The sequence below is a fragment of the Gelidibacter mesophilus DSM 14095 genome, assembly GCF_000423005.1.
GTDB classification, from domain to species: Bacteria; Bacteroidota; Bacteroidia; order Flavobacteriales; family Flavobacteriaceae; genus Gelidibacter; species Gelidibacter mesophilus.
The window spans coordinates 1-115,343 of record NZ_AUHD01000004.1; the positions used below are offsets into that span (position 1 = coordinate 1).

Sequence of the window (115,343 nt, forward strand, 5' to 3'; positions counted from 1 at the left end):
ATATACAGCCTGGAAAACCTACCCAAAATGCTTTTGTAGAGCGGTTCAATGGTTCATATAGAAGAGGTGTCCTCAATAAATACATTTTTGATAACATAGACCAGGTAAGGGAACAGACACAGATATGGATGGATGATTATAACCATCATAGACCTCATGATTCCTTGGGTAATATTGCGCCTATAGAATATGCGAAAAGGCAACATGCCGCTGCCGCGGGGCTCATTTTAAAATAAATTGGCTTTTAAACAGAAATATGAAGAGAAAGCCAATTCATTTTAAAACGGAAAAAATTATATATTTGGATTAACAAACAGTTCTAAACTGGGGAAGCCTACAAGATCCTCTAAACAACATGATTTAAAGAGTGAGATAAAGCATGATAAATTATTGACTATAAATTACATGAAAAATATACAAAATAGAAATGCCTCAATAAAATTTGAGGCATTTCTGTGTGCTATTATATTTTTCTGAATTCTAGCTTACACGCGTTATTTTTGCTCCAATAGCTCTTAAACGCTCATCCATACGCTCATACCCACGATCAATTTGTTCAATATTATGAATCGTAGACGTTCCTTTTGCGGATAACGCAGCAATCAAGAGAGAAATACCTGCTCTAATGTCAGGAGAAGTCATGGTGGTTGCTTTCAGAGTTGATTTAAAATCATGCCCAATAACCGTGGCACGATGCGGATCACAAAGAATGATCTTGGCCCCCATATCAATTAATTTATCCACAAAAAACAAACGGCTCTCAAACATTTTCTGGTGCACCAAAACAGCGCCTCTAGCTTGCGTGGCAATCACCAATACAATGCTGAGTAAGTCTGGTGTGAACCCTGGCCACGGGGCGTCAGAAACCGTTAAAATAGACCCATCAATGTAGTTTTGGATCTCATAGCCATCCTTATGCGCCGGAATATGGATATCATCTCCTTTTCGCTCTACAGTAATCCCTAATTTTCTAAAAACATTCGGAATCTTTCCCAAATCATCCCAACTTACATTTTTGATAGTCAGTTCGCTTTTGGTCATGGCAGCCAATCCTATCCAGCTTCCAATTTCAATCATATCGGGTAACATTCTGTGGTCCGTACCCCCTAAAGATTCAACCCCTTCAATAATCAACATATTAGAACCCACACCACTAATTTTGGCGCCCATTCTATTTAACATTTTACACAATTGTTGCAAATAGGGTTCGCAAGCGGCATTATAAATCGTGGTAATTCCTTCGGCTAATACGGCAGCCATCACTATATTGGCCGTTCCTGTTACCGAAGCTTCATCCAAAAGCATGAAAGCCCCTTTTAAGCGCTCTGCTTCTACTCCATAAAAATGATCTTCACGGTTGTAACGGAATTTTGCACCCAAATTAATAAAACCTTCAAAGTGCGTGTCCAATCTGCGACGCCCAATTTTATCACCGCCTGGTTTTGGGATATAACCTTTACCAAAACGTGCTAAAAGCGGTCCCACAATCATAATGGAACCACGCAATCCTTTACCGTCTTCTTTAAATTCAGCCGATTCAAGGTATTTCATATGGACTTCATCCGCCTGGAAAGTGTAAGAACCAGAACCGATATTATTGATTTTGACCCCTAATTTTCCTAAAAGTGAAATAAGTTTATTGACATCAATGATGTCTGGAATATTATGTATAGTGACGATTTCAGGTGTCAACAAAACAGCACATAAAATTTGTAATGCTTCGTTTTTCGCACCTTGAGGTTGGATACTTCCTTTTAATTGATGACCTCCTTCAATTATAAATGTTGCCATGTATGGTTAGTAGCGTTTTCTGTTGCGGTTGGTATTACTTTTTTTGGGGTGTGATTTTTTGGTGCTTGAAGAATACTTCTTTTTATTTCGCATCAATGTGGTAGCGTCAGAAAGATCTTCATCTTCTTCCTTTAAATTGATCTTCCCTCCTGACAATTCATACAAATGATTAAAAATAACATCATCTTCAACCGTATCTTTATTCCAATTCAGGAAACATTTTTTCATATGGTTGGCAATGGTATAAATTAACGCTTCCTTTAGATCGCCATCCTCCCAAGTGTTGGCAACATCAATCATTGTTTTGATATTATTGCCGTAAAAACGGTATTTAGGGAAATTCTGTGGATATTTTAAAGGTTCAGGATGGGCTTGTAATTCTTCTTTTAAAGGTTTTGGATAAGGAGAATCTACATCCAGGTCAAAATCGGCCATAATAAAAAGCTGATCCCAAAGTTTATGTTGAAAATCAGGGACGTCTCTTAAATGTGGCTGTAAATTGCCCATTACTGAAATAATGGCCTTCGATACTTTATTGCGCTCTTCCTTGGTTGGAAGCTCTTTGGCGTAGTTGATCATCTTTTGCATGTGTCTTCCGTATTCTGGAATGATCAGGTGTTCACGCTCAGTATTGTACTCTATATTGTCTATCAAAATATTATGGTGTAGTATTAAAAGGTATGCAACGCAGTCATTTGTGTAGGTCTGCAAAATACGAAAAAAAATAAACAATGGTTAATTGTCCTATAAAAGTTTCCGAAAAATGATGAAATTCATAATTATTTATGCAAGGTTATCGCAAAAAGCGGAAAGCGCCCATCAAAAGCCTTAAAAAATTCAAACCGAAAAAGTGGAAATACATTAGAATTATGGACGAGCCGAATCATAGTGATTCCTTAGGCTTATCGAAATAATTCAACCCACTCCCCTATGCCTTCATTTTTTCACAAGGCAATAATGCCTTCCACCTTGTCTCCTACTTCCTTATATTTTTCAATAACGGTCTCTGGCGATAACATCTGCACATTGATGGAGACACTCGTGTATTTTCCGTTTTTTGAGGGCTTTGTTTTTATAACGGCACCCATATTATCAAAAATAGATTCTATTTTTACAACTTTATCCCCCTCAGAGACGACAATAAATTTATAGAGATATTCTGATGGCCAATTGGCTGTTTCAAAAAGTTGCGATCTCAATTTATCGTAAAATTCTTCTTGCTTTTTATCTGTACTCATATCAATTTTTATTCAGTTGTAAAGATACATTTTACTTTACATTTTTTATTTTCTATTTTAATCACGATTTTTGTTACCAAAACCTTGCCAAATTGAATACTAAAAAGATTGTTATTACTGGAGGACCAGGAACCGGGAAATCAACAATAATAGACGAATTAAAAAAAAGAGGACACATTTGCTTTGACGAGATCTCAAGACAAGTCACTCTCGAAGCTAGGGAGACCGGCGTAGAACAACTGTTTTTAACGCGCCCCCTCCTCTTTAGCCAGTTATTGTTGGAAGGACGTGCCAAACAATTTAATGAAGCCAATACCTACGATAATAAGACCGTTTTTCTTGATAGAGGCATTCCTGATGTTTTGGCATACATGGATTACTTTGACAGTGAATATCCTGAGGATTTTGTCAAACTCTGCCAAAATAACATCTACGACGTCGTTTTTGTTTTAGCGCCTTGGGAAGCCATTTTTCAAAGTGACAGCGTGAGATACGAAACTTTTGAACAATCAAAACTAATCCACGAAAACATCTTGCGGACTTATAATATATTTAACTACCATTTAGTCAACATTCCTTTTGATACCGTCGCGAAACGCACAGATTTCATTATAGATTACCTAAATTTATAGTGATGTCACATCCTATTACTATTTTAGAACGCTATTGGAATCACACATCCTTCAGACCACTGCAGGAAGAGATTATCACTGCGGTCTTAAATAATGAGGATACTTTTGTGCTTTTGCCAACGGGTGGCGGCAAATCCATTTGTTTTCAGGTACCCGCCTTAATTAAAGATGGTATTTGCATTGTGGTCTCTCCGTTAATTGCGCTGATGAAGGATCAGGTGGACCAGTTAAAGGCCAAAGGCATAAAGGCGATGGCCATTACCAGTGGCATTCCCTATACTACTTTAGATACGCTTTTGGACAATTGCATTTATGGCAATTACAAATTCCTCTATCTTTCTCCAGAACGCTTGCAACAAACTTTGGTTCAGGACCGAATTCAACAAATGCCCGTCAATTTAATTGCTGTTGATGAGGCCCATTGTATCAGCCAATGGGGAAATGATTTTAGACCGGCGTATAAAAACATCACGATACTTCGTCAATTGCATCCGTCAGTCAATGTGGTTGCGCTTACAGCCACCGCAAAGCCAAAAGTAGTGCAGGAAATCATGACAGAACTGGATTTTATGGCGCCAAAAGTCTTTCAGGATTCCTTTAAAAGACCAAACCTTGCCTATATGGTGCTGGATACTCATGATAAGCATTATAAGATTGAGCAAATCTTAAAAAAATATCCAGGAACATCCATCATTTATGCCAGAACCCGACGTGCGACCTTGGAACTTTATTCGCATTTGGAGTCTAAAGGTATTTCAGCCACGTACTACCATGGCGGGATTAGCAGCAAAGAAAAGAACGACCATTTAGAACAGTGGAGCTCTAACACAAAAGCAGTCATGGTGGCTACTACCGCCTTTGGAATGGGCATTGACAAGCCCGACGTTAAAACGGTCATCCACATCAATTTGCCCGAAAGCTTAGAAAGTTATTATCAGGAAGCAGGCCGTGCTGGACGAAATGGTGAAAAGGCATTTGCGGTCATTTTAAAAAATGCAACGGACGAACAGCACTTGAAAAATCAATTCTTGAAAAGCTTGCCATCCGTTGATTTCATAAAGCAAGTGTATCGAAAACTATGTAATTATTTTCAGATTTCTTATGGCGAAGGCCATCTGACCCAACATCAGTTGAACTTTAATGTTTTCTGTAAGACCTACAATTTTCCGACGAACACCACTTATAACGCAGTTCAGATTTTAGATCGAAACAGTATCATTAGTTTATCACAGCAGTTCAATTACCAAACCAAGCTCCAGTTTTTGATTAGTAGCCCGGCTCTATTTGGGTATTTAAACACGCACAAAACTTTTGAACCTGTCATAAAGGCTATTTTACGTACTTATGGCGGTATCTTTGAACATCAATTGAAAATCAATCTCAATTTGGTTGCTGAGAAATCAAATGTGAATGAAGATCGCGTTCTTGAGATCTTACGTCAGCTTGAAAAAGATGGAATTATAGAATTTCAACATTCCAATACCGATTCAGAACTCACCTTTTTACAACCCCGCGAAGACGATAAAACCATAAATAGAATTGCAACTATTATTGAACAGCAACAATGTTTAAAAGAAGATCAAATTGATGCGGTCATCGCTTATATTTCTGATGACACCCAATGCAAGAGCATCCAACTTTTGGAATATTTTGGAGAGAAAAACAATAGTCCCTGTGGTATTTGTTCAGTATGTATATCAAAAAAGGTCAAATCAAAACCATCGCAATCTAAAAGCATTTCCTATCAAATTATTCGGCTTTTGGAAAATCAACGGTTAAGTTCAAGAGCGCTTGTGGAACAATTGAAACATTCAGAAACTGAAATTTTAGAGACGCTAAAATTGATGTTGGCCAATAATATTTTAGAGATAACGGCCAACAATTCGTACAAAATAAAACATACATGAAAAAGGATTTAAGAATTGTATTTATGGGCACCCCTGAATTTGCGGTAGGCACCCTAAAACTATTGGTTGAAAACCATTACCAAATTGTTGGAGTGATTACAGCTCCTGACCGGCCTGCAGGACGGGGACAAAAACTACAACAATCTGATGTGAAAAAATATACGCTTTCCCAAAATCTCCAACTTTTACAACCCACCAATTTAAAAGACGCCGATTTTTTGCACGAATTAAAAGCTCTAAATGCCAATGTACAGATTGTAGTGGCGTTTAGAATGTTGCCTGAAGTTGTGTGGCGCATGCCAAAATATGGCACATTTAATTTGCACGCCTCCCTTCTACCCGATTATAGAGGTGCCGCACCTATCCACTGGGCCATTATTAACGGCGAAGAAAAAACAGGCGTGACCACTTTCTTTATTGATGAGAAAATTGATACAGGCGCCATTATCCTGCAAAAGGAAGTTGCCATCAAAAAAGATGAAACTGTAGGCACCTTACATGATACTTTAAAAGACATTGGTAGCAAACTGGTGATTGAGACTCTAAAGTTAATTGAAAGCGGCACCCTAACAACAACCATCCAACCCAAAATTGAACAACCCAAAACAGCTTACAAACTCAACAAAGAAAATTGCCAAATTGATTGGAGTCATAATTTGGAAGATATCTACAACAAAATTAGGGGTCTCAATCCGTTTCCTGCCGCCTGGACATATCTTAAAACCAAAGAGGGTACATTAATGGTCAAATTATTTGAAGTGGCTACTGAAACTATAATTCCTGCAGAATCTCTAGGAACCATCACCGCCACCAAAAATGAGTTAAAAGTATCGACCAAAGGGGGTTACTTGATTATTAAAGAAATGCAGCTTCCAGGGAAACGAAAAATGGATATCCGGTCACTTTTGAATGGATTTAATTTTTCCGAAGGCGACAAAATGCTCTAAACCCTTATGAACGCTGATATTAAGAAAAATAGTTAAATTATTTTGTCTTTATTAACAAATGAGCCAAAGTTATTAACAATATATTGGATTTCCCTTGCTATTACTTGCGTAAATGAATAATCCGTATAAATTTGTATGAGGATTTGACAAAATGTTAACCCAACTATTATTTAATACTTAAAAATTTAATTTTATGAACAAAACAGATTTAATCAATGGAATGGCTGAAAACGCTGGAATTACAAAAGCTGCAGCAAAAAAAGCATTGGATTCTTTATTAACTGATATTGAAAGTTCTTTACAAAAAGGGAACAGAGTTTCTTTAGTAGGATTCGGATCTTGGTCAGTTACTAAAAGATCAGCAAGAGAAGGAAGAAACCCACAGTCAGGTAAGACCATACAAATCGCTGCTAAAAACGTCGTAAAGTTTAAAGCTGGTTCTGATTTAAGCAACGCTGTAAACTAATATCATTTTTTAGATATATCATGAAGTCTGCTCTGTCGAGTAGACTTTTTTTGTTTTTTTTAACAAATTTATTGGTTTTTTAGAAAATATGTTTTAGATTTATTTTCAAATCATGATTTATGATTACAATTAAACCACAAAAAGGACATCTATTAATAGCCGAACCTTCCATTATTGGTGACACGTCCTTTAACAGATCTGTTGTCCTGTTAGCAGACCATACCGAAGAAGGTTCGATAGGTTTTATATTAAATAAACCTTTGAAATACACCTTAAAGGATTTGGTTCCTGATACTAAAGCATCTTACAAAGTTTATAATGGTGGTCCTGTTGAGCAGGACAACCTTTATTTTATACACAAAGTTCCAGAGTTGATACCTGAGAGTATTGAAATTTCTTTGGGAATTTATTGGGGCGGTGACTTTGATATTGTTCTAAACCTTATTAACTCTGGGGTCATTAAAGCCTGTGATATTCGCTTTTTTCTAGGTTATTCAGGATGGGAACCATTTCAATTGGATGCCGAACTGGAAACCAACTCTTGGATTGTAACCGAAAACATCTACAAAAAATCCATCATTGAAAAAAAGGACGGCAGCTTTTGGAAAGAAAAGATGTTAGAACTTGGTGGCGATTATAGTATTTGGTCCAATGCACCTGAAAATCCGAGCTACAACTAAGAAAGTCGGATTTTAGTGTTTAATTTTTCTATCAGGAGGTTTGAAACCTTGACGGTAAATTCCTTTTTTCTATAATTAGTAATGGGCTGAATGCCCACAATACAGTTTGTAATAAATAATTCATCAGCTTTTTGAAGTTCAAATGGCGAAATAGGCGCTTCCACCAAAGTATAACCTTCAAGTTTTTTCACAAGCTCAATGATCTGTTTTCTCATAATTCCTTTCAGGCAGCCTTCAGTTAATGGTGGCGTCTTGATGGTTTGATCCTTCACCAAAAACACATTGCCATTCAAGGCTTCCACAACTGTTTTTTCAGTATTCAATAAAAAGCAATTATCAAAACCATTCTCCTTGGCATAAATACTTCCCAAAACATTGATGCTTTTATTATTGGTTTTTAAAGTGGAAAGTAAGCCTGGAGCAACATAAAAATCCTTAAACAATTCAACAAGGTATCGCTCTTGATTTAAACTGTAAAAATCAGAAGCTAATCGCTCAGTAACCATACTATAATCAATATCATTGGAAGTTGGCGTGTACTTCCCGCCTTCCACACGGTTCACATTGATCCGCACCCTGGCCGTGGCTTTTAGCAGGTGATTGGCCTCTAGCGTCTTTAAAATTTCACTTTCAAGAAATTCCATGGTAAAAGTCATAGGAATTTCCATTCTTAGAATTCGCATGGAGGCCATGAGCCTAAAATAGTGATCTTCCCAAAACACTATTTTACCATGTACTACTTTTAGGGTTTCAAAGATGGCATCGCCGTAGGTATAGCCCCTATTTTCCAATGCCAATAAATTTGAAGAAGTCTCGTGAAGGGTTCCGTTAAAATTCACCATAAAAAAAGTCTCGAAGTTTTTAAATTTCGAGACAAATATACTATTTATAAAAGAGTCAGCCTAGGCAGATCCTAAAACCTGTTTCAAATCAGAGATTTGATTTTCCCAGAGCATTTTAGCTTCATCTATCTCATCTTCATCAATAAAATCGGTAACAATAATAGATACGTCTTTGGTAATTTCATCCACTTGAATTCTTATTTCGAAATAATAAGAATCACCTTCGTCCTCATCAACCATCCATCTAAACTTGATGCGTTCGCCACTTTTTTTACTCAAGAGCTTTGCTTTTTCCTCACTATCATTCCAAATAAACGTAAATAGCTCTCCACGAGAGTTTACATTGTCGGCAAACCACTCAGAAAGTCCTGAAGGCGTCGAGATATATTGATATAAAAGTTGAGGAGATGAGTGAATGGGAAATTCCATTTCAAATTTAATTTTTTCTTCCATAGATCTATTTTGTTAACGGCTCAATATATAATTATTTGTTTGGTTTAAAAACAAATTGGCTAAAAATAATTTTTCCTGTTTTTATGGATTTTATATTTGCGAAGGTTAATTAAGTTTTTATCTTTGCACACTTAATTATGGCGAGGTAGCTCAGCTGGTTAGAGCGTCGGATTCATAACTCGGAGGTCGGGGGATCGTGCCCCCCTCTCGCTACTTGATAATAAAGCAGTTACATTAATTTGTAACTGCTTTTTTTTATTGCTAAAAGTTTGTAAACAACTGTACTAAGGATCAAGGATCAAGGGATGGATCAAGTCCAAAACTTGTGGGATTTTGGGATTATGCAAAAATTGTTGTGAATCTATAAAGCAAGAATTCTATGTTTTTCACACCTCTGAACTGAGCTCTAAAAGCTTTTAATCTTGCGTAGAAGGACGCTGCTGATGCATTTGTGCTCCTGTTTATAGAAAAGTTCAGGATTGACCTATTATTGTATTTGCCATGGTATTGAAGGCCCTGAAGCCGGTGTTCTCTTCGTCTTTGTACCAATGTGCCAGTTTTGTATATGCCGTTTGTATAGAAGTAGCCATATTGAATATGGTTCTGAACCTTTGTACTAAGTCTAAGGCATCTTTATATGGGAATATTGGGCAAACAATATTTTACTTCTCTTGGATTGGCTTTGCGTCTAGTTGTTAGGAGATTTATAAAGCAGATATCCATTTCTGATATATATAATTTTATAGACTTACTCCAATTTCTTCAAAATTGAAAAAATCATATAATATCCAAGCTAAAATGGCTTGCGCTAATATTTTAAGCCATAAAGGAAGTGACTTTGTTCCATTTGGCCCGCTTTTATTTCCTCAGTAATACATGCCTATATTTTAAAACAACAAAATAATCTACTCTAAAGGGTCTCTAAATAAAATTTGATTGGTTCGAATTATTATGAATTGAGTTGATTCACAAACAGCCGTTACCATACCTCTGCCCAAACCGAAGTAAAAATAATAATCAAAATTTCATTGTAGAATTTCCCTACTAGCAAATAGGATTCTATATTAATAGAGCTAACTGACAAAAAATATTTTGACAGGATTTGATTGACGGAAACCTTCAAGACTTCCTTAAGTAATGCCCTCATATCCAACGAAATATTCCTATGAGTAAGAACTTAAGAAATGTATTAATCAATAATTTCCGTGCAAAAACTCAAGGTCTAATTCGAAACAGTTTTTTTAATTTCGATGTAGAGCATTGGGAAATTTAATACCACTTACGGATTAAGATACTCACACTATTGCGGCTGATAGTAGAAAATTAAGTCACCCCATTGACGATATGATAATTTTAAATTTTCATAAGAGGTATCTTAACTGTGTCTGGATATCCATCTAAGAAAACCGGGATTGATTCCGTTGTGCGATATAGCGTTTTTTTTTCTTTATTTTCCTTTTTTATAAAAATGGTCGCATCAACGATATAGCTTAGCGCAGGGTCAGGCTTAGGGCCAAAAATCTTGAAAGGAATCTCGGTTTGGTCCATTTTCGTTGTCACCACTTGAATAAGCTCTGTTAGAATAATCGATTTCATGTCAATATGGGAGACATCTAATATTCTAATTTTCACCGTTGATGTAAAAATCTCCCCAACATTCTCAAGCAACAAAACCCCTTTGAGAAGTAGTGGGAGATTTTCTTGATCTTTGGTTTTCATATAATTCAGACCTTTTTGATTATCCATTTTTGGGTATTATTATTTTGTGCAGGCCGTGTCACACATTTGAAGTCTTCACCAGAATGCTCGTGCGCGTCCAGATTTCTACCATTACTGGCTTGCTGGATGGTAAATGACGTTGCATTGTAAGGCATTATTATCCATCTTTGAGTAGAATTATTCTGAGGCCCTCTCATTACAGCATTCCAATCACGGGATGCCACTTCATGGGCGTCTAGAAATCTTAGACTACTTTTCTGTTGGATATTATAGACTGCTCCCTTTGGTACGAAAACCCATTCTTGACTTGAGTTGCTCTGAGCAGGCCTCGTTACAGCTTTGAAATCCTTTGCTGTGGTCTCCCAAGCATCTAGGAACCGACGATTTGACACTTGTTGAACGTGAAACCGATTATTTCCAAGTGGAAGCAGCGACCAATTTTGAGTATCATTGGATTGCGAAGCCCTAGTAACCGCACCATAATCATTGCTCGACACCACGTGAGCATCAAGAAACCGCCCATTACTAAGTTGTATAATAGTATATCTTCCAAGTTGTTCGTCGAGATGGGTTACAACCCAAAGCTGCGTATCATTGTTCTGAGCATCCCGGGTAACTGCCGAGAAATCATTCGCTTCAGATTCATGAGCATCAAGAAATCTGCCAGTGCTTTGTTGTCGAATTGCATAAACCCGTCCAATCGGCGTCAATTCCCACCTTTGAGAGTTATTGTTTTGAGAACTTCTTGTGACTACCGCAAAATCGCGATTTGAGGATTCGTGAGCGTCGAGATAACGATTACTCGATTTTTGCTGGATCGTAAATTCACCGTTCAACCACGTGCCCGGATACAACTCCTCTACCCCCGCGATGTCAAATTCGCTCATACCATTACGCTGTCCAATCGCGTTACCGCCGTTGGGCTCAATGGTTGGGAGTCCATTTTTGCTAAATGCAAATTGGCCATAATGCATAATTGAATTGTAATCGTATCTACCGATATCCGTACCGTCAATAATATGTTGGTTAAAATTATGCTCTCTACCCTCCTGAATATTATCCCAATTGACTGTTACAAATTCATTTCTATCTTCTCTGCTCTGCTCATGCCACATACCAAGTGCATGTAGAATTTCATGAATTGCAGCTGCATTTCCACAGCCAGCTCCGAGCGAGATTTGCTGCCTACCACCTCTCATTCCAACCGAAGACCAACATCCATCACCCGCAAAAAATTCTATATAGTTGGGGAAATCAGCCGCGTTTGCGTTGTTCCTTTCAACAAACTTAATGCTGGTATTTACTTGAATTTCACCAATAGCATTCGTAACCCTATCTTTATTGGGAAGATTTGACTCCACAGTGTAGGCTACCACACCATTTGGCCATCGGTAGCGTTGTCCTGTGATGGCTACGGCGTGGGCTACGCCCGCCGGAACTTCATTTTGTCCATCTGAATCGTTCAACTCTAGAGCGATATCTCCTTCAAAAATTGCAACTCCATTAACCATCGAATAGGTGACTTCTTTCTCGTCGAAGACGTACTTACTTGGACCGTCTGAAAGTCCCTTAATTGTTGTTTTCCCAACATCGTTTGATGAACGGAACCATTCTAAATCCACGTTTGTAGATTCACTGTCTTTTTTCTTAGCCATGATAAATATTATTTAGGTTTAACAATCAGTAAAGCTCCAACTTTACATAAATTGGATACTTAACCTTTAAAAAGGATTGCACTAATACTTAGAGAAGCTATTATTTAGGGAAGCTATTATTAAATATATTAATTAGGTTCTGAGGGGAGCTTTTTTTAAATATATTAAATTGGGTTGCAAATATCAAATTAGATTGAGAGTGAGGAAAACATCTATAAATGTTAAATGTATCGTCATTTTTGCTAATAACAAATATAATGACCGTACAATTGCAACCAACTGAATATTAGCCAAATATACAAAAATAATTATTAAAAAAAAGATTTCAAATCTTAATATTTTAATTATTTTTAAACATAAAAGATAATCTTACCTTGTTTTTGCTTTGAAAATATGAAGAGTGCTTAAAGTATATTACCCGTTATTAAACACGCCGCTCATATTGTAATTTAATAAGACTGGATATAACGCCTCTTGCCATTTTGGCTTTAAGAAAATGCTCTTTTCCTTTGCCACGATTCAATCATCAATTTCTCTGCACGCCTTGCTATATTAACAGCCCTTAAAAAGTTACATAAACGTAGATTACGACGTTTTTGACACCCATCTTACTATTGCGGGAACGTTACTTTATGTTGATTCCCCGTTGCCCGATCATAGCGATTACCCTGGTATAACTGCAAAGCTCACCACCACTTGTAGAGCCTTCAGAATGATCCCTCAGAAATCTCATCATCAATAGAATTGCATATAAAAAGGCTTAGGCAGTTGCAGTATCAGCCAGCTCAAAAAAAATTAGCTTCCATACTTTGAATATGCTTTTTAAAAACAACAGAACAGTCCTCCAACAATCTAAAAATAATTGGACCAGAAAGAAAAATAAAAGTGTCAAAACTTCAAAAACAAATAGCTAATTTAGTTGTTCGAAAATAGAATTTAAACAACTTAAAAAACAGTAAATACGCGGTAAAATTGAATCGATATGTACTGTTACTACAACAAATCAAAAGCCTATTATGACAAAAACCTTGGTAACTACGACGCTCATTCTAATTTCAAATCTCTTGTCGGCTCAGCATGAAAATGAGATTTTACAATTTGATAAGATTTTGAATCAATTCAATAATGTTAGGGATTTTTGCATTTCAACCCATGGAGATGAAGCATTTTTCACGTTACAAAGCCCTAATGGCGAAATTTTCCAGTTGGCTACGATGAAAAAAGAAAACAGTACATGGTTAGCGCCTGAATTATTGCCTTTTTGTGATGCATATATGTATTTAGAACCATTTTTATCAAAGAATGGAAATCGGTTGTTTTTTGTTTCTGACAGACCCTTGGATGATTTATCTGATAAGAATAAGGATTTTGATATTTGGTATGTTGAGAGGGACACTAAAGATGGGGACTGGTCCGAACCTAAAAACATGGGAAAACCAGTTAATTCAGATTTAGACGAATTTTATCCAACACTTAGTGATAACAATAATTTATACTTTACAATGGACTCTACAAATGGTTCTGGGAAGGATGATATTTATTATTGTAAGTGGGAGGCTGGAAACTATTTGGCTCCTGTTCTTTTAGGTGAAAATATAAATAGTGCTGGGTATGAATTTAATGCTTTTATCTCCAAGAAGGAAGATTTTATACTGTATACAAGGTACAATGAAAAAGATGGTCAAGGAAGTGGTGATTTATATATTTCAAAAAAACAATCGAACGGAGATTGGGGAAAATCAACAAATTTAGGCGTACCTATCAACACTAAATTTATGGAATACTGCCCTTTTTATGATGAGAAAGATCAGATCTTATATTTCACAAGTAGGAGACAAAATATTAGTCCGAAAAAGTTCAAAAGTATATCAGATTTTAAAGATTATGTTCAGGAAAGTGAAAATGGATTGAGTAAAATTTATATGACCTCAATAAAAATAGAATAAGAATTAGTGTCAGCAAGGTACTGTGCTGAACAACAGATAAAACAATATTGATTTTCAACTTAAACAGTTCTATGGATAGCTATATTTCATAGTGCTGATTTCGCTATGGCAAACGCTTGTTTTAACAGCTTGTCACATTCTGCTATCAGTGCAAACTTTTTGCTCTTTCCCGTCGCCATATCATGCTCATAAATTCTCCTATTGGCCTTTTCATAGTCCAGGTCGAAATTTTATTAAAGAACGGACTATACGAGTTTCTACGACTTTAAATGGAGCTCTAAGCCTCATAAAAACCTGAGTAGAAAAGAGTGGGAATTTTCAATGTTGAGGAAGTCCTAAGCTTATTAGTTTCTTTTGTCTGTTCTGATAATCTACTTAACAAGTCCTAATAAAAATAAATGAGGATGCAACAAAAAGTATTGAAGCTGAGGTAGTTTATTACCTTTTTGAATTGGGCAAAGAGGCAATCGCACAAGTCATTGTATGTTTTGGATCTCTCTTTAGGAAATTAACTTTATGGCGTTATATCTATCCCTCGTACTTCTTACCCAGTCTCCATGTTTACAATTCCTTGTCCTACAATGAGAGGTTTATGGATGGTAAATGTTGTAAACACAAAAGAGACCGATGACTCGATCTCTTCTGTAGTTTACGTTCTTCACTCTAATGATTTAGGGGATCAGTTATGCAACCTCAATACTCCTACTAGGCTTTTGTTTTGCCTCTTCTCTTTTTGGCAAGAGTATATTTAAAATACCTTCATTGTAGCTCGCATTAATTTTTTCGTCATTTACACTTTCAGGCAGAGAAAACACTCTTTTAAACGAAGCGTAACCAAACTCTCTACGCGTATAATTTCCCTCCTTTTGTTCATGTTCTTCTTTGGTCTCGGTGGAGATGGATAATACCCTATTGTCAATATCGATATTGAAATCTGACTTTTTTAAACCCGGTACTGCCATTTCAACCATAAAAGCATCGGAAGTTTCTCTAATATTCACTTTTGGTAAAGATATTCCCGTATTAAAGTCTGAAGTAAAGACTGAAGATAAATTTCTATTGAAAATATCATCCAACCAATTTGACACACTAGGGACGTTGTGATTTGAATTTCTGTTCGCTAACCTTCCGCTTTTAGGAACATTTTCTAAATTGCTCATAATTACAAAAATTTAAATTAAACATTGTTTCAATCTTGAAATCCGAATGATTTCGATAATTACAAAACAAAAAAAATACCAAAATTGGTTTAGCTGATTTCGTTCTTAAAAATTTATTGAAACCCCATAATTTGAGCTTAAACCTTGAACATAACTGCCAGTTTTTCAGGATAATAATGCCATATTGACATTAGCAAATACCCATCCTTTATATTTCTCTTAAAGCATATAATCAACGAAATATTTTTAGAAGGATTGTTGGATGTTAAAATTTGCACTCTTCTCATAATGTTCTTAGGATTCGATGAATACGGGTAATCTATTTTCTTTTAACGCAAAACATTATTTTTTTTCAGTCAATGATTTTATAAAAAAATAAATAGTTTTAGAAGCAATAGCTAAAAAGCAGAATAAGCACAGGACACGACCAAATTATGGGTTAACTAAATGAATTTTAGAGTAAAATAGAAATGCCAAAAACACTATTCGAAGACAACATAAAATGAACGTCAAGCGGATTCTGTCAATGCACAAAAAATGGCATACTTTAAATCATTTCAAACGCTATGATAAAAAAGTGTCTTATAGATTATTATTAAATCATCTGAACCATGAAAAAGTTTATATTCATCGTCATACTATTTTTGTTCTCAACTTCAAAAAATGCCCAAGAGGATCAAAAGAATATTATAAAAATAAATGCGCTCTTATTAATATCAAATATTTACGAAATCAACTATGAACGGATATTAAATGACAGATCATCCCTTCAAATTGGCTTTGGTGCCGGAAAAACCAATAATTCCAATCTTAATGATTTTCAAGAATTATATTCAGATTTTTTTGGTACGACTTTAAATAATCCAATGGACACCCAACATCGTAAAGAAACGTTTTCATTAAACATAGGCTACAGACATTACACCAAAGATCATAAAGCCCCCTAAAGTATTTTACATAGGTCCGACAATTCAGTACATAAATTTTAAAGAACGGCTATATGCTTTAGAACAGGATCCAGATTTTACTTCTTACAACGAGAAAATTTTTGTTGGACGGTTAAACCAAAGAAACTTAAAACTATTTAATGTTCAGGCCTTGTTAGGTTACCAATTTTTTTTGGGTAAAATATTTTACATCAACCCATACGCCGGACCAAGTTGGGTATTTGGAAATACTGATGAAGCTTTTCAAAGCGAAGATGAAAATGTAACTGGATTTGGCCTTAACTTTGGAATTGGAATCGGTTTTGGTTTTTAAAAATAAAAACATATTTGATTTCTTCGGTTGACAACATAGAAAGCAACATTCAATGGCGACAAACAAAGTAAGGTGCCATATCCAAAATTCATTCAATGGTTTCATCCAACAATCGTCATCTTTCAACGCGCGCTTCATTCAGCAAAGCCTCTATGATCTTGGCTTCCTGCCACAAAAGTTCCAGCTTATTTAAACTGCATTTGTATTAGAAATTTGCCAATTATTATCACTACTATCTTCACAGGCCAAGACATTGAGGCTATTACCTGGACTATCCTTATCTCGTCATTTATCTGACATTATTACTTCTCGCACAGAAAACGAAATAAATACAAGAAAAAAAAGTAGCAGAAACCACAGAAACTGAACTAAAATTAACTGGGAAAGATTGGAAGGTCATTATTCTGCCTACTCGAAAGGTGAGCGTCTTGATTTCTTAAAACCATGATTTAAAAGTAAATAACGCCTTTTCTGATATTAAAAAATAAGATTCTAATCCAAAATATAAGTTTATACCATTCAACACTTGGCCTTTCAAAAATGAATATCCTGAACATTTAATTGACTGGTTTTACCCATTATGTTTTTATTCCCTAGATTCCGTTCTAAATCGCGCACCCAATCACAGACAAAGTTCATTATCAACAAAACATGTGCATTTCAACAACATAACACAACTAAATTTATAGCTTTGTAAAATAAAAGCAAAAGATATCTACCTATGAATAATATTATCGACCGAATTACAAAAATGGAAAACATCTTGGACGAACTCACTTTAGTAGTTGAAAAATCCGATAAAGCCATGAATAAACTTGCAGGTTCCTTAAAAGATTTACAGACATTAAAGACCTATTATGAATCGCAATATATGAAAGATGTTATGGCAGAGAAAAGAAACGAAGTCCCACAGGACCTCAAACGAGGTGTATTGAGTGAGGATGCTGTTCATATGCTGCTTACAGATTTGGTTGAATTATCTGATAAAATGGAAAATTTGAGCAAAAAAATAAGATGATTTTAATGGGGAATGGCACTACCTGATGGAAAGCAGCATTACAAAATCAAAAAGGGATTTATTGAAATTACCGATGCTTGCAATGGCACAATGTATGTTGGTTGAGCTTAGGGCAAAGAAATGATTCTCAATCGCTAAAAATCCTATATAAAAAGCGGTAATGACGGAAATAAAGACCTAAAGATTTAGAATTTAACCATATCAAAGAACAGTTTCGATTTTCAATTTTAGATATCTTTAAATCGCCAACCAATAGTGACATCAAAATCGAGCGAGAATGTTGTTGGAAAAAAACACATTAAAGACGAAAATTTGGGTACTACGCGAATTAGCAACCTAAATTTATTGTATTCTATATGCTCCATTCAAGGTATAGAATGAGGTTAAATGAATATAGTCACCTTGATTTCCCTAAAGCGCGATTGGCATCAATTCATCAAGGTTGTTTTTATAAATTATCGACAAAATGCACTTCTATTATGATTAAACAACTTTTTTTGTAAGTTAAACCATGACTTCTGTTAAAAGTCATTATATTTAAACCTTCCCTCAAAAAACAACCTTTTTTTTAATTAGTTAATCCACAAAATAGTAAAAAAAGCAACAAACCTCAATCCCAACAAATATCTATGGGTTGATGACTAATTAAATTAATAGAATGCAATTAATAAATACAGAACACACGTTTTCGTTTTACAACAATCTAATGTCAGCCAAAGCACCCGACAACGAATTTGACATCAATCAACTGATTGAAGTTATAAGGTACGGTTATATAAAAAACGACATTAAAATCTTGAGGTGCTTAGACAATAAACATGAAAGAAGCAGACTGAAAGAGTCAAAATTACCATGCGTAACCTTATCTGGAACTTTTGAGAAAAGAAATAAGCATCATCTTCAAGAGCATTCGGGATTAATTCAAATAGACATTGATGATTTAGAAGAATATGATTCTATTTTTAATACATTAATTTCAGATGAATTTACATTTGTAGCCTTTAAAAGTCCAAGTGGGAATGGGATTAAATTAATAGTGAAGATCAACCCATCAATAGATACTCATTTAGAGCAGTTTCTTGCACTTCAAAAATATTATTTAGATGAATACAACATAGAAATAGATGGAGCTTGCAAAGATATAGCGAGATGCATGTTATTATCCTATGATCCAAACATCTATTGCAATCCGTTTTCAGATGTATATGCAGAATTATATATGCCTGAAATTAAGGTGGTACCTGAAAAACACCATAATGTCAATTTTAAGATTGATGTCAATTCAAATAATGACAAGGATATCATTGAAAATCTAACGGTAGAAATAGAGCGAAATAACATTGATATTACTGATGGTTATGAAAACTGGATCAGAATTGGTTTTTCCCTGGCAACAGCATTAGGCGAAAATGGTAGAGATTACTTCCACAGATTGTCAAGATTAAATAGTGGGTATCGCGCTCACGATTGCGATAGACAATTTACAAATTTGCACACTCGAAATAATGGTTCAATTACATTAGGCACACTCATTTATATAGCACGTCTTAATGGGATTGCAGTTATATTTCCTTCTCAAAAAGATAAAAAAACAACACTTTCAATAAGCAATCATCCAGAATCTCATAAACCTAACTTATATGAAGCTTTAAAGAGTAAAAGGTTAGAATTAGCTAATAAAACGAAAAGTCCAGCTTATACAATATTTACTAATAAAACCTTAGATGACTTGGTGGAAAAAATGCCAAAAACGGAAATTGAATTTCTCAGCATCTATGGCATCAGTCAAAAGAGATGTGACGCTTATGCGAAGGACTTTTTACCAATCCTTATTAATTTTAATGGTAATGATTCGTCGATTGAAAAGCCTATCGCTCAAAAATATGTAATTCCGAAATTAAAAAATCAAGACGAAAGATTATTCCAAGAACTAAGAGAATTTAGACTTAATCACGCCCTCGACAACGGATTGAAAGCATTCCATGTCTTTGGAAACACGACGCTTTATGAGATTGTTGAATCTAAGCCAACTACAAGAACAGAATTGCTCAGAGTAAATGGTATTGGCGAGCGTAGAATAGAGCAAATTGGGGATGCAGTTTTGGGAATAATCATGAAACATGCATCTTAAACCTTATTAAAGCAACACATAATCCAAATCTAACGATTTTTTTATCTGCCTAATTAATTCATATTTGGTATCCTCAAAATCTTCTAATAATAAAGGTTTAGCTTGATAATTAATATCGAAAAGTGCTCTATTAATAATTGGTAATTGGAAAGATTTTACGCATACTTTCTCTCCACCTGCCAATTCATCAACGATAAATAATTCAGAATTATTTGGTGTTTCAATTTTGATCGTATCTGGATAGTACAAAATGATTTCATTAGCCTTAAATCTAACCGCATAGGCTAACATTTGGTACAAATCATTTTGAGAAATGCCCTTTTTTGGGTCGTTATTATCTGAATAAACAATTTTGTATTTGGTGTCAGCAATAATACTCCTATCCTCTAAAGTCAAATGCAAATCTGGTTTTAATTTAAAATTCCTTTCTTCATCTAAATGCTTAGTTCCTATTTGAGACTGTGCTTTTATTTCGTCTATTTCCTTATCCATAAAACCAAAAATAAAATCTTCAAACACATATTCCATAGGCAATAAAAAGGCAAAAAGCTTCAAGCTATTTTTATAATTGAATGACACGCTATTATCCAAAAACAACACACAATAATCACGGATGGTTTCAAAATCTGAAAACATAGGATTAAACGTCATTCGCCTCATTTTATCTGCGGACACGTTAACATCCTCTACTTCATCCAAGATGAACAAAATGTCACTCAAAAAACGCCTGCTTTGGTTTTCCTTTGTTGTAGACAACAGCAGTTTAGAAACGAACTTGACACATCTATTAAACTCATTATCCATTTCAAAAGCATCAAATTCACAACTAATTTTATGATGTCGGCCATTGCTCAAATTGTTTTGAATATATGCGTTAAAGTCAATTCGACCTTTAACAAAATTCAATTCCTTATTGACTTCTGTGTATTTTTGATAGATTGCTGAATTTAAAAGCTCTCGAGTATATTTACTAAACAAGTAGATTAAAATCTCAAAAAAGTCCGCTTTTTCACTATTTAACCCAGATAGATAGTTAGGGAATTTTAATTTTCTGCAATAACTTAACCACCACAATACATGCTTATTTATTGCTTTAACATCATTAGCAAAAGGTTCTTTACCAGTGAAAAATATTTTTGGAAGTAAATTGATCGTCGCTCCTTCATAAAGAATTACACCTACATATTTGTTAGATTTTAAGGTTGTATGCTTGTGTGAAAACTGAATAAAACGCTGTTGTTCTACTCTTTCATCTTCTTCATTAAAATATGAGCTAGATTTTTCTCGCTTTGACCAAATATCATCCAAAAAGACTTCAAGCCCTTCAAAATGTGACTTTGAAAACTCCGAGGTATTTTGATATTCGAAAAGATTAGTCATTCAAATTAAGTTTCATAGGCCATCCTTCAATTTCGAGATTCGCTGATTTCAGAATGTTTTTAACTTCAACAAAATCATTCATAAAATATTCCAATAACAATGGTATTACTTTGTTATCAATGGTGTTTTTTAAATCAAAGGTGTCCCCCAAGAAATAGGAGTGCCCAATGGTGAAATCATGACCTTTTCTACTTATGATTTCATTATTTATAATCTCTAGTAAGTTTGCATTATTAATAAATATATCCTCTCCTACTATTTGATACTTTGGGTACATAGGCACAAACTCAAATCTACGTCTTAAAGCAATATCTAAAAGGGCTATAGATTTATCTGCGGTATTCATAGTGCCAATAATATATAAATTAGATGGAACTATAAAAGGTTCTCCAGAAGGTAGAGTAGCTGTTATTGGTATTTTGCCATGAGAACGTTTATCATGTTCAATTAGGGTGATGAGTTCTCCAAATACTCTAGATATATTGGCTCTATTGATTTCATCAATGATTATTACATAGTTCTGTTTTTCAACGTGATCTACATGTTTTTTTCCTTTATCTAGAAGCAAGCTCAATATTGGATTATAATAGGGCTGCAATCCTCCCAGTATGAGATCATTAAAACCCCTTTCATACATTTTCCTTAAAGTGTTTATACTCAAAGAATGTTTGGAGTCACCTTGCTTTTTTCTGAATTCAATAGATTTCTCCCCTACCTCAGTGATATAAAAAGACGTTTGCTTCATTTTTATTTCGAGCTCATCCACTTGTCCTTCATTTAAAGGTCTTGTCAATTCAGAAAACACCTTATCGAATCCATGCTTGGCAGATTCTGGATTTTCGGAATCTCTTAAATTTTTAAGTGCTCTATCTGCTATCCTTTTAAACACACCATCACTTTTAAAAAATGACAATTCACCGCCTGCCTCGGTATCCGGTCTTAGTCCCTGAATAAAATCTTCATAACTATAATTTTGATGAAAGGTGATAAACTCTATTCTATTTCCTAAATGCTCATTAAAAACTGCCTGTGCCTCATTATAGTTGATAGTATCATCTCGCTTAATAATTTTAGCCGCTTCCAAAATTGTGTTATATGTCTTTCCTGTTCCAGGCGGACCGTAAAAAATTTGGTTGAGAGGTGCGTTATACCCTTTATATTCGGTTTTATTTTCTAAATGATCCTGTTTCATTATAGACAATAATTTATCGTAATAGTTTGTATTATCATCTTCTTTATACTTTGTAACATTCGTCAAGGTCTTTAAGGATAATTTAAAATCAAGCTTCCAATTCCCCTTTAATTGCCAATCTACATTTCTGCTTTTTTGATAGGAAGATTTAGTAGTATCATAATAATAATCAGACGTTACTATACCATAGCCGAGTAATTCAGTCATACCCTTTTTTACAATTATGACATCGCCAGGTTTTATCACTTTTAAGAACTCATAATTAGCAGCTGTATCATTTTGTTTTGTGGATGGAACACCTTCCAATTCTTGTAATTTTAACTTTATGGCCTTTTTAGAGGGATAATCGTTCAAATCTCCAAGTGCATCCCAACCAAGCCCCATCACTCCATTTTCGTAAAATTCATCCCATTTGGATGCATTCTCACCTGGAGCATATACCCAATAATTAATACTTTCGTTTTTATCAAGCATTTGATATAAGATGTCTTGTGCCAACAATAGGTTGTTTGAACCATCGTAATACTGCGGAATATAATTCTTTACTAAGGATGTGAGCTCGTCATCACTCTCAATATATTCTGAAATGATGTGTTCAATTAATTCTAAGTAATGCGCATATTTTTCATTTTTCTTAGCTTGTTTTACATTTAACAGGTCACATAATTCTTTATAGAATGAATGTTTATAAAAGGTATATTTGTTTGGATTAAAAAATGTGAGATACGTTGAAATTGTCCGCTCATCTTGATGATGCTGTAAGGTTTCTCCAAGCCCCCTATAAATAGCTAATGAACCTTCATTAAACGATTTAACTCGGGTGTTCAGATCAATAGATTCATCAAACAGCTGCTTAAAAAGATCTCGAACATCCTCTGGCTTATTGCTAGTTATATTCTGCAGTACAGCTTTACTCATAGCATACAATAAATTATTGTAGTCAATTGCCTTGAGCTCTTCCAACAAGTTTTCAGCAGCTAAATTTGGACGCCCTTTATACTTTTCGAGTAATTCCCATTTATAACGCTCATCTTTTAAGTGGGTCTTCTGAATTAAAATTTTATAGTTTACTATTATTTGTTCCAATCCATTTTGATGCGTGTCTATAATTTCAAAACCCATTCTCTTAAAGAATTTATTAGTATCCTCACCTCCGCTATGTCTCCAAACGTGTTCACCATTCATTTGAGCATGGGCATGGCGCATGACATCTTTTGGTGGATATGTATTATCATTAATCTTAACCAACCACCGAGTAGATTTTATTAATGGAATTTTATTTTCCTCTATATCTTTAACGGCATTGATGACATGCTCTTTTGTAATACTATTGGGACTAAATGTCATATTTTAAATTATATTTTTACTAAGTGGAATATCGATTTCTATAAAATGAACTATAATTACTCAATCACAGGATAATTAATCACCCCCCAATCTTCGCCGCCATTGTTGATCATGATATCAATTATAATGGGCAACAAGAATTCTAAAATCTGACTGGCATCTTTAACCTGTGAGCGATTTAATTTGCTTTGGTAGGTTGCGCCGCCATGAATTAATTGATTCCGAACGGTGTATAAGCGATCTAAAACCAATTCTAACAAATTTGAGACCTGTTGATGGGCCAAATAATTTCTGGAATCAATTTTGGATTGTTTAAATAGTGCCTCCCAGTCTAAGGATTGACCGCGTTGCGCATCCCAAAATTGTTTGTAGGCATATTTATTATCAATTAAGAGTCTTACCGGACCTGAAAATTTATACCATAATAACTTAAAGAATCGATCTTCAGCATCATAATTAACCAACTTGGAAATAAAATCCCTAAAGCGTTTCTTTTCTGAAAGCACCAATTCATGCGCATCGCTATCTGCATAACACGCGTTAAAGGCAATCCAAAGGGTTATAAATTTTAAGTCGGGATTAGCAGCTTGTTCTTCAGCACATTTCACCCAGCTAATAGCACGATGTAATCTAATCGCATTATTATCATCTAACTCAGGAGCTAAGGATTTAAGCTTATCTTTTAAAAACGAGGCTTTCACCACCTCTAAATGCTGTTTTGATTGATACATTTCAAATTGGATTTAAAAAAACATTAGACCTTAACTCAAACCTTATACAAAGCAATTAACCACTATTTAACCGTTCCTATATCACATCCCACTCACATTTGCCATTCGCTTCATCGTATCAATAGAGAGTTTGGTAAAATGGCTCCTCTCATAAGTATAAAAGGAATAAATTAATTCCTGCTAATTGGCTTTACCATTATATCATCTAATAGGTTCAGAAGTATCTTTTTCAATATTAACATTTTGATTTTCAATACAAAACTCTAAAACAAGATGAATTTGATATCGAAAACATGATTAAGGAATATTGAAAAAACTAACAGAACATTATAAATATTTATTAGTTACTAATTAATTCTGCGTTTTCATTAATCATCTTTCTTAAAAAGTCAATGGGTTGAGTTAATATTCCATCTGAGAAATCACCAATCCTACCAGGTAATTGATTTTTAATAGATTTAAAAACCAATACAGTTTGTTTTGTATTGTTGGAATTTATAACGTCACCCGTTTTATGCAGAGCTAGCGCTCCATTTTTCGATTTATAGATTCGATCTGAGCTTTGAGCTATTCTTTCTCTTTTCTTATTATTTGATAACGGTTCCACAAAATATTTAGAAGTATGTTTTGTTAAAACTTTTGAAGTCATATTTGACAAAACGTTTGTGTTTTTTGATGCTATTAATGTATGTTTAGCTAGTCTAGCATTTTTAACAATTTTATTTAAAATATTCTTAGCTGAAGCTCCTCCTGGAAATATCGCTAATAACATCAGTCCCGTTTCCATCTGATCCTCTTTTTTTTCTAATTTAATCCTTTCCTTTTCATCTTCGACTAACTCATTTATTTTTTCTAAAACCCCTTCCCTAAGGATGATAGGGCTAACATCATAATAATCTTTAAAAAGTATAGGGTTACTTTTATAATGCTGATTGTATTCTAGATTTAAAATTTCTAATTCATTAACGACCTCATAAAAAACCTTATTGACTCTAATTTCGTCCATTAATAAAACGCTCTCTGCATTAGCCCTGACAAGGTCTATTTCGTGGTTTGTTTCTTCTAATGTTAGAGACAAAACAGCTCTTTTCTCTATTTCACCTAAGGTTTTCTCAAATAATTCAACCTGAGCGTTAATAACTATAGGTAATGTATCTTTTAACCTTTTTTTCGCATTATTTAAAATTGCTAATGCTTGAGATTTATATTCTTCTGGAGAGTAATTTTTTATATCAACAATATTTGTGGTTTCTGTACTTCCAATACTTTTCAATGCCTCAATATTCTGATGTTTTTTGTTACAGGCATAACAAAAAAGTAACACTGGAAAAATCAATAGTAATAATTTATTCATAATATTAAATATCTAAATACTTTCCTAGATTAATTGTGTTCACAATTTTTTCTTTGTTTACATCTTTTTTAAATTCGAAAAACAAGTCCCCATTCTCTTCATATAATGATGGGTCCACGTCAGATTGATATATTTCTTTAATTAACTCACCTTTCTCATTAAAAATTAAATCATGCATAGGCTCATCACCATACCCATTTAAAATCCTTCTAAAATTCACAACTTTCACATCTTCATTACTAACATCTAGTTCCAAAATCGCATAATAATCTTCTGATTCAAAGAAATATTTATATGTATTTGTTGGAGATGTATTAATAAAATTTTTACGTGTAATAGTTTTTCCCTCTTTAATAACACCTCTTATAATCTTATAATAATTTCCTCTAACTCCATTTAATTCAGGAGGATTTGAATCAAACCAATTAGCTACGAGATTGTATTCAGGATAGTTTTTTTTAAGATTTTCAAAGTGATTATGAATTATAGTTTTCTCGATTGAATCTGCTTTTTTGCTTCTGTCTTTAAAGTACTGATAGGGTTTTTCCACTATTAAAGATTCAGCTTTATTGATTCCGGATTTTAACACATTAATACTTTTCACTCCAAATCCTTCTTCCTTATCCTCCTTGTTTTTACAAGAAACAACCAAGATTAAGACAATTATTGATTGTAATACTATTCTCATATTTATTATTATTATTATTATTATTTATCTACCCACTCACATTAGCCATACGCTTCATCGTATCAAAAAAGGCTTGGTAAAAAGCATCATCTTTGGCGTACAATCGATAGAGATCTAGTTCTTGTTTACGCTGCTTTGACATAACGTCATCCAATATGCGCTTAAAAGCTAAATCTCTATTTTGTTGGTCTGAATTCTCTGCAACTTTGGATTGAAAATCTGGATGCGCCTGAATTGACTTCGTCAAGCTAATAAATTTCACACGTTGATCCTCTGGAGTTGCTTCCCAACCTTGAAACCAGCGTTCGTTGAAACTATTTATGATCAAATCCAATGGGTCTTCATCTTCTCCTGGGCCATGTACGCCTCTCGGATTTGGGTTTTGAGGATTTACTTCTGATTCAGAATCATCTAAGCCTATGGATTCATTTAGCTTTACGCGTTCCAAACCATAAGTGGATAAATCTACAGATTCTAATAGCTCATCTAATCCATCAGTACCATCAGGTCGCACCGGCAACTTCGGAATTAAGAATTTTAAAAACCAAAACAATTTCTCCCAGTTCAAAATCTCATAAGGCATTATGGATGCCATTTGACCATAGATTTTCACAAACTGTTTTGCCTTAATCTTAAAATCTGCTTTGTCCTCATCTTCTAATTCCAAGTCATGAATAAAGCGTTCGGCTGCTCTTTCAATTATCGGACTTAACACTTGTGCATCTTCTTTATTGAAAAACCGCGTATTGAACTCTTCTACTTCTTCCCATTCATAAACTCCTACAGCATCTAAAACATCTTTTAACTCATGTAAAACATTCACATCAGTAGCTTCACTTAAAGAGGTTGCAGTGTAAAAAGGATCAAAAGATTTTTTAATGTCATCCGTTGAATTGAAGAAATCCAGCACAAACACATCCTCTGTTTTCTTGCCCAATTTTGTTGCCGCTCTATTTAATCGTGACAATGCCTGAACAGCTAAAACGCCTTGTAATTTCTTATCGACATACATAGCACATAACTTTGGCTGATCAAATCCCGTGAGGTATTTATTGGCTACCACTAAAATGCGATACTCATCTTCGTCAAACTTAAAGCGGGTGTCTTTCTCCGCAAAACCATTCATATCAGCTTCAGTATATTCAATACCATCCACTTTTTTGGTGCCAGAAAATGCAATCGCAATTTTAAAAGGATGTCCTTTATCCTTTAATATATTTTGCAAGGCTTTGTAGTAGCGGATAGCAGATTCAATACTCTGCGTAATTACCATTGCCTTCCCCTTACCTTTTAGTTTTTTCTGATTGACTATTTTAGGAATAAAATGATCGAGAATGATTTCCGCTTTGGTGTTGATGGTTTGTTGATGCTGCTCCACATAAGCTCGTAATTTTTTCTGTGCTTTGGTAGAATCGAACAAAGGGTTTTCTTCAATAGATTTCTCTATTTCATAATAACTCTTTAAGGTGGTGTAATTGGCCAAAACATCTAAAATAAAACCTTCTTCAATAGCCTGTTTCATAGAGTATAGATGAAAAGGTTTAAACTTCCCTTCGGCATCTTTTACTCCAAACTTCTCTAAAGTAATTGGCTTTGGTGTTGCTGTAAAGGCTAAATAACTCGCATTGCCACGCATTTTACGGGATTGCATGGCCTGAATAATTTTATCCTGTGCATCTGTCTCGTCCTCCTCATCAAACTGTTGCCCCATGGCACGATTCATATTATCGTGAGCAGAACCACTTTGACTACTATGTGCTTCATCAATAATAACCGCGAAACGTTTATCACTTAAATCTGCAATGCCATCAATAATAAATGGGAATTTCTGAATGGTCGTAATGATAATTTTCTTCCCTTGCTCCAGACTATCTCTTAAATCTTTAGATGAATATGCAGGTGCAACAATGTTTTTAACCTCTGAAAAATCTGCGATATTATCACGTATTTGCTTATCTAACAAACGTCTATCGGTCACTACAATAACAGAATCAAAGAGTGGTTTTTCTAAATCTGTTACGCCTGGTGTCGCATTACTTTCTGGATAGGTTTCTATAAGTTGATACGCCGCCCATGTAATAGAATTCGATTTTCCAGAACCAGCAGAATGCTGTATAAGATATGTTTGTCCAACGCCATTTCTACTGGCGTCAGCTATTATTTTTCGAACGACATTCATTTGATGGTAGCGTGGAAAAAATAATGTTTTTGACTGTATGGGATCTTTCTTTTTACCATCTAAACGCACAAAATGCTGAATGATATTTGCTAAACTTTCTCTCGTAAATACCTCATTCCATAAATAATTCGTTCTATGGCCAATTTCTCCTTTTGATAGTTCAGGATTGCCTTTGCCGTGTTTATTCCCTTTATTAAACGGTAGGAAAAAAGTGTTTTTCCCGTTTAGTTTTGTAGTCATGTAGGCCTCATCAGTATCCACAGCAAAGTGGACCACACAACGGGCAAATTGCAATAATGGCTGTTTTGTATCGCGTTGGTTTTTGTATTGGTATTGCCCATGAACCCGGGCGTTTTGCCCTGTCCAATGGTTTTTTAATTCCATAGTTACAATTGGCAACCCGTTTATAAATAATACCAAGTCTATTTCTTCTCTTGGGTTGTCCACACTATAGCGCAACTGTCTGGTTTCGCTAAAGCGGTTTTGGGCAAAATTTTCTTTTACTTGTTTACTACTACTCGCCAATGGCAATTGATAAAAGAGTGTAAAATGGGCATCATCTACCTGCAAGCCTTTTTTAAGCAGATGCAAAATCCCATATTTTTTAATCATACGATCCAAGCGATTCAGGATTTTCAGTTTCCAATCGCTTTGATTTAGTAGCTTTTCTAATTCTTCTTTTTGGGTGGTTTCAAGGAAATCCCAAAAGAATTGCTCGTCTATAGCAAACTGCGGATTAAAATTAGAAGGCTGCCCAATATAATAACCATTGCCTGATCTATACAATGCAGCTTGTTCGTTTACGGCATCAATAGATTGCCCTTGCTTTTTCATATCTTCTAAGCAGGTTCCTGTTAAGGCTTTTTCTATGGCAGCTTCTAGAGCTTGTTCGTTGGTTTGGCTATGCATAATGTTATCTATTTAACGGTGAAAAAACAAACTGCATTCCTCTAAAATCTTCATGATGAGTATCTGTAGCTTGATCGTATGTATGTTGTTTTATTTGATACATTAAAACTTGATTAGTTTCTTCTAAATACTTTTCTAATAAATCAGTTCTGAAATAATGGAAATTTTCAGAATTTAAGTCATATTCAGTTAAGTACTCTTTAAAACATAATTTTAGATTTGAATCTAAAATTTTAGCATTTGCGGAATCTACAGTGAGATTTAAATGTATACCTATATTAGTTGCTGGAATATCACATCTTAATGAAGGTATTAGTTTTGAATCTGACTCCCATAGAAAATCCATGATGGTTGGTTCATACTCAAAATAACAGGTTTCATTAACAGTTTCTTTTACAACTTTTCCAATATCCTCGTAATTAAAATTTCCAGATTCTCTAATTTCCATTTCATCAATAGTTCTTTCAATTTCCTTGGTAGTTATAAAGGGTAAATGATGACTTTCTTTCTTAATGACAGGAATGTTATCAGCCCAATACAATTCACCAAAATACGTTTTGGATATTGATCCATTACCGTGAAGATCAAACTTCCATCCAAACTCTCGATTTTCTAATTTATCTATATGTGCAATTACTTGATCTTTATTTACAAAGTATGATTGGGCTTTTATCCATGATCTTGTTTTATATTTTTCATCTAACTTTTGATCAATATCAGCAGACAATAAAGTGTAGTCATCTTTACTATATAATGTACTTAAAACATTATAGTTATGTTCATTTACCCATTCGCCATTATCTAAAGTACGCTTCTCAAAAAAATCAGTTTGAATAAATCTTTGTACAATTGGTATATTCTCATCGTAGCTTGGTTCAATATCCACATCGCTTAACCTTTCATAGTGCTTCTCATATGAAGAATCTTTTTCAGACCAAATACCTAATTTGTTTTTGCTTAATAAATAACCTGCATAATTAAAATAGGCCATCCAAGAATATTTTTTCCCAAGCCTATCCACTTTTGAACGGTTTCCTATCAAACTAGACCCACCATAGAATGAATATTCTTTATCAGATAAATCTTCGATATTGGGAACATATCCCAGTCTTAATAACTCCTTATAAATATTAGCCGTGTGTTTATTTCTATTCTCATGATTTAGGTTATTAAGACGAGGAATAGTGTAGTGTACAAAGTCTCCAGATAATGGGTCTGGGTTTGGGCTAGATTTCCACATAATAGAACTACTTACGGCATTAAAATCTTCTTCATTTAACTCAAACCAATCATTCTTTATAAATTTATATGTTGATAAACGTTCTAAATCTTTTTCAGGCAATTCAAAAACACCCTTATAAATTGCTAAATCAATAATATGTTTATAACTATCAATAACTATATAATTGTAAGTCGGATTAGTTGGCTCTAAATCGAATTGTAAGTTAAAAAGGCCTTCTGCAATTCCTTTTAAATGTAATTGAACGAATGGTTCATCATTTTGAAGGCGCATACATACACCATAACAAACGAGAGCGAGTCTTTCTTGGATGTAAGTTCGTTGAGTATTTGAATACTCTATTATTTTGTCCAAAATTAAATGTGGGAATCTTTCAAAAAATCTAATTAAAAATCGAGTACTTTTATCTCTTAAATCTCGAATTGTCGTCTCTGATAACCAAATAGCAACTTCTAATTCTAATCTATCTTCATAAACTGCTTCCAATTGATCTGGATTTATAACATAGTAGTCTAAGAACTCCCTAAATTCAGAGTTGTTTAGGTAAACCAAATAAGTCCACGAAAAATCAAGTGCATAATTGTCTAGCTTTAATAAAACCTCTTTAACGAATAAGAAGTTAATGTTTGATTGGGGATCATACAATGTGCGAGAAGAATCATTAATTAATGTTCTAACCTCTTCCAACGAATAGTCCGTTTCTAATAATAAAGAAGATAACTTTTTGTTCTCATCTGAAGTATTTGATCGTAATAAGTTTAATGTTGTAAATTTTTTAACCACTTCATCATCTATATATTTAGTAAACAATAATGAATTAGAATCACTTTGTGCAATTAAAAATTTAAGGATATCATCTTTTAACTGATGATGTTTTCCACTATTTCCTAAAATATAATCTTGAAAAAAATCTGACTTTACAACATCATTAATACTTCCATAATCAGTAATCAATTTATTGGCCAGTAAATAACCACCAACTTCTTGTTGAGTATGGACTATAACATCTTTATTATTGAGATTATCATCTAAATAGATTAAATATTCTTCCAATATTTCAAATCCAATAGTTTTTTCAATTGTATCGACTTTTTTTCCATCCATTCTTTCATAATACAATTCAATAGGAACAAAGGCCTCCAGCTCATCAATCATTTCTTCAGAAACTCTATCAATACCTTCAACAACTTGATTTTTCGTTAGTAAATTTAACTTAAGACGCGTTTTATCTGCTAAAGAATCTTTATAGATATCAAAAACCTCCTTAAACCCATCCAATCCCAAAAGTGGTTCAACTTCATTGGCTTTGTCACCATTAAGCATTTTACAGTACAAGTCTAGATATAATGGTGTGCTGAAATAGTAAATATCTGTTGGTTTAATTGGTTCAATGTTTATTTTATATTCATGAAAATATTTCTTTACAAGCTTACCAAGATTATTAATGTTAAATCCGTTAAGATGAATCTCATTATAAGGAATACTGTTATTAGACCAAATTCTTGAAATGTATGAGGTTCTTAATGTGACAACCAAATATAGATAAGAGTAGTTTTTGAGAGTTTCAATAAAGCTATCTAGACTATTTTCCCATAACTTACTAAAACCACTATGGGCAAAACTGGTTTCATTTATGCCATCAATTACTAATGCAACTCTGCATTTATTTTTTAATCCGTATTTATTTAACTTATCTAGAACTTCTTCTATTTGATAATTATTAGGAACCATAAGATTGTCCATAAATAATTTATCAAAGCCATTTGGATCTCCATTAAATGATTTACCTCCAATAATTATCGCTGGATTATTTTTCTTTAGCAAAGCAGTATATAAGAATGCGGAAAAATTAGACTTCCCCATTCCCGCATTTCCACGAATAAATTTATTTTGTGAATATTTTTGTTTCTCTAATAATCTGTTTACACTTTTAAGCTGTGTAACTATTTCCGTTAGCCTTCTGAAAACAATAATTATTGCAAAATTTTCAGATGGCTCTTCTTCAATAAAACGATGCTCTGGATCGTACTCTTGTAATCTTTCAAAAACAAAATTTTCTGGTACTTCAAGATCCCTATTGTCTAATGTTTTAAATTGAAGAGGTAAGACCAAACCACCATTGATGATTGCTTGATTTTCTTTAATAGTTCTTAGAAAATCTTGGCTTTTAGCTTCTAATAACTCTAACTGTTTATATTGCTTTGAATTCTTATTAATTTGAATTCCTTCAACATTTAAAAGACTTTTAAGATTTAGATACTCGTGTTTATAGTCTTCAATCCAATCCTCTAAAATTCTTAATTCATTAGATAAATATTGAAAATGCGCATTGTTTAAAAGAATTTCATTTATCAACAATTGACCTGAATCTTTATCTTGATCTACAAAAAGTCTTTCGTTATATTTAGAGGTAAATTCTCTTGTGAAATGTTTTGTTTTTAATTTATTAAAATAGGTTTTGTTTACCTTAAATGGCCTTCTAAATATTTTATAATTTTTAATGGTATTTATCTGAAACCAACCAGAAAAGATATTCTTATTCTTTGTCATAGTAGTTTGTTTGATTATTTATTTGAAACCAACCAGAAAAGATATTCTTTGCATTAATTACTTTTTGAGGTTTTAAGATGTTAAACTCTATTAGTAGACAAATCAACAATATTATCAGAGCTATAGCTATACCAAACCAATTTATTCCACTTCCAAACTTATCTACAAGCCAGCCAGATATAGCTTTTATAGTTTCACCATATTTCTTACCAATTTCTGCATAATTAGGTTCGGCCTCTTTTGGAATATCTGCATTATTAAGCTCAAAAAAAATATAGGTAACGCTTGCAAATCCAGCAATACGATATAATCGTTTTCTGCGAATTAACCATTTCACAACCATTACTATTATGTCCCAAAACATTTTCATATACAATATATTTTAACACATCTTAACCTTCCCCGTTACCACACTGTTAATTAAACTACTCTTATACTCCTTTAACTTCTCAATTTCTTGCTGTTTTAGGGAAATGGCGGTTTTAAATTTTTCATTTAAATTATTTAGGTAAACAACTGTCTTTTCAATTTGTATTTGAGGTGGCAAAGCTATTTTGAAATTTAAAATTTTAGTTTCCGAAATAGTCGGAATGGTACTTCCAATTACCTCTTTTTGAATCTGAATTTGAATCATACTTGTTTTTAAAGCAGAATAAAAATAATCAGGACTAATACTAATGTCCTTTAAAACTAACAATTGAGGGTTAATAGTTGCTTTTAATGGTAAATCTTTAACAATCCCTATCTTCCCAAAAGTTGAACCTGTTTTTACAACTAATACATCATTATTAAATATTTGTATCTCTGGTGACTCCTCATATTTCTTCCAACTTAAATAACTACATTTTTCAAAAGTCATAAATTCATCCTTAATATTTGAAGGACTTATTGTTATAGCTCCTTCACCTTCATTCACTAAATCTGATGTAGTATATCCTCTAAAACCAATCCTACCATAAGCCTTACATAACTCTTTAAGCTTCTTCACCTCCCAATGCTCCGGAATCTCCCCAATCCACTCCACACCAGAGTCTTTTAGTTTTACAGTATCATCTAAACCACGTGTTACCGCTTTGTGAATAAGGATTTGTTTGCGTTCTTTGAGCAGTTCAATTTGCTTTTCTTTTACCGATACCGCATGATCAATTTTAGTGGTTTTATCATCTAAAAATTGGGCGATGGCGGTTTGTTCTTGGAGGGGTGGAAGTGGGAATGGAAACCTCTTAAAATCATCAAAGCTTATGTTTTGTCTCAAGCCTGAACCTAAACCATAGATAACTTTATTAATATCTATTGTGTGTAAGTAATAATGATAAAAATTGTTGTCGTATGCTTTACTAACTCTTAGATTAATGTATGCACTCGTTATAATTCCATTATCTTTTGCTAAACCTGTTCTTAAACTTGTTTTATCATTTTGTAAATCTGTTGGGCGAATAATTATATCTCCAGGTTGAACAATCTGATATGTTTCAAAAGATTCAGGAACCAATCCAGTTAATTTTTCTTCTGGTTTTATTACTACATTACCATAGCTTAAAGAAAGAACTGTCTTTTCCAAAAAACCAATATTTTTCGTTTTGCTTTCTGATAAAATTGTGAAGCCTGGCTTTATCTCCCAATGCTCAGGAATCTCTCCCAACCATTCTACTCCAGAATTTTTATAGGAATCGTAACGCTGTGTTTTATTTTCTACCTCTACCATTACACCAAGTTTAAGATTTCAGAAATTAAACCATCACTTTGTTTTTCTAAGTCTAAAATGTCTTTAGTGACGTCTTCAATACTGCGCAATGGCGTGTGCTTGTAGAAGTATTTATTGAAACTGATTTCGTAACCAATTTTGGTGTTATCCAAGTTAATCCAAGCTTCATCAACATGAGGTTTTACCTCTTTTAAGAAGTAATCATGGATGTTGTCTTTCAATGGCACGTTTTCGGTATCTCGGAGATCGCTTTCGGTTTCGTAAGTAATATATTCCCCTCCTTTAGCACTTCGACTGCCCTTCGACTCGCTCAGGACAGGCTTCTCAGTGTGACCAACAGGGAAATACCCATAATTAGGTAAATCTTCTTCTTTACATCCTAAATGGATTAGGAGGTTCTGCAATTTATCGCCACTTAGTTTTTCCTTTTTCTTGATGACTTTTTCAGCTTCGGCATCATACCAGCTGACTGCATTTAAAACAGCTTTCTTATCGGATGCTGAGGCATCAAGTTTTTCAGATTTAATAATATTGTTTACCTCTCCTTCAAAGGCATTGTAATCAGTAAATACGTTATCACCAAAATGCACTGCTAACTTCTCAGCAAGTTTTAATTGGTGTAAGTGCTTTTTCCAAGTGTCTTTTTTGGTGAGTTTCTTCTTGTTGGCTGAAGTCAGATTTAAATCGTTTTGATCACACCATTCCAAAATTTCTTTGGCGTGCGCACTAATGTCCTTGTAGACACTTTCGCCATAAGTTTCATAGGCGTAGCGCATCGGTTCTTCCAAATACTTATCATAACGCAGGCTTTCAATACGTTCTTCTGTAAACTGTGTTTTGAGACGTTTTGGGCGCTCAATAGTCACTTTGTAGTATCCGAAATCTTCATTATCAAAAACTTGGGCTGCAATAGGGTTATCTCCTTCGCTTTCCATAGCTTTCATTTCCGTATAAACTTTTAAAATTTCGTCAATATGCTCTGGCGCAAACTCGCAGTTTTTATTCCCTAAATTTTTACGTAGTTTTCTATAAAGCTCACTGGCATCTATAAGTTGCACTTTGCCTTTACGGTGTGCGGCTTTGTTGTTGCTTAAAATCCAGATATAGGTGGTAATGCCTGTATTGTAAAACAAGTTGTTCGGCATTTGCACAATGGCTTCCAACAAATCATTTTCTATAATGTAACGACGGATATTACTTTCGCCACCACCAGCATCGCCTGTAAAAAGGCTACTTCCGTTATGTACAGAAGCAATGCGCGTACCTGTGGCACTTTGGGTTAATGGTTTCATTTTATTGACCATTTCCATCAAAAACAACAATTGTCCATCTGAAGAACGTGGCGTGGCATCTACTTCTTCTTCAACGCCCCAATAATCTGAAAGCACCACTTTAAAACGTGGGTCGATGACATCTTTTCCGTCTTTAATATATTTTTGCTCACTGCTCCATGATTTCCCGTAAGGTGGATTGGAGAGCATAAAATCGAAGGTGGTTCCCGCAAATTCATCGGTAGATAATGTGGAACCCACACGGATATTTTCAGGGTTATTGCCCTTAATCATCATATCCGATTTACAGATGGCGTAGGTCTCGTCGTTAATTTCCTTTCCGAAGAGATAGACATCGCCCATGGCTCTAATAGAACCTTCTTCATCCTTAATAAAGTTTTGAGACTCGGTAAGCATGCCTCCAGAACCACATGCCGGATCATAAATGGTCATCACCGGTGGAAGATTATCTTTAATAGGATCAAAAATAATATGCGTCATCAAGTCGATCACCTCTCTTGGTGTAAAGTGCTCTCCTGCTTCTTCGTTATTTTCTTCGTTAAATTTCCGAATCAACTCCTCAAATACATACCCCATGCCTAAGTTAGAAAGCGCTGGTAAACTTCTACCTTCTGGATCTTCCTTCTCGTGCGGCGTTAAGTTGATGTACGGCGATGTGAATTTTTCCAACACATCCAACAACACGTCTTTGGTGGCCATATGGCGCACTTGGCTGCGGAGTTTAAACTTATCAACGATTTCCTTAACGTTAGGACTGAAACCGTTTAAATAATCCTCAAAATTGGCTTGTAAAATTTGGGTGCTGTTGGTAGCAGTATATTTAATTTTCTGTAACGTCCATTTACTCGTATTATAAAACACATACCCTGATGCTTCACGTAATCCAGACTCGTCCCATTCCGTAAAACCAGCTTCATCACGCTGAAATGCCAACTCTTCAAGTACGGCATCTTTGGTAGGCTCTAAAAGCGCATCTAACCGACGCAATACAATCATTGGCAATATGACGTCACGGTATTTTCCTCGGACATAAACATCTCTTAAACAGTCGTCCGCAATGGACCAAATAAAGGATACAAGTTTGTTATGAGAAGATTTATTCATTAATTTTTAAATTTTTTTATAGGTTTTCAAATATACATGTTCAAGTACTTGTTGTTGTTGTTGTACGTGCAAATATATAAGACAAGTGATTTACTTTTATATGGTTAACGCGACTGTTTTATAATCACTCAAGTCACTAGAATAATGTCTGAAATATTTCTTTGAATTTCACTTTTGGAATTGGTCTTTTGACTCATAATAGGGTGAGATCACGTTTAGTTTAGTTAAACACTATAACTGTTAGGGCAATTATAGCGTTTTATTAGGGAGTGTCAATATATGAAGATTATTAATAAGCTTCCTACTCTTGTCCCTAAATTATCTTACAAATTACGGAAAGAGTTGCATATGGACATGCGGAATTCCGCAGCGTTCATAAGTCATCGGCAATTAAAGAAATTATTTAGATTGGAGAACTATTCAAATAGAGATGATGAGAGTGAAAGAAACAATACTGCAGAAACCAAGAGTCAAGAGGGCTTGAAGCTGGTCTTTTTCAGATCCTGATAATAGGCATCATCTAATTAATCGCTCATCCTATGAGAGTCCAAATTTTGAAGAAATTCCACAACATACGACTTTCAAGTGCCTTCCTAAGTCCTATATTTTGAGGATTCGACCAATAAAATCTAAACCTTAAAATGCACAAATTCCAATTTTTAGAAATAGTGTACATAAACTATAATTCTCATAATGATTAAGAAAATATGCGATTGTGACCAACATTCTTAGATTTAACAGCTATCTTTGGTATTCCATTAAACCACCACTTTTCATTAAATATGTAAATTATGACTACTCAAAACAGTAAGAACGAATTGGATTATATCAGACGTTATGAAGCCGCTGGTTTTACCGATCAATACAGAGTTGTTGATGATCAATTAGAAAATTTAAAATCAAAGCAGCGTTATCAGCCCCAAGACGTTTTTATCTTGAAAGAACACCGCTATGAAGGAATGAGCAATCCTTCTGACATGTCATTATTGTATATTTTGGAAACCTCAGACGGAAGTAGAGGCACCATATTAGCAAATTATGGCGCAAATGCTGACAATGCGATTCATAGCTTTATGAATTTGATTCCTGAGGAAAACGTCAAAGATGATTTTATGTTACCACCTGATGCGAAGCAAGCAAAATAGTATCTCCAATTCTTTTGCCATTTTTATAGGTAATTTGTATTCCGTTATATGTCTCTATAAATGGATTCCCAACGTCCACATAGAGTTGGCCTAAGAATCGATGCCTCCATAGAACACCATCCGTTTTAAAAATCCTTTGAAATAATTGTTTCGTAGCGTATAAATATAGAATCCATGTGATCTGATTTTTAGTTGACCAACTATTAAAGCAACTAAAAATAGGTATTGCGATAACCATCTACACATTTAATAAGCACCTGATTAATTCTTAAATAGTGTTATTATGTTTAGATGGTTTATTATTTGTATCATTATTGCCATTGTGGCCGGAATTTTTGGATTCGGTGGAATTTCTGAAGCAGCTGCCGGAATTGCCAAGATTATATTCTTTATTTTTATTATTGGCGCAATCATCGCTTTTTTAGTCTACAAAAAGATATTTTAAGCGATCCCGAACTATTGTTTTTAATCGAAGGAGAAGAAATGTTTTCCTCTCCATACCTGGTTATTGAAACAAGATTTCAATTGTTTTTGAAAACACGGCACGCCTAGTTTTATGAGAAATCCATGCCAAATGAAAGGTCAATTTCATTTGGCTTAGCAATATCTCTAGGCTTTATCAATGTATAGGGATTGACCAACTGCGCGATGAGAGGTTCTGGGAGTTCTTCCAAAAAATATTTGGAATTAAAGCCCACTGATTTGGCTTTGCTAACCGTATTTATGGAATTTGTATCCCTAGTAATGATCAATTCGTTTTTTGCCCTGGTAAGCGCAACGTATAATACACGTCGATCTTCTTCAATTTTATCGTCACTGCCAAGATTCCATGCACTAGGATAGACCTTGGGCGATACGTTGAGCACATAACAAACGTCCGCCTCCAATCCTTTGGCGGAGTGTACGGTGGAAATAATCACGTGATCTTTAATCTCACTATCGCTAATCTGTGAGCCTTCCAAAACCGGCTCGCCATTCAACTGTTTGGCATTCTCCAAAATACCTTCTGAAATCAGCTGGCCAATGGAGGCATAGTTGTCCCCCAACATCTCCAGAACCGGAAAATCCGATTTTCGTTTTTCTTTCCAATCCTTTCGATATTTGAAGGCTAAGGACCGTTCCATCCTGGCATAAGTTTCCTGAAGCGCGACTTTCACGTTCCCCGAATTGAGAAAAATCGTATTATAAATATCACTTATGGTCTCACCCTCTGGACCTCCGATGATATCGGCCAAATTTTCTGCGCATTGCAGCGGATCCTCATAAGTCACAAGTTTTGAAATATATTTGCCGGCTCTAATTTCGCCTATCCCATCCCAAAACGTTAAAAAACGCATCCAGCCTATTTCATCATAATGATTGTTGACCACCCTTAGTGCAGAAATCACATCTTTTATATGGGCGGCTTCCATGAATTTCCTTCCGCCGTAAGTAACATAAGGTATTTTCTTTTGAATGAAAACGGCCTGTAATGGTTTTGTATAATAGGTGGATTTTGAAAGGATGAGGTGGTCTGCAAACTGTTTGTTGTTTTCGGTAAAATTCTCAAGGATATGTTCCGCAATAAAATTGGCCTCTTCCCATTGGGTGGAGACATTTATCAATGTCGGAATCCTTCCTGGACCGCGTGCTGCAACCAGTTGTTTTTTATAGTCTAAAGGAGATTGATCAATGAGCCAATTGGAAAGGTCTAAAATTTCTTGGGTCGATCTATAATTTTTGTCCAAAATCAGGATCTCCGCTTCTGGTACCCGTTCTTTAAAGAGGTGGACGTTTTTAAAATCGGCTCCTCTAAAGGAGTAAATAGACTGGGCATCATCCCCAACACAGTAAAAATTGGCAATTTCCAAAAAAGGCTCCAACAAGAACCATTGCAGCGGATTCGTATCTTGAAATTCATCTATTAACAGGTGTTTTATCTGTTGGTTTAGAATATCACGTGCCGCTTTGTCATTGCGCAATCTATTTGCCACTACCAATAAAAGATCGTCGTAGTCAATATAACGGCCTTCTCCTTTTTTGGCTTGATAGGCTTTTAACAACACCTCAATTTTGGGACGGATTATGTCAATCTCATCGGTAGTGTCATCATCTATTTTCCCTTTATAAACCTGTTCTCGTATGGCATTGGACAAATTTTGCCGTGTATTGCGCCCATAAGAATAGATGTCTATTAATTGCTGGGGCTTAATCCGGATTCCCTTGTACTCTATAATTTGATCCCCGCAAACCATTTTCATGACACTCAGCTGATCGTCTGGATCAATAACGGTATATCCTGAAGCACCAAATAAATTTGGGTAGCGCACAATAAGTTGATTGCACCACGAATGGAATGTAGAACCATTCAAACTCTGGGCCTGATTTGTAGAGAGCGACGCTTTTACCCGCTCCACAATTTCATTGGCAGAACGTTTTGTAAAGGTAAGAATTTGGATTTTTTCCGGGGAAATGCCCTGTTCAATAAGATAAGCCGCCCGGCCAACGATACATCGTGTTTTTCCGGTACCTGCCCCAGCTAAGACAAGTAAATGCTTCCCCTCAAATTCAACTGCTTTTTTCTGTTTTTCGTTTAGTTTGTGATTTTCCAAAATGGCATTTTTGTAAAGATATTGAATAATGAGAAGATACGAATTTTTTTCTGTAGCGTTAAAAATTCTTATTTTTGCTCTAATGATATTTGTCTATATTCAAACGCTTACGGCTGGCAAAAAAAGTGAGATTCCTTATCGGTTAGTCCTTCAAAACGATGAAGATCCGCACAATTTCATGACCTTTAATATTAGGCCCGAAATTAGTATACCAAAAAAAACTTATGACCTAGAGCGGGTAGACCGATTAAAAGTTTTGGCTTCACCCCCATTTTGTGATAGCGCGGATGAATTAATAGAAATTTTCCAGAACAATCAATTGGTATTTGTGGAAGCTAAGCATTTTTTACTGCTCAAATCGCAATTCAAGACCATTGGCTACAATTTTAATACCCATCCAAAATATCTCTTTCATAAGACTGAAAAATCCCAAAACAATCCAATTTCAGAATATCTTAAAAATAATGAAAATCTGTGGTATCAAAGCGAGGTATATGCCCAGCGTTTTATTGAGCTCATGCACCGTTATGTTGACAATACACTCATTATTCAAGACTCCTTGCCAAATCCATCGGTCTATCACAAGGATGTAAACATTGGAGATTTTAAAATGGCCCCTGGCGTGTATTTCTTTTTGGATGAGTTTAAGGAAGTGATCTATGTTGGGAAAGCGCGTCAAATCAAAAAACGTCTGCAAAGTCATTTTTCGCAACCATCAAAAGAAAATGCAATCGATTATTCAAGAGTAAATTCGATTCAAGTAGAGTATTCGGGAAACGATATGATTGCGCAACTTATAGAATCTGCAAACATTAAGGATTTAAAACCTATCTACAACACCCAACAAGTTAAAGATCCGGCGCCCTATATTATCAACAAAGGAAAAACGGCCAAGGGCATCCACAAGTTGCAAATCACTCGGAAAGACATCAAGGACAATATGCCGGAGCGTTATTTTAATCGGGTTTCAGTAAAACAGGCTCTGGAAAATTTTTGTAATGAATTCAATCTTTGTAGAAAGCACTGTGGGATTGAAAAAATTAAGGGGCCCTGCAGTAAGGTGACTGTTAAACGACAGCAGTGTGTATGTGCAGACAAAACACTGATAACGGATTATAACGAGCGTTTTGAGTCTGCATTTAAACAGTTTAAAAATAGGAAATCCAGTAAAATTTATAAACTGAAAGGACGTCATAGTCAAGAGGATGCATTTATTTATATGGTGAATGGGATTTATGAAGGTTATGGATTTATTGACAACAATGAAATTGTCTCAACTACCAATGACGTCTTAGGCCATTTAATCAGGCAGCGCAACAATTATGATACCTCTCGAATAGTCAGTGGATTGGATGCATTGGTGCCGAAAGATCATATTTTGATTTTAACAGACTTCTAATACTGCGCAATTTTAAAGAAATCCGCTATCGTCAAAATTATTTTAGGAATCCATTTCTATCATTTACTCTAAGAGTAAAGAATGCGCAGCACCGTGCTAAACCCATATTCAAAAAATCCCGAACGAATCTTCGGGATTTTTAACTTTAGAGGATCCATCACAGTAAATGGATTTAAACAGCTCTAAGGTACAGGACACATGCACTTCATTGATTGATCAGCTTAGCAGCGATACCTCTTAGTTTCTGTCGTCCTAGCTTCTAACAGCTTTAAAATAATCAGTTATTCCTCTTTCTCTTTACGCTCTTTCTCAGCTTTAGCGCGCCCAGAGAGATTGCGCGACTTGCCACCCGGATTTCCACCGTATTGGTTTTTATGTTCGGGTTTAAGTGGACCTTTTTTTACTTCTTTGTCCTTTTCGGGATCAAATTCCTTTTCACTCTTTTTATTGCTCATGATTTTTGTTTTTAAAGATTATATTTTAAGATCGTAATACCTGATAAAAATCTACACGGGCGTTGCACAGACTTTTGTTTCCATAAAATTTTTAGCCACGAGTAAGTATCTGTCTTCTCATCTATTTTTTCAGCTCTTTCCCGACGCAGACTTTCAGTCTTTTAATCTAATCCTATGGATTTTCAATGCGTAGGAGGTATTCGAAGCCTATTTATTTAAAGGAGGTCTGTTGTTGGATTAACAAGGTACCGTTTTAGCAACCTCCATTCTGTCCCAATTACGATGTTTGGCAATGGCATCCACAAAATTGGTAGGCTCCGAATTAATTAAAATAGCCGCATCATACTTATGGTTGGAGACGAATGTGTTCTCTATAAAGTTTTCACCTTCATCATCTGCCGCAATGGCTTTGCAATGTTTGAAAGCTTCATTCACAAACTTTGTAAATTTGGCTTCTTTTTTTAAGGTCTCGATGGATTGCTTCCCTCCTGGAATGTAAATGGCATCAAACAATACACTTTCTGTGGTCATAATGGCGGCATCTACTTTGTGTTCAACCTTATCATCACTGGTAATTTTTCCACCGTGAGGGGCGATCAATTTTAGTAGTGCACCTTCTTTTTCCAAGGCCTGTTTCATTTTTTTAAAGTTCTTCATTGAGAATCCATCCGCTACCAAAACCGCTACCTGACGCGTTGCAATGCTGTCAAATTTTGTTTTTGCCTGACTGAGGGCGGGCGATTTGTCCAAATAAATCTTCTTTTTCGGTGGCTGATGTTTAGCAACATCTGCATCAGCACCTATAGCTTGATTTATGGGTTGGTCAACAGAGGTTGGCACTTTAAGTCCCAAACCTTTGGCCACATTTTTAGAAAGATCAGTGTCAATCTGTGCAATCATATATAACATCCGCTCCTGAATGTGTTGGTGCATACATTTTCCCAATTCAAATATATAGGCATCCGTCACATGCTGCTGCTCCCAATCTGCGAGACTTCGGTAAAACAACGCAGGTTGCGAAAAATGATCGGAAAAACTTTCGCTTCGCGTTCTTATTTTTCGTGCATCAATCCTTTCTTCGTACGATGTAAACGCGCCTTCAGCCATTTTGGAAAGATGCGGGCATCCACCGCTCAGACTGTTTGGAAAGTAAGCAGTTTGACCTTTTGGAATATCCATTTGCATGTGCCCGTCCCTCTGATTGTTGTGGGTTGGCATGATAGGTCGGTTGATCGGAATTTGATGAAAGTTTGGAGAGCCCAATCGTGAGAGCTGCGTATCGCGATACGAAAACAAACGCCCTTGTAACAACGGATCATTGGTAAAGTCAATTCCTGGGATGATATGTCCAGGCAAAAATGCAACCTGCTCTGTTTCCGCAAAGAAATTTTCAGGATTCTTATTTAGGGTCATCTTACCGATGATTTTGACCGGCACCATTTCTTCGGGAATTAATTTGGTAGGATCCAAGAGATCAAAATCAAATTTGTGTTCATCTTCTTCTGCAACAACCTGGATTCCAAACTCCCATTCCGGAAAATGCCCCGCCTCTATCGCGTCCCACAAATCCCTTCTGTGAAAATCAGAATCTGCGCCACTTATTTTTACGGCTTCATCCCAAGTAACCGAATGCACTCCCAATTTGGGTTTCCAATGGAATTTCACGAAATGTGATGCGCCTTTCTCATTGATCAAACGAAACGTATGGATACCAAAACCTTCCATCATCCTGAAACTACGTGGAATGGCACGATCACTCATAGCCCAAATTTGATTGTGCAGGGTTTCTGTGGCATGCGATACAAAATCGTAAAACGTGTCATGCGCAGAGGCTGCTTGCGGAATCTCTTTATTGGGTTCAGGCTTAACGGAATGTACCAAATCAGGAAATTTCATGGCATCCTGAATAAAAAAGATAGGCATATTGTTGCCTACCAAATCCCAAGTGCCTTCATCGGTGTAAAACTTTACCGCAAATCCGCGAACGTCCCTTGCTAAATCTGAAGAACCTTTAGAACCGGCAACCGTTGAAAAGCGTACAAAAACCGGTGTTTTTCTAGAGGTATCTGTAAAAATTCCCGCCTTACTGAATTCTGAAATGCTTTCATAGAGTTCAAAATAACCATGGGCCCCACTGCCCCTAGCGTGTACAATACGCTCTGGAATTCTTTCGTGGTCGAAATGTGTTATTTTTTCTCTTAATAAAAAATCTTCAAGCAACGTAGAACCACGTTCTCCTGATTTTAAGGAGTTGTTGGTATCATTGACTTTTAATCCTTCATTGGTGGTCATTGTCGTATCCTTCGTTTCAACCACGAATTTCTTTAAAGCTTCTGTTTTCTTCGAACCAGAATCATCTTTTTTCTTAGCGCCCATTTTGTATGATTATTTGTGAACTATAAATTTCACGATATATCAGTTCATACGTTAGCGTTATAAAGTTTATTTATAACTTATTTAAGAGGAATGGAAGCCATCTTGTGATCAGATAGAAATACGTTTTATGAGGTCAAAAGCACTTGGCAACGAACATATTATAGTGATTTTTGTCAGAAGATTACGACGGCATATGAGTCTGATACCAATTTTATTTAACCGGAATGCCCTAATCCTAGCCGTTGGATTTTTTAAGTTAAAGATTCGATGGATAACGTCATTTTCACTGTCAATATAAAGGTAATTTCATACTTTAATATTCGTTAATCCACAACCTCAATCAAAATTATGAAAGCGCCAGTCCTTAAAGAATCAGTTCCCCCTAATGCTTCTAAAAGAGCTCTTAATCTTAAAATTCAGCAGGTAAAAAAACCAAAGTGGACAGAGCCGGAACTCCTTACCTCCGTTTTAATGCTTACCACTTTTCCTCCTCGCGAATGCGGCATTGCCACCTATTCAAAAGATTTAATGGACAGTGTCAATAAAACCTTCGGGAATTCTTGCGCTATAGAAATATGTCCACTTTATGATAAAAGACATCCACTTGAGCAATCAGAACACTTTCGCTACAGTTTAGAAACAGACTCCAAAAGTAGTTATGAGCAACTTTCCGCTATGATAAATACGGATGACCTTATTAAACTGGTCATGATTCAACATGAATTTGGATTGTTCAATGGTTATTCTGAAATGTTCATTGATTTTTTAAATGCATTGAAAAAGCCGGTGATTCTTGCTTTCCATACCGTTATTCCCAATCCAGATCTACAGTTAAAGGACTATATTGGAGATATGGCATCGGCCGTCAACTATTTGACGGTAATGACCAATTCCTCAAAATCGATCTTAATGGATGACTATGGCATAAAACCTTCGAAAATAAAAACCATTGCGCATGGCACTCATTTAATCAAGCACAAAGACAAGAAAAAATTAAAATCAAAATATGGACTAGAACACAAAACCGTGTTGTCCACCTTTGGACTTTTAGGTCCAGGTAAAAGTATTGAAACGACATTGGAGGCGCTTCCCGAAATCGTGAAGGAATTTCCAGAAGTGATGTTTTTGGTTTTGGGAAAATCACATCCCACTTTAGTTAAGAATGAAGGCGAAAAATATCGTGACTTTTTGGTCCAAAAAACAAAAGACCTCAGTATAGAAGCCCACGTCCAGTTTATCAATGAATTCCTCCCTTTAAATAGCTTGTTGGAATATCTTCAACTTACCGATATTTATCTGTTTACCTCAAAAGATCCCCACCAGGCGGTAAGCGGTACTTTTGCTTATGCCATGAGCTGTGGTTGTCCTATAATTTCAACGCCCATCCCACATGCAGTGGAGTTTCTATCTGAAAACAAAGGCTTGATGTTTGACTTTGGAGACAGTCAAAAACTTACTAAGCAGTTAAGAACGCTGTTACAGGACAAAACTTATAGGAAAAACCTCGGTCTTAACGGACTGCATGCCTCATCAGCAACCTCATGGGAAAATTCAGCCTTAGCTCATGGTCATTTGTTTCAGAAATTAGCCCACGGTACTGCCCTAGTCTATCAAAAGCCTGAGATCAAACTTGACCATCTCCATAAAATGACCACAGAGGTGGGGATGATCCAATTTGCCAAATTAAATCAGCCCGATAGTTCTTCTGGATATACATTAGATGATAATGCGAGAGCGTTAATTGTTATTTGTGAGAATTATAAACTTACCAAAGACATCAGTCTCCTACCTTCATTGAAGAAATATTTGAGTTTTATTTTAAATTGCCAACGTCATGACGGTCGGTTTTTCAATTATGTAGATGAGAACCGTGAATTTACGCAACAAAATGAGAAGGTAAATCTCGAAGATTCTAATGGCCGTGCCATTTGGGCTCTTGGTCACCTACTGGAAATTGAAAATCTGATTCCTGCACAATATGCCTATCTCTTTGATCGGTCCAGAGAATCCTTGAATGATTTCATTACTAACGCGATCAATTACAATTCGCCTCGTGCTATAGCTTTTATTATTAAAGGAATCGCGATCTCAGGACTGGCACAACCTGGTTCACTTTATAGGGATACGCTGCACAACTTGGCCTCAAAACTTTCGAAGATGTATTTGCACGAATCTGGAGTGGCTTGGAAATGGTTTGAACCGTATCTAACCTATGGGAATAGCGTTTTGCCCGAAGCGATGCTTGAGGCTTACAAGGTCACAAAAATCGATAGTTATAAAGTTATTGCTTTTGAATCATTCAATTTTTTGCTCCAGCACTTGTTTGATCATGATAAGTTTACGGTAATCTCTAATCAGACCTGGTTTTTGAGAGGCGATTCGATCAAGGAATGTTCTCTTGGAGGACAACAACCCATTGATGTTGCCTACACCATTCTGGCGCTGAAAAATTTTCACAAAATATTCTCCAATGAAGGGTATCTAGAAAAGATGGAACTGGCCTTTAGCTGGTTTCTGGGTAAAAACCATTTAAAGCAGACCATCTACAACCCATGTACAACGGGATGTTTTGATGGCTTGGAGCTTAAAAATGTGAATTTGAACCAAGGGGCTGAATCCACTGTAAGTTATTTAATGGCCCGAATGGCGTTTGAAGAATAAAAGCAGAACACCCCCATTTTAATCCTTAGAATTTTTGAGTTCCTCCAATAACGACTTTAAATTTACCGTCGCATAGGAGGATGAATAATCTGAAACTGCATACGGGATAATGAGATCCTCATTATGGATGATCCCACCGCAGGAATAGACCACGTTGGGCACATAGCCTTCCCGCTCTTCCTTGCTTGGTGAAATCAAGGGTTCCATTAATCTACCGATGACTTTGGTTGGATCTTCCAAATCGAGCAACGAAGCGCCAATACAATACCGACGCATTGGTCCTACACCATGGGTCAAGATCAACCAACCGTTATCAGTGTAAATTGGCGAACCACAATTGCCTATTTGGGTAAGATCCCATGCAAATTTTGGTTCTTGGATTTTGATGGGGTCGTTCCATAACGTAATTCGGTCTGAGAATGCCACGTAATTGTTATACCCATCAATTCGGGCCAACATGGCATATTTACCTTTTATTTTGCGAGGAAACAGGGCGAAGTTTTTATTCTTTGCGGCATTGCCATGTAACGGCATAATCCGAAAATCTATAAAATTACAAGTACTTACCAATTTCGGAATAATGGTATGGCCATTGTAAGCGGTATAAGTGGCGTAAATGGTAGCATTACCATCATCATCCGTAAACCTAACAAACCGAGCGTCTTCAATACCTCTACTCTCAGAGGGGGAATTTGGGAATATGACCCTTTCGGTAATATCACTCTGTTCATTAAACTTTAAATCATAATACGAATCCACAAGCCAGGTCATCTCATGGAGAGCCAATTTCTTTGTGGAATCAATATCAGCATCGTCCAATAGAATTTTTACAGCATCTTTAAGAGCATAATATTCAAAATGACTGGGCAACGGATCCATAACCTCTGAAATATAATGTTGAGGAATATTAATTTCCTGCATTTTCTCAACAAAACGCTGTTTATCATAGGACATTTTATAGCCAACCTCGGGTAGATCAATGTGGTTTTTGACTTTGGCGATGTGCAAATTGTTCTCTTTATCTAAAATTCCCTTTCTAAATACGATGGAGGACAAATGACCTTCGCCTGTAGCCCTAAAAGAAATAATAACACGTTTCTCACCCTTTTTCAGGAATGACTGGTCAAAATCTTCAATCATAGAAGGATTGAAAAGTGCGGCAGACTCCAAGGAATATTCCATGGTACTATAAGCCCCTATCAGCATTTTCTGGTTTTCGGTCAAGCTCTCATAACTGATGTCCATTTGGTGTAACAAATCTTGAAAGTTGGCGCAATGCTGTTTAAATACTTTTTTTAGATTACGATGGCGACCTTTAAATTCATATAAAGTGTTTTCCAGCTCTTCGGCAACTTTGCCATCAGAAAATTCTAAAATCTTTAAAATAAGTTCTTTTGTGCGTTTGTCGCCATTATTAAAGAAACGGGTCACCACGCGAGTGGCATCCGGTGTGAATTTCAAAGCTTTTCGTTGCACTTTTATGCCCATAATAGTAAAATATTTAAAATTAGAATAAAATGAAAAAGTCAGGAATCCTATTAAAAATCTTTAAGAGTCTGTTTTTCAGTGATTAAAGAAATAGTGTTTCTATATCTTAATTTTCAAAAATTCAACTTTAAAGATCGACATAAGTTAATGAAAATTGATATTTATTTGTTACCAATCACTCCGTAAACTTTTTGTTCTTATACATCTAAAAGGAGCGTTTCCTTTAGTTTTTGTTGGTGTAATTTGGGAGTACATTTAAACCGTTTCTTAAAAATACGACAAAAATAACTTTTATTGGTGAGTCCAATTGAATATACAATTTCCGAAACGTTCATATTTGTATTTTTCAACAAATCCAATGCTTTTTCCAGTCGTTGGTTTCTGATAAAAATCGCCACGGTACAATGATGCATTTCCTTAAAACCCAATTGCAATTTTGAAACCGACAATCCTGTACGTTTACACAGTTCCTTTATGCTGTATTCGTGCTGTGGATTTTCAATAATTTCATCAGAGAGAACTTTCAACTGCTGAATTTCAAAAGGTTGTAAAAATGTCATTTTATTTGAACCCTTGAATAATCCATTAAGCTTTAGCCCAATTAATATATTGCAATACCCTTGGGCAATAAATTTATGATTACAGGTAGCCTTATCAATAGATTTCAGTTTTCTGGCAATTTCACAAATCTCCAAATTGGGCATCAGGAGCATTGCAGGATTTAAAATATTATTGATGCTGTTTTTAGCTTTTAACATGCGAAATAATGCTTGTTGCTCAACATTAAGTTGGTCTTGTTGGATTTTCACAATCAAGAAATCATAACGCGACTGCGATTCAAAATGTAATGATAAAATGTCTGATGTGCTGTTTAGCATCATGACACTCGCAAAAGCAGGAATAGCTAAATTTTTGTAATTGCAGTTTAAAACCAAAGTAGATTGATGAGCCAAATTAAAAAACATATAGATCAACGGACCAGTTTCTGAGATGAGATGGAAACTGAAATCAAATTGGGCGATACCATCAAAACTATAAAATTCAATAGCTTCTGTAAAGCTATTTCGTTGGATAGCCCCTTTAAAATGCCGATCGTTTTTAGTGCAGCCTTCTCGAATTTCAAAACTATGCGCGTCATTCATGATGAAAACATTTTATGTCCGTTAATTCAAGTTAGGATTACAAATTTGCATTTTTTTCTAACTTAGCCTTATCGTTATTCCTCACAAATATGTCCTTAATCCAATGATCCAAATTAAAATTCGTGCGCTATATTGATGGCGAACATGACATTACAGTGCATGATCCCATCCTAAAGATTTTTCAAATCATTTTTTGAAATATGAGCTTAGCATAAAATACAAAATTCCTGCACAATTTGAGATTGGCAGGAATTTCGCTTAAGAAAAAAAGGGATTATTTTTTCTTTGGTGCTGGAGAAGATTTACTTGGAGAAGGTGATTTTTTAGGATCGTTCTTTTTGTCATCCTTCATCGGAGCATCCTTTTTCTGATTTTTGTCTTGAGTAGCCATTTTTTTATTTTTTTTAATTAATTATAAAATAAAGATACCTTGAATCTTAATCTAAAGAGTGTTCAAAAAAACTTAAAAATGACTCTAAAAAAAAGTTTAAGAATTCATTAAATTATCAATTGCTGTCTCCATATGAATACCTTTTCCCAGAACCGCCTTAAAAACATCTTTGTTTCCTAAAATACGCTTTGGTACAGTATTAATTGTAAAATCTGATACTTTTAAACCTGGTTTTAGTGCTGACCACTCCAATGGTGTAGACACTGTAGCGTTTTTCTCTGGTCTTACACTATAGGCCGAGACAATAGTTTGACCTTTCCGATTTTGCAGATAATCTAGATAAATCTTTGGACCGCGTTTTTTGAGCGAACGTTCCAACGTGGTCAATTCAGGCAACAACTCATTGATATATACACATAATAATTTTGTAAAATCCCGAGCTTCCTCATAGGAATATAAGCCCCCCATGGGAATATAGATATGCATACCCGAGGCTCCTGAAGTTTTGCAATAGCCTTTAATTTTTGCTCTATCCAAAACAGCTTTGGTAGCCAAGGCGGTTTCAATAATCTGTTCAAATGTATTCGCCTCTGAGGGATCCAAATCGATGATGGCATAATCTGGGCAATCCAATTGATAAATGGTGGAATGCCATGGATGTAACTCGATACATCCCAAATTATTCATATATAATAAAGTAGCTTGATTTTGGCAAAGGAGATAATTGATTTCCTTTTCTGAAGCTTTTGAAGCTATGGCAACCGTTTCAATCCAAGCGGGAAGATGTTCGTTATCCTTCTGATAAAATGAATCCCCTTGAATTCCGTTGGGATGGCGATGGAGGCTTTCTGGACGGTCTTTTAGATAAGGCAGAATATAATCAGACATTTTAATATAATAGTCCAAGAGATCATATTTGGTCAACTTGGCATCCGGCCAATACATTTTATCCGGGTTTGTGATGGGGACTGTAATATGGTCCACTTCCAAGCTAAACTCAGACTTAGCTGAGTCTTTTCTATTATTCAGGGTTGGCTGCACTTTTTCAGGCCCATCAAATGGGATGGACTTATCTTCACGAAGTCTTAAAAATACGGGATGTCTCATGATTTTTAAAGGCGTCCATTCTGAAAATTTAACTTCACAAACCAATTTAGGAATTAACCAAATTGGTTGTCTACCCTTGAGATGGCGCTGGATACTAAATACAGGAGTTTCGGTTCTTAAAACTTCAAATTTATGAGAGAGTTCCGTCATTTGCTTTTCAGAAAATCCCGACCCACAGGTGCCCACATAGACCAATTGACCATCTTCAACCATGCCAAGAATCAAGGAAGCGAATTTTCGAGCGCTTGTTTTTGATAAGGTATACCCACAAATAATCGTTTCCGAATCTTCTAATTTTTTAAATTTCAACCAATTTGTGCTTCTAAAATTAGGATAGTAAGTTGAATCTATTTTTTTGGCAATCACACCTTCCATCCCCATGGCTACTGCTTTTTCATAGACCGCAATTCCCATGGCTTCCACATGCTCACAATACGAGATATGTTGTGACTCCGGAAGCAGGGATTTCAGCAATTGCTTTCGGTCCAATAAAGGTAATTCAAGCGTGTCGTGTCCATTAAGATGTAAAAGATCAAAAATATAATAGACCAACGTACCCTTGGTAGAATCAGCATCATAATTTTGTAAGGCATTGAACTGAGGCAATCCCTGAGCATCCAAAAGCACAATTTCACCATCTAAAATAGCGGTATGTTCAATAGTATTGAGTTCGTCATAAATGATCTTGAATTTCTCGTTTAGCGAAATACCGTTTCTGGAGTATAAATCGACATGCCCCCTGTTAAGGTGAGCTAAAGCACGATAACCATCATATTTCAGCTCGTAAATCCAGTTTTTATCGTTAAAAATCTTTGTGCCAGGCGATGCCAACATTGGTTTGACAAAAGATTTCAGATTGAAGACGTTATGGTTTTGATCTTTAGAAGTAGAAAACGATTCCAAAACAAAATTCTCGGCGTTATAATTTAGGTCGGTTGCAAATTCATCAGCGTGTTTGATGAGCAGCCATTGGTCTTTTTTATTCATTGAGGACGAGCGCACCAAAGTAAAAATGCCCTGAATCTTCTTTCCGTAAAACACAATTTTTAGCTTGCCCGCCGCATAATCTGAAGACAGGGTATTTTCAGGATAGCGATTTTCGAAATGACCTTCGTCCCAAATACTCATCTTTCCAGCCCCGTAGTTTCCCTTGGGAATAACGCCCTCAAAATTAAGATAGGCTACGGGATGGTCTTCAGTATGAACTGCCAACCGTTTGTCTTTGGGATTCATGGACGGACCTTTTGGAATTGCCCAACTTTTGAGAACCCCTTGCATTTCCAAACGCAAGTCATAATGCAAATGGCTGGCACGATGACGTTGGATGACAAACCTTAATTTATTGGCATTATCAATAACATCCTTTGGTTCAGGCGTATCTTTAAAATTCCGCTTTTTTCTATAATCTGAGAGGCTCATTTAGGACGCTTTCTTTTTACGCGCTTCCAAACTGGCTTTTAATTTTGCCATCAAATCCTTGGCTGCAGTAGGCTCGCTCTTGGTTTTTTCTACCTTTACTTTTTTTCCTGAGGCCTTAGATTCTATAATTTTAAGCAACTGTTTGTTATAGACATCCTTATATTTAGTGAAATCGAATTTTTCGGTATAATTTTCTATGAGGCTTTCAGCCATTTTAATCTCTTTATCTGAAGTTTTGGATTTTGGGATTTTCACTTCCTTCGGATCTCTAATCTCCTCAGCAAATCGGATGACGTGTAGTACAATCACATCTTTATAGACCCCAATAAGGCAGAGATTTTCCTTTTGCCGCATCACAAATGTGGCCACCCCTAACTTGCCAGTTTTCTTTAAGGCATCGCGCAATAAATTATAGGCTTTACCACCTTCCTTTTGAGGTTCCAGATAGTACGGATTTTTAAAAAGCATATCAGCAACTTCAGTCTCTTCCACAAACTCCTCGATATCTATGGTCTTACTCTTCTTGACATTGGCGTTTTCAAAATCCTCCTTTTCTAAAATGATATAGGTATCCTCCTTTTTAAAGCCTTTTACAATATTTTTCCACTCGACTTCTTCGCCTGTGTCTTCATTGACGCGTTTATATCTGATTCGTGCATGGTCTTCTTTGTCCAACATGTCCAAATCCAAGCTGCGACTTTCCGAAGCTGAATACATTTTTATGGGAATTGATACGAGCCCAAAACTGATGGTGCCATTCCAAACTGATTTCATAACGTTTAAATTTAATCTTGAAAATTTAGGGATTGAAAACTGAATTTCAGAGTGCAAAAAGAGAAAATTGTAACGCAAACAGAAATCAGATTTAAATTATCAAAAGAAGCACACCTTTTTAATTAAAATTTAGAAATACACCAAGTTCTTTTTCAATTCATTAAATTTGATAGCTAAGCCTCCACCAATCTATGCAAAATTAGTTTGACTAAAATTCCAACTCATGAAAATTGAAATTAAATTTTTGATCTTTATAGTAATTGGCTTCAACATACATTCTATAAAGAGCCAGAATGATCTACAAAAATTCAACCAGCTTCCTCATACCATTGAGGTTAGGGCTCCTGAGTTCAATACTGAAAAAAAGTATTTTTTTAAGATGGACACAATAAACCATAGTCTGATCATTCAAGACCTCCGAATGTCAAAAGATGGCACCGTTCATTTTTACCAATTCTTACATGAAATCCCATTGGGCGAACTGAATTCGGAGAGTTTTAAGATTCAGAAGGATTTTGACGAAATTACCATAGACATTAGCTCAGCTCCGGATAAAATTTCTATCATGACTTATATGTTCCAAGAGGGCAAAGTGAGCTCCATTCAAGCTTCAAACACAATCAGTTTAGGGAAGTCAAATTGAACAGGCTATAAAAACTATTTCAGCAACGCTTCCACAGGGCAGTCCCACGACGGCTACTACGAAAAGAATCCCTGGAAAGTTTAAATTTATTGATGAAAATGTAATGCAGGTCAATGCGCATCTGGATGATGATTTACGGATCTGGAATGCGTATTATTATGCGCCAATTATTGACGACAATGGACAATATCTACATCCTAAGATTGTCGAAAGTGTTAAAAGAGCTTTAAAAGCACAAAATGACCCTTCTCCATATCCCATCCCTGTGATGGTCTATACCAATGCAAAAGGTGTTATTGAGAACATAGCTGTCGCAAATAATCTGGCTGAGAGCTCTGGTCATATCGAGGGCACTGAAGGTATTCCGATGACCATCAAGACCGAATATGGACAACCTAGCAAATATGTTTTCCTGTTAAATTAACAACTGGCATTCCATAGATCTCTCCATTTTTATAAGACTTGTAAATTCTACTTATAGCATCTGCTCGAAACTTTTTGCAAGTTATTTTAAAAATTCAATTTTTACTGCTGTTGAGATTTATAAGTGTATGATGCGTTTAACCAATTGAAATACAAATGAAATTATTGTTTATTATAAATCCAATTTCTGGAGGCATTGATAAAAATCCATTTATCCGAAAGGCAGTGGCAAAATGTGAAAAATACGGGATTCGTTACGAATTGTTTAAAACAACTGGTAAGAACGATGAAAGCAACCTAAATGCTGTTTTATTGAACTTTAAACCAGACAAAGTGGCTTCTGTAGGTGGCGATGGTACCACATTATTTTCTGCCATTGCCTTAATGGGAAGTGCTATCCCCATGGGGATTATTCCCTTGGGATCGGCTAACGGGATGGCGGTAGAACTCTCGGTAAATCCCCATCCTTTAAAAGCCTTGGATGATTTGATTATGTCAAATGTTGTAGCAGGATTGGATATGCTTGAAATCAATGAAAAGTATTATTCCATGCATATTGGTGACGTTGGCATCAATGCCAATCTTGTCAATGCCTATTCCAAAGACAAAAATCGCGGAATGGCCACGTATGCCAAGTATTTTATAGAAGAATTAAGCGAGTTGAAACCTTTTAAAATCACTATTAAAGCCAATGGCGAAACATATCTTCAAGATGGGTTGATGGTGGGCATCTGTAATTCGAGAAAATACGGTACTGGTATTCCCTTAAATATGACTGGAAATCCCATGGATGGGAAGTTTGAAATTGTTGTGGTGACTCAGATTAATCTAAATTCATTAATAAAGGCGGGGTTGTCAAAGTTCGACGAAAATTTTCATGACAATCAGAGCGGAACCCTTATCAGCACGAAGGAGGCAGAAATTTTATTTGACCAGCCACGACTGCTTCAGTTAGATGGGGAGATTATTGGCGAATTTGAAAGAATCAAAATTAATACCCTTGAAGGTGCCGTAAGGCTAATTACCCATCATGACAATCCTTATCTATTTTAGAACGGAAAGTAGTTGAGCACTTTGTTTGATGAATGGAACGACGTTTAAACAGTCACCAGTAAATGCACTTTTTAACCGAATTTTAGGAGTGCTAATAACTTCTCCTCATTCTTTACAAATAGTGGAGCCATCATTGCGGAAGATGATTATATTTGAAATTAAATAGTTATTTAGAAACATTATCCGTGTAGGATTGCCAATGGAATGGAGACAAGCTATTAAAATTTCGGGGTAGCTTTCCTGAACATAACCTCTTAAAAATGCTTTTAAAAAGTGTACTGAGCAACCATTTACAACTTAATTATGACCAAAATTTCAGGCGTAATAATCGCCTATAATGAAGAACAATACATCGCCAAATGTCTCGAATCTCTGCAAGGCATTGTTGATGAAATCCTAGTGGTTGATTCGTTTTCAACGGACGAAACCCTTCAAATTTGCGAAAAACATGGAGCACGTGTGATCCAACGCGCCTTTATTGGTTTTACAGACCAAAAAAACTACGCAACCGAGCAAGCAAAGTTTGATTATGTCCTTTCTTTAGATGCAGATGAAGCGCTTTCTGAGGAGTTAAAAGCCTCTATTTTGGAATTAAAACCTACAATGGACGGCGAGGGTTATGCTTTTAATAGATTGAATCACTATTGCGGAAAATGGATCCACCATTCAAGTTGGTATCCTGGCACCAAAATTAGGCTGTACAATAAACATAAAGCCCGTTGGTACAGTCCAACCAATATCCACGAGACCATTACGCTTGACAATCCTAAAAGTGTGGTTAAATTAAAAGGAGATCTACTCCATTGGGCCTATGACAGCTTTAGCAAACATCATTTAAAAATTGATACTTACACCACCCTTTCAGCAGTAAATTACGTAAAGAACAAGTCCAAAAAAGTGCCTTATACCAAAATTATTATCAATCCTTTTTGGAAATTCTTTAAGAATTATTTTATCAATAGGGGTTTTCTAGATGGCTTTCAAGGCTTCGTTGTATGTTGCATGTCGGGTTATACAACTTTTTTAAAATACATTAAAATCATTGAGCTGCAACAAAACGAAAAACATCACTTGAATAGATAACAGTGCAAAGAGACTGTGATAAGCAGTAAAGTGATTTTCCTGAAGGACTTTAGAATAGTTTCCCAAAGCGTAACTTTAGTTTAAATCGGGAAAAAGAATCCTCTCCTTTAATATCCAACCGATTTAATTCGTACGGATTGGAAGTTGGCCATGTATTGATCCTATTCCCTATCCTTAAGGCAAACACCATGCCCTCTTGCTTTATTTGTGCAAAAAATTGAGTTTTTAAAGGCTCCTTTTTTGGAAAACTTCCATAAGGATACGCCAAAACTGGAAACACCTTTAAATTATTTTCATCACAAAAATCATTACATTCCCTAAAATCTTCTGTTATTTCAGCGTTACTTAATTTGGCGTAAGGTCTGTGATGAAAGGAATGAAACCCAAGTTCAATACGTCCGCTTAAGCCTTTCAACTGCTCAATATTCATAATAGGTTGGAGACCGGTGTTCCAAACATCCGTTTTACCGACATAGGCAAAGGGCACAAAAAAAGTTGCTTTTTGGTCATACTTCTCTAATAAGGGAAGCGCAAGTTCCAATTGATTTAAAGTCACATCATCAAAAGTAATAATTACAGGTTTTCCGTTTTTTCTATCTATCCGTTCCCATTCTTCAAAATGATAGGTTTTGTAGCCCTTATCAGCTAAATATTGCAACTGTCTTTCCAGCTAAGTCACAGCAATAGTAAGACCTGAAGCTTTTTCAGGTTCCGCTGTAACATTATGATACATTAAAATGGGAAGTCGGCTCATGAGGGTTCTTTAAGTAAATACAAAAATAGGCACTTTTAATGGACTACCTAAAAATGAAACTCAGAAGCGTCATTTTTTAAACGAATTAAATACTGAAAAAGTTAAGGAATTGTAATCCTATAGTGTAAACTCTTGTAACTTTATGGAATCCAGAGGATTTGGCATTCAAAAAATCAATCCTAACAAATAATTTATAGGGTAATCATTCAAAGAAATATTTAATTATATTGAAACGTCATTTGAAGGTTGACGTCATTTGGGAACATAACTAAGGGTCAGCGACCTTTAAATAGTGTATCAGATAGTGTTACCTTGGAGAATTTTACTCATAAAATCATTATCTCAATCTTTCATCGATCTTTATAAAATAGCGCCAAATGAAGATATTTATAGGATTTACATGGCTAATTTTTAATGTCACTATGATGAATGCTCAAAACCAAGATCCGTGGACGGAATATGTGACACCTTCAAGTGTCCACAACCTTCTTTCGCACTATGAAGGTTCTTTTGTAATGGAAATAACAATGGCTACCGGCACAGAAAAAAAACTCTCCATCATCATAGTGGACTCTGATCATACGATGTTCCTCGGTGGCCGATTTTGAATTGAAACAAACCGGAATTATGAGGGGTATGGATTTCCAAGCGATAATGACCATGGGCTTTAACAATACGGACCAAAAATTTGCCTTGACAACCATCACCAATATGGGAACAGGAACCTTAAATATGTCTGGCAATTGGGACGAAAATTCTAAATCCGCTACAGTATGCGGAGAATTGACAAATCCAGTTTCCAAAAATAGCATTACCGACAAACAAATAGTATCATTCGTTGATAAAGATACCATCCTGATTGAAAGTTTTGACCAAGAGGGTGGCCATAAGGAAAAGAAAACAGTGCAATATAAGTTGATTAGAAAAAAATAATTCTCAAAAGATAGCACTACAAATTATATGTTCGATTATATCATTATTGGAGGCGGTTCGGCCGGATGTCTTTTGGCCAACAGACTTTCAGAAAACCCTGAAAATAAAGTCTGTTTACTAGAAGCTGGTCCTTCTGACCATACCCATTGGATCCGTAATTGCAACCCTATGAATATGCTATTTTTAATGAATAGCAAAACTTACAATTGGAGAAATTATGCGATCGGGAATTCCAAGACGGGCAAAAGAAAATTTTACTGGCCCAGAGGAAAAACTCTGGGTGGGTCAAGTGCCATCAATGCCATGATTTATACCCGTGGGCATAAATCAGACTATGACCATTGGGCAACACTTGGAAACACCGGCTGGGATTATGATGCTGTACTCCCCTATTTTAAAAAATCTCAAAAGCAGCATCGTGGTGCCGATTCTTACCATGGCGACCAAGGACTTATGAATGTTATAGATCCAAATTTTCATTTTCCTGCGAGTACGGCATTTATCGAAGCCTGTCAAGAAGCTGGAATTCCAAGAAACCGTGATCTTAATGGCGCAAATTATGAAGGGGTGGACTTTTTTCAAATTAATCAAACTGAAAACGGCCAGCGCTGCCATTCTGCCGCATCATTCTTAAATCCTGTTTTATCCCGTCCTAACCTGACCGTGATTACTCATGCCCATGTTAAAAAGATAAACATCGAAAATAAGTCTGCAACCGGCGTTGTTTACTTTGATTTAAAGAAAAACAAGAAACTCACGACAATTTCAGCCGCTAAAGAAGTCATTTTAAGTGCAGGGGTCATTAATTCACCACAAATTCTTATGCTTTCAGGTATCGGACCGGCATCTGAATTGGCCAAACATCATATTCCACTAATCCATGATCTGCCAGGAGTTGGAGAAAATTTACAGGACCATCCCGATGTCATCTTGAGGTATCTTGACAAGTCGAACTCTTCACTGACCACCGTGCCCAAACCTTCTATTTTAAAATTTTTCTCAAAATTTTATCGTAACAAAAACCCAATTGTTTTTACACCAACCGATACCGGAGGCTTTATAAAATCAGAGGCTGGCATTGTCGTTCCTGATCTTCAGTTACAGTTTGCTCCAATTCGAATGTTTCCACACGGCAGAAAACCTTTAACACCAACAAAAGCAGGATTTGTTCTTCATTTCTGCCATATGCGACCAAAAAGCAGGGGTCGCATCACTTTAACCTCTAATAACCCTTTTGATGCCCCCATCATTCAGGCGAATTATTTTGATGACACCATGGAACTTGAAGCTTTGGTGAAAGGCGTTAAGATTGCCCGAAACATTTTAGCGCATCCCGCCATGGAACCCTTCGTCAAGAAAGAGGAAATGCCAGGAAAAGAAGTAGCTACAGACGATCAGATCAGGCAGTTTATTTTGAGCAAGGTCGAGTCGGTTTACCATACGGCCAGTTCTTGTAAAATGGGAATCGATGCCATGGCGGTTGTGGATCCTGAATTAAAAGTTTATGGCATTAAGAATCTTAGGGTCATTGATTCTTCTATCCTACCCACCATCACCGGAAGTAATATTCATGCGCCAACAGTAATGATTGCTGAAAAGGGTGCAGATATGATCTTGAATGCGCGCTGAGCAGGTTCAGTTTTTTTTGATACGATAGTCTTCAGTAAGAAAAATGCACATCGGGGGAAAACCTGCATTTTAATCAGGGCATTGTTGTAAAATCAGACAGTAAACCTTTCCTTCACAAAACCATTTGAAGAGTGTTATACTACTGACGTAAATCCCTTAGATAGCTCTTCAAGCAACTATTTCTTTATTATCTTGATGTTCTTGAAACCGCTCTGATTGCCAATTCGATCAACTGCCGTCACTCCAATGTCTGTCAGCGAATGCCCCGCCTTTTCATCTTCTTGAAAAAGCGCTAATTCCATAGTACTTTTAGTACGGTCCAAAATGATATATTCCCAAACATCGTCATACTTATAGAAAACTACCCACTTAAAAATGGCTTCGGATTCCGGATGGCTCCAGGAAATAATTACGCTATCGTCTTCAATTTTTGTGTTGACCAAAGGCATTTTTGGCAAGTTGTCATCGAGCCAAGTGCTTGCGGGTACTAAAGCCTGAGTTTTATACGGCCCTTCAACCAAAGCTTTGGCAAGGTTGGCGTATTTCATTAAGGGCGCAATACTCCAATGCACGGTACCCATACTTCCCGAATCCATACCGCGCGTTGTCATGATTTGATTAATGGTTTCATCGACATTGGCGTCATCGCCACCGTAATCAATTCTGATCCCGGGCCATAAATGACGATTTTTATTGTTTTCACGTTCCCACCAGCCCAATAAAACCGGAAAACTTTGATTAATCTGATTGATTTTCCAATACAACTGCGGACTAAAATAGTCAATCCACCCTTCATTCAGCCAAAGTTTCGCATCGGCATACAGTTCGTTATATTGATCCATGCCCAAAATAGATTCAGGATACCCAGGTCTCCAAATCCCAAACGGACTGATTCCAAATTTTACTTCAGGTTTCACAGCTTTAATTTCCTGATAAATGCGCTTCACAAAACCATCAACGGCTGCTCTTCGCCAATCAGAGGTGTCCAACGTCCCTCCCGTTTTTAAATAGCTCTGATAACTTTCGGCATCAGGAAAATCCAATCCCTCATTATAGGCCGCATACGGATAAAAATAATCATCAAAATGAATCCCGTCAATGTCATATCTCTTAACGATATCCATCACCACCGCCGACGAATGGTCTTGAGTTGCCTGTTTGGAAGGATCCATCCACCACAAGCCATTTTTTAAAGACACCATGAGTTCAGGACGCGTTTTTACTAAGGATTTTGGTACGACCTCACCTCCTGTAGTGTGATGCGAGCGATACGGATTTAACCAAACATGCAATTCCAATCCGCGGTCATGCGCTGCTTCTATCCAAAAACTTAAAGGATCATACCAGGGCGATGGCGCTTTTCCAACTTCCCCAGACAGAAAGAAAGACCAAGGCTCCAAATGACTATTATACAAAGCATCCGCCTGCGGTCTTGCCTGAAAAATCACTGCATTATAATTATGATCCTTTAAAAAATCTAATAATTTCAAGGCTTCATCCTGCTGTTCCAGAGTGGACAGACCTGGCTGGCTGGGCCAATTGATATTTGCCACGGTAGCCACCCATGCTGCCCGAAACTCACGCATCACTTGTGGAACTTCATCTTCAATAGGTGCAGCTGCTCTTATATGTTTGGGAGATTTGCAACCATACAGTGCCAACATTAAAAACAGGAGTATAATAAGAGATTTTATTTTAAAGACCATAATGTGTGGGTATAATTAAGCAAATTATAAACTTAAAATCCAATAGTCAAAAAGCAGGTCACATTTAGTGACATTTTTAACATTTTATAGTCTCAGATCGATCATTCCTAAACGATTCAAGCCTTTAAGATTCACCTCATTGATTTCATTTTATTATTTTTTCAAGTATTAAGACGATTTTAGGTATCACATCGGAATGGTTGTTATAATTTTGCAAATATGAGTACCCCTAAAAAAAACAAATACACAGAAGGACGAATCCTTAGCTCACTCGTCAGTTTAGCCTTGCCCATTATTTTTGCAAATATCCTCCAATCCGCCTATCAGCTTATTGATACATTTTGGTTGGGACGGATTGGTGCCGATGCTGTAGCAGCGGTAAGTTTGAGTTTTCCTTTGCTCTTTTTGGTGCTTTCCATTGGCGCTGGGCTAACCCTGTCAGGCACCGTTATGGTAGCCCGCTACCAAGGAGCTAATAACCAAAAAATGGTAGATTTTAGTTCCTCACAAAGCGTCTTTTTGATTTTTTTAACCTCCATCATTTTGGCGGTGGGTAGTTATTTCTCGGCTGGACCTTTGATGAAAGTCATTGGTGCGGGACCGGATATTATTGAGGACTCGGTAACCTATTTTAGAGTTTCTTCTTTAGGTTTCGTTTTTTTATTCATCTTTTTTATTTTCCAATCGCTCATGAGGGGCATAGGCAATGTGATGATGCCTGTTTATATTGTCCTATGTACAGTGATCCTGAACGCAGTGCTCGATCCACTGTTCATTTATGGCTATGGCTCTATTCCGGGGTATGGAGTAGCCGGTGCCGCAGTGGCTAGCGTCATTACCCAAGCAGTTGCGGCTACTATTGGCCTGTTCATTCTGTTTAGGGGGAATAACGGGATTAAAATTGCGTTGTCGTCCATGTATTTCAATATGGAATACCTTAAAAGAACCTTCAATTTAGGACTTCCAGCAAGTATAGAACAATCTACGCGGGCATTGGGCATGACCATGATGATGGTGATCGTTACCAGTTTTGGTAGTGATATTGTCGCGGCCTACGGAATCGGGGCCCGGATGTTGAGCTTTATCGTGGTACCCGCCCTAGGATTGGGCATTGCTACAACGTCTTTAGTAGGCCAAAACATCGGAGCTTTAAAAATTAAACGAGCAGAAAAGGTTGCGCGGATGAGTGCCAAGGTGGCCTTCTTTGGGTTTACCGGATTGGGGCTGATCATGTTTTTGGTGGCGGAACCTTTAACCGCATTCTTTATTCCCGATGATCCTCAGGTCATCCAAGATGGTGCTCTGTTTATTAAAATCATGTCCGTTAGTTTTGGATTTCTCGGGCTCCAACAGGTGATGAACGGGACTTTTAACGGTGCAGGATTCACCAAAGCCTCCATGCTGATTTCCATTATGTCTCTTTGGGTAGTCCGCTTTCCTTTAGCTTATATTCTGTCTTATAAGCTGGACATGGGACCAACGGGTATTTGGTGGTCTTTCCCCATATCCAACCTGATTGCTGGCATTGTGGCCTTTGCTTATTTCAAAACTGGGTATTGGAAAAAAAGAGTGATTCGCGACCGCAGTTTTTTAACGGCGCATGAATAAGATTGGGGTCTTACTTAAAGTGGATAAATTGGTTTAAAGAATAGCTTTACACTAGTGGCGGGCTGAAAGTCTGTTTCATGAAATTGCTGATAAAACACCTTATTATTGGGTGTTTCCCGAAAAAACCGGGACAGCTGTGGCCAAAATATTTATAGAAAATAAATGAGCTGCACTAAATCCCGATAGCTATCAGGGGCAGGATTTTAATCTTTAACTAGATAATTATTGAACCCTAGCCGTTGGTCAAAAATTTACACCTAATATTTTAGGCAGTTTCAGTCGCTATTGCAGTGCTTAAGTGAATCCCTCTAAGTTTTTTGTAAATATCCCTTTCTATGCCTTAGGCTCTAAATGCTATATATCTAACAATTAATTTTTTACTTTTTTTCTATAAGCATTGGTGATTTTCACACTAATACTTCCTCTTTAGGGAGGTGATTTTGATAAAACCAACGAATTTTTGAAGAATTCTGCACTTAACTAAAGCGCAGAAGATAATGTCTTAAGGATCTATTTAGACAATCCTTAATTTTAAACCTATCGATAAAGACATGTAATATCTGTTCGTGTTTTATATCATAAACTAGGTAAATATTCTATATTGCTTGAGAATAAAAATACTAAAAGCTACTGCTCTCACTACAGATGTGTTGTTATGAAGCAGTTCGAAATACGGATTATAAAACCTTATTTTAAACCTTGGCCCCAAACCAACATTACAACACCCAGTATGATTAAAAATTACCCAAGAAATATATTTAAATGTATTGCCTTTATACTCCTTCTTCTGCCCTTTCAACACTTAGACGCCCAAACCACTTTAAGCTATAATGTAGGCAACGTACCCATCCATACGTCAATGCCTTCATGTGAATCGACACAAGCCTGGGCAAGAGCATTTACGCTTTCCGATTTCGGGATTTCCCAAAATGATAAATTTGTTATCAATTCGGGACAAGTGGCCATCTATAATTCTTTAGGTGGGGGGACTTTGGAGTTTGACATCTTTGTCATTGATTCCGATTTTCCCAATTCCCACTCTTCCCGAACAGATCTTATTGCAAGCAGTCAAAAAGTCAATATCCCTGTTATTGGAGACGTACCGGAAATAATCACGATCCATTTTGATGTTCCCGTGGTCATTCCTGATGGCATCGATCGTATTTTGGTTGAAGTAAGAAAGTCTTATGATGGTCATAACAATGCGACTTCTCTTGCGTATATCGCAGGTACCGAAGCAGATACTGGAACTTCTTATTATTGGGGATGTCAGGTGTCCTATCCCCACATGGACACAGAACATCTTGATCCTCCGGTACATGACGCCAATTTTTTTATCAATGTCACGGGAGAACGAATTTCGACCACCAATTTAGGCACACCTACACGTTTGACACATAATCAATGTGAGGATGTTGTCAACGTCAGACAGTATAGTTGTAGTTGGGGCGGATTGAAATATGCGCGGTCGTTTGTTTTAAAAGATTTTAGTGTATCCAACAACGAGGAGTTTATTATTGATAGAGCCCAAGTCGCCTTTGCAAGTGTTGGGGTTTATGACGTAAAGGTTCAATTTAATATTTATAAAATTGACGATAACTTTCCGGCATCCTATTCTGAGGACGATTTAATTGGCAGCAGTCGGATTATCAATGTCCCCTATTTTGGGTCGAGGCCTCGCCTTTTTGATATTGTTTTTGGGACGCCCATTGTGATTCCCGCAGATGTTGATAAAGTCTTGGTGGAGGTCTTTAATTTGGGCAGTGCGAGCAGTTCGGGTTTAGCGTTTATTGCAGGTGGCGCACAGAGTACGGGGGAGTCCTGGCTGCGATCGGAAGCTTTGGGTTGTCCACCTTTTCAGGAATATATTTCTGTGACCAACCCCAATATCAATTACTATATCAATGTCACCGGGAGAACACGGCATGTCACCAATAATTTCGAAATCAATATGTCCAATAATTGTTCTGAATTTTTAAAAGAGTTCAGGGTGGAAAATAGTGCCAACGTTGCGTCTGTGCTCTGGAATTTTGGAGATCCCGCTTCAGGGGCCAATAACACGTCCACGGGTTTAACACCTTATCATGATTTCACAGCAGATGGGATCCATACCATTACCGCAACAGTGACGGCCCGTGATGGCAGTATTAAAGTGATCAGTGAAAATTTTGACATCGAGCAGCCACCACACGCGTACGGAATCGATGACTTCTATGCCTGTGAAGATCTTTTTGATACAGGCATTGCCTCCACTTTTGATCTTTCAACGGTGACGCAGCAAGTTTTAAAAGGGCAGGTCGATAAAATTGTGACTTTTATAGATGGCAGTGGCGCTCGCTACAGTGCACTTCCCCAGCCGTTCGCCAACACGGTTAGGGATGTTGAAACAATCACCGTACGCGTGGCACATCAGGATAATCCTTGCTGCTATTCTGAGACCACCTTCGATTTAATTGTCCATCCTTTGCCAGCATTAACCAACATTCCAGATTTTACGAGCTGTGAAATCAGCTCCAATGGTTTTGCGGAATTCGATTTAAGTACTGTGGCATCCACCGTTATCGGAGGTCAAACCGGCCTCTCCGTGGCCATTTTTGATGGGGATGGCCATCCGCTTTCCAATCCTTTGCCCAATCCTTATGTCAACAGGATTCCAAATAAGGAACTAATCACCGTGCGCGTCACGAATAATGTAACAGGCTGCCAGAACGAATTGACGTTTAGCTTAAATGTCAATGAGCAGCCAATGGCCTATTCGTTGGATGTATTAATCGGGTGTGATGACAACGATGACGGGATTTCAGAGTATTTCGATACTTCACATGTTGAGGCCCAGGCTATAGGTACACAAACTGGAATGGTCGTATCTTATTTTGATGCCAGCGGGACGGTATTGCCCGCACCTTTACCAAATCCGCTGACCAATACGGAAGCCCACGCCCAACAAATCACCTTAAGGGTCACCAATCCTCAAAGCGGTTGCTATGCTGAAACCCTACTCTATCTTGAAACCTCAACACAGCCGCATATCAATACACCAAATGATTTGTACGCCTGCGATATTGGCAATGGTTTTGCCTATTTTGATACTTCGGCGATTGAATCAGCATTGATAGGAAATCAGACCGGCTTGACCGTTCGTTATTATGATGCCCAAGGAAATGCACTACCAAGCCCATTGCCCAATTCTTTTATCAATACAAATGCCTATCAACAAACCATAACTGTACGCGTTGAAAACGCACTGAACCGTTCTTGTTACTCTGAAACTACTTTCGACTTGATCGTCAACCGTTTACCGGAAATCAATTTAGAGGACGACTATTTCATTTGTAATTTGGACCCTTCCATCATCCTATCTGTAGATCCAAATTTCGATACTTACGAATGGTCTGGACCAAACGGCAGTACCATTTCATCAACAGCCCATGCCGAAATTATAGCCGAAGGCCGTTATGTTCTCAAAGTAACCCAATTAAAACCTGGACTGTATTGCGAAAACTCCTTTTCATTTCATTTGACCCGTTCGATCTTACCTACCATACAGCACGTCAATTACGGCGATTTAGGGAACAATTTTATCGAAGTCATCGTTTCTGGCAATGGCAGCTTTGAATATTCAATAGATGGCATCAGCTACCAAGACAGCAATTATTTTCCAAATGTCCGAGGCGGCATCTATAAGGTGTACGCAAGAGATAAAGATGGATGTGGCGACGCCTCAAAGAAAGTCATCATTTTGGATTACCCCAAATTTTTTACACCCAATACGGATGGCTATAACGACTCTTGGCACCTGAAAGGCATCACTGAATTTCCAAATTCCAAGGTATTCATTTACGACCGTTTTGGGAAAGTATTGACCCAATTAGCCGCGCATGATTTAGGTTGGGACGGCTTTTATAACGGTAGTCCCATGTTGGCCAATGACTATTGGTTTAATGTAGATCTCGGCAATGGCACCAGTTTTTCGGGACATTTCACTCTGAAACGCTAACACGCTCCTCGTCAACACATCATGTTTCTAACAAGGCTATGATGCTACAGACTTTAATCTGATTACCCTGTAAACCCCTTAATGGTCTCACTCCATATTTTTTAAGATTTGGCGCTGGCATTTTTTAGTTTGGAATAATCCCAGAAATGGTGATCCATCAGGTGCATATTGTGTTTGTGAACTAAGGAATTGCCATAATAAGAGATTTTTCAAAGTGAAGCTAATAATGTATTAGATAAGCTAAATGATTGCCGATTAATTGAAGTTCTTGATTAAGATTATAGAGTGGCAAAATGACATCTTCAACACGCGGGCTAGATTGCCAAACTCGCAAAATCAAATTTAATACGAGGTCCTGTGTATGATGTTAATCATTGCCCTGTGCAATCACCTTACACTTATTTCTCATAACCCTAACATTATTAATAACCCCAGGATTTTCTGCCAAATTCAACAAAGGCAGATGTTCTTTAATTAATTGTTTTTCAATTGAATTAAGATCGGTAGAAGTAGCAATCCAATTAAAAATCAAATGCTCTTCTATCCATTGGATGATCTCTTGTTCGTTTTCAGATGAAAACTTATAATTGTTTTGATTGCTCTTCCCTATAAGAGAACCTGGCTCAGGCAAATAACCTAGCACAGCGCCCATAGTCCTGAAAAAAGTACCATGACCTTTAGCCCTCAGCTCTTGCTCAAAAAATTGCTTTTGCAAATTTTTGGAAGCACTACCAATATAAAGGAGGGTATGATTGCGCTCTGCTAGAACATTGGAAAATACGATATCCAATGCTTTTGGATCCTTTATACGAACCGCATAAAGTCCTGGGCCGTTTGGGATATTCTTCTCGCACTCACTAAGAGACTTAAAATTCTTTTCGTTGATTAAAACTTTCATCAACAACTTAGGATCCAGGCCAATATTATTTACGGAAACTTGCTTTTTTTTGGGCGTTGATTTTTTAGCAATGATGCCCTCGGTCGTTTTTAAGCCAATCAAGGTATTGGTTTTAGTAAAAAGATGCGGGTTACCTTTTATGCTAGCTCCCACCTGACTACTTTTTATATCAGAACCATCTTTTTTACTATACCAGCTATTGGCATTTAAAATTTCAGCAATTTCAGGGGCAGTTAAGGATTTTCCTGCTTTCAATAAAGCTTGTTGTATCGCTTCGTGTAAAGTCATATGTTAATCACTTGATTAATGAGGTTGTTTTGTTAGAATTTTAAACTTTAGATTAGGTTTTAACTAGTGGTTAAAGACTACATAGTGACATATTTATTAAGATTATCAACTTCATGGCTTGAAATTGGAATTTTAAAAGCTCCAAACTGAATGTCCTAGCATGATTCATGACTAAGAAGATCATGCCACATTGACCAATTGGCATTCTTAAAGCATGCTCCTAATGTTACAGAAATTTGGTGTAACACTTAAGAAAATGCTTCAAACTGAATTAATTTTTTACAATATGGTGCAAGTGCATAAAATTAGGCAAAATTTTATACTTTATTTCCTGTGGGAAAAAGAATTTTTGAGTTGTTGCTGTTTTTGATAAAAAAAATTCCTTAATGCTCGCTTTGTTTTGCTTTTTGAAAGCATCTTACGCTATTGTATGTCTGCATAATTTTGGTCGCATTACGATCTCATATAACTAACACAGTTTTCAATTAGTTTGAAAAAAGAACACTTTGAATTAGCTCTTAAAATGTTTGATATGTATGTTAAGCATGCTTGTATAACATCGATGAAAAAAGAAAAATAAAAGCACAACATAAATTAAAGACATTTCTATTACCGTTTGTTTCCTGTTTTACGGCTAGACTAGGTTTCAACCAGACTTTTTTCAAATTCCTTGAGGTACTCTTTGTCTTTTAGTCCAGGGGTTAGATAAATTTTAAGTGTTTTAAAGTGTTAGGGCAATAAAATTAGTGAAAACAAATAGGTCATCTTGTTCATGCTTCATAATTCTTCCAGATGGAATATTTGATGGCTTTAACTTCAAGGTGAATAGATTATTAAATTTAGAGCATGCGTTTAAAAAACCGTATAAAGTGTCGTCACAATCACGCCGTTCCCACTCTTTAAAGTCACAGCGCATAAGTGTTCTGCGGTTTTCACCTTAAAATAAAATGGTACGGCCAATAGGTTGACCCCACTTCCTTTTTTCAGTCGCGTGCCTTGTCCTGAAATAATATCGGTATTTGGGAGGAAGTCTCCTTTTGGCAAATGTTCGGTCAAGAGCACATATTTAAAATGGCTTAATTTTTTCAGGATCTGTTGTATTTCAGTATTGGAGAGATGTTGCAAGACCTGTCTGACGATAGCTATTTCGCCAGGAGGCAATTGGTCTACCGCGAGATCCAAACAGTGGAACTCTAAATTCTCTTCTTTATATTTCTCTTTGTTGTGTGCAATGAGATCCGCTACGATATCTACAGCAATATACTTTCTGGTATACGTTACCAATTCCCATCCGACATTAAAATCACCGCAACCCAAATCACATACCACTAGCGGAATTTTAAACGATTTTAAAAACACTTTGACAGCCTCTAGATAAGGATCAACGATGTTTGAAAGATGTGATCCCTCCCCCGAATAAAAGTCAGAATGATTACTTCCCCAAAGTTGCATGGCATACACCTGTTCCATAGCCCTTTTAGTTGGCCAAGCCTTCTTGATACGTGGAGTCGAACTGTCTTTCTTTGTCATAATGGTGCTTTAGGCTGTATAGTTTAATGTAAAACGAAAGTACTGTTTATCTATCATTTCCGTGACAGTACCTCTACCAAATTATATCCTAAAAAAAGCTTTGTCCAATTGTGATGTCTACGACAACCGGTTATCACCAAAGCTGAGAGATTTGAGAATCCGTCCATTTTCAAAGTTTTACCAAAATTTCAGCCTTTTTTAAAACCACCTTTACCAACCGTATCAATTCAAGCATCTTTAATATTAAGAGACATCAGCACTAGCGCAACTAGAATAAAAGCCAAAATTTCTTGCAGCATCTTTTTTCTTTAGATGTAAAGAAAAGGAACTTTCTATTTAGTTCGATGGTAGGACCAAAAACGGAACATTTAAATTGAAGCCAATCTGGTTGACGGTATTCTTGAAAAATAAATTCTCAAAGAACGAATGCTTATTATTAACCATGGTCAACAAATTGATTTTATGCTTGACCTGAAATTCATTTATAGCCTCAATAATCTCCATACTTCTCACATCGTGGAATAAAAAAGCAGCCTTTTTAAAGAGCGACTCCAATTCTGATTTGTTGTTGAGCTGAACTTTGGTCAATTCATAACCTGATGATACATGCATGGCGTTTACCCGTGCATGATGGGCAACGGCAATTTCTAAAAGCACATTGAGCGGGGTGTTATTGTAGTTAACTTCTAAGTCGGTTGGAAACATTATTTCGTGAGGCGGGGCATATTCAAAGTCAGATGGAATGGCTAAAATAGGACATTTGATTTCCCTAAATACCTGCACAGTATTAGAACCCAACAGTATTTCCTTTGCTCCTGTAGCACCTTTGGTCCCCATGACTATAAGATCAATATGGCGTTCTTTTATCAATTCTTTCACTCCTGAAATCAGAGTGTCAAATCGTGCAATCTTTTCGAATGTATGATTGGGATTGTCGCCAAATTCATTTAAAATACTGGTGTTCAATTGACGTAATCCCACTTGTGAAGCATCTCTCACGGCATCTCCCAAACCAAACTGTGCAGGATTGATCAACACATATTCCACGTGATAAATAATGGGCGTATAGGCGTTAAAAAGATGAAAAGTGCATTCCACATCTTTATACAATTGGATGGCATATTTAATGGCATTCCAAGCATTGTCTGAAAAGTCAGTAGGTAAAAGTATATTTTTCATAATCTGTTTGTATTAGTGGTTTGGTGTTGGACGTGCAGTATTCTGCATCGCCAATAGTGGAATAGTAAGATTAAAACTCACTTTATCTAAGGTAGATGGAAATAACATATTTTCCAAAAAAGTGTGTCGCGTATTGACCATAACCAAAAGATCAATAGCGTGCCCTTTTATATAATTTTGGATGGTTTCAGCTATTCTTATGCCTGGCGAGAGAGGGAAATTTACTTCAGTTTTACTAATGGTGTTTTTTAAATAGGCTTGGATATTTGCTTGTCGCGTGGATAATTTAGACTTTTTTGAGACATATAGAACATCAATAACACTGTGGTAAGGAGTGGCCAAATCGCACAATATCTTTAATTCGCGAGGTTTGTAAAACATTGAATAATCCGATGGAAGCAGAATATGTTTGGGTTGAGGATTGGTATAATTGCTCGGGATGGCCAAAACAGGACATTTCACATGGTTTAAGACCTGAAAGGTTTGGCTCCCAAAGTCTGTATTTTTCACATTAGCCTTGCCTTTAGTTCCCATAACAATCAAATCGATGTTTTTGGACTCAACAATATAATTCACCTCTTCTACAAGTGAGTTGTAGGCAGAAATGGTATGGTAGGTAAACCTAGGGTTAGGTGTCATTTTTTCAACAGTATGCAGTAAGCTTTTTAAATTGATTTGGGATTGACTCCTGACACCATCCAAAATATCATCAAAAACTGTACGGGAGACCAAAGCATCATGATCTTGCAATTCATTTTGATAGGCATGCATAAAGTAAAATTCTGCTGTTTGGTACTTAAAAAACTCCAACGCATAAGTAATTGCATTCATTGAATTTTTAGAAAAGTCGGTGGGAATAAGTATTGAAATCATGATGTTCAAAGGTTTGTCGATTCATAAAATTATAAAATCAACACTCCAAAAAACATGATATTTATCAGACGTTAATAAGACATTGAATTTCTAAAAGTTGAATTCAATAGTGATTGGACAGATCTTTAGCATGTTTAAAAGCCAGTTTTACCGGATGCACAAAAACATTAAAGCTTACCAACTTCAATATATCTAAAGGATTCGTCGAGTGATTTATAAAAAAAAGCCAGAATATAATTCCGGCTTTCTTTCGATTTAGAGCTTCCAAGAGCAGAGGAACCCACATAAGGCAAATTCCTCAAGCTTAATTGGACTTCAAATTTAAATCATTTGTTCTTCCAATCCCATGATTTATATCAGTAGGCGCACTTAGCCTTTCCTATCGTGTAAAACCAAAAATGGAATGCGGGTATGATAGGTGATTTCCTCAACCTTTGAATGAAATAAAATGCGTTGAAAGTAATTGAGGTTTTTGGCAACCATAGTAATCAATTTGATATCCCTACTCTGCACAAAGCAGGCAATGCCATCTTCCACTTTTTTATTGATGATGTTATAGAATTTCGTTTTGAAACGACCAAAAAAATCTTTCAGTACATCCTTATTGTCCTGTTGCCCCATATTTAACTCTTCAGGAGTATTAGTTATATGTAAGACCTGTAAGCTTGCACTATGATGGTTCAGAATGTCATAGATTGGTTTTAACATATTGACACCGTAGGTTAAATAGTAATCTGTTGGAAATACAATATCGTCCAAATTTGTGAATTGCGCCTTTTCTGGCACAACCAAAGTGGTGCATTTAACTTTCTTTATGACGTCAGTGGCATTACTTCCAACAATTACTTTTTTTAAGCCACTGGCACCTTTAGTGCCCATAACAATTAAGTCGATTTGTTTTTCATCCACTTGATTACGTATGGATTCAATGAAGAAATCATGATCGGATAGTGTGAAAAAATGATGTTTGTTATTTACAGGAAATTGTTCTGAGATACGTTTTAAGAGGGTTCTCAATTGTTTTTTGGCAGGCTTGCTAACCGTATTTTCTATAAAATCCTTACTGTCCATATAAGGCAAATCGTCTGCCTTAATAGAGCTCACTGGAACAACATGGAACAAGTAAAAAGTACACGCTGATTTCTCAAAAAATTTAACAGCATAAGCTATTGCATTCCAAGAGTTTTCAGAAAAGTCAGTGAGTAATAGTATGTTTTTCATGGCATTCCCTCAATATTGTAACAAAAACAAACTTAGGGGGATAGTAGCTCTCAAAAAATGATATCGGTCATGTTTGAACTTATGGGTAGCCCTTAATAGATCTCCTGAAGCTTTTTAATATCTAAGATCTTAATATTGCGTCCTTCTATTTCAATCAGGCCTTCTTTTCTAAAAGTTGACATGGTCCGTATCAGGGTTTCCGTGGCGATTCCAGCAACACTTGCCAAATCATTTCTAGAAATTGTAATGGAATCACCTGGTTTTCCGTTCAATTTTTCAGCAAATTTCAATAAGGTACTTGCGGTTTTTTTATTGACGGAACTATAGGCCATCTGCAATAATTGATCCTTGACAGACGAAAGATCGTCAGTTAATAATTGTATCAACTCTAAGGTTATTTTGTGATTATTATCTAAAATCTCCTTCAATTGGTCTTTGGAAATGCCAACCAACTTAACGTTTCTAATGGCGGTAGAAGTTTCTTGATAGGGAATATTTTGAATAAATGAGGTATAACCAAACAAGGCGTCCTCGTTATGCAAAGCTGTGGTAAGCTCTTTACCTTGCTCATCAAACTTATAACATTTGACAACACCTTTTAAAATAAGATAAATATAATTGGAATTCTGTCCTTCCTCATAAATCACATCGCCGTGCTGATAGTCAAAGGTTTCACCATAATCGTCAAAAAAATTCTTCAAATCGTTGAGCGTCCTGATTTCATCAGGATTGTTCTGCGGACTTACATCTTGTCGCTTTTCCCTAGTGTCGTTTAAGATAGAAACTTTAGCCAATCGGCTTTTAATGGCATTCACCAACTCGTCTTCACTAAAGGGTTTGGTAATATAATCATCTGCTCCAAGTTCCATGCCTTTTCGCACATCTTTTCGTTCTGTTTTCGCTGATAGAAATATGAAGGGAATAAATTTAGTGTCTTCCTCCTGGGAAAGTATTTCAAAAACTCCATACCCATCCAAGACAGGCATCATGATATCACAAACAATGATATCAGGGTTTTCGCTTTTTGCTTTTTCCACGCCGATTTCGCCATTTGAAGCCACGATAACTTCGTAATTTGAAAATTCCAGCAGCTCCGCCGTGTTTTCACGTAAAATTGCATCGTCTTCTATCAATAAAACTTTTTTTGTCATAGTGCTTTGTTTGGAACGGTTAAAATAAAAGTAGAGCCAATGTTTTCTTCGCTTTTGAAACTTATGGTACCTCCAAGATTTTCAATGTGCGACTTTACAATATTAAGACCGATGCCTGTTCCTTGCGTGGTCAAAACGTTTTCTGCTCTAAAATAACGGTTAAATATATTTTTTATATCCTTTTCTGGGATTCCAATCCCTGAATCAATAATTTCAAAAATGGTATGGTCAGCGTTCTGGGTGATATTTATAATGACATCGGTATTTTCTGAGGAATATTTAATAGCATTATGCACCAAATTTGACAAAGCCAATTCGATCGTTTTCTCATCCTGGGTTAAGGAAATGTCATCAATATTTTCAGGGTATTTAATCTGTTGTCCTTCCTTTAATAACATATTGGAATTATAGACCACCTCATTGACCACTTTACTCAATCTAAAGGTTGTAAATTTATAATTTACTTTTCCTGTTTCCAATTTCTCAATCGATAAAAAATCGTTCAATATATTGTTCAAGTAATGGACTCTGTCCGTGATGGTTTTGATGTGCTTATCCCTTTTGGCCTGTTGCTCTTCCAAGGTATATTTGCTCAATAGCATAGAAGACGTCAGAATACCGCTTAAGGGGGTTTTAAATTCATGAGACACCAAAGATAGAAATTTGGTTTTCAGCTCGTTGAGCTCCTTTTCTTTATCTAACGCAATTTTGAGCTGATTGGTTCTAAGTTCTACCGTTCTTTCCAGCTCATGGGTATAATTTTTTTGTCCGGTTATATCTAGAATAATGGCCACAAATACTTGCCGATCTCCTAAAATTGACAATTCTAGATTGACATACACAGGATAAGTAGTGCCATCCTTACGTTCGTGGACGGCTTCAAACTCTATTTTATCTTCAGTTCCATTTTTTAAAGGCGCTATTAGTGATCTGAATTTATCTTCAGTAAAATCTGGTTTAATAGATGCCGGAGTAAGTTTTTGAAGTTCTTCTATGGTATATCCCAAGTTTTTTTGTGCGCCATAATTGACATTTATAAATTTCAGTGTATCATAGTCCCACACATAGATTTCATTAAGAGAATCATCAAAGATCTTAGAAAGATAATTACGCTCTTCTTCTACTTTCTTTCTTTGGGTGATATCATTTTGAATCCCAACAAAATGCGTAATCTCTCCCTCCTTATTCTTAATAGGATTTATAAACAGGTCATTCCAAAATAAGGTGCCATCCTTTTTGTAGTTTCTCAATATTATTTGACAGCTTTCACCTTTTTCAATGGCATTTTTCAGTTTTAAAATGCTGTTCTGGTCTCTATCATCACATTGTAAAAATCGGCAATTATTGCCCAAAATTTCATCAGCAGAATAGCCCGTTAAGTTTTGGAAGGCAGCGTTAAAATAGATGATGGGATAATCGTTGTGTAGCGCATCGCAAATAACTATCCCGTTACCTGAAGATTGTAAAGCTTTGCTCTGTAACCTAAGATCTTTTTCAATTTTTTTACGTTCTGTAATATCTATTACGAGCGCCATAACGTAGGTTTTTCCGTTAATCACAAACGGATTTAGGCCTACCTCTACCGGAAATTGTTGACCTTCTTTTTTTAAACCGAATAAATCACGGCCGTGGCCCATGTGGCGTTTTTCACTATTTTTATAAAACGATTCAAAATGTGCGCCGTGGTTTTGATGGTAACGGGTTGGAATTAATGTATTTAATGGCATATCCATTAAATCATTGGCATCATAACCAAACATGACATCTGCCGAAGTGTTTGTAGACACTATGTTTTGATGTTCATCCACAATCACAACACCTTCAGAAACGGCATCTGAAAGTATCTGAAAAATATCCTCTCTGTTTTGAAACATAGTGTATAATTGGCGGGTTTAAAATTCGTGAAGATACTAACTAATTAAGAATTTTGAAAAAACATCCATTTGAAATAGATTCATTTTAACAATACTATTTAGTAATTGATTTTGGAAAGCAAAGGTAAAAGTATTGGTTGAGATTATATAAAATGACATAAATCATTTTAAAAAATATGACAATCAATTAGTTTTGAATGAAATACCCTAAGACCATGAAATCTGAAAATTATTTAAGCTTAGATTTTTATCAAAATCTTGGAAAGCTTTTTTACGCAATTGCCTCTGCAGACGGACACGTCCATGAAGCTGAACTAATAACAATTAAGGAAATGGTTAAAAAGGACTGGTTATCTTTTACTTATACAAAGGATCACCCGACTAATGACGAAGTCCACCAGATCATCGTCACTTTTGACAGGCTCCATAGTGCAGGAAATTCTAACGGCAACCTTCTTTTTAATGATTTTGTTACCTTCAAAAACACACAGAGCCATCTATTTACCAAAAAAATTAAGGAACTCATTCTAAAGACCGCTATACATATTTCTGAAAGTTTTTCTGGCAAGAACAAATCAGAATTAATGCTTTTGGCAAAATTAAATATTGAATTAAATAAGGTATGAAGATACCAAGTTATTGAAGTTAAAATTTTATGAACATTTCAATTGATGTGGACTCAACCCTGAAATTAAATCAATTAAAACTTACCAAAAGTCATTACAAAACAGCACGATTTTCATTACAATTCTCATCTCAATGTAACTTATGTTACGTCTCAGGCTGAAGCGAAGTTCTATATTTGAATCATTATTGTAATTATGGAATTATTAGAGTTTTTTGGCTATATAAGTGCTTTAGGCATTGGTGTTTCGTTAGGAATCATTGGCGGCGGCGGTTCTATATTGGCAGTCCCTGTTTTGGCCTATTTGTTTTCAATTGATGAAAAAGCCGCAACGGCCTATTCGTTATTTATTGTTGGCGCTAGCGCATTAATTGGGGGACTAAAACAGCATTTTAAAGGCTACGTCGATTGGAAAACAGCTCTTGTATTTGGTATCCCTTCAATTGTTGGTGTAACCCTAGTAAGACATCTTGTAGTGCCCGCATTACCAGAGATTCTATTTTCAATTGGCGATTTTGAGTTTACAAGACGGATGGGAATGTTTGGGCTTTTTGCGGTATTGATGATTCCGGCAGCATTCTCCATGCTTAAAAAAGATAAGATAAACCTTGCAGCTCAAAAAACAAAAATAATTTACAATTATCCCTTGATATTACTTGAAGGTTTGGTAGTTGGTGCTATTACTGGCATAATAGGTGCTGGTGGAGGATTTCTAATTATTCCAGCGCTTGTCCTTTTAACAAATGTAGAAATGAAAGTTGCTATTGGTACTTCATTAATTATTATAGCTTTTAAATCGTTGATAGGATTCTTTTTGAGTGATGCGTTAACAATGGCAATTGATTGGTCGTTTTTGCTAATTTTTACCGGCTTGTCATTTGTAGGGATATTTATTGGTAGTTATTTGAGCAGTTTTATTAACGGTGACAAACTAAAAAAGGGATTTGGCTATTTCATTTTCGTCATGGCATTTTTTATTTTCTACATGGAATTTTTCGTAGCACCTTAATTTCTAGCTTCAGAACTATTTTATATGAGAGAGTTGAAATACAGATTATAATTTAGGAACCATAACTTATAACAAGTGCTAAAATAAAACCATAATGCAAACTCTGTTTCGTAGAATTTTTGATCTAAAAGCCGATAAGAATGGTACCATAAAGATTTTGGATGCCAATACATTTAAAGACGCAATCTCAAATCAGAAAGTACAATTAATCGATGTAAGATCTCCTAGCGAATTTAAATCAGGAGCAATTGAAGATGCAAAAAATATGGATTTTTATTCTGGAAGATCTACATCCGAATTCAATAAACTCGATAAACAAAAACCAGTATATATTTATTGCCAAAGCGGAAACAGACGCCGACAAACCTCAAAAAAATTATCTGCCATGGGTTTTAAAGAAATTAATGATCTTAAAGTCGGCATCTTAAATTATAATCAATAAATTGTTAAAATCATGAACACATCAATACTAGTACAAAATCTTAAATGTGATGGCTGTGCCAATACCATAACCACTAAATTATCAACTATTACAAATATTAGTAATATTGTCGTAGATGTTGAGGAAAGCAAAATCTCTTTCAATTATAAAAATGTAGACGATGTCCTCCTTGTCAAGGAAAAATTAAAAACTCTTGGGTACCCATCTGTAGAAGACTCTAATTCCTTAACTTCAAAAGCAAAATCGTTTGTGAGCTGTGCGACTGGTAAACTTTCGAATTAAATTTAAAAGGATGAAAAACATAATCGTGGTTTTCCTTACAGTGCTCTCATTGTACAGCTGTAAGGATAATATAAGAACCAAGACCATTTCAATTGAAAAAAATGAACCACTAAAATCCGAAGAAGAAAATACATTGACAAGGTCAGCTAGTGACACCATTGACTATGTTAATCGAGGTTTGGAGTATGCATTATCAACTCAAGCAATTTTGGGAAAGAACTTAATGCAAGCCATTGAAAAGGGTGGTACCGTAGAAGCATTAGCATTCTGTAATGAACAAGCTTATCCTTTAACAGACAGTATGGCTGTAGTCCATAACGTTCGGCTAAAACGCGTCTCAGATCAACCTAGAAACATTGAGAACATAGCAAATACTGAGGAATTAAATTATATTGAGAATTATAAAAAAAGTATTGCGAATCAAGTTTCTCCAGAACCTTTGGTGATCAATTCAGGGACCGATGTAAAAGTGTACTACCCTATAGTTACAAATGCGATGTGCCTACAATGTCACGGAAAAGCGTCAAACATTGAAGCCAGGACACGTAAAAAGTTGACCATTCTATATCCAAAAGATAAAGCCTTGGATTATGGCGTTAATGAACTACGTGGAATTTGGAGGGTAACATTCAATAATTAAATAGTTTTAAAAATGAGTAAATTTTCAGAATTAATACATCAAGAAACACCAGTATTGGTCGACTTTTTTGCAGATTGGTGTGGTCCTTGCAAAATGCTGGCACCCATTTTAAAGGAAGTTAAGGATAGTTTGGTTAATGATGTATCCATTATTAAAATAGATGTTGATAAAAATCAGTCCTTAGCGGCCAAATATCAGGTAAGAGGCGTACCTACCATGCTACTTTTTAAAAATGGCAAACAAGTTTGGAGACAATCTGGTGTGCTCCAAAAAGAGGAGATCATAAACATTATAAAAACCAATAGTTAATAGAGTTGTTTGAAAATTGTTTTGGATATATTCTAATTAGGACTGTCTGAAGATTGATATTTTTCATTCATTGGGGTGACATAAAGTTCTTGAACTAAAATAATAATGATGAGCATCAATGGGGTTGCGAAGATGACCCCTAGAAGCCCAGTTAAAGCCCCCACAAAAATTTGCGCCAAAATGATGAGCGCAGGAGGAATTCGAATCAAATGATATTGGGCTTTTGGGGTGATGAAACTGCTTTCAAAAAGTTGAATAGCAAGGTACATTATACCAATAATAATGGCCAAATTAAGATCTTGTGAAAGTCCAACTAATAATGCCGGAACCGCAGAAATTAAGGGTCCGAAATTGGGAATAAAATTCAATAAGCCAGCGAGGATAGATAAGATTAACCAATGTTTAACATCAAGAATTAGTAAACCTATGGCCGTCAAAATGAACACTGCAAGCATGGCAATAAATTTTCCGGCGAGCCATTTTGTAAGACTCGTTCCTAAATTTTCCATGATCTCTTTGGCTCTTTCTCGATGTGGTGGCGGCACCAGTTGCGAAATGCCATTAACATAAAGATTTGGTGCGATAGTAAAGAAAATACCAGTTAAAATAATGATGTAAATATTGGCAATACTCCCAAAGGTGGTCAAGAAAAATGTGGAAATAAAATTGGAGAATTCTTTAGACGATTGGATGTCATTGGCCCAAGCCAAAATATCCTGACCGATATCACTTTGCTCAAGAAAATTCTTCAGACTTTTCGTCAATTCGGGAAGGGATTCTTTTAGAGAAACAGTTTGGTTCCAAATCGTTGCACCCACTAAATACATCATCCCGGCAAAAATTAAAAAGGATCCTAAAACAGATATGGTCATTGAAAGTTTTCCATTGATATTGAACTTACGCTTTAAAAACGAACTGATGCCTCTAAAATAACAAGCAATCAACGCACCCGCCAGCACCAACATAACAATATTGAATGTGGCTTCAAATATTAAAAGAATCACCGTGATTAACGCAAATATTAATCCCGCAATCCAAACTTTCTTTGAATAACTGAAGCTTTGCTCAGTGTTGCTTTCTGTTGACATAATTTTTTCTTCGAAAGTTAACCAATATTACTTTAATGAATATCTAAAACTAATAATTACGACCTCTTCATTAATTGATAGCATAATTTGGTAGTTAAGAGATATAATTCGACCATAAGTATTTATGTCACCATTGAACACATTCAATTTAAAAAAAGAGTCTACATTTAGAGATCATCTGGGTGTTTTAAAATTATAATTTAAATAAAAAATACAATGAAATTAACAGAACAATTTTGGGACGAAAGTTATAAAAACAACGATATTGGATGGGATTTAGGTGAAATCTCTCCACCGTTAAAAACGTATTTTGATCAGTTGACCGATAAAGATTTAAAGATTCTAATTCCTGGTGGTGGCAACTGCTATGAAGCTGAATATCTTCACAGTCAAGGCTTTAAGAATGTTTACGTAGTGGATCTTTCCAAAACGGCTCTAGACAATATCAAGCGTCGTGTGCCTTCTTTTCCCTCTGCACATCTGATTCACATGAATTTTTTCGATTTAGATATGACTTTTGATATCATCATAGAACAAACCTTTTTTTGTGCCATCAACCCTAATTTAAGACCTTTATACACGATAAAAACTTCTGAACTTCTCTATGACCACGGAAAGGTTGTAGGCTTACTTTTTGATGCTCCGTTAAACGCCGATAAACCCCCATTTGGAGGCAATAAATCAGAATATATGAACCATTTTCATACCCGATACACAATTAAAATTATGGAACAAGCTCGCAACTCACATCCTTCAAGAACAGGAAAGGAATTGTTTTTTAAAATTATAAAAAAGCCTTAAACTAATGGGAACTTGAAATCTTACCAATTGCAGAGCACTCTTTAAATGATGAAATCAAGAGCTTTGTGTAACATTAGTTACGCGGTTTCTGGATAAAGTGCGCTATCTTTAGCTTTACTTTAGAACAGGTCGGATTATAGAAAGCTCTAAAAATTTGTGGCAGAGGTCATAGTTTGAGTTAGCCGTTGAAGGCGTTTTTTTACTAAAAATAAAATGGAGACCATGAAGATGAAAAATCAATGTTGATTCTTGATAATTAAAAATACGCTCCGAATTCTATTCCAATTAAATTAAATACTAATGAACACCAGAGAACATTGGGAAACCGTTTATGAAAACAAAAGTCCGGACCAAGTAAGTTGGACTCAGGAGAAACCCGAGATTTCCTTGCAATTGATCAAGGAATCCCATTTGCCTAAAACTGCCAAGATTATTGATATTGGTGGTGGCGACAGCAAATTGGTGGATTATTTATTGAAGGAAGGCTATACAGATATTACTGTGTTGGACATTTCTGCCAAAGCGCTTGAAAAAGCTAAAACACGCTTGGGGAAGGAAGCAGATAAAGTAAAATGGATTGTGAGTGATGTCACCCAGTTTAAACCAATAGTAACTTACGACTTGTGGCATGACCGCGCTGCCTTTCATTTCCTGACCTCTAAAGATCACGTTGAAATGTACACGGCCATTACCAACAAATTTGTAATGGAGCGTTTAATCATTGGTACATTTTCAATCCAAGGGCCAACCAGATGCAGTGGCTTGGATATTTCGCAATATGATGAAAACACATTGGCAGAAGTCTTCCAAACGCATTTTAAACAGACGAAATGTCTTATCACGGACCATATCACACCTTTTGAAACCATTCAGAACTTTCAATTCTGTAGTTTTAAAAAACTAAAATAATTATTTTTAACACCTATTATCAATTACCTACGTTGTACTAATATTTTTAATTTATTAAAATTTGAACATTATGAACATCAAACAATTTGAATACAAACCACTCTCCCATTATTCCTACGCCATAGTGAGTGATGGTAATATGGCAGTTATAGATCCAGAACGTGATCCACAGCAATATTATGATTTTGCACAAGCTCATAACGCCAAAATTACGGCCATAATCCAAACACACCCTCACGCTGATTTTGTGAGTTCGCACCTGGAGATCAGCAAAGACACAGGAGCTACTATTTATAATAGTGAAAAACTGGGAGCTGACTATTCACATCAAGCTTTTGATGATGGTGACAGTATCAGTTTGGGCAGCATCACACTGAAAGCCATCAATACTCCTGGACATTCCCCTGACAGTATCACAATTGTAGCCACTGAAGGCAATAAAACAGCATTATTTACTGGAGACACTTTATTTATTGGCGATGTCGGTCGTCCAGACCTGCGAGAAAACGTTGGCAATATGACGGCAAAACGTGAAGAATTGGCTGAAATGATGTACGATACAGTAACCAATAAATTTGATGCCTTGCCAAATGATGCGATCGTCTATCCGGCTCACGGTGCCGGTTCGCTTTGTGGTAAAAACTTGAGTGATGCTGCCAGTAGTACTTTGGGTGATGAACGCAAGGGGAATTGGGCTTTTAAAGACCAATCTAAGGAACAGTTCATGAACACCTTATTGGACGGTCAACCTTTTATCCCTTCGTATTTTGGATTTAACGTAGACATCAATAAACATGGCGCTGATAGTTTAGGGCCAAATATTAAAAAAGTTCCATTTACTAAAAATACGACAGCCAAAGGCCTTATAGTTGATACGAGAGCTGAAGCTGACTTTAAGAAAGGACATTTAGAAGGAAGCATAAATATTCAAGCAGAATCTGATACCGCAAAATTTGAGACTTGGGTAGGATCCATAGTTGAGCCAAAAGAAAAGTTTACCTTGGTGACTGACAGTGAAAAAAACAAGGAAAAGCTTTTAAACCGACTTGCTAAAATAGGTTATGAAAAGCAAGTTGTAGAAGTGATTACGCTTTCAGATGAAAACTTAGTGAAAACCGAAGTGTTGGATTTAGCAGATTTTAAGAAGCATCCTAACAATTACACGATAGTGGACATTCGTAATCAGAGTGAGATCAATGAAGGCAAATTTTTTGAAAATGCATTGGAACACCCCCTGAATGATCTACGCAAGACCGTCATTCAAATACCAACAGACAAGCCTATTGTTGTGCACTGTGCGGGTGGTTATCGTAGCGCAGCCGGAAGTAGTATTATCGATAACGAGCTGAAAGGTGCAACCGTTTATGATTTAAGTGACGCTATTGAAGACTTTAAATAGTGAACCTAAACAAACCTTTTAAGGACTACCTTTTTGTGGGTATACAAATATTGCTTTTTGTAGCATATGTATTACCCGTTAGTATGTCTTCTACAAAATTCCCCGAATGGCTTCGCTATTCGGGTTTTGTTTTATTGGGCATTTCTTCGGTGTTAGGAAGTATAGCTTTACTGCAATTGAACACAAAGCTTTCACCCTTCCCATCCCCTGTTTTTTCTGGTAAACTCATACAACAAGGAGCGTTTCGCATCTCTCGACATCCCATTTATACCGCTCTAATTTTTTCGGGTTTGGGTTATGCCATATACGGCTCATCCGTATACAAGATTGTGATCACAGCACTTTTGTTTCTTCTTTTTCACTATAAATCGATCTATGAAGAAAAACTGCTGATCCAAAAATTTCCAGCCTATAAGGATTACAAAACTAGGACCCGACGGTTCATTTAAAACCTATAAAATCGTATTCAATCTATTTTTAAAACACCGTTTTCTATTTTGAAATTCTGTCTAAAATTGGATTCTAACCTTTGTGAAATTTGACATGCATCTTACGAATTTGATCTGCAAGCTCCGGCACGGATCCATCTACTTGGATACGGGGAATAATTTCAGGAATAGAAAGTGCTTTTACTGCCGATTCTGGTACTTCTATTTCGGAGAGCCAGGTTGTCAACTGCTCGGTAAACTCACATATACAATACGGCCCAATCCGACCCAACCGTGTGCTGCGGAACACATCGCACAATGCTCGCCTGAAGTATAGACCACAGCTTTCGCACGATCTTCAGAAGTCATATGGGTTGCTGCCCAACGGGCAATCTCAAATTCTGGATGACGGGTTTGGTCACCCTTGGTCACCTCCTCATTATGACCTTCGAATAACACCTTTCCTTCTGCTGAAACGAGTACAGAACCAAAAGGCTGATTCCCAGCATAAAGTGCCTCTTTTGCTAATTCTACACAGCGACGTAAATAGTGTAAGTCCTTATCGTCTATATTTTTCATGACGTTCAATTTTAGAGGGCATTTGCTGCCATCAGTAATTTAACGATTTTGTCCATACCTCTACTTTTAGCATGTTGAAGCGGTGTCACACCATCTTTATCAGCAATATTGACATTAGCGCCAGCATCTACCAATACTTTTACAATGGCTACTTGTGTTTCTCCAGTGGCCCCCAAAATAATCGCTTCTAACAACGCCGTCCAGCCGAGCTTGTTAATATGGTCAATTGGATAATCCGGGATTTCTGTGAGTATTTTAACCACCTCCAAATGCCTTTTCTCAGCTGCCGGTATTAGGGCGGTCCCTCCATAGCGATTATAAATATCAAATTTTGCGCCATGGGCCAGACTCATGTTTAAAATCGATAGATTACCACTCGCACCTTCATATAGATGGGGACTGTTCAATAAATCGTCCTGTGCGTTTACATCTGCGCCAGCAGAAATCAACATTTTTGCAATTTCACCATCAGCATTGTAAGTGGCAATCATTAGGGCCGTCCTTCCTTTGTTGTCCGTGATTTCTAAATTTGGTTTTGAGGCTAAAATTTTTTCTACAAGTTTGATGTTCTTTTCAGAAACGGCTTTTAATAAAACCAATGTGGAATCTTGATCTAAATTTTTCATGTTTTTATTCTCATTTGAGTATCCGCAACTTTGCAAAGGAACAGCAGCGATTACTAATAAAATAATGACTTTATGAAATATTTTCATAGTTCTAGGATTTAGAAGTAATAGTAAATGTAAGAAACATTAAACCAATCGAAAACTCTCAATATTATCTGGTCTAAAGTTTGAATGTTCCTTTAAGAATGCTTTCATGGCGGCAACTGCCTTCTGATTATGTTCTGTGCGGTTCTTACCATATTTTTTTGCAACGCCTTGGGTTGTTACGAAACTGACCTTATACATTTTTTCCAAATCGATGTGTAATCCCTTATAATAGATTTCTTGAATCCTATGCCCATTCGGGTTTTCTATGCGCATGTTTATTTGCAATCCTAAAACACGTTTAATATAACCTCCCATTTGTCCGAAAGGATCCTTGCAAAACGTGCGCTCCATATTTTCTTCCAACATCTCCTTAATCTCAGCGCCCGTTAGTTCTACTGTTGAAATTGGCGGATCCATTGGGGCAATATTATAGAGGTCAATTTCGGTAATGGCACCAGCAGGAATAGGAGCCCCGTAACGCCAGCCATTTGAAAATGCAATATCTGTTTTGGTAGCGTGTGCAATGGCCTTCAGAAGAAAGTTGTCCATTGTTGAATTTATGGTGTTATAACGATGTAATATTTCTTGAGTGTTACCTAAAACAACAGTTCTCAGTTCTTGATAAGGTTTTAAAGCATTATTTACCAAATGTTCAACTTCAGCACTTTTGGGCAATGAACTATCAATTTTTAGAAGTTCATAATCACAGCTTTTTATTTTATTATTTTCAAACGTGATGGTAAACTTACCCATAAAAGCACCGTGGCATCCACATTGCACAACGCGTGCACCATTAATTTCAATTGGCTTATAAATCCGATTATGGGTATGTGCACTTAGGCAAATATCAACCCCTTCTACTTGTTTCAATAGTGCAATATCTTGCGGAAAACCATTATGAGAGAGCAATACAATTGCATCTGCCCCCTCAGCTTTCAAATTCTTGATATACCCTGGCATTTCATCCACTCCTGAAGTAAACTTCAAACCTTTTGCCATTTTCTCAGGCATGACCTTGTCTACAATCATCGCACAAATACCGATAACCCCTATTTTGACACCTTCCTTTTCAAACATCATGGTTGGTTGCAAAAAATTAGTGCCATCCTCTTTAAATACATTGCATCCCAGTATAGGGAACATCAACTGTTCACTAAGCGTTTGTAACCGTTGTGGCCCATAACCAAAATCCCAATGCCCTACCATGGCATCTGGTTTTAGGGCGTTTAAAATAGGGACGATCACCTCGCCTTGAGTGTCTACCAAAGGCTTGGTTCCGTGTAAGGTATCTCCACCATCAAAGAGCAGTGTATTCGGGTTTTCATTTCTAATAGCTTGTACTAATCCTGCAATACGCGCATAACCACCAACGGTTTCTATAACCTCTCCTGTGTCATCATAAAACAATTCTGGATGCGGTGCTAGATAGCCGTGCACATCATTTATAAACAATATATTGAGTTCCATATTTAGATATTTTACCAAAAATTATTTAATGGGACAGATAAATTTACAATTTTCCATCCCATTTCGAAATGATACTACTTCAAACTTCTCATAAAATCCTTGAATCCTTCATCACTATAATCGGCCATTCCTTTATGGGTCAACGCCAGATTTCCATCTGCATCAATAACATAGGTGGTAGGAATTGCTGAAGATTGATACATTGGAGGTAAATTGCTCGCTGGCGCATAAATAGGCATGTTGTAACCTTTGCGTTTGTCAAAGGCCTTGGCCAGTTCAAAATCCTGATCTAATGAAAGCATAACAAAGGCCACTTCATCGCCCATTTCTTTATGCAACTTATCGATGCTTGGCATTTCTGCAATGCAAGGCGGGCACCATGTAGCCCAAAAATTCATAAAAATGACCTTACCTTTCAAGGCTTCCAAAGACGTCAAATTACCATCTCTGTCCATTAATTTTAAGCTAAAATCTGCTTTTTCAAGTTCAGGAGCCATAGCCATTTCATTTTCTCGCACTTGAGTCATGTCTTTCACATTGGGATTCATTAAACCAGTGGCAAGAATACCACGTTGTGCAAATCCTATCACTTCAGTATGTAATCCGGTAGCGTAAAGTGTAAGGGCTACTACGGCAAAAATCCCGTATTGAATCCAAGTTTTCTTTTTGTTGTTTTCTGTTTTATTGTTTTTCATAATTCTAATTTTTATTGAAATTCATAGCTTATTCTATAGACTTAAGCTTTTATATCCTTTTTTCTGAAGTTGGAAATTATACAAGATGCCGTTTTCTACAACCTTAATGCTTGCTGGAATTTTTGACTGATTTACTTTAAATTTATTGAGCGAAAATCCGCAGGCTATAATCTGAACCCCAGATGTTTCTGCCTTTTCAATAAATATATTGATTTTTTCATGATCGGTTATTTGTCCGATATCCTTTCCACAAATAATAACTTGAAAGTCACCAAATGCTTCACCTTCCTCTTCTTTTAAAGCTTGGGCCGTGAGAATGATAGGTTGCAACTGCGGTACTTTTGTAGTGAGGACGACGTAGTTGTTTTTACTTTTACCCATTTCTTGCGCCTTCATTTTAAAGGTGCTAAATACGGTTAGTATTAAAAATAGAGAACTCATTATATATGTTTTCATAGTGTTTTATTTTAAAGATTGATCAGTATCGTTCAGTATAAAAAAAAGAAGTCCACCTAAAATTGCGATATTTTTAAATAAAGGTCCCAGTGTTGTCATTTGTCCTACCTGTACCGTGAGTGTGATAGGAATTAAAACCATAATCAAAATAAGAGCTGCCCATTTGGTTTTATACCCAATCAAGAATAGAAATCCTGCTGCAAGCATGATAACACCTGACAGAATGATAAGCCATTGAGAGTCACCAAAATAAACGACTAAACCTTTAAAGCTCGCCTGTTCAATGCGCTGGGCGGTTTTTTCTGTATTGAGTAAGTGACTAAAGCCTGCTACTAAAAATATCCCGCTTACCAAAACACGTAAGAGCTGTATGGAACGGCGGTTGACTGAAATTGTGCGCGTCATTATAAAAAATGTAATTAAGAATTATTTGATGTTGTGAAGTGACATGGGAAGATATGCACGTCTTTAGATATGAAGCACAATGACACAAAGCGTCCTAAAATGTCAGGAAGAGGAAATTAGGCCGAACGAGGCGGAGGTGAAACGTTATCTAAAAATCGATAACTTAAGACAGACCTAAAATGATCGTCAAAAACGGTTAAAAGGTCTGAAGATTGACTTTCCCAAGAAAAAAGCTCAAGTTGAAAGGGAGTGCTGCAATTAACACTTACACTAATCATTTGTGTTTCTGCATGGTCTTGTTGCGAAAGTTGAGCGCTGTTTTTGGGTTTTCCTTCAGAATCGTGCTTTTTACAAAATGGATTTACAAGCGTAATATCACTTCCGTTGAAGATCATGTTCAAGCCATTGGCATCTATGGCAACAAATTTTGCCGAAAAGATAAAAGTGAGTAGTAGCGCTATGTAAATCTTTGTTTTCACGAATACCACAAACATAAGCGTAAGTCATCAGTTATTGTGTAACCTTTGTTACCGATTCCTGTTAAAGTAATATTAATTTTAAAGACATCCTTCTTAACTACAAAACCTTAAGTTTTTGCCTTATATTATATAACTCTAAATTTCAGTTAGTTACATATTGTAATTGTAGGGTGAAAAATCGACCAAACATTTTAAGACCTCGAATTGCCGAGATCTCAAAAATGGTTATTTAGGATAAATAACCATTTTGCTCAGATTTGGAAAGTGTTTTTCTAATTTTAACGGCAATTTATCCAAATGTCCAAAATGAGAAATATAGCCTTTTCTTGCAGATACCAAGATGATAAAATCCGTATCATCAATTTTTCTTGAAAGGATAAGAAAATCGTCCCAATCCTTGAAACGATTAAAGCTAGTGCTTAAGGTTACTTTATTTTCCTTGGCGAACCTTAATATCGCTTTATAAGTAAGTTCAGTACAATTTAAATGAATAGGAATGGATAATTCCAATGATAATTTTCCAATTTTATTGATCCAATGAGAAAAGCCTTCTTCAAGTTCCGCATTCGGAGGAACCATCATAAATAACCGCTTATGATTAACCAACGGGATTTCAAAGTCACAAATAAACAGGGTTTTTTCAGTATTCTGTAAAATACTTTCCATTTTGTCACCTATCAACTTATCTAAGAAGCCAGTCTTTTGCGGCCATCCCAACAGAATGATATCAGCCATGATCTCCTTTGCCGTTCTTGAAATACCACTTGCCGGATTGTGATCAATAGTCGCTATAACCTTGGCATTGGTATCAGAAGCCGTGGCTTCCTTTAAATAATTTTCCAGGCCTTGCTTGGCCTTGATTATGGTTTTCTCTGCGGCATGGGTATTAGGAACTACAGTTAATATAGAAAGCGGGTTGATTGATTTTTTATCCTTTATCAACACTGCAAAATCCAAAACTTTTTCAATTTTTACCAAATTGGCAATAGGAATCAGAATAGTTTCGCGGTGCGATCCACTCATCAATAACATATCCTCTTCCCCATCAGTGTCACGGATGATCATTTTAGCAGCGCTTTCTGTGGCAAAAGACGCTATGATACAGGTCACAAGAATCAAGACAACAGTACCGTTAAGAATATTGGCGTCTAAAATCCCTGCTTTGTACCCAACCAAGATGACCGCTAAAGTAGCTGCGGCGTGGGCACTACTTAATCCGAAAATCAATTTGCGCTGACCTTTGGAAAATTTAAAAACAATCTGGGTAAAAAAAGCTGCAAGCCATTTTCCTGAAATGGCCACTGCGGTAAGTGTGCCAGCAATGATCAACGCCATTGGTCCGCTCATGATCACACTAATATCGACGATCATTCCTACACTAATAAGAAAAAATGGAATAAATAACGAGTTGCCTATAAACTCAATCCTGTTCATCAATGCAGACGAATGAGGAATCAGCTTATTGAGGGCCAAACCTGCAACAAACGCCCCTATAATGGACTCCAAGCCGGCTATCTCGGCCAAAAATGCAGAGAAAAAAACCACTGATAGTACAAAAATATAATGTGAATGTCTTTCACTCTCCAATTTTTGAAAAAACCATTTCGCAATCTTAGGAATCACCAAGAACATGAATGCAGAGAAAAGCACTAAGGAAATGCCCAAACGGATCCAGAACTCCTGCGTTAATCCGCCGTCATGCGAACCTAAAATAATGGCCAACATAATCAAAACCGCCGTATCTGTTAAGATAGTCCCTCCAACCGTAATGGCAACCGCAACATTCTTTGAAACCCCAAGTTTACTGACTATAGGATAAGTGACCAACGTATGGGTAGCAAACATGCTTGAGGTAAGGAGGCTCGCGTTAAAATCAAAACCCAAAATATAATAGCACACTGGAAACCCTATAGCAATGGGGATTGTAAATGTTAAAAAACCAAATAAAAGACTTTTGTTTCGCGTAGCTTTAAATTCATTCAAATCTAACTCCAACCCAGCAATAAACATGATATAAAGAAGCCCTATGGTTGAAAAAACATCGACAAAAAGACTTTTCTCCAAAATATTTAATCCTGCAGGTCCAACGATGATACCGGATACAATCAACCCAATAATACCAGGAATGCGAATTTTGTGCAACACTACAGGTGCCAACAAAATAATAAAGAGAATCAAAGAAAAAATCAGAACAGGATTATGGAGCGGTAATTGAAACTCTTCTAAAAGTTGATTTATAACCGTATCCATAGTTGACGATGCTAATAAAGAATTTAAAAATAATAATTTTATGATTAAACAAGATTCAATATAAAATTATAGAGCAAACATAAGAAAAAGAATACTATCTATTTACAGCTTCAATGTAGCTTTACTGTTAAATTTTGATAAAAAACAGGCTATAGAAACCTTTAGATTCTAAGTATTTTTAAAATTTAGATATTGAATTTCTGCCACTTAATGACTTACCTAGAAAAAAGGCACTTTTATAAAAAAAGTGAGACCCGCAACTCTTGTTACTTAATTAAAAAGGGAATTTTTATATCTTCACAGGATATAAGCAGTGCTAAAAAGCTTTTTCAATATGGAAGACATGCTCTTTTACGATCGGATGCAGTTTGCTTTCACGATCACTTTCCATTACCTATTTCCACAATTGACCATGGGATTATCCTTAATGATCGTTTATTTTAAATGGCGATTTTTAAGAACCAAGATTGACAAGTACAACGACGCCGCCAAATTTTGGATGAAAATTTTTGCGTTAAATTTTGCAATGGGTGTTGTCACAGGAATTCCCATGGAGTTTCAGTTTGGCACCAATTGGGCGAAGTTTTCAGAACTTACGGGAGGCATTATTGGTCAAACACTTGCCATGGAAGGAATGTTTTCCTTTTTCTTGGAATCGTCGTTTCTGGGCCTATTCCTGTTTGGAGAAAAATTAATGGGACAGAAGTTGCACTTTCTAACGGGTTTTCTGGTGTTTTTAGGATCTTGGGCAAGTGGCTATTTGATTATTGCCACGCATTCATGGATGCAGTACCCGGTTGGTTATGAAATTCTGGAAAATGGAAAATTTGTACTCAACAATTTTGGAGCGTTGTTCTCCAATCCGTGGTTGATGCCTGCATTTTTACATAATCAAATGGGCTCCGTCATTACCTCTTCATTTGTCGTGGCATCTATTGGCGCTTTTTATTTATTAAATAATAAACACAGCGAATTCGGGAAACTTTTTGTAAAAACAGGTATTATTTTCGGATTGATCTCCAGTATTTTGGTGGCTTTCCCAACTGGAGATTGGGCTGCCAAAAATGTGGCCAAACACCAACCGGTAACCTTTGCAGCCATGGAAGGCATTTTCGAAACCGAAGATGGCGGCGCTGAAATTATCTTAATTGGGCAACCCGACGTTGAAAACAAAAAACTCGATAATAAAATTGCAGTTCCAAATGTATTGAGTTTTTTAACCTACCAAAGATGGGATGCAGAGATTAAAGGTCTCAATGAATTTGATGAAAGTGTCTATCCAACAAATATTCCCGGATTGTATTATTCCTATCATATTATGGTGGGCTTGGGCACTATTTTTATTGGCTTATTGCTTATTGCAGGCATTCAATTGTATCGAAAGAAACTCTACACTACTAAATGGGTATTGTGGACGTTGATGTTTATGCTGCCGTTTCCGTATATCGCCAACACTGCGGGATGGTACACCGCCGAACTGGGAAGACAACCTTGGCTGGTGTATAATCTCTTACGAACTGCAGATGGAATTTCTCCAACCGTTTCTTCAGGAAACACCTTGTTTACCTTGCTTGGCTTTATTGGACTTTACGCATTATTGGGACTATTGTTCATCATGCTGGCCGCGAAAATTATTCATAAAGGCCCTGAAACCACAAAACACATCTAACTATGGAACTACTCTGGTATATCATATTAATGACCATGTTAACCATCTACGTCATTTTGGATGGTTATGATTTTGGTGCAGGAATCATTCATTTGTTTTTTGCCAAAACAGAAAAAGACAAGAAGGCCGTGACAAACGCCATTGGCCCATTTTGGGATGCCAATGAAGTCTGGCTCATAGCAGTTGGCGGTGTTTTGTTTTTTGCGTTTCCCACGTTGTACGCTTCGTCATTCAGTGGGTTTTACTTGCCGTTGATGATGATTTTATGGTTACTTATTTTTAGGGCGATTGGTCTCGAATTACGAGGACAGATAAAGAACAGAATGTGGGAGGCCGTTTGGGATAAAGCCTTTGGAATTGCAAGTTTATTGTTGGCCCTATTCTTCGGGATCGCATTGGGAAATATCGTAAGAGGTGTGAATTTGGGTATGGTTACCGATGGTGTTTCCACGCATGAACCCCATTTTTTCTTTTTGCCCTTATGGAATTCGAGTTTTAGTCCGCATGCCGAACACCTGGGAGTAATCGATTGGTTTACCTTAATGTTGGGCTTGGTTGGCGTGGTGTCCTTGGCAATTCATGGTGCCAATTGGATTATTTTCAAGACCAACTCTGACCTCAACCCAAAACTAAAAAAGGTAATTTTCAATTTGAATTTTGTGCTGTTGGCATTGGTCATAATATCCTTGTCAACCTGGCATATCATTGATCCAAATCCATTTCGCAACTTTATGGAACATCCTTGGTTAATTATCTTTCCGCTGATTACGTTTACGGGACTCTTTGGTTTGTTTAAAGTAAAATCATTCAAAAAAGACGGTTTAGGCTTCTTATTCTCAACCTTGTTTCTGCTGGGGGGATTAGCTTCTACGGTAGCCTCGATATTCCCCAAAGTATTGCCTTCTACTAACGATGTCAATCCGTCTTTAACCTTATATAATGTTGCAGCCCACGACTATGGATTGTCTATTGGGGTATATTGGTTTGTCATTGCAGCATTTTTGGTTGCGGTCTATATGTTTGTTCAATATCGTGTTTTCCGTGGTAAGATGGATGATGTAGGTTATGGTGACCATTAATTTGCTAAGTAATCCCTTGTTATGACAGATACACTCATTGCACTCATCAGTATTTTTATGGGCATTTTTGCGGCTCATGGATTTGCTGTTATTAACAAAAAATATTCATTGGGATTTATTGGCAATACCATGGCAGGTGTTTTTGGCAGTATATTTTTTATAAAAACCTTTGGGCGCCTTGGTTTTGATCCGATGTCGATTATGGAAACAGGCGAAACAAATCACGTATTATTTGTAATAAACATGTTGGTTTCAATCGTTGGCGGAGCGATTGGTGTCATTGCTATAAAACTGATTAAGAGCAAATTAAACCCATAAATTCGGGAAAATAAAATTGAAAATAAATCGAATTATTTAGCATTCGATTATTTTTTGTACATTTGTTAACCATTTGGTTAAACCTATTAGTTAAAATGAAAAAGGAAGAAACGACAGAACATCAAATATTGGACGCTGCCAAGGATGTATTTCAATCTAAAGGCATGGATGGTGCAAGAATGCAGGAAATAGCAGATAAGGCTGGCATTAATAAAGCGATGCTTCACTATTACTATAGAAGTAAACAATTGCTTTTTGAGGCTGTTTTTAAAAATGCATTTTCGCTTTTAGCGCCACAGCTGAATGCTATACTAAACGATGATTCTCCCATTGAGGAGAAAATCAGGAATTTCACCAATGATTATACAACGTTCATGATGAAGCATCCGTATTTACCAAACTTCATCATCAATGAGCTCAACAGAAATGAAGATTTCATTCTAAAACTAAAGGAGAACACAGGCTTTCCAAATCTCGAAAAATTTAAAGCAAAAGTGGATGCTGAAATTAGTCAAGGAAATTTAAAACCCATAGACGCGGACCAATTATTCGTCAATATCTTAGCCCTCAACATCTTTCCGTTTTTAGGAAAGCCATTGGTTAAAGCGCTTACAAAAAAAGACGAAAAAGCGTACAAGGCATTTACAGAAAGTAGAAAAACAGAGGTCGCCAACTTTATTATCAATTCAATCAAGCAATCATAAAATGCAACGATCCCTAATTATTTTAATAGGATTATTCACAAACGTGATGGTTTCACAACAAAGCATAACGCTACAGGAATGCTATGATCTTCCGACCGTCAATTACCCTTTGGCCAAGCAATCTGGATTGTTGGATGCACAAAACCAATTAGAAAAAGAAGTGGTTTCCAACGCCAAACTCCCGCAATTGAGTTTTGATGCACAAGCCACCTATCAATCCGATGTGATTGAAGTTCCCATCCCAAATTCAAATATCGAACCGCTTAATAAAGACCAGTATCGTGCAACACTATCGGTCAACCAACTTATTTATAATGGAGGAGCGACGGATGCCTCTTTAGATGTCAAATCATCCCAACTCAAAACCAAGCAAAAACAGGTTGAAGTCAATTTGTATCAACTAAAGCAAAAGATCAATCAGCTCTATTTTTCCATTTTGTTATCACAGGAAACGCATTTATTGTTAAAAGCGAAACAAGAACAGTTACAAGCCAAACTGAGCGAAGTGACCTCAGGAATTAAATACGGTGATATTTTACCATCATCTGAGAAGGTTTTGGAAGTTGAATTGGTGAAAATAAATCAGCAGCTTACTGAAGTCGAAAGTAATAAGGTTTCACTCATTGAAACACTTTCTAACGTCATCGGACAGCCATTGAGCACTTCAGTCCTATTTCAAAACACTTTAGTGGAAACAGTATCAGAAACAGAATTGAACCGTCCTGAATTAGAATTGTTTCAACTCAAAAAAGATGAAATTGAAAGCAACGAAGCTTTGATCGCTAAACAAAACGCACCCAAATTGCTCGGATTCGCTACAGGTGGCTATGGAAATCCGGGGTTAAATCCTCTGGACAATTCCTTACAAGCATTTTATACGGTTGGCGTCAAATTGAATTGGAATGTCTTCGACTGGAACTCCAACAAAAAACAGCGCGAATCATTGTCCATCAATAAAGACCTTATCGATACTGAAACCGAAACGTTTAAACTAAACACCAACACCGAACTGAATCAGCAGCAAAAGGAAATCGAGAAGATTGAAGCGTTTATCACCTCAGATCTGGAGATTATCGATCTTCGAAAAGAGGTTCTTAAAATGGCAGATTCACAGCTAAAAAACGGGGTCATTACCTCATCGGCATACATAACCGAGCTCACCAATTTATACGAAGATGAAAATACTTTGATAAAACATAAAATTCAATTACAACTGGCAAAAGCAAATTATAACGTCATCAAAGGGCAGTAATAATTTCCGGCAATAATTGTCCCGCAGATCTCGCAGATCAACGCAGAAAATATCTACGAAATCAGCGAAAACCGCGGGAAACCGCGGGAAACCGAAACATAAAACATGAAATATTACAATCATATAATAGGTTTAAGCATAGTGGCCACTACCCTATTTTCCTGTAGCGATTCCAACGGAAAAGCAGACGGTTACGGCAATTTCGAGGCCACAGAAATAACCGTTTCAGCTGAAAACAACGGAAAACTGATGCAGTTTGAGGTTTCTGAAGGTGATCAGCTTATGAAAGACAAATTCATAGGTTATATCGACACCATTCCATTAGCCCTAAAACGCGAGCAATTAGAGGTTTCAAAAGCAGTCATCAGTTCAAAATCCAAAGGTGTATTATCCCAAATTAACGTGTTGAATGCCCAGTTAAAAACAGCCAACACCAATAGAGAGCGAACAGAAAACCTGATAAAGGATAATGCAGGAACCCAAAAACAACTGGACGATGTTCAGGGCCAAATTGACGTTATCAAAAATCAAATTCGCAGTGTGGAAATCCAAAATGCCCCTGTGGTCAATGAACTAAAAAGCATTGATGTTCAATTAAAACAAATTGACGACCAGATTCAAAAAAGTAAAATTATCAATCCCATAAACGGAACTGTTTTGACTAAATATTCAGAACCGAATGAAATCACTTCTTTTGGAAGGCCACTTTATAAAATTGCCGATTTAAGCACCATGCAATTACGTGTTTACATCAGCGAAACTCAATTGGCCAACATTAAAATAGGACAAGAAGTGACGGTCAAAATTGATGACGCAGATACGATGAGATCTTACGAATGTAAAATTAGCTGGATCGCCTCGGAAGCGGAATTCACACCAAAAATCATCCAAACCAAAGAAGAACGTGTGGCCTTGGTATATGCTGTAAAGGTAGACGTCGTTAACGACGGAAGCTTAAAAATAGGAATGCCCGCTGAACTATGGATCCTATCCCCAACTCTTTCCAAAGAGACAAATAATTAATATAAATTTTAATAATCAATTCAAATAATAATAATAATAATAATAATAATAACCACTAAAATCAAAAACAATGAAACATTTAATTTTTACCATCAGTCTATTAGTATTAGTAAGCTGTAAAGACAACAAAGAGCAAGAACCCATTACGCATTCAGAAGAAGTTGAAAATAGGGATGATCACTTAAACGAACATCACGTTGAAGCTGCTGCAAATGTGTATGATAATTCTTGGACAGAAGAGATAGAAATGGACAATGGCGAGAAATGGCAGTCCGATCTCCCGACCAATGAAGGCGTTAAAAAATTGCAACATACCATAAACACTCAAACAACAAGTACCTTGGCTGAATATCATAAATTGGCTGACTTACTTAATGAAGATAAAAATTATGTCATAAAAAATTGTACGATGCAAGGTCCTGCACATGACAATTTACATGTTTGGTTGCACCCATTGATCGAAAAAATTGCCGCGCTTACACAAACTGAAACTGTTGAAGACGCTTCAAAGCTCAAAAGCACGATTGATGAAAACATCAACGCCTATTACGATTATTTTAAATAAATGGGTATTTCAATTTCTAACATATCAAAATCCTATAAAAACGTAAAAGCCCTACAAAACATTTCATTTGACGTCAAACCAAATGAACTGTTTGGGCTGATAGGTCCTGATGGCGCTGGTAAAACAACGCTGTTCAGGATTTTAACAACGCTTTTATTTCCAGACCAAGGCACAGCCACTGTTGCCGGTTTTGATGTGGTTGGAGATTATAAAGAGATTCGGAAGAATGTTGGGTATATGCCTGGTAGATTCTCGCTCTATCAAGATTTAACGGTTGAGGAGAATTTGAACTTCTTCGCTACTATTTTTGGAACGACCATAGATGAAAACTACGATTTGATAAAGGATATTTATGTACAAATTGAGCCTTTTAAAGATCGCCGTGCCGGAAAATTATCGGGGGGAATGAAGCAGAAACTCGCATTGAGCTGTGCATTGATCCACAAACCCAAAGTTTTGTTTTTGGACGAGCCTACCACAGGCGTGGATCCCGTTTCACGAAAAGAATTTTGGGAAATGCTAAAACGTTTGCAACAAAAAGGGATCACCATTTTGGTTTCCACCCCTTATATGGATGAAGCCGCTCTTTGTGATAGAGTGGCTTTGATTCAAGATGGGAAAATTTTGCAGATTGACACTCCAAAGGCTATTGTAAAACACTATCCGAAACCCATTTACAACGTTCGTTCAAATAATATGTACCAGCTGATCAGAAGTTTAAAAGACTATGAGTTTAACCATAGCATCTATCCTTTTGGCGAGTTTGTCCATTATACCGATAGTAGAACCGATTTTAATCCGAAGGAATTGCAGAAATATTTAGAAGCTCAGAACCTATCCGATATAGAAATTGAACAAACTGAAGCGACGATTGAGGACACCTTTATGGAGTTGGCAAAATAACCTATGAGGCTTCCACCTGTCCGCCGAAGAAGGAAAACCTTGTAGGTATAATAAAACGCATATGAACAAAGTCATACAAGTAGAAGGATTGACCAAAATGTTTGGTGATTTTACAGCTGTAGATGCCATCACATTTGATGTTAAAAAAGGTGAGATTTTTGGCTTTTTGGGTGCCAACGGTGCAGGAAAAACTACAGCCATAAAAATGCTGATCGGTATTTCCAATCCGACGTCTGGAAATGCCACCGTAGCAGGATTTGATGTCTTGACCAATCCCAACGATATCAAGAAAAACATTGGCTATATGAGCCAAAGATTTGCATTGTATGACGATTTAACAGTTAAGGAAAATATTACCTTTTTTGGTGGGATATATGGTTTATCGCGAAAAAGAATTAAAGAAAAATCAGAAGCATTAATTAAAGAATTAGGACTTGAAAAGGTTGCCAGCCAATTAGTAGGATCGCTACCATTGGGTTGGAAACAGAAACTATCGTTTTCAGTAGCGTTGATTCACGATCCAAAAATCGTGTTTTTAGATGAACCCACAGGAGGCGTTGACCCCATTACAAGACGCCAATTTTGGGAAATGATCTATAAAGCCGCCAATCAGGGCACCACTGTTTTTGTGACCACACATTATATGGACGAAGCAGAATATTGCGATCGGGTATCCATTATGGTGAATGGAAAAATTGAAGCTATGGACACACCGAAAAAACTTAAGGAGCAGTTTCAGGCGGATAGTATGAATGATGTGTTTTTGAAGTTGGCGCGCGGGTGAAATGAGTTTTCAGTCGCGGTCGCGGTTTACAGTTTAAAAACTCTGTGCAGCTCTGTGATTTCTCTGTGACGCTCTGTGACGCTCTGTGTAACAATTAAAATTATTAACTAAATAGAGATCCCTGCCTTCGCAGGGAGTGACATGAAAAGATTCATAGGTTTTATAAAAAAGGAATTCTACCATATTTTCAGGGATAGGCGCTCATTGTTTATTCTCTTCGGAATGCCCATTGCGCAAATTCTACTGTTTGGATTTGCCATTACCAATGAAATAAATAATGTGGATATCGCTATTTTAGACCATTCAAAAGATAACACCACAGAAGAAATCATTAATAAGATTGCGGCATCAAAGTATTTCAGTATCAAACAAATGATCACTCGTGAAGCGGATATTGCTTCAGTTTTCCAAAAAGGACAGGTGAAAGCTGTTTTAAACTTCGAAAAAGACTTCGGCAGAAACCTCGTCAAAGACCACAAAGCTACCATTCAAATTATTACGGATGCCACAGATCCAAATACTGCCAATACGATTACCAATTACGTAAATGCCATCCTTCAGCAGTATCAAAAGGAACTGAACAAGGATATTACTATTGCCTATCAAATAATGCCCCAAACCCGTATGGTTTATAATCCAGAACTAAAAAGTGTGTACATGTTCGTTCCTGGAGTGATGACCATCATTTTGATGCTGGTTTCGGCAATGATGACTTCCATTTCAATTACAAGAGAAAAAGAATTGGGTACTATGGAAATCCTCTTAGTATCTCCATTAAAACCGTTTCAGGTAATTATAGGAAAAGTAATCCCTTATATATTTCTGTCTATAATAAATGCAGTAGTTATCGTGATGTTGAGCATTTTCATCTTTAACATGCCAGTACAAGGAAGTCTGTTTTTATTAGGTCTGGAAAGTGTATTATTCATCATCACCTCATTAGCATTAGGCATTTTAATTTCAACTATTTCGGCAACCCAACAAACTGCGATGATGATTTCATTGATGGGATTGATGCTGCCAGTGATCTTGTTATCTGGATTTATCTTCCCTATTTCGAGCATGCCAATGCTGCTCCAAATCATCAGCAATATCATTCCTGCCAAATGGTTTATCATTATTTTAAAAGCCATTATGCTCAAAGGTGTAGGAATGCAATTTATTTGGAAAGAAACCTTGATTTTATTGGGAATGACCGTGTTTTTTATCGCATTGAGTGTTAAGAAGTATAAGATTAGGTTGGAGTAGATTGGTGGGTAGATGGTAGACGGTAGACGGTAGACGGTAGACGGTAGACGGTACTTTAAGTAAAAATAAAAGAAACAAACGTCCTGCAAGGTTTTAAAAACCTTTGAAGCATATTTATAATGAATTAATAATTAAAAGAGATTCCTGCTTTCGCGGGAATGTTATGAAAACAATACTTTACATCATAATAAAAGAGTTCAAGCAAATCTTTAGAAATAAAGGCATGCTTCCTATTATTTTTGTCCTACCCCTGCTCCAACTGGTTATTCTTTCCAATGCCGCTACTTTTGAGGTTAAGAATATCAAATTCGCTTATATTGATAATGATAAGTCGTCAACATCAAGAGCATTGATAGAAAAATTTAATGCCTCAACGTATTTTGATCTATTGACGGATTTTCCATCAGAAGCGATTGCTAGTTCAGCAATGTTAAAGGGAGAAATTGATGTCGTTTTAGAAATTCCAAGATATTTTGAACGCAATCTTCAAAAAGAAAAACACGGAACTTTAGGAGTTACCATTAATGCGATTGACGGTGCAGCCGCGGGTGTTGAAAATGTCTATATCACACAAATCATACAGAACTACAACAAGAATATCAGAACAGATTTGGCACAAATTTCGGATGCTCAAATTCAACCAATAACCATTGAAACCATTCCCCTATTTTGGTACAATGAAACCTTAAACTACAAAACGTTTATGGTGCCTGGCATCTTCGTTTTGTTAGTGACAATGATCACCCTTTTCCTTTCAGGGATGAATATTGTCCGAGAAAAGGAAATTGGTACCTTGGAGCAGATTAATGTGACGCCCATAAAGAAAAGCCAATTCATCATCGGGAAACTCTTTCCTTTTTGGGTCATTGGAATGGGCCTGCTAACCGTTGGATTACTATTGGCAAGATTGATTTTTAACGTTCCCATGGTAGGCAGTTTGGCGCTCATGTATTTCTACACGTCCATTTATATTTTAGTGGTGTTGGGAATTGGGTTATTCATTTCAAATTTCACAGACACCCAACAACAAGCCATGTTTATTGCATGGTTCTTTATGGTGATATTTATCTTAATGAGCGGATTGTTTACGCCCATAGAAAGTATGCCAAAATGGGCACAAATCATTACCGAGTTCAATCCCATAAAATACTATGTTGAAGTCATGCGGATGGTCATGCTGAAAGGCTCGGGGTTTATGGATATTCTTCCTCAACTCATTAAGACTCTCGTTTATGCTATTGTTATGAATGTTTTAGCGGTTTGGAGTTATAAAAAAACGAATTGATGTCTGTGTCGCCGTTTAATTTAAAATCAAAATATCATTACAACCTATTCAAAAACAGCATACGCTGGTAGATTAGTTGTAATGCATCACGCTTTAAAATTAACCATTCAAATGTCATAAAATCAGACTTTAAATTGGCAGATTTTGTATAACCCTCAGAAATGTGAACCTGTTATATTTTAATGCTTATGATAAATATCATAGATCTCCAAAACCTAATTATATAATTTCACATGGGTAGAACCAAATATCCAAACTTGCGAATAATCGAAGTTTTTAGAAAACAGATCCATCACAAAAAACTACCTCACATCCAATGAAAAATATATGCCTCGTATTGCTGACGCTTTTGTTTTTAAATTGTAAAAATGATCCGCGTCAGGAAAGTGAAAATGAAATTGATATACATGAGTTAATGGAATCACAGTCTAAAGATTCGGTTAAATTAGGAGATCAGGATCTTAAGTCTCAAGAAAAGTCACTAGCCATAGAATTTAAACAAAACGAGCTGATGGAGAAAAAGGATCAAAGATCAGCATTTCAAGAATTGATTATTGATAACAGCTATGTTTTAAATAAAGCAGACTTTACAATCAATTTTAAGTACCCATTATTGAACGAGTCTCTCAATACCAAAAACAAAAATTTTAATGACTTTATCAATATGTATTACGTCAATGTATCAAAAACTATTTCTGAAATAAAGGAAAGCAAATTGTTATGCGATAGTATAGCCGCCTCAAAATTTAGGGAAGATCGATTTATAGATTATAAAATCTATATCGTGAATGACCAGCTTGTAAGTGTGCTTTTTTACAAGGAGAATTTTTATTCAGGTGCCATGCATCCCAGCTATTCTTTTGATGGCTTCAATTTTGATTTAAACAAAGGTGTTTTCTTAACTTATGAGGACATTTTTGTTCAAGGTACGGAAGATGAATTATTGGACATCATTAATGAAAACATACGAAAAGGAGATTTCTATTATGAATGTTGGGAAATATCCTCATCCGATTTTTTTATGGCTAAAAACAACTTCGTTTTGAATGAAACTTACATCGCTTTTTATTTTGATGATTGTGTGATGTGTCCCTCCTACACTGGCACTTACTCTATAGAACTGCCATTGGTAGATTTACTCTCTGTTTTGAGAAAATCGAATTCAAATCCTCTCGTTTTTTAAATAAGGTCTATAATAAAAGTAAAATATCTTTATTGTTCTCAAAGATTAGCCATAAATTATGTCCTATATTCTCAATTATTGAATATAATGATGCATCAGTTGTAATTCAAATAAGAAATAAATGAACATTGGTTTGGTATTATCTGGAGGTGGCATGCGAGGTGCGGCTCATATAGGTGTTATAAAGGCCTTGGAAGAACACGGCGTTTCACCAACCCATATTGCTGGTTCAAGTGCGGGTACCATCGTTGGCGCCCTTTACGCCTATGGCCATTCATGGGAAGCTATTATAGCATTTTTTAAGAATGTGCAGTTTATGAGCTTAATGAAGTTTGCACTCAACAAACCTGGTTTTATTGATGCAGAAAAATTTTATACTGATTTCAATGGGTATTTAAAAGACGATGATTTTTCATTTTTGAAAAAGAAACTTTTTATAACCGCCACCAATATTTTGAATGGGAAACCCAAAATTTTTGATAAAGGTGAATTGATTAAACCAGTGTTGGCTTCGGCTGCCTTCCCTGGATTATTTGCTCCGGTAAAGATTAAAAGTTCCTATTATATTGATGGAGGCGTTCTCAATAATTTTCCGGTGAATGCCCTAAAAAATAAATGTGATGTTATTATTGGCGTTTACGTAGATGGTTTTGATGCCCTTACCATAAAAGACCTAAAACATTCACATCACGTGGTTGAACGAGCCTTTAAGCTAAAATCTGTTAAAGAAGACCTAGCCAAATTCTCCGACTGTGACTTGGTAATATATCCAACAGAGTTGAACAAATTCGCTACTTTTGATAAGAAAAACATTGATGAAATTTTTGAAATTGGCTATAAGGCGACCAATAAAATTTTTGCCACCGAAGATTTTAAAAGACTAGAGATTTCTCTTAAGCAGTGATAATTTTTAACCTGACCCGCTAAAAATAACAAAGGTCATATCAACATCGCTCAAACCTTGAGAATCACCTTCAGAAATAGGAAGGTTTTGCTCTTAAGAATTTAAGACAAGTTTTATGAATCAGCATCAGCTCCAATTCCCATAGCACCATACATTGCAGCTCCAAATAAGGGTGTTTTTTCATTTAGGATGACCTTCACGGACATCATTCTGAGCAACGTTGCCATCCGTCCCGTTTGAACAAAATTAGTGGTAAAGACATCCTTATCAATACCTTTTATAATTTTAGGCACAATACCTCCGCCAATATAAATCCCTCCAGTTGCTTTCAATTTTAGAGCCATTTGAGAAGCTTCTATAGCAAGAAATCTGAGGAAAATAGTCAACGTCTCGGAGCAAACGGGATCTCGGCCGTCCAAAGCAGTTTTTGTAATCAGTGCGGCCGGATCTTCATTAGCAAATCTTTCTTTCAACCATATCGGCATAGGATTACTTCTGTAAGCTCGTAAAAACTCGTGTATGTCTACAATCCCTTGACCTGACAATAATCTTTCCCAACTTACATCACCATATTTCTGAAATATAGAGTTATAAATCTCTACATCCAGACTGTGGTGTGGACTAAACGAGCAATGACCTCCCTCTGAAGCGAAGGGACGGTATTGATGGCCATCCCAAAATAAACCAGCTTCGCCCAAACCTGTACCAGGTGAAACAATGGCGGCATTGCCAGAGATACTTTTTCCCGCTATTAAAGTTTCAAAATCATCGTCCTTCAAGGTTGTCAATCCAAAAGCGTTCGCCTCTAAATCATTGATCACAAATACAGATTTTACGTTTAAGGCTTTGCTGATGGCTTTGCTATCTATCTTCCACGGAAAGTTTGTGCCCTGAACAACACCTGCTATTACCGGACCTGCAACGCCAAGGCAAATAGCATCCATCTTATGGTCGCTTTCAACCTGAAACTCATTAAACAAATCTATACACAAATCATACTTTTTTGTTTCGAAAGATTGCTCTCTTAATAATTCCAAATGCCCATCACTAATTTTAAAAAGTGCCAAATTTGTCTTGGTGCCACCAATATCCGCCGCTAAAACAATTCCTCCTATAGGAGGGTGGCCTGTGTTCAAAAAAACCAAAGGAATTTGTCCCTTTCGCATAAACGGAATTTTTAAACGCTGAACTTTTCCCATAGAAATTTTCTTTTTGAATGGATCTTATCTGATCATGTTTTTATGAATATATGACCCATATAAAACCATAAATTCTCCTTAAAGTTAAATAATTTGATGAGAACCATAGCTTCTAATATTTTATATTTCGAATACAGCTCCTCATCAAAAAATGAGTCTCTTAAAAACCAAGCAATTTAAAGATTTTACGACGCTGTATAAATTTCATTAAGAGACACAAAGATTATAAGATTCAGAAATTTTCCAGTTGTATAATGCTTATTTCTTCATCACAATAGTTCTATAAGGATATGGAATTTCAATTCCTTCCCTATCAAAGCGTTTTTTGATACTCTCCAAAACATCACATTTTAAAGAAAATGAATCCTGATAATTGCGTGCCCAAGCCCATGCTCTTATCGTAATGGAAAAATCGTTTAGTGCTGTTAGCGCTGTTTTTACTAGTGGTACATCATTCTGCCTATCAAATGGGGAACGGTTATCATAAATAAGGGGGTGATTTTCACATTCTTCTTGCATAATTTGTTTTGCCAGATCAATGTCGCTATCATAGGAAATCCCAATTTCAATCCGTTCGCATATTTTGTGCTCGTCCAAATCGAAATTTATCAGTTTTTCTTTATTGATAATGGCATTTGGAATGACAATCATTTTATTTTCAAAATTTCTAATGACGGTATGACGTAAAGTAATATCCACTACTGTGCCCACCATCGTGTCTGATACCAAAACTCTATCGCCAATTTTAAAAGGTTTAAACGCGATAATAAATAAGCCGCCAGTTACGTTGGCCAAAGCTTCCTGCGCTGCAAAACCAACAATCAACGTCAAAATACCTGCACCTCCAATGGCCGTTTGGGTTACTTCTCTCAGGGATGGGAAGGCATATAAAAAAAGTAGTACACCAATAAATCCAACAATAAACACCCCGATATACCGCAAAAACTTAAAGTTAGTGGGATCCTGTTTATTTTCAATCTTTTCCGAGATCTTATAATTGAACCACAAATTGCTTACCATAACGGCGATAATAGTCACAACGGATACCACTCCTAAATAACTAAAGAGCTTGAAATAGTCTTTCAACAGGGCCTCCCTATCTAAATCAATAAAGGTAAAGCTCAACGCAATGGCACCTAAAACCAACCATAACAGTGTTAAGATGTGTTTAATTAAAACTATCGGTCTTATTGGTGCTCCAGGAAGAATTTCTTTTCTCCTTTTATTCAACCAATTGTATAATACTCTGGTCAATATATAAAGCACGACAACGCTAGTAATCACAACACCGCTGTAAATAATGTCCGATTGATAGGTATGTATAAATTTGTTCATAATTTCAAAAAGTTTTATCACTACAGAAGACTAATTTTTATGAAATCTGTTATCATTTCATCACTTTTATACATTCATTCTTATTCTCTAGAGACATTAAGCTCTTCAAAATATATGATTAACGCGATTGGTTATGATGGAAATAACCAAAATTAGCGATTGGTAAAATCATGGCAAATGATAAAGATCACTTCCTTTGGTATTTGAATGCTATACATTTAAAAATGCGAGTAAAGTTAAGGACGAGCGTCATAAACCGTTTTTAAAAGCGCTCAAATCCAGAATTCTATTGTTGGCCTAATTATGTAGAATCACATGGAACTAAAAACGAATTGTTTTCCATAAATTCAAAGTAAATAATTTTCCTAGTCTCATTTTTTACTAGTAAATTTCTTGATTCTTATTCTGATAAGACTGAATGATTTGCTTTCAATTTTAAATAAAGAAAATACATATGATTGATAAAATAGCTGTTCTTGGTTTGGGTAAAGTGGGAAGTCTCGTGGCTACCTTATTAAGTTCGAAATATGATGTGGTTGGTATGGATCGGGATGAAACTGATGACACTTTCCCTTTCACTATCAAAAATGGTGATGTTTCCAATGACGACACCATTCGAAAATTTCTGAAAGACAAGCAAGCGGTAGTATCGTGTTTGCCTTATTTTCTCAATATTAAAATAGCACAAACTGCTGCCGAAATGGGCGTGCATTACTTCGATTTAACTGAAGATGTGCCTACATTAAATGCCATTCGCGACATTTCCAAAAATAGTAAAGCGGTTTTGGCGCCACAATGTGGTTTAGCACCTGGTTTTATTGGCATCTTGGGAGCGGGATTGTATGCTGAATTTTCTGAAATCCGTTCGGTCAAGCTTAGAGTTGGCGCGCTTCCGCTCCATCCTATGGGACAATTGGGCTACAGTTTTACTTGGAGTGCTGAAGGCGTCATTAATGAATACCTTAATGATGCTGAAGTGATTCACAATGGCCAGCGAAAAATGGTAAGCTCGCTGGATGATGTAGAAACGATCAACATCAACGGACGCCAATACGAAGCATTCTCTACTTCGGGCGGATTGGGAACCATGTGCGAAACTTTAGACGGCAAGGTGGATACTTTAAATTACAAAACCATGAGGTATCCAGGACATCGGGACGGCATGAAATTGTTACTTTACGATTTACAGTTAAAAAACGATCGAAAATTAGCAAAAGAGATCCTAAACAATGCCTTGCCACTCGTTGATGAAGATATTGTGCTAGTTTATGCCGCCGTGGAGGGAAAAATCAACGGCAGCTTAAGACGTAAAGAATTTAGCGAATCTTACCGCAAGATAAACTTGGATGGTAAAGATTGGCGCGCCATTAGCTGGACCACAGCTTGCAGTATTTCGTCGGTGGTGGATTTGGTCTCTGAAGGTCTATTAAAAAATAAAGGATTTATCAAACAGGAAGACATTCCGTTGGATGTCTTTTTACAATCACATTACGGATCAATGTACGAAACCTATAAAGATCCTAAATAATTCATAAACAACTTTTAATATATAAGAAACCACAGGTGTATAAATTATGAGATGTTCAAAACGTAAAAATTTTACTTTAGCGCTTCGCTATAAATTCATTTAAAAAAAGGATGCCAAGATTTTATTCCATACACCCTTTTATAAATTAAAATTATAGAATCGAGAATAATTGGTTATTCAATTTCATCTGTGACCTCCCCACATCGTAGCATACTTGCACCAAAATACGGATTCAGGATCTCCTCCTCTTTGCTCATCCAAAACGCGCCAAGATCACCTTTCACCATGGGGCAATAATCCACATAAACTTTTTGATTGATGCCAAAGGTTTTTATGGCATTGATTAAGTGTGCCGAAAGATGGATAAAATGATCTCTTTGTTCTTCAATATCTGAAGTTTTGGAAATGGCAAGGGCGGACTCTTGCAGCTCTTTATCCAACAACATCCAATGGCTATGGCCCGGCTCCTCTTTTACCAACTTCATATCCACTTTTTTAAGGCTTTTAAGTAAGTCGCCAGCCGCCTTTTTTGGTGTTTCAGCATTGTCGTTAACTAAAGCTCTTTCCATGGTCATATAATCATTAAATACGGCTTTGAGTTGCTCTTGGAATTTTGATGGCACTTCCAATCTTTCAACGTCTGCAAGATGATCGGTAGGGTCCATTTCCGACTGTCCTGCGGTGTTCATCATACTCCTTTTTCCCTGTAGCTGTGCTGCCGCGTCAACTGTAAACGTACCATTCACCACGACTTCTTCGCCATTGGACAAACCGTCAACAATGCTATAATTAGCGCCACTTTTAGCGCCCAAGGTGACCTCGCGCATCTCGAAAACTGGTTCATCTGGATTCGTTTTTACATATACCAAAGATCGATTTCCCGTCCAAAGCACCGCAGTCGCAGGAACACTAATTAGTGCTTGTTTTTCTCCACTTTTTGCTACCTGAACTTTAGAGGTGACGAACATTCCAGGTTTTAAAATAGCCTCTTTATTATTTAAGGTTGCTCTAACCGAAACGGTTCGGGATTGGGTGTTTAGACTTGGGTCGATAAACGATATCGTGGCGTCAAATTCCTTATTAGGATACGCATTGGAAGTCACCGTTATTTTTTGACCGACCTTTAACTGCGAAATCTGATTTTCATAAGCGTCAAACACCGCCCAGACCGTACCTAAATTACTGACTTTTACGATCGGCTGACCTTGTTTGACGTAGTCGCCTTCCTCAGTAATTTTCTCTGAAACCGTACCTGAAACCGTCGCATATATCGGGAAATTCTCTCGAACTTTTCCTGAAGTCTCAATTTGGCTGATCTGGTCTTCGGACAGTTTCCATAGTTTCAATTTGTTGCGCACAGCGTTGTACAACGCCGGTTGTGATGCTTTAATAGAGGCTGCGGTCAACAACTCCTGCTGTGCCGCCACTAGCGCCGGAGCGTAAATAGTCGCCAACAATTCTCCTTTACGAACGTTTTCGCCAGTAAAATTGACATTTAATTTCTCTATTCGACCTTCAAAATAACTGGCCTGCACCGCATTGGCTTCTTCATTGGGCATGATCTTTCCAGAAAGCATCATTGAATTTCCTTCAGTTTCAGACTCAGTGCCCACCACCATCGTTTGTATATTGGCCAAAGCCATGGCGTTGTTGGTCATTTTTATTTCATTCAATGCAAGCCCTTCACCACCGGCATCTGCAGGAATTAAGTCCATACCACAAATTGGACAATCTCCAGGTTCGGGTTGCATAATTTGTGGGTGCATGGAACAGGTCCACATTTGGGCAACCTCTTCTGAATGCTCGTGGTTGTCTGAATTCACGGTCTTGTTTCCAGAATCTCCACCGAAGAGCAGAAAACCTACCAACAAGCCTACAATCAAGGCAACAACTGTGTAAATAATGTTCTTTTTCATTATATTTTTTATTTAGCGCTCTCTAAGCGTTTGATCATTTCTTTCATTTCGGCAATTTCTCGTTCTTGAGCTTCAATAATCTCATCCGCTAATTTTCTCACTTCAGGATCTTCAATATCGGCTCTTGAACTGGTCAAAATAGCAATAGAGTGATGCGGAATCATAGCTTTCAACCACAGTAAATCACCAACCACAGGGCTTTGGGCTCTTACTAAACCAAGGGCGCCGACAAATAATATCAAGCTTCCGAATAGGATAGCGATGTTCTTTTTCCTGTTTTGATACATTTTGCGCATAAAAACCCACATAATGACCGCCATAGCTGAAATCCCCAAACAAGTCATATAAAACCGGGTCAAGCTAAAATAAACGTGGTCTATAGCATATGTATTTAAATACATGGTGACATACATGGCAATAAACGATGCCACCAGCATCAGAATGAATTTTGTATAATTATTGTTTTTCGAGTGTTCTTTATTTGTTTCCATAATAATTTGTTTTTAGTTAAATCTTGGCAGCTCTTAATCTTAAGGCATTCCCTATCACGGATACCGAACTAAAACTCATAGCCAAAGCAGCAATCATGGGTGATAATAAAATTCCGAATACAGGAAATAACACACCTGCTGCAATCGGCACCCCTAAGGTGTTATAAACCAGTGCAAAAAAGAGGTTTTGCTTGATATTTTTCATCACGGCATGACTCAACTTTCGAGCTTTAACAATCCCGTGCAGATCGCCTTTCACCAAAGTAATCATGGCACTTTCAATAGCGACATCCGTCCCTGTACCCATGGCAATTCCCACGTCACTTTTCGCTAAAGCTGGTGCATCATTAATACCGTCACCAGCCATGGCAACGACTTTACCTTGTTTTTGCAGTTTTTCGACTTCCTTGAGTTTATCTTCTGGTAGCATGCTCGCTTTAAAACCGGTAAGATGAAGTTCTGTGGCCACCGCCTGTGCCGTGTTGTGATTATCACCAGTCAACATGATAACTTCAATGCCTCTTTCTTGAAGCTCCTTAATGGCTTTTGCACTTGTAGGCTTTATTTTATCACCGATCACCACATAGCCAACAACCTCTTTGTCAACGGCTAAATAGGAAACCGTTTTACCTTGTTGCTGAAAAGTCTTTGCTTCATTCTCCATTTCTGTACTGATCTCCGCATGGGCATGCTCCATCATTTTAGGATTTCCTAAAGCTACTTTTTGATTGTTAACCGTCGCTTCAACGCCTTTACCTGTAACTGCGCTAAAGGCCTCTGATTTGAAAATTTTAGCTTTTTGTTCTTTCCCATATTTTACAGTGGCGTCAGCTAACGGATGCTCACTGTTACTGTTTAGTGAAACGATGTATTCCAATACCTTCTTGTCTGTGAATTCTGAATTAAAAGAACCTACTTTTTCAACCGTTGGCTTGCCTTCAGTGATGGTCCCGGTTTTATCAATAATCAACACATCAACTTTATCCATTCGCTCAAGAGCCTCGGCATTTTTGATCAAGACCCCATTTTGAGCACCTTTACCAACACCTACCATTACGGACATTGGTGTTGCCAATCCTAAAGCACACGGACAGGCAATAATTAATACTGCAATTCCATTGACCAAGGCATAGACATAAGCTGGCTCAGGACCCCAAATAGCCCAAACTGCAAACGTTATTACAGATATAATGACTACTACCGGTACAAAATAACCAGAAATCTTATCGGCTAAATTTTGGATAGGCGCGCGACTTCGACTGGCATCATTTACCATATGGATGATTTGGGACAATAAGGTATCACTCCCCACTTTTTCAGCTTTCATTAGGAATGTTTGATTCCCATTAATCGTTCCACTGCTGACTTTATCGTCTATAGATTTGCTGACAGGAATTGGCTCTCCGGTGATCATCGATTCGTCAATACTCGATTCGCCTTCAGTAATGACACCATCTACAGGAATCTTATCTCCAGGTTTTACCTTTAGAATATCACCCAACTCAATTTTATCGATGCTCACTACGACCTCTTCACCATCTACCATTTTGACGGCTTTATTTGGTGCCAATTTCAATAACTCCTTTACCGCTGAATTGGTTTTGCTATGGGCACGTGCTTCTAATAGCTGGCCTAAAAGCACCAAGGTTAAAATAACGGTTGCCGCTTCAAAATAGACATGAACTGCACCAGAATCTGATCTGAACTGATCAGGGAAAACATTAGGAAAAAACAGCGCAACAACACTGAACACCCAAGCAACTCCCGCACCAATGCCAATAAGTGTAAACATATTGAGATTCCATGTTTTGATACTGCGATAGGCACGTTCAAAAAACATCCAAGTGGCGTAAAATACTACGGGAATGGAGAGTACAAATTGCACCCAATTCCAACTTTGCTGGGTCATGATATCATACAATGGATTCGTAGCGAGCATTTCGCTCATCGCAATAATGAAGATTGGCAAGGTAAATGCCATAGCGATCCAAAACTTCTTCAGTAATTTTTTATAGGTTTTCTCTTCTGAAGAAAGATCAGGTTCCATCGGAACTAAATCCATGCCACATATAGGACAGGAGCCAGCTTCATCTTGTACAATTTCAGGATGCATCGGACAGGTCCATTGCTCTGAAGCAACAGCTGATAAATTTTGCTCTTCGACCAAATCCATCCCACACACCGGACAATCGCCAGGTTTATCGTAGGTTTTGTCGCCTTCACAATGCATTGGACAGTAAAAGACACCCGTACCAACACCTTGTGGTGGTTTTTCTTTCTTGATTTCGGAGGGATCAGGCGCTTCGCCTACATTATATATATTATAAGTTCCACCATCATCTTTCAAAACTTCCTGGAATTTTTCGAGTGGAATATGGTTCTCCATTTCGATGGTCGCTTCTTTTTTCTCTAAATTCACGGAAGCACTTGAGACGCCTTCTACATTGGAAAGCGCTTTTTCAACGTGGCTTCTGCACCCATCACAAGTCATTCCTTCTATGCTGTAGGTATGGCTCTTGTGCGGCACTTCCCCCAAATTATAAATGCTATAAGTCCCGCCATCATCTTTTAAAGCTTTTTGAAACTTTTCAAGTGGAATATGGTTCTCCATTGCGATGGTCGCCTCTTTTTTCTCTAAATTGACTGAGGCACTTGAGACGCCTTCTACATTGGAAAGTGTCTCTTCAACGTGACTTCTACAACCATTGCAGGTCATTCCCTCTATGCTGTATATGTGTGTCATAATTTTAAATTTTAGATTCTTAAAGTTCCTATAAATATGAAAAACCCTATAGATTAGAACATAATATTTTCGGATTATCGTCCATCCGTGTTCAACTTGATTATAAGCTATCCTGAACGTTTTTCATAAATTCAATTATACGCTGCTTTTCAACGTCTGATAAAATGGCATCCCTATGAAACAAAGTGTAAGAGAAAAGAGGCATCTCATCATCTCTAATTTGGCTCATGATAGATTTTAGCTTGCTATTTTTTCTACGATTTGAATACGCGTCCCATTCACTGAAATTTAATTCCTTTTTCCCTTCCAGTATATGGTCCTCTAAGAACCAAGCAATGGGTTGAATTTTATTATACCATGGATGAGCTGTATTGTTACTGTGGCAATCATAACAAGACACCTGTAATAATTCACCAATAGCTTCGGGGGTTTTGTTAACCATCAAAAAATCGGTTTTTGGTACAAGGTGGCTCTGGTTGCGCTCTGTAGGTATAAACTGTATGCCTATAAAGACTACCAATAAAATGAGTGCTATGATTTTCAGTATTCTCATGAGGTCATTTTCGTTAAACCTACAAGGGACCCCCGCTGAAAGACGGGGATTACCTTGCAAATTAATTTCTTAATTGATCTCTTTTTGTACTTCCCCACATTTCATCATTTTGCTACCGAAGTATGGATTACTTATTTCCTTTTCCATACTCAACCAAGCACCACCTTCACCATACATTGGGCAAAATTGCTGGTAAAGCGTATTTGCTGTCCCGGTAATAGCTACCATATCAGTTACATCCTGATTCAACATCTGAAAATGTTCACGTTGGTGGGCCATATCACTTCTGCCAATATGCTCTGCATGTTCTGTTGCTGATTCAACAATTTCTTTCAGTTCTTTTTGTTGTTCAGAAGTATAGCTATCTAATTTAATACT

At 36.5% G+C, this 115,343-nt stretch carries 98 protein-coding genes, 1 tRNA gene and 1 pseudogene (1 of these 100 running past the window's edge); 49 read left to right on the plus strand and 51 right to left on the minus strand.

Annotation, left to right across the window (positions count from 1 at the left end; genetic code table 11):
- The coding region (locus G525_RS20105) for an integrase core domain-containing protein (protein ID WP_035478958.1) at positions 1 to 236 on the plus strand (236 nt) is incomplete at its 5' end.
- Between the two features lie 244 nt (positions 237 to 480).
- Here the strand turns inward: G525_RS20105 and murA are convergent.
- From murA to G525_RS0103475, 3 genes are all read right to left on the minus strand, one after another.
- Entirely contained in the window at positions 481 to 1,791 is a 1,311-nt protein-coding gene (gene murA, locus G525_RS0103465; protein WP_027124918.1) for a UDP-N-acetylglucosamine 1-carboxyvinyltransferase, read from the minus strand.
- 6 nt (positions 1,792 to 1,797) lie between these two features.
- Entirely contained in the window at positions 1,798 to 2,445 is a 648-nt protein-coding gene (locus G525_RS0103470) for a DUF4290 domain-containing protein (RefSeq protein ID WP_027124919.1), read from the minus strand.
- 290 nt (positions 2,446 to 2,735) lie between these two features.
- Positions 2,736 to 3,029: a DUF493 family protein gene (locus tag G525_RS0103475; protein WP_027124920.1), complete on the minus strand. Its 294-nt coding sequence runs from the start codon at positions 3,027 to 3,029 to the stop codon at positions 2,736 to 2,738.
- A gap of 92 nt (positions 3,030 to 3,121) precedes the next feature.
- Here G525_RS0103475 and G525_RS0103480 point away from each other — a divergent pair, with 92 nt between their 5' ends.
- From G525_RS0103480 to G525_RS0103500, 5 genes are all read left to right on the plus strand, one after another.
- Positions 3,122 to 3,661: an AAA family ATPase gene (locus G525_RS0103480; protein ID WP_027124921.1), complete on the plus strand. Its 540-nt coding sequence runs from the start codon at positions 3,122 to 3,124 to the stop codon at positions 3,659 to 3,661.
- Between the two features lie 2 nt (positions 3,662 to 3,663).
- Positions 3,664 to 5,568: a RecQ family ATP-dependent DNA helicase gene (locus G525_RS0103485; protein ID WP_027124922.1), complete on the plus strand. Its 1,905-nt coding sequence runs from the start codon at positions 3,664 to 3,666 to the stop codon at positions 5,566 to 5,568.
- Positions 5,565 to 6,515: a methionyl-tRNA formyltransferase gene (gene fmt, locus G525_RS0103490; RefSeq protein ID WP_027124923.1), complete on the plus strand. Its 951-nt coding sequence runs from the start codon at positions 5,565 to 5,567 to the stop codon at positions 6,513 to 6,515. Before G525_RS0103485 ends, fmt begins: the two co-directional genes overlap by 4 nt.
- Positions 6,516 to 6,708: 193 nt before the next feature.
- Positions 6,709 to 6,981 carry an HU family DNA-binding protein gene (locus G525_RS0103495; RefSeq protein WP_027124924.1) on the plus strand — a complete coding sequence of 91 codons (273 nt, stop codon included), beginning with the start codon at positions 6,709 to 6,711 and terminating at the stop codon, positions 6,979 to 6,981.
- 119 nt (positions 6,982 to 7,100) lie between these two features.
- Positions 7,101 to 7,661 carry a YqgE/AlgH family protein gene (locus G525_RS0103500; RefSeq protein ID WP_027124925.1) on the plus strand — a complete coding sequence of 187 codons (561 nt, stop codon included), beginning with the start codon at positions 7,101 to 7,103 and terminating at the stop codon, positions 7,659 to 7,661.
- Here G525_RS0103500 and G525_RS0103505 read toward each other — a convergent pair.
- Positions 7,658 to 8,503, minus strand: coding sequence for an aminotransferase class IV (locus G525_RS0103505; protein ID WP_027124926.1), 846 nt, complete (start codon positions 8,501 to 8,503; stop codon positions 7,658 to 7,660). The two genes, G525_RS0103500 and G525_RS0103505, sit on opposite strands and share 4 nt — an antisense overlap.
- Before the next feature lie 60 nt (positions 8,504 to 8,563).
- Positions 8,564 to 8,956, minus strand: a complete 393-nt coding sequence (locus tag G525_RS0103510; protein WP_027124927.1) for an START-like domain-containing protein — start codon at positions 8,954 to 8,956, stop codon at positions 8,564 to 8,566.
- A 139-nt stretch (positions 8,957 to 9,095) separates the two neighbouring features.
- On the opposite strand from G525_RS0103510, the gene G525_RS0103515 reads away from it, so the two are divergent.
- Positions 9,096 to 9,169, plus strand: a tRNA-Met gene (locus tag G525_RS0103515).
- A 1,140-nt stretch (positions 9,170 to 10,309) separates the two neighbouring features.
- On the opposite strand, the gene G525_RS0103520 is transcribed toward G525_RS0103515, so the two are convergent.
- Together G525_RS0103520 and G525_RS21615 are read right to left on the minus strand one after the other, a co-directional pair.
- Entirely contained in the window at positions 10,310 to 10,675 is a 366-nt protein-coding gene (locus G525_RS0103520) for a hypothetical protein (RefSeq protein ID WP_157491873.1), read from the minus strand.
- Between the two features lie 5 nt (positions 10,676 to 10,680).
- The gene (locus G525_RS21615; protein WP_051209750.1) at positions 10,681 to 12,330 is read right to left on the minus strand and encodes a M12 family metallopeptidase; all 1,650 of its coding nucleotides are present in this window, start codon (positions 12,328 to 12,330) and stop codon (positions 10,681 to 10,683) included.
- A gap of 1,016 nt (positions 12,331 to 13,346) precedes the next feature.
- Between G525_RS21615 and G525_RS0103530 the strand changes: the two genes are divergently transcribed.
- Complete coding sequence (locus G525_RS0103530) at positions 13,347 to 14,276, plus strand: TolB-like translocation protein (RefSeq protein ID WP_027124929.1); 930 nt, start codon at positions 13,347 to 13,349, stop codon at positions 14,274 to 14,276.
- An 86-nt stretch (positions 14,277 to 14,362) separates the two neighbouring features.
- On the opposite strand, the pseudogene G525_RS22620 reads toward G525_RS0103530, so the two are convergent.
- Positions 14,363 to 14,491: pseudogene (locus tag G525_RS22620) on the minus strand (IS110 family transposase); the annotation flags it as partial.
- A 468-nt stretch (positions 14,492 to 14,959) separates the two neighbouring features.
- Complete coding sequence (locus G525_RS0103540; protein WP_027124930.1) at positions 14,960 to 15,436, minus strand: Hsp20/alpha crystallin family protein; 477 nt, start codon at positions 15,434 to 15,436, stop codon at positions 14,960 to 14,962.
- A 611-nt stretch (positions 15,437 to 16,047) separates the two neighbouring features.
- On the opposite strand from G525_RS0103540, the gene G525_RS0103545 reads away from it, so the two are divergent.
- The 4 genes from G525_RS0103545 (at position 16,048) to G525_RS0103565 (ending at position 19,845) form a co-directional block, all read left to right on the plus strand.
- Complete coding sequence (locus G525_RS0103545; RefSeq protein WP_027124931.1) at positions 16,048 to 16,383, plus strand: hypothetical protein; 336 nt, start codon at positions 16,048 to 16,050, stop codon at positions 16,381 to 16,383.
- A gap of 172 nt (positions 16,384 to 16,555) precedes the next feature.
- Positions 16,556 to 16,696 (plus strand): hypothetical protein, encoded by a 141-nt coding sequence (locus tag G525_RS22195; protein ID WP_157491874.1) that lies wholly within the window; start codon positions 16,556 to 16,558, stop codon positions 16,694 to 16,696.
- Positions 16,697 to 17,417: 721 nt separating this feature from the next.
- Positions 17,418 to 17,714, plus strand: coding sequence for a DUF4298 domain-containing protein (locus G525_RS20115; protein ID WP_035478960.1), 297 nt, complete (start codon positions 17,418 to 17,420; stop codon positions 17,712 to 17,714).
- Between the two features lie 658 nt (positions 17,715 to 18,372).
- On the plus strand, positions 18,373 to 19,845 hold the full coding sequence (locus tag G525_RS0103565; protein WP_084647696.1) for an HRDC domain-containing protein: 1,473 nt from the start codon (positions 18,373 to 18,375) through the stop codon (positions 19,843 to 19,845).
- 6 nt (positions 19,846 to 19,851) lie between these two features.
- On the opposite strand, the gene G525_RS0103570 is transcribed toward G525_RS0103565, so the two are convergent.
- From G525_RS0103570 to G525_RS0103615, 10 genes are all read right to left on the minus strand, one after another.
- Positions 19,852 to 21,225: an McrC family protein gene (locus tag G525_RS0103570; protein ID WP_027124934.1), complete on the minus strand. Its 1,374-nt coding sequence runs from the start codon at positions 21,223 to 21,225 to the stop codon at positions 19,852 to 19,854.
- Positions 21,218 to 23,764 carry an AAA family ATPase gene (locus tag G525_RS21620; RefSeq protein WP_027124935.1) on the minus strand — a complete coding sequence of 849 codons (2,547 nt, stop codon included), beginning with the start codon at positions 23,762 to 23,764 and terminating at the stop codon, positions 21,218 to 21,220. Before G525_RS21620 ends, G525_RS0103570 begins: the two co-directional genes overlap by 8 nt.
- Positions 23,765 to 23,820: 56 nt before the next feature.
- Positions 23,821 to 24,495, minus strand: coding sequence for a HEPN domain-containing protein (locus G525_RS0103580; RefSeq protein WP_051209752.1), 675 nt, complete (start codon positions 24,493 to 24,495; stop codon positions 23,821 to 23,823).
- A 340-nt stretch (positions 24,496 to 24,835) separates the two neighbouring features.
- Complete coding sequence (locus G525_RS0103585; protein ID WP_027124937.1) at positions 24,836 to 25,849, minus strand: hypothetical protein; 1,014 nt, start codon at positions 25,847 to 25,849, stop codon at positions 24,836 to 24,838.
- A gap of 4 nt (positions 25,850 to 25,853) precedes the next feature.
- Positions 25,854 to 26,537 (minus strand): hypothetical protein, encoded by a 684-nt coding sequence (locus G525_RS0103590; protein ID WP_157491875.1) that lies wholly within the window; start codon positions 26,535 to 26,537, stop codon positions 25,854 to 25,856.
- Between the two features lie 28 nt (positions 26,538 to 26,565).
- Entirely contained in the window at positions 26,566 to 29,625 is a 3,060-nt protein-coding gene (locus tag G525_RS0103595) for a type I restriction endonuclease subunit R (protein WP_027124939.1), read from the minus strand.
- Between the two features lie 4 nt (positions 29,626 to 29,629).
- The gene (locus tag G525_RS0103600; protein WP_027124940.1) at positions 29,630 to 33,415 is read right to left on the minus strand and encodes an NACHT domain-containing protein; all 3,786 of its coding nucleotides are present in this window, start codon (positions 33,413 to 33,415) and stop codon (positions 29,630 to 29,632) included.
- Positions 33,402 to 33,785 (minus strand): hypothetical protein, encoded by a 384-nt coding sequence (locus G525_RS0103605; protein ID WP_027124941.1) that lies wholly within the window; start codon positions 33,783 to 33,785, stop codon positions 33,402 to 33,404. The genes G525_RS0103600 and G525_RS0103605 overlap by 14 nt, the downstream gene beginning before the upstream one ends.
- A gap of 12 nt (positions 33,786 to 33,797) precedes the next feature.
- Positions 33,798 to 35,120 (minus strand): restriction endonuclease subunit S, encoded by a 1,323-nt coding sequence (locus G525_RS0103610; RefSeq protein ID WP_027124942.1) that lies wholly within the window; start codon positions 35,118 to 35,120, stop codon positions 33,798 to 33,800.
- A complete protein-coding gene (locus G525_RS0103615) occupies positions 35,120 to 37,516 on the minus strand; it encodes a type I restriction-modification system subunit M (RefSeq protein WP_027124943.1) in 2,397 nt (798 codons plus the stop codon). Before G525_RS0103615 ends, G525_RS0103610 begins: the two co-directional genes overlap by 1 nt.
- A 791-nt stretch (positions 37,517 to 38,307) precedes the next feature.
- On the opposite strand from G525_RS0103615, the gene G525_RS20125 reads away from it, so the two are divergent.
- Both G525_RS20125 and G525_RS21995 read left to right on the plus strand, forming a co-directional pair.
- On the plus strand, positions 38,308 to 38,661 hold the full coding sequence (locus G525_RS20125; RefSeq protein ID WP_051209754.1) for a hypothetical protein: 354 nt from the start codon (positions 38,308 to 38,310) through the stop codon (positions 38,659 to 38,661).
- A gap of 283 nt (positions 38,662 to 38,944) precedes the next feature.
- Positions 38,945 to 39,106 (plus strand): DUF1328 family protein, encoded by a 162-nt coding sequence (locus tag G525_RS21995; RefSeq protein ID WP_027124945.1) that lies wholly within the window; start codon positions 38,945 to 38,947, stop codon positions 39,104 to 39,106.
- 109 nt (positions 39,107 to 39,215) lie between these two features.
- On the opposite strand, the gene G525_RS0103635 is transcribed toward G525_RS21995, so the two are convergent.
- Positions 39,216 to 41,252 (minus strand): ATP-dependent helicase, encoded by a 2,037-nt coding sequence (locus G525_RS0103635; RefSeq protein WP_027124946.1) that lies wholly within the window; start codon positions 41,250 to 41,252, stop codon positions 39,216 to 39,218.
- A 28-nt stretch (positions 41,253 to 41,280) separates the two neighbouring features.
- Here G525_RS0103635 and G525_RS0103640 point away from each other — a divergent pair, with 28 nt between their 5' ends.
- Positions 41,281 to 42,651: a GIY-YIG nuclease family protein gene (locus G525_RS0103640; RefSeq protein ID WP_157491876.1), complete on the plus strand. Its 1,371-nt coding sequence runs from the start codon at positions 41,281 to 41,283 to the stop codon at positions 42,649 to 42,651.
- A gap of 281 nt (positions 42,652 to 42,932) precedes the next feature.
- Here the strand turns inward: G525_RS0103640 and G525_RS22200 are convergent, their stop codons facing one another.
- Both G525_RS22200 and G525_RS0103650 read right to left on the minus strand, forming a co-directional pair.
- A complete protein-coding gene (locus G525_RS22200) occupies positions 42,933 to 43,106 on the minus strand; it encodes a hypothetical protein (protein WP_157491877.1) in 174 nt (57 codons plus the stop codon).
- Between the two features lie 237 nt (positions 43,107 to 43,343).
- Positions 43,344 to 45,482, minus strand: coding sequence for a catalase (locus G525_RS0103650; RefSeq protein WP_027124948.1), 2,139 nt, complete (start codon positions 45,480 to 45,482; stop codon positions 43,344 to 43,346).
- A gap of 348 nt (positions 45,483 to 45,830) precedes the next feature.
- On the opposite strand from G525_RS0103650, the gene G525_RS0103655 reads away from it, so the two are divergent.
- Positions 45,831 to 48,143: a glycosyltransferase gene (locus G525_RS0103655; RefSeq protein ID WP_051209756.1), complete on the plus strand. Its 2,313-nt coding sequence runs from the start codon at positions 45,831 to 45,833 to the stop codon at positions 48,141 to 48,143.
- Positions 48,144 to 48,161: 18 nt separating this feature from the next.
- Here G525_RS0103655 and G525_RS0103660 read toward each other — a convergent pair whose 3' ends face one another.
- The 4 genes from G525_RS0103660 to ku all read right to left on the minus strand — a co-directional run bounded on the left by G525_RS0103660 (position 48,162) and on the right by ku (position 54,464).
- On the minus strand, positions 48,162 to 49,631 hold the full coding sequence (locus G525_RS0103660; protein ID WP_027124950.1) for a glycoside hydrolase family 130 protein: 1,470 nt from the start codon (positions 49,629 to 49,631) through the stop codon (positions 48,162 to 48,164).
- A gap of 197 nt (positions 49,632 to 49,828) precedes the next feature.
- On the minus strand, positions 49,829 to 50,773 hold the full coding sequence (locus tag G525_RS0103665; RefSeq protein WP_027124951.1) for a helix-turn-helix transcriptional regulator: 945 nt from the start codon (positions 50,771 to 50,773) through the stop codon (positions 49,829 to 49,831).
- Between the two features lie 487 nt (positions 50,774 to 51,260).
- Positions 51,261 to 53,690, minus strand: a complete 2,430-nt coding sequence (gene ligD, locus G525_RS0103675; RefSeq protein WP_027124952.1) for a DNA ligase D — start codon at positions 53,688 to 53,690, stop codon at positions 51,261 to 51,263.
- The gene (gene ku / locus G525_RS0103680) at positions 53,691 to 54,464 is read right to left on the minus strand and encodes a non-homologous end joining protein Ku (RefSeq protein ID WP_027124953.1); all 774 of its coding nucleotides are present in this window, start codon (positions 54,462 to 54,464) and stop codon (positions 53,691 to 53,693) included. It abuts the gene before it with no gap.
- Between the two features lie 223 nt (positions 54,465 to 54,687).
- On the opposite strand from ku, the gene G525_RS0103685 reads away from it, so the two are divergent.
- From G525_RS0103685 to G525_RS0103700, 4 genes are all read left to right on the plus strand, one after another.
- Positions 54,688 to 55,107, plus strand: coding sequence for a hypothetical protein (locus G525_RS0103685; RefSeq protein ID WP_027124954.1), 420 nt, complete (start codon positions 54,688 to 54,690; stop codon positions 55,105 to 55,107).
- A gap of 103 nt (positions 55,108 to 55,210) precedes the next feature.
- Positions 55,211 to 55,531 carry a hypothetical protein gene (locus G525_RS0103690; RefSeq protein ID WP_027124955.1) on the plus strand — a complete coding sequence of 107 codons (321 nt, stop codon included), beginning with the start codon at positions 55,211 to 55,213 and terminating at the stop codon, positions 55,529 to 55,531.
- 155 nt (positions 55,532 to 55,686) lie between these two features.
- Positions 55,687 to 56,583, plus strand: coding sequence for a diacylglycerol/lipid kinase family protein (locus tag G525_RS0103695; RefSeq protein WP_027124956.1), 897 nt, complete (start codon positions 55,687 to 55,689; stop codon positions 56,581 to 56,583).
- Between the two features lie 303 nt (positions 56,584 to 56,886).
- Complete coding sequence (locus tag G525_RS0103700) at positions 56,887 to 57,666, plus strand: glycosyltransferase family 2 protein (protein WP_027124957.1); 780 nt, start codon at positions 56,887 to 56,889, stop codon at positions 57,664 to 57,666.
- Positions 57,667 to 57,715: 49 nt separating this feature from the next.
- Here the strand turns inward: G525_RS0103700 and G525_RS20130 are convergent, their stop codons facing one another.
- A complete protein-coding gene (locus G525_RS20130; RefSeq protein WP_342662727.1) occupies positions 57,716 to 58,324 on the minus strand; it encodes a polysaccharide deacetylase family protein in 609 nt (202 codons plus the stop codon).
- A gap of 473 nt (positions 58,325 to 58,797) precedes the next feature.
- On the opposite strand from G525_RS20130, the gene G525_RS20135 reads away from it, so the two are divergent.
- From G525_RS20135 to G525_RS0103720, 3 genes are read left to right on the plus strand one after another with little or no spacing between them, the layout of a single operon-like run.
- Positions 58,798 to 59,028, plus strand: a complete 231-nt coding sequence (locus G525_RS20135) for a hypothetical protein (RefSeq protein WP_027124958.1) — start codon at positions 58,798 to 58,800, stop codon at positions 59,026 to 59,028.
- Entirely contained in the window at positions 59,015 to 59,353 is a 339-nt protein-coding gene (locus G525_RS0103715) for a DUF1579 family protein (RefSeq protein WP_281170379.1), read from the plus strand. Before G525_RS20135 ends, G525_RS0103715 begins: the two co-directional genes overlap by 14 nt.
- Positions 59,354 to 59,380: 27 nt before the next feature.
- A complete protein-coding gene (locus G525_RS0103720) occupies positions 59,381 to 60,982 on the plus strand; it encodes a GMC family oxidoreductase (protein ID WP_027124960.1) in 1,602 nt (533 codons plus the stop codon).
- A 176-nt stretch (positions 60,983 to 61,158) separates the two neighbouring features.
- On the opposite strand, the gene G525_RS0103725 is transcribed toward G525_RS0103720, so the two are convergent.
- Entirely contained in the window at positions 61,159 to 62,688 is a 1,530-nt protein-coding gene (locus tag G525_RS0103725) for a glycoside hydrolase family 10-like protein (RefSeq protein WP_035478966.1), read from the minus strand.
- 219 nt (positions 62,689 to 62,907) lie between these two features.
- Here G525_RS0103725 and G525_RS20140 point away from each other — a divergent pair, with 219 nt between their 5' ends.
- Positions 62,908 to 64,296 (plus strand): MATE family efflux transporter, encoded by a 1,389-nt coding sequence (locus G525_RS20140; RefSeq protein WP_035478968.1) that lies wholly within the window; start codon positions 62,908 to 62,910, stop codon positions 64,294 to 64,296.
- Between the two features lie 655 nt (positions 64,297 to 64,951).
- Positions 64,952 to 68,293 (plus strand): T9SS type B sorting domain-containing protein, encoded by a 3,342-nt coding sequence (locus G525_RS0103735; RefSeq protein ID WP_245577721.1) that lies wholly within the window; start codon positions 64,952 to 64,954, stop codon positions 68,291 to 68,293.
- 367 nt (positions 68,294 to 68,660) lie between these two features.
- Here the strand turns inward: G525_RS0103735 and G525_RS0103740 are convergent, their stop codons facing one another.
- From G525_RS0103740 to G525_RS0103775, 7 genes are all read right to left on the minus strand, one after another.
- A complete protein-coding gene (locus tag G525_RS0103740) occupies positions 68,661 to 69,479 on the minus strand; it encodes a GIY-YIG nuclease family protein (protein ID WP_027124963.1) in 819 nt (272 codons plus the stop codon).
- A gap of 852 nt (positions 69,480 to 70,331) precedes the next feature.
- A complete protein-coding gene (locus G525_RS0103745; RefSeq protein ID WP_027124964.1) occupies positions 70,332 to 71,009 on the minus strand; it encodes a class I SAM-dependent methyltransferase in 678 nt (225 codons plus the stop codon).
- A gap of 336 nt (positions 71,010 to 71,345) precedes the next feature.
- The gene (locus G525_RS0103750) at positions 71,346 to 72,188 is read right to left on the minus strand and encodes a universal stress protein (RefSeq protein ID WP_027124965.1); all 843 of its coding nucleotides are present in this window, start codon (positions 72,186 to 72,188) and stop codon (positions 71,346 to 71,348) included.
- 12 nt (positions 72,189 to 72,200) lie between these two features.
- Complete coding sequence (locus G525_RS0103755; protein ID WP_027124966.1) at positions 72,201 to 73,061, minus strand: universal stress protein; 861 nt, start codon at positions 73,059 to 73,061, stop codon at positions 72,201 to 72,203.
- Between the two features lie 369 nt (positions 73,062 to 73,430).
- Positions 73,431 to 74,282 (minus strand): universal stress protein, encoded by an 852-nt coding sequence (locus G525_RS0103765; RefSeq protein ID WP_027124968.1) that lies wholly within the window; start codon positions 74,280 to 74,282, stop codon positions 73,431 to 73,433.
- Between the two features lie 92 nt (positions 74,283 to 74,374).
- Positions 74,375 to 75,433: a response regulator gene (locus tag G525_RS0103770; protein ID WP_027124969.1), complete on the minus strand. Its 1,059-nt coding sequence runs from the start codon at positions 75,431 to 75,433 to the stop codon at positions 74,375 to 74,377.
- The gene (locus tag G525_RS0103775) at positions 75,430 to 77,307 is read right to left on the minus strand and encodes a PAS domain S-box protein (RefSeq protein WP_027124970.1); all 1,878 of its coding nucleotides are present in this window, start codon (positions 77,305 to 77,307) and stop codon (positions 75,430 to 75,432) included. Before G525_RS0103775 ends, G525_RS0103770 begins: the two co-directional genes overlap by 4 nt.
- Before the next feature lie 197 nt (positions 77,308 to 77,504).
- Between G525_RS0103775 and G525_RS0103780 the strand changes: the two genes are divergently transcribed.
- From G525_RS0103780 to trxA, 6 genes are all read left to right on the plus strand, one after another.
- Positions 77,505 to 77,933, plus strand: a complete 429-nt coding sequence (locus G525_RS0103780) for a hypothetical protein (protein ID WP_245577722.1) — start codon at positions 77,505 to 77,507, stop codon at positions 77,931 to 77,933.
- A 195-nt stretch (positions 77,934 to 78,128) separates the two neighbouring features.
- Positions 78,129 to 78,941 carry a sulfite exporter TauE/SafE family protein gene (locus tag G525_RS0103785; RefSeq protein ID WP_027124972.1) on the plus strand — a complete coding sequence of 271 codons (813 nt, stop codon included), beginning with the start codon at positions 78,129 to 78,131 and terminating at the stop codon, positions 78,939 to 78,941.
- A gap of 94 nt (positions 78,942 to 79,035) precedes the next feature.
- Entirely contained in the window at positions 79,036 to 79,383 is a 348-nt protein-coding gene (locus tag G525_RS0103790) for a rhodanese-like domain-containing protein (protein WP_051209760.1), read from the plus strand.
- A 12-nt stretch (positions 79,384 to 79,395) separates the two neighbouring features.
- Positions 79,396 to 79,665, plus strand: a complete 270-nt coding sequence (locus G525_RS0103795) for a heavy-metal-associated domain-containing protein (RefSeq protein ID WP_027124974.1) — start codon at positions 79,396 to 79,398, stop codon at positions 79,663 to 79,665.
- 10 nt (positions 79,666 to 79,675) lie between these two features.
- Complete coding sequence (locus tag G525_RS20145) at positions 79,676 to 80,305, plus strand: Tll0287-like domain-containing protein (protein WP_051209762.1); 630 nt, start codon at positions 79,676 to 79,678, stop codon at positions 80,303 to 80,305.
- Between the two features lie 12 nt (positions 80,306 to 80,317).
- The gene (trxA, locus tag G525_RS0103805; protein WP_027124975.1) at positions 80,318 to 80,614 is read left to right on the plus strand and encodes a thioredoxin; all 297 of its coding nucleotides are present in this window, start codon (positions 80,318 to 80,320) and stop codon (positions 80,612 to 80,614) included.
- A gap of 32 nt (positions 80,615 to 80,646) precedes the next feature.
- On the opposite strand, the gene G525_RS0103810 is transcribed toward trxA, so the two are convergent.
- Positions 80,647 to 81,702 carry an AI-2E family transporter gene (locus G525_RS0103810; RefSeq protein ID WP_027124976.1) on the minus strand — a complete coding sequence of 352 codons (1,056 nt, stop codon included), beginning with the start codon at positions 81,700 to 81,702 and terminating at the stop codon, positions 80,647 to 80,649.
- 216 nt (positions 81,703 to 81,918) lie between these two features.
- Here G525_RS0103810 and G525_RS0103815 point away from each other — a divergent pair, with 216 nt between their 5' ends.
- From G525_RS0103815 to G525_RS0103830, 4 genes are all read left to right on the plus strand, one after another.
- Complete coding sequence (locus G525_RS0103815; protein WP_027124977.1) at positions 81,919 to 82,503, plus strand: methyltransferase domain-containing protein; 585 nt, start codon at positions 81,919 to 81,921, stop codon at positions 82,501 to 82,503.
- Positions 82,504 to 82,803: 300 nt separating this feature from the next.
- Positions 82,804 to 83,412, plus strand: coding sequence for a class I SAM-dependent methyltransferase (locus G525_RS0103820; RefSeq protein WP_027124978.1), 609 nt, complete (start codon positions 82,804 to 82,806; stop codon positions 83,410 to 83,412).
- Positions 83,413 to 83,482: 70 nt separating this feature from the next.
- Positions 83,483 to 84,811 (plus strand): MBL fold metallo-hydrolase, encoded by a 1,329-nt coding sequence (locus G525_RS0103825; RefSeq protein WP_027124979.1) that lies wholly within the window; start codon positions 83,483 to 83,485, stop codon positions 84,809 to 84,811.
- On the plus strand, positions 84,811 to 85,260 hold the full coding sequence (locus tag G525_RS0103830) for a methyltransferase family protein (RefSeq protein ID WP_027124980.1): 450 nt from the start codon (positions 84,811 to 84,813) through the stop codon (positions 85,258 to 85,260). Before G525_RS0103825 ends, G525_RS0103830 begins: the two co-directional genes overlap by 1 nt.
- Before the next feature lie 222 nt (positions 85,261 to 85,482).
- On the opposite strand, the gene G525_RS20150 is transcribed toward G525_RS0103830, so the two are convergent.
- The 8 genes from G525_RS20150 to G525_RS0103870 all read right to left on the minus strand — a co-directional run bounded on the left by G525_RS20150 (position 85,483) and on the right by G525_RS0103870 (position 92,283).
- The gene (locus tag G525_RS20150) at positions 85,483 to 85,818 is read right to left on the minus strand and encodes a nucleoside deaminase (protein ID WP_211222900.1); all 336 of its coding nucleotides are present in this window, start codon (positions 85,816 to 85,818) and stop codon (positions 85,483 to 85,485) included.
- A gap of 11 nt (positions 85,819 to 85,829) precedes the next feature.
- On the minus strand, positions 85,830 to 86,531 hold the full coding sequence (locus tag G525_RS0103840; protein WP_027124981.1) for an ankyrin repeat domain-containing protein: 702 nt from the start codon (positions 86,529 to 86,531) through the stop codon (positions 85,830 to 85,832).
- 39 nt (positions 86,532 to 86,570) lie between these two features.
- Positions 86,571 to 87,998, minus strand: a complete 1,428-nt coding sequence (locus tag G525_RS0103845) for a bifunctional metallophosphatase/5'-nucleotidase (protein WP_027124982.1) — start codon at positions 87,996 to 87,998, stop codon at positions 86,571 to 86,573.
- Positions 87,999 to 88,072: 74 nt separating this feature from the next.
- The gene (locus G525_RS0103850) at positions 88,073 to 88,693 is read right to left on the minus strand and encodes a TlpA family protein disulfide reductase (RefSeq protein ID WP_027124983.1); all 621 of its coding nucleotides are present in this window, start codon (positions 88,691 to 88,693) and stop codon (positions 88,073 to 88,075) included.
- Between the two features lie 33 nt (positions 88,694 to 88,726).
- Entirely contained in the window at positions 88,727 to 89,149 is a 423-nt protein-coding gene (locus G525_RS0103855; protein ID WP_027124984.1) for a sulfur reduction protein DsrE, read from the minus strand.
- A gap of 6 nt (positions 89,150 to 89,155) precedes the next feature.
- Entirely contained in the window at positions 89,156 to 89,554 is a 399-nt protein-coding gene (locus tag G525_RS0103860) for a DoxX family protein (RefSeq protein WP_027124985.1), read from the minus strand.
- A 116-nt stretch (positions 89,555 to 89,670) separates the two neighbouring features.
- On the minus strand, positions 89,671 to 90,033 hold the full coding sequence (locus tag G525_RS0103865) for a hypothetical protein (RefSeq protein WP_245577723.1): 363 nt from the start codon (positions 90,031 to 90,033) through the stop codon (positions 89,671 to 89,673).
- A 225-nt stretch (positions 90,034 to 90,258) separates the two neighbouring features.
- A complete protein-coding gene (locus G525_RS0103870) occupies positions 90,259 to 92,283 on the minus strand; it encodes a cation:proton antiporter (RefSeq protein WP_027124987.1) in 2,025 nt (674 codons plus the stop codon).
- 334 nt (positions 92,284 to 92,617) lie between these two features.
- Here G525_RS0103870 and G525_RS0103875 point away from each other — a divergent pair, with 334 nt between their 5' ends.
- The 13 genes from G525_RS0103875 (at position 92,618) to G525_RS0103935 (ending at position 105,200) form a co-directional block, all read left to right on the plus strand.
- Positions 92,618 to 93,952 carry a cytochrome ubiquinol oxidase subunit I gene (locus G525_RS0103875; RefSeq protein WP_027124988.1) on the plus strand — a complete coding sequence of 445 codons (1,335 nt, stop codon included), beginning with the start codon at positions 92,618 to 92,620 and terminating at the stop codon, positions 93,950 to 93,952.
- Positions 93,953 to 93,954: 2 nt separating this feature from the next.
- A complete protein-coding gene (cydB, locus tag G525_RS0103880; RefSeq protein ID WP_027124989.1) occupies positions 93,955 to 95,031 on the plus strand; it encodes a cytochrome d ubiquinol oxidase subunit II in 1,077 nt (358 codons plus the stop codon).
- A 21-nt stretch (positions 95,032 to 95,052) separates the two neighbouring features.
- Positions 95,053 to 95,349 (plus strand): hypothetical protein, encoded by a 297-nt coding sequence (locus tag G525_RS0103885; protein ID WP_027124990.1) that lies wholly within the window; start codon positions 95,053 to 95,055, stop codon positions 95,347 to 95,349.
- 95 nt (positions 95,350 to 95,444) lie between these two features.
- A complete protein-coding gene (locus G525_RS0103890; RefSeq protein WP_027124991.1) occupies positions 95,445 to 96,053 on the plus strand; it encodes a TetR/AcrR family transcriptional regulator in 609 nt (202 codons plus the stop codon).
- Between the two features lies 1 nt (position 96,054).
- Complete coding sequence (locus G525_RS0103895; protein WP_027124992.1) at positions 96,055 to 97,305, plus strand: TolC family protein; 1,251 nt, start codon at positions 96,055 to 96,057, stop codon at positions 97,303 to 97,305.
- Positions 97,306 to 97,410: 105 nt separating this feature from the next.
- Positions 97,411 to 98,328, plus strand: a complete 918-nt coding sequence (locus G525_RS0103900) for an HlyD family secretion protein (protein WP_027124993.1) — start codon at positions 97,411 to 97,413, stop codon at positions 98,326 to 98,328.
- A gap of 70 nt (positions 98,329 to 98,398) precedes the next feature.
- The gene (locus G525_RS0103905) at positions 98,399 to 98,893 is read left to right on the plus strand and encodes a hypothetical protein (protein ID WP_027124994.1); all 495 of its coding nucleotides are present in this window, start codon (positions 98,399 to 98,401) and stop codon (positions 98,891 to 98,893) included.
- A complete protein-coding gene (locus tag G525_RS0103910) occupies positions 98,894 to 99,796 on the plus strand; it encodes an ABC transporter ATP-binding protein (protein ID WP_027124995.1) in 903 nt (300 codons plus the stop codon).
- A gap of 61 nt (positions 99,797 to 99,857) precedes the next feature.
- Positions 99,858 to 100,580, plus strand: coding sequence for an ABC transporter ATP-binding protein (locus G525_RS0103915; RefSeq protein WP_027124996.1), 723 nt, complete (start codon positions 99,858 to 99,860; stop codon positions 100,578 to 100,580).
- 141 nt (positions 100,581 to 100,721) lie between these two features.
- Positions 100,722 to 101,828, plus strand: coding sequence for an ABC transporter permease (locus G525_RS0103920; RefSeq protein WP_027124997.1), 1,107 nt, complete (start codon positions 100,722 to 100,724; stop codon positions 101,826 to 101,828).
- A 163-nt stretch (positions 101,829 to 101,991) separates the two neighbouring features.
- Entirely contained in the window at positions 101,992 to 103,113 is a 1,122-nt protein-coding gene (locus G525_RS0103925; RefSeq protein WP_027124998.1) for an ABC transporter permease, read from the plus strand.
- 316 nt (positions 103,114 to 103,429) lie between these two features.
- Positions 103,430 to 104,296: an RsiV family protein gene (locus tag G525_RS0103930; protein WP_027124999.1), complete on the plus strand. Its 867-nt coding sequence runs from the start codon at positions 103,430 to 103,432 to the stop codon at positions 104,294 to 104,296.
- Between the two features lie 121 nt (positions 104,297 to 104,417).
- A complete protein-coding gene (locus G525_RS0103935) occupies positions 104,418 to 105,200 on the plus strand; it encodes a patatin-like phospholipase family protein (protein ID WP_027125000.1) in 783 nt (260 codons plus the stop codon).
- Between the two features lie 113 nt (positions 105,201 to 105,313).
- On the opposite strand, the gene glk is transcribed toward G525_RS0103935, so the two are convergent.
- Both glk and G525_RS0103945 read right to left on the minus strand, forming a co-directional pair.
- A complete protein-coding gene (glk, locus tag G525_RS20155; RefSeq protein WP_051209765.1) occupies positions 105,314 to 106,399 on the minus strand; it encodes a glucokinase in 1,086 nt (361 codons plus the stop codon).
- Positions 106,400 to 106,657: 258 nt separating this feature from the next.
- A complete protein-coding gene (locus G525_RS0103945) occupies positions 106,658 to 107,734 on the minus strand; it encodes a mechanosensitive ion channel family protein (RefSeq protein WP_027125001.1) in 1,077 nt (358 codons plus the stop codon).
- Positions 107,735 to 108,188: 454 nt separating this feature from the next.
- Here G525_RS0103945 and G525_RS0103950 point away from each other — a divergent pair, with 454 nt between their 5' ends.
- Positions 108,189 to 109,262, plus strand: coding sequence for a saccharopine dehydrogenase family protein (locus tag G525_RS0103950; protein ID WP_051209767.1), 1,074 nt, complete (start codon positions 108,189 to 108,191; stop codon positions 109,260 to 109,262).
- A 173-nt stretch (positions 109,263 to 109,435) separates the two neighbouring features.
- On the opposite strand, the gene G525_RS0103955 is transcribed toward G525_RS0103950, so the two are convergent.
- The 5 genes from G525_RS0103955 to G525_RS0103975 form a co-directional block, all read right to left on the minus strand.
- The gene (locus G525_RS0103955; protein ID WP_027125003.1) at positions 109,436 to 111,178 is read right to left on the minus strand and encodes an efflux RND transporter periplasmic adaptor subunit; all 1,743 of its coding nucleotides are present in this window, start codon (positions 111,176 to 111,178) and stop codon (positions 109,436 to 109,438) included.
- An 8-nt stretch (positions 111,179 to 111,186) separates the two neighbouring features.
- Positions 111,187 to 111,669: a DUF305 domain-containing protein gene (locus G525_RS0103960; RefSeq protein ID WP_027125004.1), complete on the minus strand. Its 483-nt coding sequence runs from the start codon at positions 111,667 to 111,669 to the stop codon at positions 111,187 to 111,189.
- A 16-nt stretch (positions 111,670 to 111,685) separates the two neighbouring features.
- Positions 111,686 to 114,412, minus strand: a complete 2,727-nt coding sequence (locus tag G525_RS0103965; protein WP_027125005.1) for a heavy metal translocating P-type ATPase — start codon at positions 114,410 to 114,412, stop codon at positions 111,686 to 111,688.
- A gap of 100 nt (positions 114,413 to 114,512) precedes the next feature.
- Positions 114,513 to 114,965 (minus strand): heme-binding domain-containing protein, encoded by a 453-nt coding sequence (locus tag G525_RS0103970; RefSeq protein WP_027125006.1) that lies wholly within the window; start codon positions 114,963 to 114,965, stop codon positions 114,513 to 114,515.
- 69 nt (positions 114,966 to 115,034) lie between these two features.
- Positions 115,035 to 115,343 carry the 3' portion of a DUF3347 domain-containing protein gene (locus G525_RS0103975; protein ID WP_027125007.1) on the minus strand. 270 nt of this gene lie beyond the right edge of the window, so only the last 309 of its 579 coding nucleotides appear in the window; the start codon falls outside the window, past its right edge; the stop codon is at positions 115,035 to 115,037.

Excerpts from the sequence above, each read along its gene's own strand:
- G525_RS0103740 (WP_027124963.1), bottom strand. The coding sequence starts at position 69,479 with ATGACTTTACACGAAGCGATACAACAAGCTTTATTGAAAGCAGGAAAA.
- G525_RS0103850 (WP_027124983.1), bottom strand. The coding sequence starts at position 88,693 with ATGAAAAACAATAAAACAGAAAACAACAAAAAGAAAACTTGGATTCAA.
- G525_RS0103925 (WP_027124998.1), top strand. The coding sequence starts at position 101,992 with ATGAAAACAATACTTTACATCATAATAAAAGAGTTCAAGCAAATCTTT.
- G525_RS0103825 (WP_027124979.1), top strand. The coding sequence starts at position 83,483 with ATGAACATCAAACAATTTGAATACAAACCACTCTCCCATTATTCCTAC.
- G525_RS0103935 (WP_027125000.1), top strand. The coding sequence starts at position 104,418 with ATGAACATTGGTTTGGTATTATCTGGAGGTGGCATGCGAGGTGCGGCT.
- G525_RS0103720 (WP_027124960.1), top strand. The coding sequence starts at position 59,381 with ATGTTCGATTATATCATTATTGGAGGCGGTTCGGCCGGATGTCTTTTG.
- G525_RS0103725 (WP_035478966.1), bottom strand. The coding sequence starts at position 62,688 with ATGGTCTTTAAAATAAAATCTCTTATTATACTCCTGTTTTTAATGTTG.
- G525_RS0103505 (WP_027124926.1), bottom strand. The coding sequence starts at position 8,503 with ATGGTGAATTTTAACGGAACCCTTCACGAGACTTCTTCAAATTTATTG.
- G525_RS0103845 (WP_027124982.1), bottom strand. The coding sequence starts at position 87,998 with ATGGAACTCAATATATTGTTTATAAATGATGTGCACGGCTATCTAGCA.
- G525_RS0103700 (WP_027124957.1), top strand. The coding sequence starts at position 56,887 with ATGACCAAAATTTCAGGCGTAATAATCGCCTATAATGAAGAACAATAC.
- G525_RS0103855 (WP_027124984.1), bottom strand. The coding sequence starts at position 89,149 with ATGAAAACATATATAATGAGTTCTCTATTTTTAATACTAACCGTATTT.
- G525_RS0103615 (WP_027124943.1), bottom strand. The coding sequence starts at position 37,516 with ATGAATAAATCTTCTCATAACAAACTTGTATCCTTTATTTGGTCCATT.
- G525_RS0103600 (WP_027124940.1), bottom strand. The coding sequence starts at position 33,415 with ATGACAAAGAATAAGAATATCTTTTCTGGTTGGTTTCAGATAAATACC.
- G525_RS0103530 (WP_027124929.1), top strand. The coding sequence starts at position 13,347 with ATGACAAAAACCTTGGTAACTACGACGCTCATTCTAATTTCAAATCTC.
- G525_RS0103750 (WP_027124965.1), bottom strand. The coding sequence starts at position 72,188 with ATGAAAAATATACTTTTACCTACTGACTTTTCAGACAATGCTTGGAAT.
- G525_RS0103840 (WP_027124981.1), bottom strand. The coding sequence starts at position 86,531 with ATGAAAATATTTCATAAAGTCATTATTTTATTAGTAATCGCTGCTGTT.
- G525_RS0103815 (WP_027124977.1), top strand. The coding sequence starts at position 81,919 with ATGAAATTAACAGAACAATTTTGGGACGAAAGTTATAAAAACAACGAT.
- glk (WP_051209765.1), bottom strand. The coding sequence starts at position 106,399 with ATGGGAAAAGTTCAGCGTTTAAAAATTCCGTTTATGCGAAAGGGACAA.
- trxA (WP_027124975.1), top strand. The coding sequence starts at position 80,318 with ATGAGTAAATTTTCAGAATTAATACATCAAGAAACACCAGTATTGGTC.
- cydB (WP_027124989.1), top strand. The coding sequence starts at position 93,955 with ATGGAACTACTCTGGTATATCATATTAATGACCATGTTAACCATCTAC.
- G525_RS0103770 (WP_027124969.1), bottom strand. The coding sequence starts at position 75,433 with ATGACAAAAAAAGTTTTATTGATAGAAGACGATGCAATTTTACGTGAA.
- G525_RS0103690 (WP_027124955.1), top strand. The coding sequence starts at position 55,211 with ATGCAGGTCAATGCGCATCTGGATGATGATTTACGGATCTGGAATGCG.
- G525_RS0103960 (WP_027125004.1), bottom strand. The coding sequence starts at position 111,669 with ATGGAAACAAATAAAGAACACTCGAAAAACAATAATTATACAAAATTC.
- G525_RS0103860 (WP_027124985.1), bottom strand. The coding sequence starts at position 89,554 with ATGACGCGCACAATTTCAGTCAACCGCCGTTCCATACAGCTCTTACGT.
- G525_RS0103775 (WP_027124970.1), bottom strand. The coding sequence starts at position 77,307 with ATGTTTCAAAACAGAGAGGATATTTTTCAGATACTTTCAGATGCCGTT.
- G525_RS0103945 (WP_027125001.1), bottom strand. The coding sequence starts at position 107,734 with ATGAACAAATTTATACATACCTATCAATCGGACATTATTTACAGCGGT.
- G525_RS20135 (WP_027124958.1), top strand. The coding sequence starts at position 58,798 with ATGAAGATATTTATAGGATTTACATGGCTAATTTTTAATGTCACTATG.
- G525_RS0103540 (WP_027124930.1), bottom strand. The coding sequence starts at position 15,436 with ATGAGCAATTTAGAAAATGTTCCTAAAAGCGGAAGGTTAGCGAACAGA.
- G525_RS0103640 (WP_157491876.1), top strand. The coding sequence starts at position 41,281 with ATGAGAAGATACGAATTTTTTTCTGTAGCGTTAAAAATTCTTATTTTT.
- murA (WP_027124918.1), bottom strand. The coding sequence starts at position 1,791 with ATGGCAACATTTATAATTGAAGGAGGTCATCAATTAAAAGGAAGTATC.
- G525_RS0103910 (WP_027124995.1), top strand. The coding sequence starts at position 98,894 with ATGGGTATTTCAATTTCTAACATATCAAAATCCTATAAAAACGTAAAA.
- G525_RS0103895 (WP_027124992.1), top strand. The coding sequence starts at position 96,055 with ATGCAACGATCCCTAATTATTTTAATAGGATTATTCACAAACGTGATG.
- G525_RS20150 (WP_211222900.1), bottom strand. The coding sequence starts at position 85,818 with ATGAAAAATATAGACGATAAGGACTTACACTATTTACGTCGCTGTGTA.
- G525_RS0103605 (WP_027124941.1), bottom strand. The coding sequence starts at position 33,785 with ATGAAAATGTTTTGGGACATAATAGTAATGGTTGTGAAATGGTTAATT.
- G525_RS0103900 (WP_027124993.1), top strand. The coding sequence starts at position 97,411 with ATGAAATATTACAATCATATAATAGGTTTAAGCATAGTGGCCACTACC.
- G525_RS0103790 (WP_051209760.1), top strand. The coding sequence starts at position 79,036 with ATGCAAACTCTGTTTCGTAGAATTTTTGATCTAAAAGCCGATAAGAAT.
- ligD (WP_027124952.1), bottom strand. The coding sequence starts at position 53,690 with ATGAGCCTCTCAGATTATAGAAAAAAGCGGAATTTTAAAGATACGCCT.
- G525_RS0103485 (WP_027124922.1), top strand. The coding sequence starts at position 3,664 with ATGTCACATCCTATTACTATTTTAGAACGCTATTGGAATCACACATCC.
- G525_RS0103695 (WP_027124956.1), top strand. The coding sequence starts at position 55,687 with ATGAAATTATTGTTTATTATAAATCCAATTTCTGGAGGCATTGATAAA.
- G525_RS0103545 (WP_027124931.1), top strand. The coding sequence starts at position 16,048 with ATGAAAAAGTTTATATTCATCGTCATACTATTTTTGTTCTCAACTTCA.
- G525_RS0103795 (WP_027124974.1), top strand. The coding sequence starts at position 79,396 with ATGAACACATCAATACTAGTACAAAATCTTAAATGTGATGGCTGTGCC.
- G525_RS0103885 (WP_027124990.1), top strand. The coding sequence starts at position 95,053 with ATGACAGATACACTCATTGCACTCATCAGTATTTTTATGGGCATTTTT.
- G525_RS0103655 (WP_051209756.1), top strand. The coding sequence starts at position 45,831 with ATGAAAGCGCCAGTCCTTAAAGAATCAGTTCCCCCTAATGCTTCTAAA.
- G525_RS0103920 (WP_027124997.1), top strand. The coding sequence starts at position 100,722 with ATGAAAAGATTCATAGGTTTTATAAAAAAGGAATTCTACCATATTTTC.
- G525_RS0103685 (WP_027124954.1), top strand. The coding sequence starts at position 54,688 with ATGAAAATTGAAATTAAATTTTTGATCTTTATAGTAATTGGCTTCAAC.
- G525_RS0103785 (WP_027124972.1), top strand. The coding sequence starts at position 78,129 with ATGGAATTATTAGAGTTTTTTGGCTATATAAGTGCTTTAGGCATTGGT.
- G525_RS22200 (WP_157491877.1), bottom strand. The coding sequence starts at position 43,106 with ATGAGCAATAAAAAGAGTGAAAAGGAATTTGATCCCGAAAAGGACAAA.
- G525_RS0103595 (WP_027124939.1), bottom strand. The coding sequence starts at position 29,625 with ATGCATAGCCAAACCAACGAACAAGCTCTAGAAGCTGCCATAGAAAAA.
- G525_RS0103565 (WP_084647696.1), top strand. The coding sequence starts at position 18,373 with ATGCAATTAATAAATACAGAACACACGTTTTCGTTTTACAACAATCTA.
- G525_RS20145 (WP_051209762.1), top strand. The coding sequence starts at position 79,676 with ATGAAAAACATAATCGTGGTTTTCCTTACAGTGCTCTCATTGTACAGC.
- G525_RS21620 (WP_027124935.1), bottom strand. The coding sequence starts at position 23,764 with ATGACATTTAGTCCCAATAGTATTACAAAAGAGCATGTCATCAATGCC.
- G525_RS0103970 (WP_027125006.1), bottom strand. The coding sequence starts at position 114,965 with ATGAGAATACTGAAAATCATAGCACTCATTTTATTGGTAGTCTTTATA.
- G525_RS21615 (WP_051209750.1), bottom strand. The coding sequence starts at position 12,330 with ATGGCTAAGAAAAAAGACAGTGAATCTACAAACGTGGATTTAGAATGG.
- G525_RS0103890 (WP_027124991.1), top strand. The coding sequence starts at position 95,445 with ATGAAAAAGGAAGAAACGACAGAACATCAAATATTGGACGCTGCCAAG.
- G525_RS0103905 (WP_027124994.1), top strand. The coding sequence starts at position 98,399 with ATGAAACATTTAATTTTTACCATCAGTCTATTAGTATTAGTAAGCTGT.
- G525_RS0103495 (WP_027124924.1), top strand. The coding sequence starts at position 6,709 with ATGAACAAAACAGATTTAATCAATGGAATGGCTGAAAACGCTGGAATT.
- G525_RS0103660 (WP_027124950.1), bottom strand. The coding sequence starts at position 49,631 with ATGGGCATAAAAGTGCAACGAAAAGCTTTGAAATTCACACCGGATGCC.
- G525_RS0103930 (WP_027124999.1), top strand. The coding sequence starts at position 103,430 with ATGAAAAATATATGCCTCGTATTGCTGACGCTTTTGTTTTTAAATTGT.
- G525_RS20125 (WP_051209754.1), top strand. The coding sequence starts at position 38,308 with ATGACTACTCAAAACAGTAAGAACGAATTGGATTATATCAGACGTTAT.
- G525_RS0103510 (WP_027124927.1), bottom strand. The coding sequence starts at position 8,956 with ATGGAAGAAAAAATTAAATTTGAAATGGAATTTCCCATTCACTCATCT.
- G525_RS0103950 (WP_051209767.1), top strand. The coding sequence starts at position 108,189 with ATGATTGATAAAATAGCTGTTCTTGGTTTGGGTAAAGTGGGAAGTCTC.
- G525_RS0103820 (WP_027124978.1), top strand. The coding sequence starts at position 82,804 with ATGAACACCAGAGAACATTGGGAAACCGTTTATGAAAACAAAAGTCCG.
- G525_RS0103765 (WP_027124968.1), bottom strand. The coding sequence starts at position 74,282 with ATGAAAAACATACTATTACTCACTGACTTTTCTGAAAACTCTTGGAAT.
- G525_RS0103780 (WP_245577722.1), top strand. The coding sequence starts at position 77,505 with ATGAAATACCCTAAGACCATGAAATCTGAAAATTATTTAAGCTTAGAT.
- G525_RS0103755 (WP_027124966.1), bottom strand. The coding sequence starts at position 73,061 with ATGATTTCAATACTTATTCCCACCGACTTTTCTAAAAATTCAATGAAT.
- G525_RS21995 (WP_027124945.1), top strand. The coding sequence starts at position 38,945 with ATGTTTAGATGGTTTATTATTTGTATCATTATTGCCATTGTGGCCGGA.
- G525_RS0103745 (WP_027124964.1), bottom strand. The coding sequence starts at position 71,009 with ATGACAAAGAAAGACAGTTCGACTCCACGTATCAAGAAGGCTTGGCCA.
- G525_RS0103610 (WP_027124942.1), bottom strand. The coding sequence starts at position 35,120 with ATGGTAGAGGTAGAAAATAAAACACAGCGTTACGATTCCTATAAAAAT.
- ku (WP_027124953.1), bottom strand. The coding sequence starts at position 54,464 with ATGAAATCAGTTTGGAATGGCACCATCAGTTTTGGGCTCGTATCAATT.
- G525_RS0103580 (WP_051209752.1), bottom strand. The coding sequence starts at position 24,495 with ATGTATCAATCAAAACAGCATTTAGAGGTGGTGAAAGCCTCGTTTTTA.
- G525_RS0103955 (WP_027125003.1), bottom strand. The coding sequence starts at position 111,178 with ATGAAAAAGAACATTATTTACACAGTTGTTGCCTTGATTGTAGGCTTG.
- G525_RS0103665 (WP_027124951.1), bottom strand. The coding sequence starts at position 50,773 with ATGAATGACGCGCATAGTTTTGAAATTCGAGAAGGCTGCACTAAAAAC.
- G525_RS20140 (WP_035478968.1), top strand. The coding sequence starts at position 62,908 with ATGAGTACCCCTAAAAAAAACAAATACACAGAAGGACGAATCCTTAGC.
- G525_RS0103475 (WP_027124920.1), bottom strand. The coding sequence starts at position 3,029 with ATGAGTACAGATAAAAAGCAAGAAGAATTTTACGATAAATTGAGATCG.
- G525_RS20115 (WP_035478960.1), top strand. The coding sequence starts at position 17,418 with ATGAATAATATTATCGACCGAATTACAAAAATGGAAAACATCTTGGAC.
- G525_RS0103875 (WP_027124988.1), top strand. The coding sequence starts at position 92,618 with ATGGAAGACATGCTCTTTTACGATCGGATGCAGTTTGCTTTCACGATC.
- G525_RS0103870 (WP_027124987.1), bottom strand. The coding sequence starts at position 92,283 with ATGGATACGGTTATAAATCAACTTTTAGAAGAGTTTCAATTACCGCTC.
- G525_RS0103965 (WP_027125005.1), bottom strand. The coding sequence starts at position 114,412 with ATGACACACATATACAGCATAGAGGGAATGACCTGCAATGGTTGTAGA.
- G525_RS0103915 (WP_027124996.1), top strand. The coding sequence starts at position 99,858 with ATGAACAAAGTCATACAAGTAGAAGGATTGACCAAAATGTTTGGTGAT.
- G525_RS0103585 (WP_027124937.1), bottom strand. The coding sequence starts at position 25,849 with ATGAATAAATTATTACTATTGATTTTTCCAGTGTTACTTTTTTGTTAT.
- G525_RS0103500 (WP_027124925.1), top strand. The coding sequence starts at position 7,101 with ATGATTACAATTAAACCACAAAAAGGACATCTATTAATAGCCGAACCT.
- G525_RS0103590 (WP_157491875.1), bottom strand. The coding sequence starts at position 26,537 with ATGAGAATAGTATTACAATCAATAATTGTCTTAATCTTGGTTGTTTCT.
- G525_RS0103520 (WP_157491873.1), bottom strand. The coding sequence starts at position 10,675 with ATGAAAACCAAAGATCAAGAAAATCTCCCACTACTTCTCAAAGGGGTT.
- G525_RS0103810 (WP_027124976.1), bottom strand. The coding sequence starts at position 81,702 with ATGTCAACAGAAAGCAACACTGAGCAAAGCTTCAGTTATTCAAAGAAA.
- G525_RS0103650 (WP_027124948.1), bottom strand. The coding sequence starts at position 45,482 with ATGGGCGCTAAGAAAAAAGATGATTCTGGTTCGAAGAAAACAGAAGCT.
- G525_RS0103735 (WP_245577721.1), top strand. The coding sequence starts at position 64,952 with ATGAAGCAGTTCGAAATACGGATTATAAAACCTTATTTTAAACCTTGG.
- fmt (WP_027124923.1), top strand. The coding sequence starts at position 5,565 with ATGAAAAAGGATTTAAGAATTGTATTTATGGGCACCCCTGAATTTGCG.
- G525_RS0103570 (WP_027124934.1), bottom strand. The coding sequence starts at position 21,225 with ATGACTAATCTTTTCGAATATCAAAATACCTCGGAGTTTTCAAAGTCA.